Source organism: Rhizobium sp. ZK1, from assembly GCF_047782645.1.
Taxonomy (GTDB): Bacteria; Pseudomonadota; Alphaproteobacteria; order Rhizobiales; family Rhizobiaceae; genus Rhizobium.
In genome coordinates, this window is the sequence record NZ_CP180586.1 from 2775090 (window position 1) to 2887338 (window position 112249).

Here is a 112249-nt window from a genome sequence, read left to right on the forward strand (position 1 = left end):
GGTGGGCGCAATCGCCGATCTCATTGAGGCCGGCTACGTCCGCCATGTCGGCCTCTCCGAAGTCGGCGCCGATACGATCCGCCGGGCTGCTGCCGTGGCACCGATCGCCGACCTGCAGATCGAATATTCGCTGATCTCCCGCGGCATCGAGGATGAAATCCTGCCCGCGACCCGCGAGCTTGGCATTTCCATCACCGCCTATGGGGTGCTGTCGCGCGGCCTCATCAGCGGCCACTGGCAGAAAGGCCAGCAGGCCGCCGGCGATTTCCGCGCCGTCAGCCCGCGCTTCCAGGACGGCAATGTCGATGAGAACCTTGCTCTGGTCGAAGAACTCAGAAAGATCGCCACACTCAAGGGCGCCTCGGTCGCGCAGATCGCCATCGCCTGGGTGGCGGCACAAGGCAAGGATATCGTGCCGCTGGTCGGCGCCCGCCGCCGTGATCGCCTGACGGAAGCGCTCGGCTCCCGTGCGGTGGAACTGACGCCTGACGATCTTTCCGCCATCGAACGCGCCGTGCCGAAGGGTGCAGCCAAGGGCGCCCGTTATCCGGAAGCCCAGCTCAAGCACATGGACAGCGAAAAGTAAGCTATCGCACTGCCGGCACCCTGCCCTAAACGCTGGGTGCCGGATCTCCTGATCAAATCGGGTTGGAGAATGTATCGCAGGCCGAAAGCTGCCCGCTGTCGAAACCACGCTTGAACCACCGCATGCGTTGCGCCGACGTGCCGTGGTTGAAGCTCTCGGGAACGACATAGCCCTGCGAGCGCTTCTGCAGCGTATCGTCGCCGATCTGCTGCGCAGCGTTCAGCGCCTCCTCCAGATCGCCGGCCTCGAGGATGCCCTTCTGCTGCGTAAACTTGCCCCAGATGCCCGCAAAGCAATCCGCCTGCAGTTCGACCCGGACCGACATCTTATTGGCATCGGCCTCGCTCATGCGCTGACGGGCCTGATTGAATTTCGGCAGGATGCCGAGCAGGTTCTGCACATGATGGCCGACCTCATGGGCAACTACATAGGCTTCGGCGAAATCGCCGGATGCGCCGAACTGGTCGGAAAGCTGCTGGAAGAAGGCCGTGTCGAGATAGACCTTGTGATCACCAGGGCAATAGAACGGCCCGGTCGCAGCGGATGCAAATCCACAGGCGGACTGCGTCTGTCCGGAGAAGAGAACGAGGCGCGGTTCCTCATAGTCCCTGCCCTGCGACTGGAAGATGCCGTGCCAGGTATCTTCGGTTTCAGCAAGAACCGTGCGCACGAAGGCGGTCATCTCGTCGTTGGCCGGAGCCTGCGAGGAGGATTCGCTTTGCGTGTAGCCACCCCCGCCCGTCGAGCCGCCGCCATCCATCACCTGTATCAGATCGATGCCCATCGCCTTGAAGATCAGGTAGATGACGACGAGGAAGATGATCGTGCCGATGCTGAGTCCGCCGCCGCGACGGCCAACGCCGCCGCCCGATGGAAAGCTGAAGCCGCCACCGCGGCCGAAGGGATTGCCGCCACCGGACGGATCGCCGCGGCGATCCTCGATATTGTCGGACTGACGCCGGCCTTTCCATTCCATGATCGATCTCCCCGGCGATGCGCCCGATACATACTCATCCGTTATATATCCGCAGCGAGGGTGAATTCCAGCCGCTTCATTGAGCGCGATGGTCTTGGCGGAGCCAATCCATTGCCCCCGTTTCGGCTGAAGAAATCCAGGCAAATGCTTGACGCGACTCCTGCTTTCCCGCTTCCTGCTGGAGAGGAGATCAGGAGGAGAATGCCGATGAGAGCCGTGCGCCTGGAAGCGACTGGAAAGCTGGTCATGCGCGAAGTCGATAAACCCGCCCCCGGGCCGGGTGAATTGCTCGTGCGCATAGAAGCCTGCGGCATCTGCGGCACCGACCGCCATCTTTTCCTTGGCGAGTTTCCGTCCCATCCGCCAGTCACCCTCGGCCACGAATTCGCCGGCATCATCGAGGCGGTTGGCCCCGATATCACCGGCTTTGAGCCCGGCATGCGCGTAACCGGCGATCCCAATATTGCCTGCGGCTGCTGCGCGGAATGCCACAATGGCCGCGTCAATCTCTGCCGCAACCTGCAGGCAATCGGCATCCATAGAGACGGCGGCTTTGCCGACTACGTCATCCTGCCGCTGAAACAGGCCTTTGCGTTGCCGTCAGGTCTCGATCCGCTGCATGGTGCCTTCTGCGAACCGCTCGCCTGCTGCCTGCATGGCGTCGATCTCGCCAATATCAGGAACGGGGCCTCGGTCATCGTGCTCGGCGGCGGCGTGACCGGCCTGCTCACCGTGCAGCTTGCCCGGTTAGCCGGTGCAACCCGCGTTCTCCTCGTCACCCGCAATGCTGACAAACGTGCGCTCGCCGAAACACTCGGCGCAACCGCTAGCTTCGATCCGTCACGGACCGATGCCGTGACCGGCATTACCGACGATGGCGGCTTGCTGCCCGGCGGCGCCGACATCGTCTTCGAATGCGCCGGCGTGGCCGAAACCATGAGGCAGGCGCCGAAACTCGCAAGACGCGGCGGCACTGCCATCATCCTCGGCGTCATGCCGCAAGGCGCGAAGGTGGAGATCGAACCCTTCGACCTCCTGTTTCGCGAAGTGAACCTCGTCAACTCCTTCCTCAACCCGTTCACACATCAGCGCGCCGCCGATCTTATCGCCTCAGGTGCGATCAAGGTTGAACCGCTGATTTCACGCCGGATCCCGCTCGAACAGGCCCCCGAAGCGATCGCCAATCCGGCCCTTGGCGGGGAGATTCGCACGCTTGTCACTCCGAATACTTGAGGCTGCAGGCTTGCCATCCCCTCTGTCTTGTTCCAAGCAACCGATCAGCTTTTGCGGGCGATGAGGCATCAATGTACTACTTGGGAAGAAAGTTGCCGCTTGAAATCAGGTATGGCAATCCAGGCGAAGTCGCGCCTGCCTATGTCTCCGGTATCTCGCGAGACACGATCGAAATAGCTGGGACGCCGCAGATAAGCATTCCCGCATCGGATTTGACGTTCGCAGAGAGAAGCGTTCGAATGGATCTCAATGCCGAACTGAGTGAGAAAATGATCCGGTTAGCCCTCGCAGGCATTGCATTTTCATACGACGATCACGGCTACTGGTCACCTGCGTCACTGATGCGCGAATGGCAGGAAGAGGGAAAGTTTAATCACTCCTTTTACGAAATCAGCTGGCGCGCCCCGGATCGCTGGCTCTTGACAACGATTCCAGTCCCAGAGGCGGGAATTCGTGGATGGGAGCCGAAAGCCAGACAATGATTGGACAGTGGAATCGGCCATCCCGTTTGCCGAGTCTCGAATTCCTGTCGATTCCGTAATTTGTGGGGTTCCGTTTGCAAAAACATTTGCCTATAAGCCGCTTCTAGCCTGAAAAGACCCTCAATGCGCGACCCGACCCGGTGACCTCCCACCCTGGCCGGCTTTTTGCGCAGCCAGACAATGGATATTGCCCATGCCGAAGCGCCAAGACATCAAATCGATCCTCATCATCGGCGCGGGACCGATCGTCATTGGCCAGGCTTGCGAATTCGACTATTCCGGCACCCAGGCCTGCAAGGCGCTGAAGGAGGAAGGCTACCGCGTCATCCTCGTCAATTCCAACCCGGCGACGATCATGACCGATCCGGGTTTGGCCGATGCAACCTATGTCGAGCCGATCACCCCTGAAGTCGTCGCCAAGATCATCGCCAAGGAGCGCCCGGACGCGCTGCTGCCGACCATGGGCGGCCAGACGGCGCTGAATACCGCCCTCTCCTTGAAGCGCATGGGCGTGCTCGACCGCTACAATGTCGAGATGATCGGCGCCAAGCCTGCCGCGATCGACAAGGCCGAAGACCGCGCCCTCTTCCGCGAGGCGATGGCCAAGATCGGCCTCGAAACCCCGCGCTCGATGCTGGCAAACGCCACCGACATCAAAGATACCGACCGCAAGACGCATGAGGCCGAACGCGCCAAGCTGCGCGAAAGCCTCTCCGGCGCCGACCTCGACAAGGCGCTCGACGAACTCGAAAACCAGTGGAACCTCGGCGAGAGCGACCGCAAGCAGCGCTACATGAGCCATGCGATGGCGATCGCCGCCCAGGCGCTCGACCATGTCGGCCTGCCGGCCATCATCCGCCCGTCCTTCACGCTCGGCGGCACCGGCGGCGGCATTGCCTATAACCGCTCGGAATTCTTCGAGATCGTCGGCGGCGGCCTCGATGCCTCGCCGACCACCGAAGTGCTCGTCGAAGAATCCGTTCTCGGCTGGAAGGAATATGAGATGGAGGTCGTCCGCGACAAGGCGGATAACTGCATCATCATCTGCTCCATCGAAAACATCGATCCGATGGGTGTCCATACCGGCGACTCGATCACCGTTGCCCCGGCGCTGACGCTGACGGACAAGGAATACCAGATCATGCGCAACGCCTCGATCGCGGTGCTGCGCGAGATCGGCGTCGAGACCGGCGGCTCGAACGTGCAGTTCGCCGTCAACCCGAAGGACGGCCGCCTCGTCGTCATCGAAATGAACCCGCGCGTGTCGCGCTCGTCTGCACTGGCTTCGAAGGCCACCGGCTTCCCGATCGCCAAGATCGCCGCCAAGCTTGCGATCGGCTATACGCTCGACGAACTCGAAAACGACATTACCGGCGGCGCGACGCCGGCGTCGTTCGAACCGTCGATCGACTATGTCGTCACCAAGATCCCGCGCTTCGCCTTTGAGAAATTCCCCGGCGCCTCGCCGGTGCTGACCACGGCCATGAAGTCGGTCGGCGAAGTCATGGCGATCGGTCGCACCTTCGCCGAATCGCTGCAGAAAGCGCTGCGCGGCCTCGAAACCGGCCTGACCGGCCTCGATGAAATCGAAATCCCCGACTCCGAGGAAGGCGAATCCAGCCACAACGCCATCCGCGCCGCAATTGGCACGCCGACCCCGGATCGCCTGCGCATGGTCGCCCAGGCACTGCGCATGGGCCTCAGCATCGAAGAGGTGCACGAAGGCTGCAAGATCGATCCGTGGTTCATCGCCCAGCTCAAGAACATCGTCGATATGGAAGCCCGCATCCGCGAGCACGGCCTACCTGACGATGCCACCAATCTGCGCATGCTGAAGGCCATGGGCTTCTCCGACGCCCGCCTTGCCACACTGACCGGCAAGCGCCCGAAGGAAGTGGCCGAGCTTCGCAACGGCCTGAACGTCCGCCCGGTCTTCAAGCGTATCGATACCTGCGCTGCCGAATTCGCCTCGCCGACCGCTTATATGTACTCCACCTACGAGACACCCTTCGTCGGCACTGCGCGCTCTGAAGCTCTCGTGTCCGACCGCAAGAAGGTCGTCATCCTCGGCGGCGGCCCGAACCGTATCGGCCAGGGCATTGAGTTCGACTATTGCTGCTGCCACGCCGCCTTCGCGCTGAAGGATGCCGGCTATGAAGCGATCATGATCAACTGCAACCCGGAAACGGTCTCGACCGACTACGACACGTCAGATCGCCTCTATTTCGAGCCACTGACGGCCGAAGATGTGATCGAAATCCTGCGCGCAGAGCAGGAAAAGGGCGAAGTCGTCGGCGTCATCGTCCAGTTTGGCGGCCAGACACCGCTGAAGCTTGCAGAAGCCTTGGAAAAGAACGGCATCCCGATCCTCGGCACCGCGCCCGATATGATCGACCTCGCTGAAGACCGCGACCGCTTCCAGAAGCTGCTGATGAAGCTCGATCTCAACCAGCCGAACAACGGCATCGCCTACTCTGTCGAGCAGGCCCGTCTCGTCGCGGCTGAAATCGGCTTCCCGCTGGTCGTTCGCCCGTCCTACGTGCTCGGCGGTCGCGCCATGCAGATCCTGCATTCCGAAGGCCAGCTCCAGACCTATTTGCTCGATACCGTTCCGGAACTGGTGCCCGAAGATATCAAGGCGCGTTACCCGAACGACAAGACCGGCCAGATCAACACCCTGCTCGGCAAGAACCCGCTGCTGTTCGACAGCTATCTCAGCCACGCCATCGAAGTGGATGTCGACTGCCTGTCCGACGGCACGGACGTCTACGTCGCCGGAATCATGGAACATATCGAGGAAGCCGGCATCCATTCGGGCGATAGCGCCTGCTCGCTGCCACCCCGCACGCTCTCCCGCGAAATGCTCGACGAGCTGGAACGCCAGGCCAAGGCGATGGCGAAAGCGCTGAATGTCGGCGGCCTAATGAACGTGCAGTTCGCCATCAAGGACGACACGGTCTACGTTCTCGAAGTCAACCCGCGCGCCTCGCGTACCGTCCCCTTCGTCGCTAAGACCATCGGCGCGCCGATCGCCAAGATCGCCGCCCGTGTCATGGCCGGTGAGAAGCTGGATGCGACCTTCGCAGCCTATGGCGAGAAGCCCGATCCGCGTGCGCTGAAGCACATTGCCGTCAAGGAAGCCGTCTTCCCCTTCGCCCGCTTCCCCGGCGTCGATACGCTGCTCGGACCGGAAATGCGCTCCACCGGCGAAGTCATCGGCCTCGACAGCGATTTTGCACTGGCCTTTGCCAAGTCGCAGCTCGGCGCCGGTGTCGAACTGCCGCGTGAAGGCACCGTCTTCGTATCCGTGCGCGACGCTGACAAGCCGCGCGTCCTGCCGGCGATCCGCATCCTGGTGGAACAGGGCTTCAAGGTGCTGGCAACCGGCGGAACCGCCCGTTTCCTCGGCGAAAACGGTATCGAAGCGACCAAAATCAACAAGGTTCTTGAGGGACGTCCGCATATTGAGGACGCCATCCGCAACCGCCAGGTCCAGCTCGTGATCAACACGACTGACGGCAACAAGGCGATCTCGGATTCGAAGTCACTGCGCCGCGCCACGCTGATGCAGAAGGTGCCTTACTATACAACGATGGCCGGCGCCGAAGCCGCCGCCCAGGCCATCAAGGCGCTCAAGGCCGGCAATCTCGAAGTCCGTCCGCTGCAGAGCTACTTCTGATCCCGCGAAGAGGCATCGCCTCTTCGCCTTCGCCTCCTCGGCCCACCAAAACTGCGACCCCAAATTGCAGACATGGATAGTTGATGTTAGCCTGCTCCCCGGCAGTATCGGGGGAGCAGCATGTCGAAGAACATCGTCATTCTGTTCGACGGCACGTCGAACGAGATAACTGCAGACCGCACCAATATTTTGCGTCTGTTCGGAACGCTGAAGCGCTCCGACGAACAGATCGTCTACTACGACCCCGGCGTCGGCACGCTGGGTGCAGCAGATGCCTGGTCGCCCTTCTACCGCAAGTCTATCGAGGTCTGGGGCCTTGCCACTGGTTGGGGTCTCGATGAAAACGTCAAAGGCGCCTACCGCTTCCTTGTCGAAAATTACGATGCCGGCACGCCCGACGATCATGGAGGCCATCCCGACCGAGATCGCATCTATATTTTCGGTTTCAGCCGCGGCGCCTATACTGCCCGAGTTCTTGCAGGTTTCATCCATGCCTTTGGGCTGTGCAGCAGATATCACCTGAACCTGCTCGATTACGCCTACAGAACTTACAAGGGCATTCCCGAACAGGAGCAGTGCGCCGATAGCGGAGATCCCTCATCGGCCTTCAAGAGCATGCGGCTCTATGAGCGCATGCTGCGTAACGACCGCCCGCCTATCAAGCTGCTCGGTCTCTTCGATACGGTTGCTTCGGTCATCGAAAAGGGCAAAGGGCGCATTCAGTTCAAGACGCATCCTTTCACCCGAAAGAATCCCAGCGTCGAATTTGTGCGCCACGCAATGGCGATCGACGAGCGAAGAACGATGTTCCAACCGGAAGTGTGGACGCCGGATCAGGACTATCGCGGCAATCCCTTCAAATCCACGACCGCAAAGCAGGATTTCAAGGAGGTCTGGTTTGCCGGTGTCCACGGCGATATCGGCGGCGGTTACCCGGAGGCTGAGAGCGCCCAGATCAAGATACCGCTTGACTGGATGATCCGCGAAACCGCGCCTGCGGGCCTGCTCTACGTTTCGCGTACGATCAACAACATCGTCCTTGGCAAGAGCGACAAGTACTATGTCGAGCTCAATGCGGCCGCACCGCTGCATGACTCAATGAGCGCAGGCTGGAAACTGCTTGAATATATTCCGCGGCGCGTGCCGGAAAACTCCTGGCGCAAGCGCGGCGACAGAAGGGGCATTTATCTGCCCCGCGAAGACAGGCGTTTCATCCCCGATGGCGCAAACCTGCATGAATCCGTGAGGGTGCGCATGGTAACCGGATATAATCCGCCGAACCTGCCGAAAAATCCGGTCTTCGTTTCCTGAATCGAATTCAGTACTCAGGCAGCCAGAGCCTTGATCTGATTCATGTCTTGCCGGAAACGAGCAAGCTCATGCGCCTTCCTGTCTTCGTCCGGAATTCGCAGCAGATAGGAAGGATGCACCGTCACAAAAAGCAGGCGTCCCTCCTCCATGGCGATCGGCCGACCGCGGACATCCCCCAGCTTCTGCTTCTCCCCGGTGAGCGAATAGAAGGCGGTCGCACCCATCGCCACGATCAGCCTCGGCTTGACGAGATCGAGTTCAAGCTTCAGCCACCAGCGGCATTGCTGCACTTCCCCCAAATTGGGCTTCTGGTGAATGCGGCGCTTGCCGCGCGGCGCGTACTTGAAGTGCTTGACGGCATTGGTGACATAAAGCCGCGATCGATCGATGCCAGCCTGCGCAATCGCATCATCGAAAACCTTTCCGGCCGGGCCGATAAAGGGACGGCCGGCAAGATCTTCCTGATCGCCCGGCTGCTCGGCGACGACCATGATCTCGGCATTATCTGGTCCCTCGCCGAAGATGGTCTGCGTCGCCCTGGCATGCAGCGGACAGCGGCTGCAGACAGCGGCCTCCTCGCGCAATGCATTAAGCGTTCCGGCCGGCGCCATTTCCGGAGCCGGCACGCGGGCAGATGCCTCCTTTATGCGGTTGTGGTAGGGAAGCGGCATCGTCGCCTCACGCTCGGCCATGGCAAGCACCTTGGCTTCCGCATCGGCGATCAGGCCGGGGATGAGATCGGCTTCCGGCAGGTTCTTCCAGTATTTTTTCGGCATCTCGGCCTGCATGGCCTTCACCTTCAACCGCGCTGGGTTGAAGATGCTGGCATAATAAGTGCGCCAGAGATCGTCGGTCGCGTCGCTGATGTCAGGCTTCTCGCAAGGTACGTTGCTCGTCGTCAGCCGCTCGCCATCCCAGGCGGCCGATCCCTTCGGCGTTGCGATCAGCCAGTCCATGTCGGTGAAGCGGCGCTGGAAAAAGGGCGCCTTGCGCGCGACGATGTAGTGATCCGGCTCAAACCAGGCGATGAATTTCCGCCGCTCCCCGGCAGGTGCCGCCACTTCCTTGAAGCGCACGAAGGCCGTCATCTTGTGAGCGTCGCGATGCACGCTCTTCTGCATCAGCCGAAGACGCGAGACCTCTTCGTCGGATGCCAGATCCAGCAGATTCCGATTTTCCAGCAGCCGCCAGAGCAGACTGTAAAGCAGCGAAAAGCGCTTGGCATCGCTATGACAGATCACTACCTCGGCCAACGCCATGAAGGCCGGCGGAACGCTCATCGGCCTGGCGTCGGCGGGAGGATCGGGCGGCAAGGCATCGCGCTGGAAAGCAAAGCCCGGCTCGCTGCTCTTTTCCTGCCAGTCGATTTCGTCAGGCAGAATTCCGGCCGCGGCAAGGGCGCGGGCGGCCTTGCGCCATTCCTCGAAATCCCCCCTGGCCTCCAGAACGACGCGGCGCATCATAGCAGCGACAATTGTTCGGGTTGCGGTTCGAACATGGCGCGCAGGTCCGGCCGATCGACAAGGCGACGCGGCGTCCAGCCTTCGGCAGTGATGAAGGCCTGCACCTTGCGAAGGGAGACCCCAAGCTGCGGCAGATCCTCAAGCCGCAACCGGCGCTGCCGCCTCTCAGTTAGGATAGCCTTCACCGTTTTGGTACCGAGCCCCGGTACGCGCAGGAGCTTCTCGCGATCGGCGCGATTGATATCGACAGGGAAGTTTTCGCGATGGCCGAGCGCCCAGGCAAGCTTGGGATCGAGATTAAGATCCAGCATGCCGCCCTGCTGCGCCGAGGTAATCTCGTCGATGCCGAAACCATAAAAGCGATAGAGCCAATCCGCCTGATAGAGCCGATGCTCGCGCATCAGCGGCGGCTTGATGAGCGGCAGGTTTTTTGAACTGTCAGGGATCGGGCTGAAGGCTGAATAATAGACACGTTTGAGACCATAGCTGCTGTAAAGCTGACCGCTGGTCGACAGGATGGTCGCATCATTGGCGCCGTCAGCGCCGACGATCATCTGCGTGCTCTGGCCGGCCGGCACGAAGCGCTTGCGCCGCTTGGTCTGCAGCGTCGGCTCTTCTGCCGCTTCGATCTTCAGCCTGAGATCGCCCATCGAGCGGCGGATGCTGGCGGGCTTTTTCTCCGGCGCAAAACGGCTGATACCGCTATCGGTCGGCAGCTCGATATTGAGCGACAGGCGATCGGCATAGAGCCCCGCCTCCTCGATCAGATGTGGAGACGCCTCCGGAATGGATTTCAGGTGGATATAGCCGCGAAAATGATGCGTGGCGCGCAGTTCGCGCACGATGCGTACCATCTCCTCCATCGTATGGTCGGAAGAGCGGATAATGCCCGAGGAGAGGAACAGGCCCTCGATATAGTTGCGCCGATAGAATTCCAGCGTCAGCCAGACGACTTCCTCCGGCGTGAAGCGGGCGCGCTCGACATTGCTGGACGAGCGGTTGATGCAATAGGCGCAATCGTAGATGCAGAAATTGGTGAGCAGGATTTTGAGCAGCGAAATGCATCGTCCATCCGGCGCATAAGCATGGCAGATGCCTGAGCCTTCGGTCGAGCCGAGCCCACCGGAGGCAGACGAATCCCGTTTGACCGTGCCGCTGGAGGCGCAGGATGCATCATATTTGGCGGCATCGGAGAGGATCGCCAACCGTTCTTTAAGCGACTTCTTCATCATCTTGTTCACTAAATGTTCACGGTGGCAAAATCAAGACCGAGCAATGAGCCTCCCTGCAACTTCCCTTCAAAAGCAGGCACTTCTGCTGATCATAAAAAGCGCCGATACGAATTTTATGGAAATTGCGCGTGCCGATCTGCTATAAGCAACGAACTAGGTTTGTAACACGGTTCCGAAGTTCCCCTTCGGGACCTGTTTTCTTTTGTGTCTGCGCGAACTGCGGATGCGGGGAGAGAAGGACGAAAAAATGGTTGATAAGGTACCGATGACACAGGGTGGTTTCGTCAAGCTGCAGGAAGAACTGCGCTGGCGTCAGCAGGAGGAGCGCCCGCGAATCATCGAGGCAATTGCGGAAGCGCGCGCCCATGGCGACCTCTCCGAAAATGCCGAGTACCATGCTGCCAAGGAAGCGCAGAGCCACAATGAAGGCCGCATTACCGAGCTCGAAGACCTGACGGCGCGTGCCGAAATCATCGACCTCTCCAAGATGTCGGGCGACAAGATCAAGTTCGGCGCCAAGGTGAAGCTCATCGACGAGGACACTGAAGAGGAAAAGACCTACCAGATCGTCGGCGATCAGGAAGCCGACGTGAAGCAGGGCCGCATCTCCATCTCCTCCCCGATCGCCCGCGCGCTGATCGGCAAGGAAGTCGGCGATTCCATCGAAGTCAATGCGCCCGGCGGTTCGAAAGCCTACGAAATCCTTTCCGTTTCCTGGGGCTGATCGCCTTCGCCTCTCTCAGCAAGAGCAGCCAGTGCCGGATATCAGCGACGTCGAGATCATCGCGCCCAACCTGAAACGCCGGCTCTCCGGCGTCACGTCGACAATCGTCCAGCTCATCCCCTGCCAGATCCGGCTGGGGATCAGGATCGCCGCACTCGGCCCCGGCCTGCCGCCGGAACTTCCCCGTTTGAAATGGCCGCAGCTTGCCGGCCTCTGGCGTCCGCCGGCCGGCCGGCGCCGCCGCATCTGGCACGCGCGCCGCAACAATGAGATGGCGGCAGGCATCCTCATGCGCCACGTGCTGCGCGTGCCGCTGAAGCTCGTCTTCACCTCGGCCGCCCAACGCCGCCATACTTCCTATACGCGTTGGCTGATCCGCCGAATGGATGCGGTGATCGCCACCAGCAGCCGTTCCGGCTCCTTCCTCAAGGTGCCGCACACGGTCATCCAGCACGGCATCGATCTTACCCTCTTCCACCCGCCTGAAGGGCCTGACGATACGATCACTGCCACCGGCCTGCCCGGCCGCTACCTCGTCGGCTGCTTCGGCCGCGTGCGCCATCAGAAGGGCACCGACCTTTTCGTTCAGGCGATGATCACACTTCTGCCGCAGCATCCGGACTGGACGGCTGTTATTTCCGGCCGCGTCACGCCGGAGCACACGGCATTCGCCGACAAGCTGAAGGCCGATATCGCCGCAGCCGGTCTGACTGACCGCATCGTCTTCATCGGCGAGGTGCCAGATATCAAGGTCTGGTATCGCCGCTTGACGCTTTACATCGCCCCCTCCCGCAATGAAGGCTTCGGCCTGACACCGCTGGAGGCGATGGCTTCGAAAACGGCAGTCGTGGCATCTGACGCCGGTGCCTATGCCGAAATGATCGTGCCCGGCGAAAACGGCATCATCGTGCCCCCCGGCGATGGCGAGGCGCTGACGGCAGCCATCGTCACCTATCTTACCGATCCTGCGCTCGCCATCGCACAGGGCGAGACGGCTCTCCGGCACGTGCGGGAAAATTTCGCACTGGAAAAGGAAGCGACGGCGATCAACCGGATTTACCAGCAACTTCTCGGCGCGTAAGTCGTTCGTCAGACCATGGCAACGGATATATCAGGGAGGTAGGGACACGTAGATGTCGACCGCAAACGACAACGAAAACCTGGTCAACGTGCTTTGTATGAAATGGGGGACGCTCTACGGCGCCGAATACGTCAACAATCTCTACCGCGGCGTCAAACGACACCTGAGGCGCCCGCATCGCTTTGTCTGCTTCACCGACGACACGGTAGGCCTCGAGGAGGGTATCGAAACCTTCCCTCTGCCCGAGCTCGGTCTGCCTTCCGGCTCCAGGGACCGCCGCTGGCAGAAGCTTGGGCTCTTCCGCCGTGAGCTTGCCGATCTCAAAGGCATCGCCCTCTTCCTCGATCTCGACCTCGTCATCGTCGATGATCTGGAACCGCTCTTTCAGCACCCGGGGCAATTCCTCATCATCCGCGACGATGATCTCTTCCAGGCAAAACCGCTGCGCAGGATCAACCCTGCCCGCGACAAGTTCCTGGCCTCGGTCGGCAACAGTTCGGTCTTTCGCTATGAGATCGGCGCCCACCCCTATATTCTCGACACCTATACCGCCGATCCGGTGGCGGCCATGGCGAAATACGAGATCTCCCAGCAATTTCAGAGCGCGCAGCTGCAAGCACATGGACACCTGCAGTACTGGCCGCGCGAATGGTGCGTAAGCTTCAAGAACGCCTGCGTGCCGCGCCATTTCAAGAGCTTCTGGCGCGATCCCGAGCTGCCGCCGGAGGCCAAGATCGTGGTCTTTGCCGGCAGTCCGAAAATGAGCGAGGTTTTTGAAGGCGGCGGCCAGCACTGGTATCGCCGCATCGGCAATACCGACTGGCTCAGCAGGGCCTGGCGCGGCTAGATTACAGTTCTACCAGCCCGAGCTTCTTCACCTGCCGGATCGTCAGCATGGTGCGAACGGTATCGACATGCTCGTTGGCCGTCAGTACTTCAATGACGAAGTCCTGGAAGCAGGTAAGGTTCTGAGCGACGCAATGCAGCAGGAAATCGCTGTCGCCGGACACCATCCAGGCCTGACGCACCAGCGGCCATTCAGTGGTGGCCGCGGCAAAGGCCTTTAGATTGGCTTCTGACTGGTGCTTGAGGCCGACCATGCAGAAGGCGACGAGATCGAGCCCGAGCTTCGGGCTGTTCAGCATCGCGTGATAACCTTCAATGACGCCGGCCTCTTCGAGCTTGCGCACACGACGCAGGCAGGGCGGCGCCGATATTCCCACCCGATCGGCAAGCTCCACATTGGTCATGCGGCCGTCTGCCTGCAGTTCTCGCAATATCTTTATGTCGATGACGTCAAGTTCAGCGCGAACCACGCTCAGGCCTTTCTTTAATTCCCCGCGGGCAGCTTCTATATAAAGCCACGGAATACGCAAGAAAGTTTCAGTGAGATGACGGAATCTTGCAAAGCCGGTGCATTCGCCTTGTTGGTAATGCAAGGCTGCCCTTGAATAAAAGCATTGGTCGTTCATAAATGGCGATGGGATCGCGAAACGGCCTTATTCACCTCTTAGCCGCCGCATCCTGCCAGTCGAAAGGAAATTCCATGTCTGCCCGCCATACCAAGGTGCTCATCATCGGCTCCGGACCTGCCGGTTATACGGCCGCGGTCTATGCCGCGCGCGCCATGCTGAAACCGGTTTTGATCGCCGGTCTGGAACAGGGTGGCCAGCTCATGATCACCACCGATGTCGAGAACTATCCGGGCTTTGCCGATCCGATCCAGGGGCCGTGGCTGATGGACCAGATGTTACAGCAAGCCCAGCATGTCGGTGCCGAAATCGTTAACGACCTCGTGACCGAAGTCGATCTCAACCAGCGCCCCTTCGTTGCCCGCACCGATAGCGGCCAGGTCTGGACCGCCGATACGCTTGTTATCGCGACCGGCGCCAAGGCCAAATGGCTCGGCATCGAAAGCGAGCAGCATTTCCAAGGATTCGGTGTATCGGCCTGCGCCACCTGCGATGGCTTCTTCTATCGCAACAAGGATGTGATCGTGGTCGGCGGCGGCAACAGCGCCGTCGAGGAAGCGCTCTATCTCTCCAACATCGCGAAGTCGGTCACCGTCGTGCACCGCCGCGACGGCTTCCGCGCAGAAAAGATCCTGCAGGAACGTCTCTTTTCCAAGGAGAACGTCAAGGTTCTCTGGAACACCGAGGTCGCCGAGATCACGGGTACGCCGGCAAAGCCCCCCATGCCGCCGTCCGTTTCCGGTGCTCGCCTGCGCGATACCCGCACCGGCGCCATCACCGATGTCGCCATTGATGGTGTCTTCGTGGCAATCGGTCACGCGCCCGCAACCGAGCTTTTCAAGGGCAAGCTAAAGCTAAAGGACAATGGCTATCTCTGGACCGCACCAGATTCGACTGCGACCAGCCTGGAGGGAGTCTATGCCGCAGGCGATGTGACGGACGATACGTTCCGCCAGGCGATCACCGCCGCAGGCATGGGATGCATGGCCGCCCTCGAGGCAGAACGTTATCTGACGGGCCATATGCCCGTTGCCGTAGCAGCGGAGTAATTGTGGCATGAGGGGTGGGGGAATGCCATTGGATTGGGACAAGCTGCGTATTTTCCACGCAGCCGCCGAAGCCGGATCGTTTACACATGCGGCTGACAAGCTGCATCTGTCCCAGTCGGCCATCAGCCGTCAGGTCAGCGCGCTCGAGCAGGATGTGGGCACCAAGCTCTTCCACCGCCATGCGCGCGGCCTGATCCTCACCGAACAGGGCGAGTTGCTTTACCGCACCGCCCATGATGTGCTTCTGAAGCTCGAAACCGTGAAGATGCAGCTGACCGAAACGACGGAAACGCCGTCCGGCAAGCTGCGCGTCACCACGACTGTCGGCCTCGGCCAGGGCTGGCTGACCGACAAGATCCAGGAATTCCTGCAGCTTTATCCCGATGTTCAGATCCAGCTCATCCTCGACAACGAGGAAGTGGATGTGAACATGCGCCATGCCGATTGCGCCATCCGCCTTCGCCAGCCGCAGCAGTCCGACCTGATCCAGCGCAAGCTCTTCACCGTGCATATGCACGTCTATGCGGCCCCCTCCTACATCAACCGCCATGGCGAGCCGCAAAAGATCGAGGATCTCGACAATCATCGCATCATCACTTTCGGCGAACCCGCACCGAACTATCTGCTCGACGTCAACTGGCTGGAAATCGCCGGCCGCTCGTCGGACAACAAGCGCATTCCGCATCTGCAGATCAACAGTCAGACCTCGATCAAGCGGGCCTGCCTGCTCGGCATCGGCATCGCCTGCCTGCCCGACTATATCGTCGGTCGAGACCCCGGCCTGATTCAGCTTGCGATCAATGCCGACGTTCCCTCCTTCGATACCTATTTCTGCTATCCTGACGAGATAAAGAACGCCGCAAAGTTGAAAGCCTTCCGCGATTTCATCGTCAGCAAGGCCCGCAACTGGAACTTCTGATTTCCATTTTTATGGAAGCGATTTCAAATCATGCAACCTGTGCATGACTGACATGCACAAAAAAGGGTTGCTGTTTGCTCATTAAAACACCACATAGCACACAGCTGATGCACACGGTGGCTTTTCCTCCCAGTTCCACCGCATTAGCTGTTCCCCTCTGGAGGTTTTTGACCTTCACACTTATAAGGGCCCTGGTTTTCCGGTGGCCCTCTTTTTTTGCCCGAATTTTTCTTTTTGCCTGAATTTTTGCCGGCAGATACCGCAATGCGGAAAAATTTGTGCAGCGCATAGCTGACATGCACAAAAAACTATTGAAAGCTGCACAAAGAACCACCATATCGCTCATAGCTGATGCATTTGGTGGTTTCTCTCCCAGTGCCACCGCGTTGGCTGTTCCCCTCTGGAGGTTTTTGACCTTCACACTTATAAGGGCCCTGGTTTTCCAGTGGCCCTCTTTTTTTGCTTAAATTTTAAGCGGAACAAAAAGCACCGCCCTCACGCCTCCGTGATTTGCATATCGAAAATCTTCGAACCATATATCGAGAAAATCCGATTTATAGTTCGATGAACGACGATGGACAAAGACGAGATCCTCAAGGCGCTGGCCAACCCTGCCCGGATGGACATCCTCAACTGGCTGAAAAACCCGGAAGAACATTTTCCGACGCAGGAGCACCCATTTGAGATGGGCGTCTGCGCCAGCCAGTTCGAACGCTGCGGCCTTTCCCAGTCCACCGTGTCCGCGCACCTCGGCACCCTTCATCGTGCCGGCCTCGTCACCAGCAAGCGCGTCGGCCAGTGGATCTTCTACAAGCGCAACGAAGAAACGATCGCTGCCTTCCTCCAGCAGCTGACGCAGGATCTGTAAATTATGCCCCTTGCCCTGCTCGTTCTCGCCTTGAGCTCTTTCGCGATAGGCACCACCGAATTCGTCATCATGGGGCTTCTGCCCGAAGTCGCAGCCGACCTTTCCGTCACGATCCCTGAGGCCGGGTGGCTGGTGACGGGTTACGCGCTGGCCGTCGCCATCGGCGCACCCGTCATGGCGGTTTCGACTGCCAAGCTGAAGCGCCGCTCGGCCCTCATCATGCTGATGGCCTTCTTCATTGCCGGCAACCTGCTCTGCGCCATCGCGCCCAATTACTGGGTACTGATGATCGCCCGCATCGTCACCGCCCTCTGCCACGGCGCCTTCTTTGGCATCGGCTCGGTCGTTGCTGCCAATCTCGTCAGCGAAGACCGCAAGGCCCGCGCCGTCGCCCTGATGTTTACCGGGCTGACGCTCGCGAACGTACTCGGCGTCCCGCTCGGCACCGCCATCGGCCAGGCCTATGGGTGGCGCTCCACCTTCTGGGTTGTCACCGCGATCGGCATCGTCACCATTGCAGGCCTGATCGCCATCCTGCCGAAGGATAGACAAGAAGAGCAGAGCAGCATCCTGCGGGAGATCGCGGCATTGCGGAACGGGCGCCTCTGGATGGCGCTCTCGGTCACGGTCTTCTTCTCGGCCTCGATGTTCACGCTCTTCACCTATATCGCCCCGCTGCTGCGCGACGTGACGGGCATCTCACCTGAAGGCGTCACCTGGACGCTGTTCCTGATCGGTATCGGCCTGACGGTCGGTAACCTCATCGGCGGCAAGCTCGCCGACTGGCGCCTCGGCACTGCCCTTGCCGCGATCTTTGCGGCAATCGCGCTGACCTCGGCGATCTTCTTCTATACAAGCCGCTTCTTCATCCCCGCCGAAATCACCCTGTTCCTGTGGGCAGCCGCCACCTTCGCTGCGGTTCCCGCCCTGCAGGTCGGTGTCGTCGGTTTCGGCAGGGATGCACCGAACCTCGTTTCGACCATCAATATCGGCGCCTTCAATACCGGCAATGCCCTCGGCGCCTGGGTCGGCGGCATGGTCATAGACGCCGGCCTCGATCTCAACCGCGTTCCCCTCGCCGCCGCCGCCATGGCCATCATCGGCCTTGCCGCAACTGTTCTCACCTATCTCTCCGGCCGGGCGCAGACCGCTCCCGCTGCCGCCGAGTGATCCCCCAAGCAGAAAGGACCCTCCATGGCCAAGCTTTTCCAGCCGACACAGATCGGCGATATCGCTCTCAAGAACCATATCGTCATGGCGCCGCTCACCCGCAACCGCTCACCGGGCGCAATCCCGAACGACCTCAACGTCGAATACTATCGCCAGCGCGCCACGGCCGGCCTCATCATCACCGAAGCGACCGCCATCACGCATCAGGGTCAGGGTTATGCCAATGTTCCCGGCCTCTACAGCAAGGAAGCCCTTGACGGGTGGAAGCGCGTGACGGATGCCGTTCATGCCGAAGGCGGCAAGATCGTCGTTCAGATGTGGCATGTCGGTCGTATCTCCCACACCGAGCTGCAGCCGAACGGCGGCAAGCCGGTTTCCTCGACCAACCGCATCGCCAAGGCCAAGACCTACCTCGTCAACGCTGACGGTACCGGCGCCTTTACCGACACCTCCGAGCCACGCGCACTCGAAACCTCCGAGATTCCCGGGATCGTCGAGGATTACCGCAAGGCCGCCCGCGCTGCGATCGATGCGGGCTTCGACGGTGTAGAAATCCACGGCGCCAATGGCTACCTGCTCGACCAGTTCATGCGCGACGGCGTCAACGACCGCACCGACGAATATGGCGGTTCGATCGAAAACCGCACGCGTTTCACCTTCCAGGTCGTCGAAGCCGTGACCAGGGAAATCGGCGCCCGCCGCACCGCAATCCGCATTTCGCCGGTCACCCCCTCAGGCGACTCCTACGATTCCAACCCGCAGGCGCTCTTCACGCATGTCGTTGAAGGTCTCGCCAAATACGACCTCGCCTATATCCATGTCGTCGAGGGCCAGACCGGTGGCGAGCGCGATTATCGCCAGGGCGACAACCCGTCCTTCGATTACAAGGCGCTGCGCACTGCCTATGAAAAGGCAGGCGGCAACGCCGCTTGGATGGTCAATAACGGCTACAACAGAGATATGGCGATCGAGACTGTCGAAAACGGCGCGGCCGATCTCGTCGCCTTCGGCAAACCCTTCATCTCCAATCCCGATCTCGTCGAGCGCCTGGAAAGGAACCTGCCACTCAACACGCCGGATCAGTCCACCTTCTACGGTGGCAGCGCAAAGGGTTATGTCGATTATCCGACCCTGGAAAAGGTCGCCTGATCGTCTTCAACAAACAGAAATCCCGCCAACCGGCGGGATTTCCATTTCAGGGCATTGCCGCTAGCATGCGCCCATGTTCTCGACTTATCTCGAACGCTGGTCGCTGACATCGAACGGCGAACCCATCATCACCCATTCAAGCCGTCTCCTACCGGTCATCTGGCAGGACAAACCCGCCATGTTGAAAGTCGCAACCGACAGCAGCGAGCGAGACGGCGCATTGCTGATGAAATGGTGGGATGGCGATGGCGCGGCTCGAGTCTACGCGCAGGAAGATGATGCCGTCCTTCTGGAACGTGCGACGGATAAATGCTCGCTGCTCGACATGGCGTTGAATGGCGAGGACGATGAAGCGAGCCGCATCATGGTGCAGACGGCAGCACGGCTGCATGCGCCCCGCCCCACCCCTCTTGACGATTCCACGACGCTCGAGCGCTGGTTCCGCAGTCTGGAGCCTGCGGCACGCACCTACGGCGGCACCTTTGCCGACAGCTGGAAGATCGCCACCACCCTACTCGCTGCGCCTCAGCAGCTCACCATTCTCCACGGTGACATCCACCACCGCAACATCCTCGATTTCGGCGAAAGGGGTTGGTTGGCAATCGATCCCAAGCGGATCTATGGCGAACGCGGTTACGACTTCGCCAATATCTTCGCCAACGAAGACCTGCCGACGGTGACAGATCCCGAACGCCTCCAACATCAGCTGCCGATCGTCTCCAAGGAAGCCGATATCGAGCCAGCAAGGCTGCTCAAATGGATCGCCGCCTATTCCGGCCTCTCCGCCGCCTGGTTCCTTGAAGATGACGACCATGCCTCGGCGGAGAAGCCTCTGACGGTCGCGCGCATCGCACTCGCGGAACTTGCTTAAACCGCCTTTTCGGCGTGCGAAAGAAGCGCCGTCGCACCATGCGGTTCGGGCAGCGAGCCCTGAGCGATGAGCGACGCACGCACGGCCTCATCGATCGGCGTATGCGGCTCGGTCCCGAGTTCGGCCACCAGCCTGTCGTTCTTCATGCGCAACGGTACCTTCCAGAGATAGCGCATCTCCTTCAGCTCCCGCATGACAGTCATGAAGGGAGCAAGCAACGGCACAACGAACCATGGAAAGCGGCCGATCTTCGCCTTGCCGCCGGCGACACGCCGAACCGCCTCCGCCATCTGACGGCCATCACCATCCCAGAAGCCGTTCATGTGATAGCAGGCGAAGGCCGGCAGGCGTTCGGCTCGCTCGACGAGTTGCACCATCGTCTCGGAAACATCGGGCAGATAGGCCCAATGGTGCCCGACGCCGGGCAGTGCCGGGTTCTTGATGGTACCAACCGGCTTGCCCGGCGTAGCGAAAGCGGCGGAGAACCAGCTATTGCCTGTGGCGCCCGGCCCGAAAAAATCCCCGGCGCGGACGATGATGACACCTATGCCGGTCTCAGAGGCAGCTTTCAGGCGCTTCTCCATCTCGACGCGGATCTTGCCCTTCTTCGTCACCGGATGCTGCGGGCTATCCTCCGTCACATCAGGAAAGGCATCCGGCCCGAAATTATAGACGGTACCAGGCAGCAGGATGCGCGCACCGACGGCACGAGCCGCGGCAATCGTATTCTCCAGCATCGGCAGAACCAGCTTCTCCCAGTCACGGTAGCCGGGCGGATTGACGGCGTGGACGATAAGGTTTGTGCCCTCAGCAGCCCTGCGCACGTCGGCCGCGTTCATCGCGTCGCCCTGCACCCACTCGAAATCCTGTTCGCTGCCGGATGCCTTCGCAGCGTTTCGGTTGAGCGCCCTCACCTTCCAGCCGCGCGCCCGCAGCTTGCGGGCGACTGCGCCGCCGATGCCGCCGGTCGCGCCGAGAACGAGCGCCAGTTTCCTGTCCTGATATTCGCTGCTCATGATCGTCTCCTTGTTCGATGAGACGACTATGCCTCCACAGGCAGATAAACAAAATTGACGAAATAAGTTGCATCGCTATAAATAAATATATGAACATTGAGCCAAGCTGGGACTTCTACCGCTCCTTTCTCACCGTGTTAAGGCTGGGATCGCTTTCGGCCGCCGCCCGCGAACTCGGTCTGACGCAGCCGACGATCGGCCGCCATATCGACGCTCTGGAGGAGGCCGTCGGCGCGGAGCTTTTCATCCGCTCATCCAACGGCCTGCTGCCGACAGACGTGGCGCTCGATCTCCAGCCCTATGCCGAAACACTGGCAACGACGGCTGCTGCTCTCCTGCGCACCGCATCCAGCCAGCGCGGCAAGGTGGAAGGCACCGTGCGTATCAGTGCCAGCGAAGTGATCGGCATCGAGGTCCTGCCGCCGATCATTGCCGATCTGCAGGAAGCCTATCCCGGATTGCAGGTGGAACTTTCGGCCTCCGATGCGCTGGAAGATCTGATGAACCGGGAGGCGGATATTGCCGTGCGCATGGCCGAGCCGCAGCAGGATGCGCTGATGGTGCGTCGCATCGGCGATATCCCGCTCGGCTTTCACGCGCATCGCCACTATTTGGAACGCCACGGCACGCCGCGGACCATGGCCGAGCTTGCCGGTCATCGCATCATCGGTTTCGACCGGCAGACGGCCTATATCCGCATGATGCGCAAGCTCCACCCGCTGGCCGACGAGCTTGCCTATTCCTTCCGCACCAGCAGCCATCTGGCGCAATACACCGCCATTCGTGCCGGCATCGGCATCGGCATCTGCCAGACGGGGCTTGCCCGTCCAAACCCCGACCTCGTCCATATCATGGCGGATGAATTCGAAATCCCGCTCGGCACATGGGTCGCCATGCACGAGAGCCTCAAGACCTCGCCACGCTGCCGCGTCACCTTCGACGCGCTGGTCAGGGGCCTGTTGAACTATATCAAGTCATGCAAGCAAACGCGCGCCTGACGACGCGCTGAAAGACGATAGGAAATCGGCGGAAGATCAGGGCTCTGGGGAGACCTCCGGCGAACGGCCCTTGGTAAAGCCGTCCACGACCTCAGTCTCGGGACGATCACCACCCTCGGCATATTCCTCGTGCCACTTGCCCTGCGCATCCTGCCAGCTGATCTCGGCGGAATCGCCGCCGACCTGCTGTTCGGCTGCAACGATGCGGGCTGCTTCGAGCGCTTCGGAGTGGCTCGGAAATGCTTCGGAATAGACGTCCCCAAGCTTGTAGGCCCAGCCGCCGTCATGCGGTACGACTTCGTAGACCACCTTGACCATGCATGTGTCTCCTCTTCTTCTCGTTGCGCATCCGTGGGCCTCCGGATCATGTCCGGTTCAGCGCGGGCCGCTTGAGAAGATTTCGAGGACGCCGCGATCTGTTTTCCGGCTGCCGTATGAAAAGCAGTATTCCATTAATCGTCACAGACTGCAAATTCCATCAGTCGCGAGTCTGCTTGCATAGAAAAATCACCGGCTTAGATTGCCCAGGAAATCAAAATCGTCGCTGGTGATGGACATGGCACTGCATCTCAAGGAAGAAAAATTCCTGATCGTGGCGATCGTCGTCGCGGTCATCGCCTATTTGCTGGAACATTCTCTCATGCAGGCCGGCCGGGGCATGGCGCTCGTCGCAGCCGCCGCCCTGATCGTAACCATCGTGCTCGCCTCCATGCGCGTCGCCCATCATGCCGAACTGCTGGCCGTCAAGGTCGGCGACCCCTACGGCACGATGATCCTGACACTCTCGGCCGTCGCCGTCGAAGTCATCATCCTCGGCATCATGATAAGCGGCGAAGAAAGCTCGCCGACGCTGGTGCGCGACACGATCTATTCGGCACTCATGCTTGACATCAACGGCGTCCTCGGCCTTGCCGCCCTCCTCGGCGGCCTGAAGCACGGCGAGCAGCCCTACAACGACAATTCCGGCAAGACCTATGGCGTAATGATCCTGACGGCCATGGGCATTTCGATGATCGTTCCGGAATTCGTGCCCCACGATAAATGGCATTATTATTCGGGCTTCACCATCATCGCGATGATCGCCCTCTACGGCCTCTTCCTGCGCATGCAAGTCGGCCAGCACAGCTACTTCTTCTCCTACAGCTACCCGCGCTCGGAACGGCAGAAAGAACATCCCGAGGAGCACGATGAAGAGGGTTCGGTTTCGACCTCGATCGCGATTATCCTCATTGGCGTGGTGATCATCGGTGCGCTCGCCGAATTCATGTCGGGCTTCATGAGCGAAGGCCTGCGCGACAGCGGTGCTCCGATTGCCGTAACGGCCATCGTGGTTGCCGCCATCTCCGCAGCACCGGAAATCCTGACAGCCTTGCGGGCGGCCCTGCGCAACCGCATGCAGGCGACCGTCAACATCGCCATGGGTGCCTCTCTCTCGACGGTCATCCTGACAGTGCCGGTCATGGAGGGTATCGCGCTATACACCGGCCAGCCCTTCATCATGGCCATGTCGCCGGTCCAGACGGTGATGGTGTCGATCACCCTGATTGCAGCGGCCATCAACCTTAACGATGGTGAGACGAACGCCATCGAGGGCATGACCCATTTCATCCTCTTCGCTACCTTCATCATGCTGAGCTCGATCGGACTCTGAATCTGAAATCAGCGACTTGGCGGCAAAAGCGGAATCATTTCCGCAGCACGTTGAAGTGAAAAACGAGACAACAAAAAAGCCCGCCATCTCTGGCGAGCTCTTCGAATGGGGCTGATGCCACCGATTACTTGCAGGCGGCGCAGAAGCGCTGAATGCGGCGGCAGGCTTCCTCGAGCAGCTCTTCCGAGGTTGCATAGGAGATGCGGAAGTTCGGGCCGAGGCCGAAGGCCGAGCCGTGCACGACGGCAACACCTTCCGATTCCAGCAGCTCGGAAACGAAATCCTCATCGTTCTCGATCACTTTGCCCGACGGAGCCGTCTTGCCGATCAACCCGGCGCAGGACGGATAAACGTAGAAGGCCCCTTCCGGCACAGGGCAGACGATGCCCTTGGCCTGGTTCAGCATGGAAACGACGAGATCGCGACGGCCTTCGAAGATCTTCTTGTTCTCGGGGATGAAGTCCTGTGTGCCGTTCAGTGCTTCGACAGCCGCCCACTGGGCGATCGAGGTCGCACCTGAGGTCTGCTGCCCCTGGATCATGTCCATAGCCTTGATCAGCTGGATCGGGCCTGCCGCATAGCCGATGCGCCAGCCAGTCATCGCATAGGCCTTGGAGACGCCGTTCATCGTCAGGGTGCGGTCGTAGAGTTTCGGCTCGACTTCGACCGGCGTGACAAATTTGAAGTCGCCATAGGTCAAATGCTCGTACATGTCGTCGGTCAGCACCCAGACATGCGGATGCTTCATCAGCACGTCGGTCAGCGCCTTCAGCTCGGCATGCGTATAGGCGGCGCCCGTCGGGTTGGACGGCGAGTTGAAGATGAACCATTTGGTCTTCGGGGTGATCGCCTTTTCGAGATCGGCGGGCTGGAGCTTGAAATTATGCTCCTGGGTAGCCGGAACGAAAACCGGCGTGCCGCCGCAAAGTGCCACCATCTCAGGATAGGACACCCAGTAGGGCGCGGGGATCACGACTTCATCGCCGGGGTTCAGCGTCGCCATGAAAGCGTTGAAAAGGATCTGCTTGCCGCCCGTGCCGACGATCGTCTGCTCCCAGGAATATTCCAGACCGTTCTCGCGCTTGAACTTGGCGGCAATCGCCTTGCGCAGCTCGGGGATACCGGATACCGGCGTGTATTTCGTCTCGCCGCGATTGATCGCGTCGATGGCGGCTTTCTTGATATTATCGGGCGTATCGAAATCCGGCTCGCCGGCACCAAGGCCGATGACATCGCGTCCTTTGGCTTTCAGCTCGCGCGCTTTCTGAGAAACAGCGATGGTGGCTGAAGGCTTCACGCGGGAAAGGGCATCGGCAAGGAAAGCCATGATATCGGTCCTACAAGGTTGAAACGGGCAGAAGGCCGGGACCGGAGTTCTGCGCTAAGCTCTATGTCCAATGTATGACAGCATTTCAAGCGCAAAGGCGTGATGGCGGCGATGATTCTTATTGATCTATTGCCGCAGCCGCATCCGGAATTCTGAACCGCGCTTCGGCGAGACGCCGCAATTGGCGGATCCAGCCTCACAGGAAGTTGAATCAGTTTCTGAAGTCGGCCCCGTTTTATTCCTTAAAATCAAGGTTATCGGCCGTTTACCATTTGCCACGAATAAGCCGCAACAAATGCTGCGGCATGCCGCAATTCGGTCGTGAGAGCGCCGAGATCAAACCGGTATTCTATCACCATCGGACATTGGTTATTGAGGGCATGCCATGTTTCTGGAAGATGAGCGCGCAGCGGGACGCCTGCGCACAAGCCGGGTTTGCCTGTCGCTGATGGTGGCAGTCATCGCTTTTGCATGCTGTGTCGTCGCGACGTTCAGCCTCTTTTCAGTCGCCGAAGCAGCACCGGCCGTGGCTTCCAGCGCCCGTGAGGCAACGCATGCCGACCAGACGATCACCCAAGGCCTGACGATGCTTTTTGCCGCCTTTGTCGCAGCAAACGGTTTTGCCATCTGGCTGCGACGCATCAAGGGTCTCGTTGTTTCCGGAGGCAAGCGCGATGCCCGGTAAATCGCAGCGTGCAGGCTGGAACGAGGATGAAGACGCGTTCCAGCCGCTGCCGACCTACATGGAGCTCGCCATGGCTGCCGCCGTGGCCCATGAAGTGCCGCCCGCATCGCCGAGACCCGGCCTCCCCGGACTTTCGATCATCGAAAAATTGGTCGCCGTTGGTATCGTGTGCCTCGCCTTCTACGGCATGGCGCTGATCGGCTGCGGGCTTTTCCTGAAGGCTGAAGCAAAACGCACTGGCTTCATCACACAACGGATGATGAGCGCCGAGCTGCAACAGGCCGATTTTGATATCCGCTTCCCTGCCCACGTAATCAACTGACCTCTTCTCGTTCAACCCGCGAACACAAAACCGTTATGGAGCGCCGATTACCGTTGAAGCGCCCCATGCCCCGCGCCACCTTCCCCTCAAACTGACGACGGGGATTATGATGGACGCCATTTCGACTTTCCGTTTCGCCGTGCTGCTCGCAGGGGTCGCTGCTTTTGCAGGTCCAGTCCTCGCCCAGACCGGGGACGTTGTCAGGACGCAGGAAGTTTCGGTTCGTGTCGAGAAACTCGCCGAAGGACTGGAGCATCCCTGGGCAGTCGAGGTCCTGCCTGATGGCGGCTATATCGTTACGGAGCGGCCGGGACGACTGCGCATCATCCGCGATGGCAAGGTTTCCGACCCGATCGATGGCGTGCCCGAGGTCAGCGCACGAGGTCAGGGTGGCCTGATGGATGTCGCCCTCTCCCCGGATTTCGCGACCAGCCGCAAACTCTATCTGACCGCCGCAACCGCCAACAACAGAGGCTCTGGCACGGAGGCCTTCAGCGCCACGCTGTCATCAGATGAAAAGAGCCTCGAAAACGTCACGCCCATTTTCACCATGCGGCTTTTTACCCGCGGCAACATACAGTACGGCTCGCGCATCGCAATCGCGCCCGACGGTTCGCTGTTCATCAGCGTCGGCGACCGCGGCAACCGCAATCGTTCGCAGGACTGGAAGGATGACGCCGGCTCCATCGTCCATCTCAATGCCGATGGCAGCATTCCCGCCGACAATCCCTTCAAGAATGGCAGCAAAGCCCTGCCGGAGATCTGGTCCAAGGGCCATCGCAACCCGCAGGGCATCATCTTCGACAGCGCCAACGGCAAGCTCTACACCGTCGAGCATGGCGCACGCGGCGGTGACGAGATCAACAATCCCGAGCCCGGAAAGAACTACGGCTGGCCGATCATCACCTACGGCCGCGACTATTCCGGCGCCAAAATCGGCGAAGGGACAGCCAAGGAGGGCCTGGAACAGCCGCTGCACTATTGGGATCCGTCGATCGCTCCGGGCGCTCTCGTCGTCTATCGCGGCAAGATGTTTCCGGAATGGAACGGCAATTTCATCGTGGCGGCCCTGAAATTCCAGTTGCTGTCGCGCATGCAGCGGGATGCAAGCGGCGCCTTTACCGCCGAGGAACGCATGTTCGAAGGCAATTATGGCCGCATCCGCGATGTCATCGTCGCCCCCGATGGCGCACTGCTGATGGTGACCGACGAGGATGACGGCGAACTGCTCCGGGTTTCCCGCGCCGAAAACCGGGCCGGCTAAAGCGCACTTCGCAATTCCCTGCGGATCACGAATTTCAGCCCCGACCATGTCTCGTCGACGGCGCAGACCTTGACGTCGACGAGCCCGGTCGGCAGCAGGATCTCGCGTAGCGCATCCTCGGTGATGCTGGTCGGCACTTTCGAACTCTTCTTCGGCCAGGATATCCAGACCATGCCGTCGGGCCTGATGGCCCGAAGCAGCCCAGTGGCCATCTCTTCCAATGGCGCGCGCTGCGTTTCGAAGACATGAATATAATCGAACTGCCGGCAGGAGCCGGGCGGCAAGCTATGCTCGACCGAAGCAAAACCTTCAAAACCATTGATCTCGGTCAGCCCGTCGGGAACATTGATGAGCAAGGCAGCCTGCCCTGGCTTCAATCCCAATTTCCTGATGAGCGGCGTGCCGGAATATCCCGCGGTCACTGGCGCTTCCATATGAGCGGCCATGCCGCCGGGCCGCCGTCACCTCCGGCATCGCATTCTTCCTTGATCCGCACCTCCTCGAGAACAAGAAAATCCTTGCTGCCCGGCTCAGCGGCGCGCCAGACATAGTAGCTGCCACAATCGCCCATGCCTCGCCCTTTCAGGAAGGAGGTAAAACGCCCGTCCACCCTATCGTAACGGATGTTGAAGGCCGTATCGCCGGTCGTTTCCGAAAACCTCAACGGGAAGATCGCCCTGGAAATCTCTTCACCGTAACCGCCATAAAGCGCGAACGGCATATTATAGGCACCTGCCAGGCCGCACGGTACGATGATCAGCCTCTTTCCTCCGGCATCGACAACTTCGAAGGCATCGCCATCGGCAAGGCGGCTCTCTTCGATATGGCACTCGCGATCCTTGGGCTCGATGTCTGCCCGCACCGCCTTTGGAAGATCGGCAAAGTGCAAAATCGGCCGCACGGATAAGGATGTCTCGGCCGACGCTTCCCCGAGCCCCGACACAACGATTACCGTCACAACGGCAACTCTCCGCACCCCCATGCGCACGCCTCCAAACCGTTTGGCAAAACCTCGTCCTTGCTCAAAAGAAATGCAACTGCTAACCCACAAAGCATAACTCCTAGACGCTTCCCCAACATTGAGGGTAAAATGACGCGCGTTCAAGCGAACCTCCTTCTATTGCTTGCAGCCGCCATCTGGGGCGGAGGCTTCGTCGCCCAATCGACGGCAATGAAGGCGATCGGCCCCTTCTGGTTCATCGGCCTGCGTTTTGCGATCGCTGCACTCGCCACCCTGCCCTTCACCATCCTCGAAGCCCGCAAAGTAAAGGTCGCAACCAGCCGCAGGCACCTCGGTCTCTATCTGCTGATCGGACTGGCGCTCTTCGGTGGCGCATCGACACAACAGATCGGCCTGCAGACGACGACCGTCACCAATTCCAGCTTCATCACCGGACTCTACGTGATCTTCGTGCCGTTGATTGCTGTTTTCTTCCTCCGTCGCTCGCCGCACTGGGTCATCTGGCCGGGCGCAATCATGGCCGTATCAGGCATTTATCTTCTCTCGGGCGGCCAGCTCTCGTCGCTCACCGTCGGCGACCTGCTCACAGTCGTCTGCGCCATCTTCTGGTCCGTCCAGATTACGCTTGCTGGAACGACGGTCGCCGAAACCGGCCGGCCTCTTGCCCTGTCCAGCGCCCAGTTCGCGTTTACGGCAGCCTGTGCACTCATCATCGCCATGATACTCGAACCGATCAGGCTGACAGATATCCGCGCAGCAGCCCCCGAAATTCTCTATGTCGGCATCTTCTCCTCCGGCGTCGCCTTCGTGCTGCAGGTCATCGCCCAGCGCTACACCACGCCGTCGCAGGCGGCGATCTTCCTCTCCGCCGAAGCGCTGTTCGGCGCCACGCTCGCCGCACTTCTCTTGGGCGAAAGCATGCCGCCGCTCGGTTATGTCGGTTGCGCACTGATGTTTACCGCTATGCTTGTAGTCGAACTCGTGCCCGAAATGACCCGCCGCCGCGCGCAAATGGCCTGAACACGCGTCCATTTGTGGGGCATTCAGGACCATCTAGAAATTTTTTTACGCTGGTGACAAGACGCGCTATCGTTGTATTTTTGGTAAATTCTGCCCGGAACTTATATTGCAGACGATATAAAACGTTAATCATTTGCTTCTGAGGGAGGATTTTTTGCGTTTTCGTGAAAACAGGCCAGATTTGCGGGTGTGTTCTTAGCAACACGTTAAAAAACTTTTGCTTGCCAAAATCCTTCAAACGCAGCACTCTTCGCGCGTTCGGGCATTTTGCGAGCATGGGAAGTCCTTAAGAATTTGCGCGCCGGAAACGCTAATATTCCGGTCAGCCGGTTCCAAAAAACAGCAGGCAATAAGTCCTGTCTGGAGCCGGCGGAGGTAGAGGGGACCTTTTTCTCACATTTCAAGATCTGCCTGCCAGCGTCTTCGCAAGAAGGCAATAGCGTAATGCTGCCCGTGTGGATGGCGGGCGGAGACAAAAGGACCTGAGGCATGGCCGAGACTGGCACTGTAAAATTCTTCAATACCGACAAGGGCTTCGGCTTTATCAAGCCGGACAAGGGCGGCGCCGATATCTTCGTTCACATTTCTGCCGTTCAGGCTTCCGGTCTGGCCGGTCTGACGGAAAATCAGAAGGTAAGCTTCGACACGGAGCCGGATCGCCGCGGCAAGGGTCCGAAGGCCGTCAATCTGCAGATTTCAGGCTGACCCTCGCAATAGGCATGGAATTCGAGTTGAAGCCCGGCAGCGATGCCGGGTTTTGTCGTTCAGACTCCATTCAGCATGGCAGCACTAGGTTCAGAGCCATAGAGAAGGGACCGCTTCCGGTTCCCGATACTGGGATTTTACGCCATGAACAGGCTTGCAAAGACCATTCTTCTGACGGCAACTGCCGCTGCCCTGACCCTCTCGGCCATCGGCGAAGCCTCGGCTGGCGACCGCTACTGGCGTCACGGCCACGACCACGGCAACGATGCACTCGTTGGCGGCGCTGTCGGCCTTGCCACGGGCCTGATCGTCGGCTCTGCCATCGCCAATGCCAATAACGGCCCGGTCTACGAAGAGCGCCGCTACATCGACCCGCCGGTCTATGAGCCGGAATATGCTCCGCCGCCGGTCTATCGCGCGCCGCGTCCCGTCTATTCCGAGCCCGTCTATTCCGAGCCGGTCTATGGTCGCCCTGTCTACGGTCGCTCGGTCGGCGCCATGGAACCCTGGAGCGCTCAATGGCAGCGCTATTGCTCCTACCGCTACCGCAGCTTCGATCCGCAGAGCGGCACCTATGTCGGCAATGACGGTCGCGAGCACTTCTGCGTCGCAAGCTGATAGACAGAAAACACCCTGACGAAAAGCGCCGCCACAGAGCGGCGCTTTTCTTTTGTCGATACCTCAACCTGCCTTCTTCTCCCAGGGCATCAGCTTGGCACCTCCGCCCTGTTCGAAATCGGTCGACTGGCTGATGACGCGCCATGTGCGATCGGCCTCCATTCGCGCGGCATCCGCCTTTTCTACCGCTGCAGCCGCATCGCTGCCGAGCAGCAGTCGCAACGGCGGCGCATCGAGCGAAGCAATGTGCAGCACCACGGCAGCCGCCTTGTCCGGATCGCCGGGCTGGCGGCCATTATAGTTGCGCTGGTAATCTGCCATGGCGCCGACTGTTTCGGCATATTCCGGACGGCCTTCGAAAAGAGCCGTCGAGGAGCCGGCGAAATCCGTGCGGAAGCCGCCGGGCTCGATCACTGTCACCTTGATGCCGAGCGGTCCGACCTCCTTGGAGAGCACTTCGGAAAAACCTTCGACGCCCCATTTCGCCGCCGCATAGGGTGCACGCCCGACAGGCCCGATCCTGCCACCGACGGACGAGAACTGGATGATATGCCCCGCCCCCTGCCCGCGCATGACCGGGATCGCCGCCTTGGTCATGATGATTGTGCCGAAGAGATTGGTCTCGATCTGTGACCGGAAATCCGCAAGGCTCGTATCCTCGATCGGCGCGACATTGCCGTAACCTGCATTGTTGACCAGCACGTCGAGCCGGCCGAATGTTTCGACCGCGGTCTTCACCGCAGTCTCAGCCGCCGCCTCATCTGTCACATCAAGCGGCAGCGCAACAACGCGTGGGCCATACGCTTCGACGAGATCGACAAGTTGAGCGGGATCGCGCGCCGTCGCGACCAGCTTGTCACCGGCCTCAAGCACGGCATTGGCCGTCGCCCGCCCGAGGCCGCGCGAGCTTCCTGTAATCAACCAAACCTTCGACATGGAAACCTCCTTTTCGGTTCTCGCTTCATTTAGGATCTATTGTTTCCATTAGAAAGAAGGTACCTTACAGATCTATACGCACCTGAAAGTAACTGAGATGAAAGACGACATCTTCGATTTTTGCCGCAACATGAGCGACGAGCAGGATGCGCGGGCGCGGCAAATGCTGGAACGCGCCGCAGCCAAGTGGCCGTTGCGCGTCCTGCACGTGCTTTCGGAGGCCGATGGCCCCTTGCGGTTTTCAAGAGTGCTGGAACGGGTGGAGGATATCAGCCAGAAGGTGCTGACCCAGACGTTGCGTACGCTCGAAAGCGACGGCCTCGTCATCCGCACACTCTATCCGCAGGTGCCGCCGCGCGTCGAATACGAGCTGACACCGCTCGGCCGCGAGCTACTGACACAGGTCGTCTCGCTCTGGCGCTGGATCGTCGTCCACCTGAATGAATTCGATACCGCCAAACCGGCTGCAAAAGGCTAGGCCGGAATACGCACCGTTGCCCTCAATCCACCAAGCGGGCTGTCGCCAAGTGTGATATTACCGCCGTGGCTGCGCGCGATATCCCTCACGATGGCAAGCCCGAGACCGGTGCCCGAAGCATCGAGATTGCGTGCGCTATCCAGCCGGAAGAACGGCTTGAACACATCCTCCCGGTACTTCTCGGGAATACCCGGACCATTATCGTCGAAAACGATGGTCAGCCACTTTGCGCTGTGCCTGACCTCGACATTGAGCGTGTCGGCATAGCGCCTTGCGTTGGAGGCGAGATTGGTGACGAGCCGCAGGAAGGCGTTTGGCCTCACCGAGACATGATCCTCGCCCTCGATGGAATAGGTCAGCGTCTTGCCGTGCAACTCGAAATCGACTTCAAGCTTCTCGAAGACCTCGCTGAGCTTCAGCTCTCCGACATCCTCCTCCACCTCGCCCTTGGCAAAGGCCATATAGGCCTCCAACATGGTCTGCATGTCGTTGACGTCTTCATTGAGCCCGGCAAGATCAGGATTGTCCCCGGCGAGCGCTAACTGAAGCTTAAAGCGTGTCAGGATGGTCCTGAGGTCATGGCTGACGCCTGAGAGCATCGCCGTGCGCTGCTCGATCTGCCGCTCGATACGCTCACGCATCAGGATGAAGGCAAGACCTGCGCGCCGGACTTCGTCGGCCCCTCGCGGATAGAAATTGTCGGCCTTCTGCCCCTTGCCGAAGCTTTCCGCCGCCCGCGCCAGATTGAGGATCGGCCGGATCTGGCCGCGCAGGAAGAGTATCGAGATCGCGATCAGCACCAGTGACGCGCCGACCATCCAGAGAATGAAGATATGGGTATTCGATGCATAGGCCTGGCTGCGTTTTGTGATGACGCGCAGGATGCGGTTGTCGAGCTTGATGCGGATCTCGATGAGGTTGGAATTGCCGACCGTATCGATCCAGAACGGACGGCGGATTTCCTCGGTGATCTCGTCGCTCAGAATGCCGTCGAGAATCGAGAAAAACGGCTTTTCGCGCGGCGGCGGCAGATCTCCATCCGGCTCGATTGAAATCTGCAGGTTGAGCTGATCGCGGGCAATGCGGGTTATATCGCTATAATCGGCATCCTGCGGAAAGGTGTCGATGATCTCGATGATGGCGGCGATATCCCGGGTCACGGCTAGCGACAGCCGCTCCGTCACCATCTGCCAGTGACGCTCCATGAAAACAGCGGCAACGACCGACTGCAAAAGCACCATCGGAATGATGATGATGAGCAGCGAACGCGTATAGAGGCCTGTCGGCAATCGCCGGCGCAGCCAGCGCACAAACCAGCGCCAGCCGGGTGCAGGGGAGCGGTCTTCCCGCCGCAAGCTGTCGAATGTCACCATTTGCGCCGGTCCCGAACCTGTCGTTTCAGTCGATGCTCAGCCTGTATCCGATGCCGCGCACCGTCTGCAGCCAAACCGGATTGGCAGGATCGTCCTCGATCTTGCGGCGCAGGCGGTTGATCTGAACGTCGATGGTGCGTTCGCCGACTTCCGCATCGTCTCCGATCAGCTCGTGCCGTGGGATCGTGTCGCCGGCCCGGCGGGCAAAAAGCAGCATAATCTCCTGCTCGCGATCCGTCAGGCGGATCACTTCCGCCGCCTTCTTCAGCTCCTTGCGCGTCAGCGAGAAGGTGTAAGGCCCGAACATGATCTGCTCGATCTTCAGCGTATCACCGCCGCTGTTGCGCCGCAGGATGTTGTTGACACGCAGAACGAGTTCGCGCGGATCGAAAGGCTTGGGAAGATAATCGTCGGCGCCGGCTTCAAGCCCAGCAATACGGCTGTCGGATTCGGCAAGCGCCGTCAGCATGATGATCGGCACGTTCTTCACGGCCCTGAGCCCGCGTGTCACCTCGATGCCGGATTCGCCCGGCATCATCACGTCCATGATGATGAGGTCGAAATCGAGCCCCGCGAGCTTGCGCTGCGCCTCCGCCCCATCGGAGGCAATGGTCACACGAAAACCGTTTTCCGTCAGGTAGCGGTTCAGGAGCGCGCGGATACGGGTGTCGTCGTCGACGACGAGAAGATGCGCCGCGTCATCGGAAATGCCTGTTTTCACCGCCATTCAATCCGCCTTCTGTCTGTCTCGCATGCCTCTGAGGAATGCCTTTACGCCCTCCCGCGCCTCCGGGGAAGCTTCCTCGAATGCCCGTTCAATACGGCGTGATTGCGGCTCGGCAAGCGCCAGTGCCAGATCCCTGCCCGATTTGGTAGGATAGAGTTTGCGCTGGCGGCGATCCTCCGGGCCTGCCACCTGCCGAATATAGCCTGAATCGATCAGTTGTTTCAGCACTCTTGCGAGGCTCTGCTTGGTGATCTTCAGCGTATCGAGCAGATCGGCGACCGTCATGCCCGGATTGCGGTTGACAAAGTGCACGACACGGTGATGCGCCCGTCCGAAGCCACTTTTTTCGAGAATGGCGTCGGGATCGGATACGAAGTCGCGATAGGCGAAGAAGAACAGCTCGATGATCTCGAAATCGATGATGCCGACATCCTCCATTGGCGTGGCCAGCGGCTCAGGTTTGCCTGCTTTCGAGCTGGTCTGTCGTGGCACTCGGCATTTCCTCTCTCTTGGCGCGATGTCAGCAACGTTTTCATAAAAATATGCCAGCCTTGGTGACATGAATTTACGTCGCCGATAGCTTCCCTGAACTTTGGGGGAGCCCCCGCACGGACTGTTCTTTTTCCGAAAACTAAAGCCCGCCCGACAAATCTCCAACGCAACGCGCAGTCTCCCCTTGCGACAGTGGATAGAACGTAATGGGGACAACAATCAACAGACATGGTGCAAACGCGCCGGAGGAGCAAGGTCTCCAAACTCACCGAACACAATCAGCGCCTGCGCAAGTCGCCGAGATCCTCGGCTTCAAGATGCCCTACTCCGTCGTGAAGCTGGACACGGCAACGATCAAACGCCTGAAGCGCCAACCCTTCCCACGCTCACGTGCAACCGATCGCGTAGCGCGGCAGCACGATGATGGATGTGTCCTCCCAGACGAACTGCATCAACATGGCAATCGCCATTTGGCAGTGGGACAATGACTTCAACCCGGCTGACAAGCCGAAGAGCATCCGCCTCGATATGGCGAGTGTCGACGTTTCGATCCAAAGACGGTACCGAGTTTCTCCAAGGCCGCCGGTCTCTACATGATCGCACCATCTGCAAGCATGCGGCCGAAGCCAAAGGCTACAGCGCCGCGCGTCTTTTAAGACGCGCAAAGGACGCTGCAACACTTTGAGTTTCTGCATAATTTTGTCCTTAAATCGATTCCGATTTAAGGAATTATGCAGTAGGCAGATGCAATGATGCTCGACTATCGCGGTCAAGTGGCCGAGGCGACCGGCGCCAATTTCTCCTTCGTCAAGGACGGCGTCCTTCATACGCCACCCCTAATTGCCTCTCAGCAGCATCGCCGCCGGATCGAACTCACCAAGCACCATGGCGTTGAAGTCGTCGAACGGGCAATCTTCCTGAAAGAAGTGAGAGCCTCTCCGAGTGCTTCCCGACCGGCCTGGCCGCGGAAGTCACCCTATATCCGAAATCAGCTGTATCGCCTCACGTCGGAGACGATCTCGGGAACGCTGACGAACGACCACATGGAGGAAATCTATCCGGCCTCTGCAACCGCCGAATAAGACCTCAGCCACTCATGCCACCGGCCAGGCGCTTACGTCTACCGGGGCGTTTCGTTGTCCAGCGTCCAGAGCGCTCGAACCTTCAGCGTGCCTTGGCCATGACCAGCCCGGCGAGCGTCGAAAGGATGCCGCCGCCGATCAGCCCGCCGATGCCATCGGCGATCAGCCCGGTCATTGCCGCTTCGCCACCGAGCATGCTGAGCAGCATGCCGCCGCCGATGCCGCCGATAGCGCCCGCGACCGTGCGGGCAACGACGTTGATCGCCTGCTGCTTGAGAGCAGCACTTGCGATATTGCCGCCGACAGCACCCGCAATCAATTGAGTGATGAGCGGAAGTAGCGCTTCCATAATTTCCTCCTATGGCGATCTCCCCGATCGCCGACTCATGCCATCACCAGATGACATATTGGAATATTATCATATTCAGGAGGAGAAGTGGAGAATTCGGGCAACCCAGGCGAGAGATTGTAGGGATCGGCCGGGCGGATACGCCAGCTTTTTTCGTCGTGCCCGGTCTTGTCCCGAGCATCTGCCATCGCCGATCCGCAGCAGATATCAGGCACGAGGCAGAGCATGACGCCAAGTGGAGGGCGAGGCCTTCGACAAACCGAAGGCGGCCGCATGGCCGCCTCTCCCCTTGAGCTTATTGATAGACGTACACGATGCGGCGCGTACCCGGATCGACCAGCACCGGCCGGTCGTTGATGCGGACATAACGATACTGGTAATCCGGGATCGTCTGGAAGGTCACGTCGGCGGGCACTTGGGCACCGACGACGACATCACCGCCAAGCTGCACGGCCTGTGTCGGGGTTGTGTCGATATAGGTGCGGACTTCGTCCGGCGGCGTGATGGCCTCAACTGAGCCGACCGGGCCGATCAACTCGTCGCCTGGTGCGGGCATAGGCTCTGCCGGCACGACGCTGGAGGTCGTTTCATAAGTCACGACAGGCACGCCGAGATCGGCGCGATGCTGCTCGACGATGAGAGGCGAGCCGCCCTGATCGACCTGCAGATATTCGGCATAGACCCAGCCGCGCACACCACTCACGTCGACACGGCACCAGCGGCTGCCTTCGATGCAGCCATCGAGCACGGCGGTCGAGCCGCGCGTGGCAAGACCGACGGAAGGATATTGCGGGCCGGGGCCGGAGCGGATGTTGAGGTCGTTGATGGACGTCGCTACCATGTCCGCCTGGGCGAAGCCGGCACTTGCGGCCAGAAAGGCGCCGGCCAGCAGAAGGTTTCTCTTCAAGGTCATTATAAGGTCTCCCTTGTTGTGATGGGCTGACAACGCGTGGGTTGCGAGGATGTTCCGCGGCGCACGAACGGGCTGGCGAACGGCACGAGAAAATCCTCGATAAGCATCTGAAAAAATGGAATAAACCCGCCGGAGAGCATCACGACCCACCCTTTGAACAGCCGATAAATTCCTGTTGCGGCTTGTCTTTTTCGCGTGAGTCTGCCGAAAATTCCGGCTGCCTTCGACTGCGTTTGCGCCTATAGAGACAGGGCATTGAAGACGCGAAGCGAGGCATTCATGGGCATGCTCCAGGCCGGTATCATTCCGGTGACACCCTTCCAGCAGAACTGCACCATTCTTTTCGATCCCGATACGAAGGAAGGCGTGGTCGTCGACCCCGGCGGCGATGTCTCGCTCATTGCGGGCGTGATCGAGGAGCACGGCCTCAAGATCAAGGAAATCTGGCTGACCCACGGCCATCTCGATCATGCGGGCGGGGCCAACGAACTCAAGGAAAAGCTCGGCATCGACATCGTCGGCCCGCATGAGGACGATCTGCCGCTCCTGCAGCGCATCGAGACTCAGGCCGAGAGATGTGGCGTGCAGGGCCTTCAGAACGTCACTCCCGACCGCTGGCTGAAGGATGGTGACAAGGTCTCCTTCGGCTCGCACGAATTCGAGGTCTATCACACGCCGGGCCATGCGCCCGGCCACGTCATCTATTTCAACCGCGCCCAGAACTTTGCCCATCTCGGCGACGTGCTCTTCAACGGCTCGATCGGCCGCACCGACCTGCCGGGCGGCAATCATCGCCAGCTTCTCGATTCCATCCGGGACAAGGTGCTGCCGCTCGGCGACGACGTCGGCTTCATCTGCGGACACGGCCCCGGCAGCCGCATCGGCGACGAACGCCGTAACAATCCCTTCCTGCGGGAGATCTGAGCATGAAACACATGGCCTGGCTGAACGCGCCGCCCTTGTTCGAGGAACGCGACGGCGCCCTTCACGTTCGCTCCGGCGAGAAGACCGATTTCTGGCAGGGCACTTATTACGGCTTTCACCGCGACGACGGCCACTTCCTGCATGAAAGCCGAAAGGGCGACTTCACTGCCGAGGTCACCTTCTCGGGCAATTACGAAGCGCTCTACGATCAGGCTGGCCTGATGATCCGCGCCGGTGAGAAGCACTGGATAAAATGCGGCATCGAATATACCGATGGGGCCAGGCACTTCAGCACCGTGGTCACCAACGGCAATTCCGACTGGTCGGCTTTCCGTATCGGCCATGATTTCGATGCGATCTCAGTGCGCGCCACGCGCAATGGCGATGCTATCTTTATCCAGTACAGCACGGATACGATGGACGAATGGCGCATGGCCCGCCTCGCCTGGTTCGATCCCGCTTTCGAGAACGTGCTGGTCGGCCCCGTCTTCTGTTCACCGCAACGCGCCGGTTTCGAAGCCGTCTTCCACAATTTTACGCTGACCGATCCGCTGTCTCGCGATATCCACTGAGTCCTTGCCTACGGCGCGCGCCGACGATGACTCGCGTCCGCTTGCCTACATCAGCCTCTGACCGTTCGGTATCGGACGTTCGACCGCTGCAAGCACGATGTCGCCCTTCTCGTCCGCAAAACCGAGTGTGAGCACTTCCGAGCGGAACGGCCCGATCTGGCGCGGCGGAAAGTTGACGACGGCGAGGACCTGCCGTCCGACGAGCCGCTCCGGTGAATAGTGGACCGTGATCTGCGCCGAGGATTTCTTCACACCGATTTCGGAGCCGAAATCGATCAGCAGTTTTATTGCCGGCTTGCGGGCTTCTGGAAAGGGATTTGCTTCGATGATCGTGCCGACACGGATATCGACGCGCTCGAAATCGGCAAAGGTAATCTCTTCGGCCATGGTCGTCTCTCAGCCGGCGAGTTCTTCGGCGCGCTTGCGAGCTGCCGCGAGCGCCTGGTCGAACAGCGGCTGCATACCATCTTCCGCCATCAGCACGGAAAGCGCAGCCGCAGTTGTGCCGCCCGGGGAGGTCACGTTCTGGCGCAGGCGCGCAGCGTCGTCGGGGGACTGGTGCAGCAGCTCACCAGCCCCCGCGACAGTTTCCCGCGCAAGACGCATGGCAAGGTCCGCCTGCAGGCCAAGTTTACGGCCCGCTTCTGCCATACACTCGACGAGATAGAACACATAAGCCGGCCCGCTGCCCGAGAGCGCCGTCACGGAATCGATATCGGATTCGGCGGGCACCCATTCGACAGGGCCGGAAACACGAAGAAGAGCATTGACGCCGTCACGCTGTTTAGCGCTCACACGCGAATTGGCAAAGGCGCCGGTCACACCACGCCCCACCATGGCAGGCGTGTTCGGCATCGCGCGCACCATGGCCGCTTCGCCGAGATGTTTTTCGAGGAAGGCCAGCGTCTTGCCGGCAGCGACCGAAACCACCACCGTCTGAGGTCCCACCACGCTTTTGACCGCCGGAAGCACGGCTTCCATCACCTGCGGCTTTACGGCAAGGAACAGCACGCCGGCCTTGAGACCGGCAGGAGCAGTCGTGACATGGGAGGCACCCGCATCGGCAATCGTCGCCAGCATCGCCGGCGACGGACCGGGATCGACCACGACCACGGAGGAGCCCGGAACACCGCTCTTCAGCCAGCCGGAAAGCATCGCTCCGCCCATATTGCCGGCACCGATGAGAACGACCGGATTGGCGGCGGAAAAGGCATTCGCAGGCATGTTTTACGCCTCACCGACGGTTTCAAAGAGGACCGCTTCCATCGCCTTGTTGGCTTCCATACCGGACCAGACGACGAACTGGAAAGCTTGATAATAAGCTTCGCAGGTATCGAGCGCGCTGGAAAGCAGAACTTCCACCTGGCGGTTGGTGGGCTCGGCACCGCCGGCAAGCAGCAGCGACTGGCGGAAGATGACGACATCTTCCTGGCGCCACAGGTCGAAATGCCCCATCAGCACCTGGCCGTTGATCGCCGAGAGCAGCTTCACCACCTCGTTGACCCTGATTTCGGGAACCTTGATGTCGAAGGCGCAGCCGAGATGCAGCGCCTCGAATTCCTCCATCCACGAGAAAGAGACGTGATAATCGGCCCAGCGGCCCTCGACCGTCATCGCAATCTCGTCTTCGCCGGAGCGCTCGAATGCCCAGTCATTGTTTGAAGCCACGTACTCGATCATATCGACCGGGTTCGACTGACGTTCGACTTCCAATTCCATAAGGCTCATGCAGCACCTTCTTGACCGGAATAAATGCGGCCTAACTTCGTGAAGAACACAAAACGAGACACACGCAATACCGGAAACCACGACTTGGATGATCGCTGAACCGCTGCCAGACTAACGCAGTGAACCTGCCTGGAGCTTACCAATTCGCTTCGAATCATCATTTAAAATCAGTCTATAATGCCCCTTGCGGCCTGCCAGCCCCCTTCTCGGAAATTTGGCCGGGCCCGCTGTGGAAAGCACTTATGGAATCAGATTCAGCGGGGGAGGTAAAAGACTCTGCCCATTGGCTTTTTTGGCAGTGTCCACAGGCGGAAAATCACACCCGATTTTTTTATCCAGGATGCGGCATGTAACATATGGGCCACGCCGCACCTTATACAGCATCTTGTGTAACGCAGCGCTTACTTGCCCTTTGCGGCAAGCTTGGCTTCGAGCGCGGCGATGCGGGCGGCAAGAGCCTCGTTTTCGTCACGCGCCTTGATGGCCATTTCGCGCACGGCTTCGAATTCCTCGCGCTTGACGATATCCATGCTGTTCAGCCAGCGTTCGGCATGAGCATTGAACGCCGTCTCGATCTCTTTGCGCACGCCCTGCGCAGCACCGGCGGCATCGGTCATCAACTTGGCGAATTCATCCATGATGCGGTTCGTTCCGGTCGTCATGGCGTATTTCTCCCTTCGCACGATGTGAATGTCAGGCATTGCGGCCACTGAAAATGGAGGTAGGGCTTCGCCGTTGAGGATGCAAGCGCTTTGCATGGGATAAGCCCCTTCGCACTGGCCCGTGGCGAACAATGCACTTGACCGTCGGAGATCGCGGAGCCATGTTCCGCGCATCTCAACGGGTGGGAAAACCTTGCCGATAGCTGCTGATCTTCTTGCTATAATGCCTTTCCCTAATATCGACCCGATCGCTTTTTCGATCGGCCCGCTGGCGATTCACTGGTATGGCCTGGCCTATGTCGCCGGCATCCTGCTCGGCTGGGTCTATGCGCGCCGCATCGCTGCAAACGATGCGCTCTGGCCGAACAATACCTCGCCCATCACGAGAGCACAGCTCGACGATTTCATCGTCTGGGCAGCCCTTGGCATCGTCCTTGGTGGCCGCATCGGCTACATCCTCTTCTACGATCTCGGCGCCATCATCGAAAACCCGATCCGTGCCATCCAGATCTGGAATGGAGGCATGTCCTTCCATGGCGGCCTGACCGGCACGGCGATCGCCATGATCCTCTTTGCCCGCCGCAACCGTATCCCGATCTGGAATCTCTTCGATATCGTTGCGACGGTCGTGCCCTGCGGCCTGTTCTTCGGCCGCATCGCCAATTTCATCAATGGTGAACTCTGGGGCCGGCTGACGGATATGCCATGGGCAGTCGTCTTTCCGACTGGAGGCCCCTTCGCCCGCCATCCAAGCCAGCTCTACGAAGCCGGCCTTGAAGGCATCGTGCTGCTCCTCGTCCTTGCCGCCCTCGTCTATGGCGCCAAGGCGCTGAAAAGTCCGGGCCTCATCACTGGCGTCTTCGTCTGCGGCTACGCGCTCTCGCGCATCTTCGTGGAATTCTTCCGCGAGCCGGATGCGCAGCTTGGCTATCTGCTCGGCACCAGCTGGCTGACGATGGGCATGGTCCTGTCCTCCCCAATGATCCTGCTCGGCCTTTGGGCGATCTTCCGCGCCCGCCGTCAGGCGGCTGCCTTGCAGCACTGAAGCTACCGGAACGGCTGCCATGACCACCGCTTTGGGCGAAAAGATCAAGACGATCATCCAGGCAAACGGGCCGATCAGCGTCACCGACTATTTCTCGCTGTGCCTTGCCGATCCCGAACACGGCTATTACCGCACCCGCGAGCCATTCGGCCGCTCCGGCGATTTTGTCACCGCGCCTGAGGTCAGCCAGCTTTTCGGCGAAATGATCGGCGTTTTCGTCGTCCATGCCTGGCAGCGCCACGGCACACCGGCCGGCGTTCGCCTCGTCGAGATCGGCCCGGGCCGCGGCACGATGATGGCCGACATGCTGCGCGTGATTTCGCGCATCGCCCCGCCGCTCTTCGACAACGTGACGATCCATCTCGTCGAGACCAGCGAACGCTTGCGCGATGTCCAGAGCCAGACGCTCGAAGCCTATAACGGCAAGGTAAGCTGGCATGCCGGCTTCGACGAAGTACCGCCGGGCTTCACGCTGATCGTCGCCAACGAACTCTTCGACGCGATCCCGATCCGCCAGTTCGTGCGCACGCCGACCGGTTTCCGCGAACGCATGGTCGGCCTCGGTGCCGATGAAGAACTGACCTTTGCGGCGGGTGTTGCCGGCATCGATCCGGCGCTGCTGCCGGAGCCCGCGCAGAACGTGCCCGTCGGTACACTGTTCGAGATCTCGCCTGCGCGCCAGGCAGTCATGAGTGCCATCTGCGAAAGGCTGCGGGCCTTCAGCGGCACAGCACTTGCGATCGACTACGGCCACCTTGTCACCGGCTTCGGTGATACGCTGCAGGCTGTGCGCATGCATGAGTTCGATCCGCCGCTTGCCCATCCCGGCGAGGCTGACCTGACGAGCCATGTCGACTTCCAGCAGCTTGCGGAAACGGCGGCCTCCAGCGGCCTCCATATCAACGGCGCGCTGCATCAGGGTGATTTCCTGACCGGTCTCGGCATTCTGGAGCGCGCTGCCGCGCTCGGCCGCGACCGTGAGCCGCATACACAACAGATCATCCAGGCTGCGGTCGACCGACTCGCCGGTGCGGGCGAAGGCCGCATGGGCGAACTCTTCAAGGTGCTGGCCGTCTCGCATCCGGCGATCGACCTGATGCCGTTTCGCCCGGTGGATTGACAGACAGCGTCGCGCTCGACAACATCGCCGCAGCTGACACTGCTTCGCCGGACGAGATCTGGTCAGGATGATGTCGATGCCTCTCCAAAAGCCTGGAATATCACATGACAGACGCGGCCTCTCCAGCACCGATCGAAAGCGCGCTGCTGAACGAAGCAGCCGGCGGCGCGATCCGCCATGGCTATTTCACCCGCGCCGGCGGTGTATCTGAAGGCATCTATCGCGGCCTCAATGTCGGCCTTGGCTCGAATGACGAGCGCGACAATGTGCAGGAGAACCGCAGGCGCGTCGCCGCTTGGTTCGATCTGCCGATCGAACGGCTTGCGACCGTCCATCAGGTCCATTCGCCTGACGTCGTCACCATCGGGCCGGACTATGACGGCCGGCGGCCGGCGGCCGATGCAATGGTCACGGCAACACCGGGCATCGCGCTTGGTGTGCTGGCAGCCGACTGCGGTCCGATTCTATTCGCAGATCCCGAAAACCGCGTGATCGGCGCTGCCCATGCCGGTTGGAAAGGCGCGCTGATGGGTGTGCTCGAAAATACGATTGACGCCATGGAGGCACTTGGCGCGGCTAGGGACAACATCGTAGCCTGCCTCGGCCCCTCGATCAGCCAGGCAAGTTATGAGGTCGGCCCGGAATTCGTCGAGCGCTTCCTTGCCTATGATCCGGCCTACGAACGTTACTTCATGCCCTCCTCGTCAGTGGGCCACGCGATGTTCGACCTGCCGGGACTGACCGTCGAGCGGCTGAAAAACGCCGGCGTGCGCGCCGAAAGCCTCGGCCTCTGCACTTATCCCGATAGTGAGCGCTTTTTTTCCTATCGGCGAACCACACATAAAAAGGAGCCGGATTACGGCCGCCAGATTTCGGCGATCAGCATCAGGGAGATGTGAGCAGCATGGCACTTCATTTCGAACGGGCTGAATTCGCAAGCCGGCTTGCCCGCCTGACGGACAAGATGAAGGAAGAAAAGCTCGATGCCCTGCTGCTCTTCGCGCAGGAGAGCATGTACTGGCTGACCGGCTACGACACGTTCGGCTACTGCTTCTTCCAGACGCTGGTCGTCAAGGCTGACGGCACCATGGCGCTGATTACCCGCTCGGCCGACCTGCGTCAGGCCCGGCATACCTCTGTTATCGAGGATATCCATGTCTGGGTCGACCGCGTCAATGCCGACCCGACGATGGACCTCAGGAACCTGCTCATCGAAATGGACCTGCTCGGCGCCCGCATCGGCGTCGAATACGACACGCACGGTATGACCGGCCGCGTCGCCCGGCTGCTCGACGCGCAACTGACGACCTTCGGCCAGATCAGCGACGCCTCTTACCTCGTCAGCCGCCTGCGCCTCATCAAGAGCCCGACCGAGGTCGCCTATGTCGAGCACGCCGCCGTGCTGGCGGACGATGCGCTGGACGCAGCAATCCGCCTGACCAAGCCTGGTGCCGATGAAGCCGATATCCTCGCTGCCATGCAGGGCGCCATCTTCACCGGCGGCGGCGACTATCCGGCCAACGAATTTATCATCGGCTCAGGCGCAGATGCCCTGCTCTGCCGCTACAAGGCCGGCCGCCGCAAGCTCGACGCCAATGACCAACTGACGCTCGAATGGGCTGGCGCTTACGCGCATTATCATGCTGCCATGATGCGCACGATCGTCATCGGCGAGCCGACGCACCGCCACCGCGAGCTCTACAATGCCTGCCTCGAGACGATCCAGGCGATCGAGACGGTGCTGAAGCCCGGCCATACCTTCGGCGACGTCTTCGACATGCATGCCAGGATCATGGACGAACGCGGCCTCGCCCGCCATCGCCTGAATGCCTGCGGCTATTCGCTCGGCGCGCGCTTCTCGCCGTCCTGGATGGAGCACCAGATGTTCCATGCGGGCAATCTGCAGCCGATCGAGCCGAACATGTCGCTCTTCGTGCACATGATTATCGCCGATTCCGACACAGGTACGGCCATGACCCTTGGACAGACCTATCTGACGACAGGTGAAGGCCCGCGTGCACTTTCGCGCCATCCGTTGGATTTCATCGGCGTCTAAGCCTCTGCAATCACCGGCAAGAATCCGGAATTGACAGACAGGTCCCCCCAACCCCATAAATTCGCACGGGGCTGACGCTGACGTGGGAAGGACGAACCGAGGGATGACGCGAGTTGCGACTGCGCCCACGCTCCTGATCTGTCTTGCCTTGCTTTCTGCTTGCAACACGACTGACGCGTTGACGCTTACGCCGCCGATGGAAATCGGCGACTCCTCGATGAATCAGCGCTCGTCCGCACCGGTGACGCAAGGCGAAGCCGAGCGCATGGCCGGTGCGCCGCAACAAACTTTCCCGGCGGCACCCCGCCGGAACGGCTATACGCCAGCCTACAGCCAGCAGGCCTATCCGACCCAGCCGAACTACCAGGCGCAGGCCTACCGGCCCGGCACCGGTGCTCCGCCCACGACCATGCAGGCCCAGGCCGACGCGCTTTCCCGCGATGGTTCTTCGCCCGCCGCTTCCGGCCCCATCGAAAGCGAGTCACTGCCGCCACCGGCCGCCGCCGAGCAACCGACGCAGACAGCCGCACTTGATCCCTCGGTTTCCTCATCGACCTCCGTGCGCGGCAACACCGTGCGCTTCCTGCCGATCATCGGTGCGCCCGTGCAGGCTGTCACACCGCTGTCGCGCCAGCTCGGCGCGGAAGCCCGCGCTCACGGCCTTGCCATCAAGAGCTCCAACGACACCAGCAGCGACTATATTCTGAAGGGCTATCTCTCCGCTTTCAGCGACGAGGGCAAGGTCACCGTGGTCTATGTCTGGGACGTGCTCGACAATGCCGGCGCCCGGCTGCACCGCATTCAGGGACAGGAAAGTGTGCCGACGGCGGCGGCCGATCCCTGGGCCGGTGTGCCCGCCTCTGTGATGCAGCAGATCGCCTCCAAGACGATCTCGGAATTTACATCCTGGCGGCAAAGCCAGGGCGATTAGTCACAAGCTTTTTATAAATATAAAAGTATGTGACGCCTTAGCCCTTGCATTCACCGGGAAGCTGGCTAAAAAGCGCGGCTATCAGCGCATAACAGGCGGACCAAAATGAAGGTTTTCGCAGGCAATTCGAACCGGCAACTCGCCGAAGCGATCTGCAACTATCTCAATGTTCCCTTGGGGAAAGCCAGTGTCCGAAGGTTTGCCGATCAGGAAATCTTCGTGGAAATCCAGGAAAATGTGCGCGGTGAGGACGTTTTCCTCGTACAGCCGACCGCCTTTCCTGCCAACGACCACCTGATGGAACTGCTGATCATGATCGACGCGATGCGTCGTTCGTCAGCCCGCCGCATCACGGCCGTTCTGCCCTATTTCGGCTATGCCCGCCAGGACCGTCGCGCCTCCGGCCGCACGCCGATCTCTGCCAAGCTGGTCGCAAACCTGATCACCGAAGCCGGCGCCGACCGCGTCATGACGCTCGACCTTCATGCCGGTCAGATCCAGGGCTTCTTCGATATTCCCACAGACAACCTCTTCGCCCTGCCCGTTCTGACGCGCGACATCAAGAGCCACTATGACCTCAGTAACGTCATGGTCGTCTCGCCCGACGTCGGTGGCGTGGTGCGTGCCCGCGCGCTGGCCAAGCGGCTGGACTGTCTTCTGGCCATCGTCGACAAGCGTCGCGATCGGCCGGGTGAATCCGAAGTCATGAACATCATCGGCGACGTCACCGGCAAGGACTGCCTGCTGATCGACGACATCGTCGATTCCGGCGGCACGCTCTGCAACGCGGCCGACGCCATGCTTGCCAAGGGCGCCGCCAGCGTCACCGCCTATATCACCCACGGTGTTCTCTCCGGCGGAGCGGTCACCCGCGTCACCTCCTCGAAACTGCGCGAACTCGTCATCACGGATTCGATCCAGCCGACGACGGCCGTCCTCTCGGCCCACAACATCCGCGTCGTGACAACAGCGCCGCTGATCGGCGAAGCCATCAGCCGCACGGCTCAGGAAGAGTCCGTCTCCAGCCTCTTCGACTAACAGAGCCGGCATTCGACCGGCTCTTTCGATTTAGAACTGAAAAGCTGGCGCGGAAATCGTCGGCATCTTTCTGCCGCCTCTCCATCCCTTGGGCCGCACTGGTTGCCGAACAATAAAAGGCTCGTTACCGCAACAATTTTTAGACGCATCTACGAAATATCCCCATCCGCTGAAGTTGCGCGCATGGCGGAACATGACGCTCGATGTCAAGCACCCCGCATCGATAAAAGCTTTTGAAAAACAAACCCTAATAGAGCCGTCTAGAGCGGGATGATTTTAGATGGAATCGAAAAGGGGATTCCCTTTTTCCCGCAAATCAGATTCACCATTGAGACCGGTAAAGGAGGCCGGTCTTTATGGCAAAACCTTTTTCCGATGATTTGCGGGAACGCGTTGTCGGCGCGGTGACGCGCGAAGGATTGTCCTGCCGGGCAGCGGCGAAGCGCTTCGGGATTGGCATCAGCACCGCGATCGATTGGGTGCGGCGCTTTCGCCAGACGGGCAGCGCAGCCCCCGGTCAGATGGGCGGGCACAAGCCACGGGCGATTTGCGATACGCATCGGGAGTGGCTGCTCGAGCGCTGCCGCACACGGGCTTTTACCCTGCGCGGGCTGGTCGCGGAACTGGGCGAGCGTGGCCTGAAGGTCGATTACCGCTCCGTGTGGACCTTCGTGCATGATGAAGGGTTGAGTTATAAAAAAAGACAATGGTCGCCGACGAGCGCGAGCGGCCCGATGTCGCCGCCCGACGGAACCGCTGGCTGAAGCATCGCTATCACGTCGATCCGGCCCGCCTCGTCTTCATCGATGAAACCTGGACGAAGACGAATATGGCGCCGCTCCGGGGCTGGGCGCCGCGCGGCGAACGGTTGCCCGGTCAGGCGCCCTTCGGCCATTGGAACACCATGACGTTCATTGCCGCCCTGCGCGCCGACCGCGTCAGCGCGCCATGGATCATCGACGGCCCGATCAATGGCGAGCGGTTCCTGATCTATGTGGAAAAGGTGCTGGTCCCCGAACTCAAGCCAGACGATATCGTCGTGATGGACAATCTGGGCTCACACAAGGCAAAAGCAATCCGCACCGCGATCCGCAAGGCTGGGGCCAAACTGTTCTTCCTGCCCAAATACTCCCCTGACCTCAATCCCATCGAAAAGCTCTTTGCCAAGATCAAGCATTGGCTACGCGAGGCACAGGCCAGAACTCGCCACGCGATCGACGAGGCCATCGCAGCCATCCTCAAGACAGTTTCACCACAGGAATGCCAAAACTACTTCAAGGAAGCCGGATATGAACGGACTTAAAATCATCCCGCTCTAGCGGGAGGAAAAAAGCCGGCACGAGGCCGGCTTCCTTTATCTTTGATCGCCGTTGAGAAAACTCAAGGCTGCTTCGGCGGAGCCGCGTCCTGATCCGGCTCCTGCTCCTGGTCTGGCTCCAGCCCCTGACCTTGAACCTCATCCGGTTCCTCTGCATCCGGCCCCTTGATCTGCTGGCCATTGATCGCCACGGAGCCGTCACCGGCAACGCTGATATCCCAGCGCGAGCGGCCATCCGGATCGGTCTTCGCAAAACCCTTGGCCATCATCATGCCGAAGGAGACCTGCTGGAGGTTCGGGTCGCTCTTGGCAAGCTCCTGAATTGCGGCGATCGACTTGTCGAGATCGCGCGCCAGGACCGAAGCCTGAAGCGAATAATCCTTCTGCGTGTCGACGCGGCCCTGCAGCTTGCCGGTGACGTCGATATCGTAGACGTCGGAGACGGCGGTAAACTTCGGCAGGTCCACGACGACGACACCGTCATGAAAGAGCTTCTCGGCAGCCTGCTTGCCGCTTTCCTCCGAGTTGTTGCCAGAGGAGAAATCGATCTTCATGAACTCATCGCCGAAGGCGGCAAAATCCATGTCGGGAACGGCAATCTGCATATCGATGCTCTTCGGCAGGAAGGCATGGTAGCTCGCCGGTACGACAGGGCTGTCGAGTGTGACGTCTGCAGCGTTCATGCCGAAGGCAAACCGGACGGCGTCGCTCTGCCCATCGACGGAGAAATTATAGCCGAGGGTCTTGGCGCCGCCGCTTCCGGCGGCAGTGCCGACCGTCAGGTTGTTCGCCGTGATCGTTTCGTTGATCGAGGAGAACAGCGGGGAGGATGCTTTAAGGACCGATTTCAGCTTCTCGCCGTCTTCCTTGCTGAGCTCCTTCTCATCCGCGTGCTCCAGGATGAAGAAGACGATATCGCGGATTTCCTTCGCCGGCAGGCTCGCGACGTCGGCGTCGAAGTCGATCGAATCCGCCTTGATGTTGACCGGCGGCATCTGCGGGCTGGTGACCGTCTCCGACAGTGCGGAAAGCGAACCGTTCGCCTTGAAATCGAGGCGACCGTTGCCGCTGGCGCTGTCGGTCGAATCGAGCCTGTAGTTCATGCCGGCAAATGTCGCATCCACCTGGTCCATATCGGACTTCGAGGTAATTCGGATGTCGCTGGCCTTGAAATTGCCGGAACGCAGATAGGCGATCGCAGGATCGAAAACGCCATCATAGACCATCGAGGCGATGGAATAGGTGAAATCCGTCGCCTTGTCGTCCGGGTCCTTGAAGTTGCCGGATATGTGGAAGCTGTTATTGCCTTCGAGATTCCAGAGGCCGCTGTCCAGCGGCGTGGCGAAGACCGACAAAGGCGTCAGTCCGTTCACGACAACCTTGGTCGGATCCACCTTGCTGAGCAGCTTGGCAAGGTCATAAATGACCTCGTAGCGGTTGCCCGCCGGGTTGACGGCTACAAAACCGCTCTTTGCAAAATCGTCAGGCAACACTTTCGTCAGGCTTTCGCGAAGCTTGTTGGCTCCATCCTGATTGATCTCGGCACCATGCGCTGCCCCGAACAGCGATAGGGCAACAAGGCTCGTTGTCGTGACAAGTTTCAAACGCATCCGCACTCTCCTCAGCCGCTTTGAATGCGGCCATAGGAAGATCGGATATCTTCCGGTGTCAACCCGGCACGTTTGGGACAAATGTTATTTTGCGATCACGGCTGAGAAAGCGAACGTACCCTGCCGGGCACTGCCTCACGCGCGCTTCCGATCCTGATCTCGCTCCGCCTCAGGCCGTAGTATTGAAGGCAACCGATTGCTGTTCCATTCGCGCCGGGCGACCGAAATAGTAGCCCTGGGCCTCGTCGCAGCCTTCGGATGTCAATAGTTTGGGTTGGCTCAGCGTTTCGACGCCTTCGGTAAGCACGGGGATCGATAGGCCTCTTTTCAAGACTGAGATCGGTCCGGCTGCGTTAAAGAATGGATAATCCGGCGCCTTTGCAGGTAAAGTGGAACAGTCTGTTCGACCTTGTGATTAACGCCCAGACAACGAGGGATTATCAGCGGTTAGTGCCGGCGAGGCAGGATCGATCGGAAGCCACTGCCGCACCGCTTGCGTTTGCATGACACTTATATTATAGGCCACGCGTCCGCGTAGACACCCTTGGAGGCAACGCGGATGAGGATGGGCATGCCCGCCTCCGGTCCGACGGCACAAGGCTTCAAGCCCGCCGCGGGCTCTCCAAATAACCTCGAAAGGACTAGCCATGAGCCACGAAACTTACGAGCTCAAGGCCGAGGCGCGCGAACGGGTTGGTAAGGGGTCCGCCCGTGAACTCCGCCGCAACGGCTTTATTCCCGCTGTCATCTATGGTGACAAGCAGGCCCCGATTTCCATCGCTATCAGCACCAATGAGGTGACGAAGCGTATTCATGCCGGTGGCTTCATGACCACCGTAGCGACCATCGACGTCGACGGCAAGAAGTACAAGGTTCTGCCAAAGGACTACCAGCTCGATCCGGTGCGCGACTTCACGATGCATGTCGATTTCCTGCGCGTGTCCGGCAACACCCAGGTTACCGTTGAAATCCCGGTTCACTTCGTCAACGAAGAAAAGTCCCCGGGCCTGAAGGTCGGCGGCGTTCTGAACATCGTCCGTCACGAAGTCGAAGTTCACTGCCCGGCTGACGCGATCCCGGAATTCTTCACGGTTGACCTCTCCGGCCACAAGATCGGCGACAGCATCCATATCTCGGAAGTCACGCTGCCGAAGGGTGTCACGCCTGTGATCACCGACCGCGACTTCACCATTGCAACGATCATTGCTCCGGCTGCCGGCGTTGATGAGTCTGCTGCCGAAGGCGAAGCAGAAGCCTGATAGCTTCTACCAATTTGTAAAGCATAAGGCCCGTTTTCCGCGAGGAAAGCGGGCTTTTTCATTACCGGAAAGCCGCATTTCAGCAACATTTAACACATTCATGGAAGCATGCTCCGGCTGGTTACGAAGTTCCCGCCCTGCCACGTGACCGCAGAATATTCCGACCCCGTGGAGCAAACGGAACCATGAATAATTCCGTTGAGAACAGATTTTTTGCGATTGTTTGCGGAGCACTGCTTGTTTTTGTAGCTCCTCTTTTTGTTCTTTTTCTTTTCCTTTCCTCCGAACGCGCTGACAAGGAAATACGTGACCATATTTCCGTTCTTCTTGTGGCCAATGCCCAGGCACTCGCCAAGCCGCTCTGGGATCTTGACGCCGATAGTGTCACCCAGATCAGCGCGACGGTCGTTTCGCAAGGCGCCATCGTCAAGGTGGAAGTCCGCGACCAGTCTGGCGAGCTCGACGTCAGCCAGTCCACCATTCCGCGGTCCTTCGACGGCAAGCTGGTCCAGGTTTCCCGCGCCATCATCTACAACACTGTCGATGGTCCGAAGAACCTCGGCAGTATTTCCGTCTTCTATCCGGCACTCGGTCTCTTTTCCGGCCTGAAGCAAGAAGAGATCGTCTTCATCTCGATCTTCATTTTTGCGGTGCTCGCCGTTTTCGCGACAGCGCTGATCGGTAACCGTATCTTCGTCATCCAACCTCTGATGCGCCTGACGGCCGCGATCGAGGCGACCCGCCAGCTTGGCTCCCGCCACCATGTCGACTGGCAATCGAATGATGAGATGGGTCGCCTCGCCCAGAGCTTCAACGAAATGCAGACGATGCTCGAAAACGAGGAGACCGAGCTGAAGCTCGCGCATCGCCGCACGACCGACATCTACAATCTGACGCCGGCCATGCTCTTCTCACTTGATGAAGAAGACCGCATCACCGCCGTCAGCGACTACTGGCTGCTTGCGACCGGCTATCATCGTGCTGCCGTCATCGGCCGGAATTTCTCCGATCTCGTCACGCCCTTCACCCGCGACAAGTTCATTAAGCGCAAGAGCCAGCGTGAGAACAGCACCGGCGACGTGACCGTCAAGTTCGTCTGCATGGACGGCCGTATCATGGATGTCCTCATCATCGAATCGGCGCTCACGGCCCACGGGCAGGAAGGTCAGTCTCTCTCCGTCATGACCGACGTGACCGAGCTGAAGGCCTCCGAAGACCGCAACCATCGCCAGGCGATCACGGACCATCTGACCGGCCTATTGAACCGCCAGGGCTTCGAAGCCGTGCTCGACAGCAAGATCGCAGCCGCCGATGCCGCCGATCATGAACTCGCCTGCCTCTTCGTCGACCTCGACCGCTTCAAGTGGATCAACGACAACATGGGCCACGCCGCAGGCGATACCGCGCTCATCGAACTCGTGGAGCGGCTGAAGACTCTGCTTGCGCCCTCCGATGAAGCCGCCCGTCTCGGCGGCGATGAATTCGCCATCCTGTTGCCGGCCAAGAATGCCGAGAAGCGCGCCCGCGCCATGTGCGACCAGATCGCTTCGATCTTCGAGACGCCTTTCGGCCCGGACATGCATCTCAGCGCCTCTGTCGGTATCGCCATCTATCCGCGCCACGCTGCAACCGCCGCCGAACTGCTGCAGAAGTCCGACATGGCCATGTATGCCAAGAAGCGCGACGGTAAGAACGGCGCACAGATCTTCGATAACGGCATGCTCGATCACGCCCGCCGCCGCGCCGAGATCGAAGCCCATATCGAAGCCGGCCTCGCCGACGACTGGTTCGAGGCTTATCTCCAGCCGATCGTCAATCTGAACGGCCGCGGCATCGCCGGCTTCGAAGCGCTGATGCGTCTCAACCACCCGCAGAAAGGCCTCATGCCGCCTGCCGAGATCATCAGCGTCGCCGAAGAGACCGCCAAGATCGTCCGCGTCGGCAATGTCATCATGGAAAAGGCGATCGCCAATCTGGCGAAGATCTCCCGCCTGCCAGGCATGCAGGACACCTATCTCGCGATCAATTTCTCGCCGCTGCAGTTCGAGCCGGCGCTCGCCGCCCGCCTTGCGGCCATTTTGGGTCGCCATGGCATCCTGCCGGATCGTATCGTCGTCGAGATCACGGAAGCCGTGCTGATGCACGACAACCCGCAGATCCGCATGATCGTGACAGAACTGCGTCGTTTCGGCTGCCGCATCGCGCTCGACGATTTCGGTACCGGCTACTCGTCGCTGAGTTATCTCAATCGCTTCCCGGTCGACATCATCAAGATCGACCAATCCTTCACCCGCGCCATCAATGATGCTGACGATGACGTGCGCCAGAAGAGCCGTATGCTGATCGAAGGCATCACCACGCTGTCACACAAGATGAACTGCACCGTGATTGCCGAAGGCATCGAGACGGAGGAGGAGTGCAGCACGCTGCATCAGATGGGCCTCGACTATGGTCAGGGCTATCTGTTCCACCGTCCGCAGAATGCCGCCAAGCTGATCGAAGAACTGAGCAGTTCGCTCTCGGATGTGGCGCGCGCTTCATGAACTGACGAGATATGGGAGGTATCGCGATGAAAAAGCTGTTTTTTGCTCTTCTTACCCTACCCTGCCTTGCCGTGTCTGCCTCAGCCCAGACGGTAGCCTTCGTGACCGAGGAATACGCCCCCTTCAACTACCGCGACGGAAAGGTCATCAAGGGCGCAACCGTCGAGCAGGTCGAGAAGGTCATGGCCGATATCGGTATCGATTATACGCTCGACGTGATGCCCTGGGCTCGCGCCTTCAGCCTGGCTCGCTCGACGCCGATGACCTGTGTTTTCGCAACCGCCCACAACGCCTCGCGCGACGGCCTGTTCAAATGGGTCGAGCCGCTTCTCATCGACCGCAACATCCTGATCACCCGCAAGGGATCAGGCGTCTCTGCTGCAAATCTCGAAGACGCGAAGAAATATGTCATCGGCACGCAACGCGACGACTACACCGAAGTGATCCTCAAGGAGAAGGGCTTCACCAAACTCGATGTCGCAAGCGATTTCAACGCGACGCTGCGCAAGCTGCTCGGCGGCCGCATCGACATGATGCCGATCTCCGAACTCTACTTCGACAAGCTGAAGACCGACCAGCCGCTGGAAATGGTGACCGTTCTCTCCTCTCAGCCGATGAGCATTGCCTGCGAAAAGAGCTTCCCGGACGATCTTCTGGCCCGTATGCAGGCCTCCTTGGACAAGCTGATCGCCAGCGGCGAACAGAAGCAGATCTTCCTGAAATACGGTCTTCATCTGCTGAAATGATCGGCCGCCTGCGTTCACGCCCGTCTTTGCCAATTGACTTTGCCACTTGACTTTACCGCCATTTCGCGGTGGTGAACGCCAACAGCTCTTGCAAGGAAGGCAGGCCATGCTGATCATCGCGGGTCTCGGCAATCCCGGCGCGAAATATGCCGGTAACCGGCACAATATTGGCTTCATGGCGGTGGATGCCATCTACCGCCGCCACAGCTTTTCGCCCTGGTCGAAGAAATTCAAGGCTGAGATATCAGAAGGCGAGCTGGCCGGCGAGAAGGTGCTGCTGATCAAGCCGCAGACCTTCATGAACCTGTCGGGCGAGGCGGTCGGTGAAGCCATGCGCTTCTACAAGCTGCAGCCTTCCGATCTCGTGGCGATCTATGACGAGCTCGACCTGCCGGCCGGAAAGGCGCGGCTGAAGACCGGCGGCGGCCATGGCGGCCATAACGGCATCAAGTCGCTCGATGCCCATTGCGGCAAGGAATACCGACGTCTGCGCATCGGCATCGGCCATCCCGGCGTCAAGGAACTCGTGCATAACCACGTGCTCGGCGATTTCGCCAAAGCTGACAATGTCTGGCTGGAGCCGCTGCTCGATACGCTTGCCGACAACGCCGAGATGCTGGTTCGCAACGAAGATTCCCAGCTCATGAACAAGATCACATTGGCGCTTGGCGGCAAGGTGGAAGAGGAAAAGCCGAAGCCGGCGGGAAAGTCTCATATCCATCAGGCCCGCAATCAGAGCCAGCCGAAGCTTCCGGCCAGCGGCCCCATGGCCGAGATGCTGAAGAAGATGTTCGGTAACAAGGGCGACTGAGCACGATGGCAAGCGGGAATTTTACCATCCGCCCAGTGACCTCCACCGACCTGCAGAACCTGATTACCCTTTACGGACACTTCAACTCCACCGATCGACCACTTGCTCCTGAGCTGGCGGAAGAACGTTTCTCCGCCATTCTGGCCCAACCGGGCATGACGGTCTTTATTGGCTTTACCGACGAGACCGCAGCTACGACCGCAACGCTGATCGTTATACCCAACCTGACGCGCAACGGCGCCTCCTATGCGCTCATCGAAAACGTCATCACCCACGCCGATCATCGCAAACGGGGCTATGCCGGCAAAGTCATCCAGCATGCGATTGCTCAAGCCTGGAAAGCCGGCTGCTACAAGGTCATGCTGCTGACGGGATAGAAAGATCCGGCAACACTGCGTTTCTATGAAAATTGCGGTTTCGTGCAGGATAAGACCGGCTACCAGATCCGCCGGCAATCTTGAGACGCCCGCCTTTTCCTCGGGAGCCTATTCCTCGGGCTCGGTAGTAAACATCAGCGGGAAGCCCATCTCCTTGGCAAGGTCGATGGCCTCCTTGGCTTTGGTCTCCGCTATATCCTTGGTACAGACCACGACCACGCAAGAGCCGAGCTTGTGCGCCGTCATCATCACACGATAGCCGGTATCCTCGCTCATGCGGAAGACGGCTCTCAGCACCATGATGACGAATTCGCGCGGCGTATAATCGTCATTGACGAGAATGACTTTGTAGAGCTTCGGCTTGTCCAGCTTGAGCTTCGTTCTGGTCTTGGGTTTTAAGGCAATGTCGTTGTCAACCATCGGAAATCCGCCCGTTGATGACATGGGAAGGGGTTTCGATCTAACTAGACTTTTTCGATTGCAGAATTTCGACACCAAGTGTCCGGGAAATCCCGCCAGGATAAGAATAAGGCCACGACGCCCTGTCGGCAAGGGAGCTGCGAGAAAAGCGCTCCAAGACTTGACCGCTCCCCTCCTTTATCCCATAGCCACGGCCAAGGAATTCTTGAGAACAGCAGGTTTCAGCCATGGGCTTCAAATGCGGTATCGTCGGTCTGCCGAATGTCGGCAAATCGACCCTCTTCAATGCGCTCACCAAGACGGCCGCCGCGCAGGCCGCAAACTATCCGTTCTGCACGATCGAACCGAACACTGGTGAAGTAGCCGTTCCCGATGAACGCATGCGGAAGCTCGCGGACGTCGCGAGGTCGAAGGAAATCATCCCGACCCGCATCAACTTCGTCGATATTGCCGGCCTCGTGCGCGGCGCGTCGAAGGGTGAAGGCCTCGGCAACCAGTTCCTCGCCAATATCCGCGAAGTCGATGCCATCGTGCATGTGCTGCGCTGCTTCGAAGACGGCGACATCACCCATGTGGAAGGCCGCATCGATCCGGTTGCCGACGCCGATACGATCGAGACCGAGCTGATGCTCGCCGACCTCGACAGCCTCGAGCGCCGCACGGAGCAGACCCGCAAGCGCGCCACCGGCAAGGACAAGGATTCCATGGCCATGCTGCCGATCATGGAAGCGTCGCTGGCGCTGCTGCAGGATGGCAAGCCCGTCCGCACCCTGCTGTCCAAGCTCGATGCCGAAGAGACGCGCATCCTGAAGAGCCTCAACCTTTTGACGTCGCATCCGGTTCTCTATGTCTGCAACGTCGCGGAAGGCGATGCGGCGACAGGAAACAAATATACGGAGGCCGTTGCCGCCATGGCGAAGGCGCAGGGCGCCGAAACCGTCATCATCTCGGCTGCGATCGAGTCCGAAGTCGCCCAGCTTCCGGACGAAGAAGCCAAGGAATTCCTCTCGGCCCTCGGTCTCGACGAGGCTGGCCTCGATCGCCTGATCCGCGCAGGCTACAAGCTCCTCCACCTCATCACCTATTTCACCGTCGGTCCGAAGGAAACGCGCGCCTGGACGATCGAGCGCGGCACCAAGGCGCCGCAGGCCGCCGGCGTGATCCACTCGGACTTCGAGCGGGGCTTCATCCGCGCCAACACCATCGCCTATGACGACTACATCCAGTTCGGCGGCGAAGTCGGTGCCAAGGAAGCCGGCAAAGCGCGCGACGAAGGCAAGGAATATGTCGTCCAGGACGGCGACGTCATCCATTTCCGCTTCAATACCTGATGCATAAGCATGTCGCGCAAAAGTGTGCAGCGGTTTTGCGACAACGACATGCGTCAAACGAAAAACAAAGCTGCCGCTCAGCCGGGCGGCAGCCTCTCGACCATGCCTGAGGGCAAGACGCGCAGCACGATGCGCCGAAGCGGCATCCAGCCCGTACCGATGAGGAGCACGATCACGCCGACGGCAACGAGCGTTCCGAAGATGTAAGTATCGACCGTCGCGCTCCCCTGCCTGAATATCCCATAAATCGCCAAGCCCAGCGTCAACAGGCCCGACGTGACGAAAGCACGCCGGTCGATGATCAGCCCGATCAGCATCAGCAGCGCGACGATTATGACGACGACCGGTGTCTTGAACGAATTCGCATCCATGATATCCAGCCAGCCTCCGTCGAGCGGAAGCAATGTCCGGATGCTGTAAAGCAGGGCCGGCGCCGCAACGAGATGAAGCCAGAAGGCGACATCCGATCGTGTCGTCTGGCGGAACCTGTCGCTGAGATCGAAGCCAAGGGCTGCAACGAACAGGCCAAGGGCGCAGGCAAACAGGATAAGAGAGACGAGCGTGGGATGATTGAGGATGAAGGCATCGTCGCCACTTCCCCATTGCAGCAGGCGCAAGACGAGCGCGAGCACAAGGGCGAGACCGGAGAAGATAGAGAGCGCGAGAGCAAGCGGCACACGGTAGCGCAGATAGAAAAGCCCCATGACAACGGGGAATGCGACGATGAAACCGTCAATGCCATCGCCCGTGAGCCATAGATCGGCATTGGACGGATAGATCGACAGCATCGTCCGGAAAGTCCAGGTAAAGACAGCGAGCGTCAGCACGACGGCCGGCAGCGCAAGGCGCTGGCGCTTCACGAGGATTTCCGCCAGAACCAGGATTGCCGGCAGCACCGCATAAAGCGAGGTGAGCCCCCAAAGGCCTGCAAGCGCAATAAGGATGCCGATGGTGATCAGCACGTCGTGGAAACCGCGCACGAAGCGCGGTGTCTCGGTATCCGACCAGGCCGACCCGGAATCTGCCGCCGCACGCTGCTCGACGACGACGCCGCGCGCAGCAAGAAACGATGCCAGCCGCTCGCCGGCTTCGGCGCTGATCAATCCCTCGCGCGCCGCTTCATCGAGTACCGACCTTAGTTCAGCCATGCTGTTTACCCCTACGGAATCATTGAGCCCGCGCGGATGCTATTGTAAGCAATGACGCCTGCCTATGATGGGAGACCCTGATGCCCGCAGAAAAGCTCGCCTATGAGGATTTCCAGCCGGGTCGGCGCTTTCCTCTCGGCCCGAAAGCTGTAACGGCGCCCGAAATCATCGAATTTGCCAGAGAGTTCGACCCGCAACCCATGCATCTGGATGAAGCTGCCGGCCGCGCCAGCATCCTCGGCGGGCTTGCCGCCTCCGGTTGGCATATCTCGGCCATGTTCATGCGCATGATGGCAGACAGCTACGTGCTGAATTCCCTATGCGAAGGCGCGCCCGGCGTCGACTTCATGGAGTGGCGCAAGCCGGTTCTGGCAGGCGACATGCTCTCCGGCCATTCGACGGTTCTGGAGGCGCGCCCCATGCGCTCGCGTCCTGGCCTCGGCATCGTTAAATTCCGTCACGAGGTGGAAAACCAGCGCGGCGAAGTGGTCTGCCTGTCAGAGAATTCCGTCATCTTCGGCATGCGAAACAGGCCGGAGGCTGGCGCATGAGAATGTCGGAGCTCTACGCCGTCGGCGAAAAAACCGAGATCGGCGCTTATGTCTTTACCGAGGAAAACATCCTCCGCTTTGCCAGGAAATACGACCCGCAGCGCTTCCATATAGATAAGGAAGCCGCTCGTCACACCATGTTCGGGGCGCACTGCGCTTCCGGTTGGCATACAGTGGCCGCCTGGATGCACTGCTTTATGGATTACTGGATGACAGAAATGCGCCGGCTGTCAGAACAGGGCTTGGAACCGCCGAGACTTGGCCCCTCGCCCGGCTTCCAGAAGCTGCAGTGGCTGAAGCCGGTCTTTGTCGACGAGACGATCACCTATTCGGTGGCCTTTGTCTCCAGCCGGCCGCTTACGTCACGGCCGGGCTGGAATCTCAACGCTATCCTCTGCGAAGGCGTCAATCAGGATGGTGTTACAGTGATCCGCTTCGAAAGCAGCGTCCTGGAATTCGAATAGGCTCGGGGGTTAGTGTCCGGCGAACTCGACGAGGGTGTGCACATCAACGCCGAGATCCTTGAGCTTCTTGCGGCCGCCGAGATCCGGCAGGTCGATGACGAAGCAGGCGCCGACGACTTCCGCGCCGATCTGGCGAAGTAGCTGCGTTGCCCCGACAGCCGTCCCGCCCGTGGCGATCAGATCGTCGACGAGGATCACCTTCTCGCCCGGTTGGACGGCATCGCGGTGCATCTCCATCTCGTCCACGCCATATTCCAGGCTGTAGGCGATGCGCACGGTCTCATGCGGCAGCTTGCCCTTCTTGCGGATCGGAACGAAGCCCGAGGACAGCTGATGCGCGACCGCACCGCCGAGGATGAAGCCGCGCGCTTCCATGCCGGCGATCTTGTCGACCTTCAGGCCGGCATAGGGCTGCACGAGTTCATCGACCGCGCGACGAAAGGCACGTGGATTGCCGAGCAACGTAGTGATGTCGCGAAAGATGATGCCGGGCTTGGGGTAATCCGGAATGGAGCGGATGCTTTTCGCAAGCTCCGAAAGCGTATGGTTCATCGAAAATCCGTATCTGCGAGGGCATGAAACGCAGGCACACTATCAATTGCGCCGAACCAAACCAAATAAAAAAGGCGGCCGAGAAGCCGCCTTTTTCCTTGGAACTAAGGATCGCTTAGTGGTCGGTCCTGGAATAGACCGACCGCTTTGTCAGGTAGATCAGCACAGTGAAGATCAGTAGGAAGATCATGACCATGAAGCCGGTACGCTTGCGCTCTTCGAGGTGCGGCTCTGCTGCCCACATCAGGAACGAAGAGACGTCCTTGGAATACTGCTCGACCGTCTGCGGCGAACCATCGTCATAGGTGACCTGGTCGTCGGAGAGCGGCTTCGGCATGGCGAAGACGGCTGCAGCGTGGAAATATGGGTTGTAGTGCGCACCAGCCGGAACCTGGAAACCGGCCGGCGGCTCTTCATAACCGGTCAGCAGCGAGTGGATATAGTCCGCACCGCTTTCCTGATATTGGGTGAAGATATCGAAGACGAACTGCGGGAAACCACGCTCGACTTCGCGTGCCTTGGCGAGCAGCGACATATCCGGAGGAGCCGCACCATTGTTGGCGGCAGCTGCCGCTTCCGCGTTCGGATAAGGCGACGGGAAGTGGTCGGACGGGACTGCCTTGCGGGTAAACATCTCACCGCTGGCGTCCGGGCCATCCTGAACTTCATAATTGGCAGCAAAGGCCTTCACCTGCGCATCCGAATAGCCGAGCTCGCCGAGCGTGCGGAAGGACACGAGGTTCATCGAGTGGCAGGCAGAACAGACTTCCGTATAGACCTTCAGGCCACGCTGCAGCTGGCCCTTGTCGTAATGGCCGAACGGACCGGCAAAGGTCCAGTCGACTTCCTTCGGTTCCTTCAACGGATAGTGCGGGGTAGCGCTTTCCTCATGGTGAGCGGCCGGAGCCGCTGCTTCCTGAGCAAAAGCCACGCCACCGACACCGGCTGCGACAGCGAGCGAGAGAATGCTTGCAACAAGCTTTTTCATATTTCTATTCCTTCCCGTCGCTCGCTCAGGCCTTGGCCGCAGCAATCTTGTTGCGCTTTTCGAGCACCGCTTCGGTGATCGAATTCGGAATGCGGCGCGGTGTTTCCACCAGACCGAGAACCGGCATCGCGACCAGGAAGAAGGCGAAGTAGAGGAGCGTGCAGATCTGCGAGATCGTCGTGTACAGACCTTCTGCAGGCTGCGAGCCGAGCCAGCCGAGGATGATCGCGTTGATCACGAACAACCAGTAGAAGAGCTTGTACCAGGGACGATAGACCGCCGAGCGGACCTTCGAAGTGTCGAGCCAGGGCAGGAAGAACAGCACGATGATCGCACCGAACATCACGAGCACGCCGCCGAGCTTGGAGTCGATCGGACCGATATTGAACGTGATCGATCGCAGCATGGCGTAGAACGGCAGGAAGTACCATTCCGGAACGATGTGGGCCGGGGTCTTCAGCGGATCGGCCGGAATGTAGTTGTCGGCATGGCCAAGATAGTTCGGCAGGTAGAAAACGAAGTAGGCATAGACGATCAGGAAGATCGAGACGCCGAGCGCATCCTTGAGCGTTGCATAAGGCGTGAAACGAACCGTGTCCGTCTTGGTCTTGACCTCGACGCCCGTCGGGTTCGTCTGGCCGACCACATGCAGCGCCCAGATGTGCAGGATAACGACACCGGCGATCATGAAGGGCAGCAGGTAGTGCAGCGAGAAGAAGCGGTTCAGCGTCGGCTGATCGACAGCGAAGCCGCCAAGCAGGAACTGCTGGATCCATTCGCCCACCAGCGGGAAGGCCGAGAAAAAGCCGGTGATGACGGTCGCGCCCCAGAAGGACATCTGACCCCAGGGCAGAACGTAGCCCATGAAACCAGTCGCCATCATCAGTAGGTAGATGACGACGCCGAGGATCCAGAGAATTTCGCGCGGCGCCTTGTAGGAGCCGTAGTAGAGACCACGGGCAATATGCAGGTAAACGGCAACAAAGAAGAAGGATGCGCCGTTGGCATGCAGATAGCGCAGCAGCCAGCCGTGGTTGACGTCACGCATGATCTTTTCAACGGAGTTGAAAGCGATCGTCGTGTCGGCGGCATAATGCATAGCGAGCGTGACGCCCGTCAGGATCTGCACGATCAGCATGACGGCAAGCATCGCACCGAATGTGTAGGCATAGTTCAGGTTCCGCGGAACCGGATAGGCAATGAAGCTGTCATAGACCATGCGCGGTAGCGGAAGGCGCGCATCGACCCATTTTTCCAGGCCGGTTGATGGCTCGTAGCTGGAATGGCCACTCATTAATCAGTCTCCCCTCAACCGATCTTGATCTTTGTGTCGGACAAAAATGAAAAGGTCGGAATCGCCAGGTTCTCCGGCGCCGGACCTTTGCGGATGCGGCCGGCCGTGTCGTAGACGGAGCCATGGCAGGGACAGAACCAACCATTGTATTCGCCGGCCTGACCGAGCGGAACGCAGCCGAGATGAGTGCAGGTGCCGACCATGACGATCCAGTTTTCCTTATCCTTGCCGCCCGAGCGGTCAGCGCCCGTTGCCGGCGCGTCGGGGGGAAGGTTTGCATTGCGGGCGATCGGATCCTTGAGATCCGAAAGCTGGACGTCGGCCGCGGCCTTAACTTCTTCCGGCGTGCGGTTGCGAATGAAGATCGGTTTGCCGCGCCACTTGACCGTCAGCGACATGCCGGGCGTAAGGCTCGCGACATCGACTTCGATGGAAGCCAATGCCAACGTCGACGCGTCCGGGCGCATCTGGTCGATGAACGGCCAGGCAACCGCAACGGCGCCGACCGCACCAGCCATGCCAGTGGTAAGATAAAGGAAATCACGGCGAGTGGGCTCTGAGGCCTCGCTTGTCGTTACGTGTTCGCTCACGGCTTAACCATCCTCTGCGCAATTGTCGCGGAATTCCGCCCTGCCCTCCGGCGGCGGCGAATCTACAAGTACATATTTCGGACATAGATTCCCCACCAATCCGGCGCGTTCTATGCTTGATCGCAAATTATGTCCAGCCTTGGCAAGGGGATGAGGGCACAATGTCGCGGGAAATTTCAGTGAATTTTTTAAGGCAATCACTGGCTTGCAACTTTGCTGCATTGCAACAAACCAGGGGGCGTGTTAGGCGCTGGTGAGTTTGCGATGAGAATTTGGATTTGCGCCGATGAGGCATACTTTTTTCTGCGTATTGAGCGTCCTCATCACCATCGTTCTGGCCCTCGTTTCGCTTCGCTACTTCACCGATTTCTGGCTGCTTTCGCTCGTTTATAGCTTCCAGATTCATCTCAGCATCATCTGCGCCATTGGCGCGGTCGTTGCCCTCTTTTTCAGGCGGCACTGGTACGGCTTCGTGATGCTGGCAGCGGCGACCTTCCTGAATATCCACGGTGTCATCATGCTGCGCGAGTTCGCCGGCAAAATACCTGCGGCAGATGCGCCCCGCCTTTTCCGGCTGATGTCCTTCAACGTTGAGATCGACAATTGGATCAATAATGAAAGAACTGCCGATGCCGTGCTGGCATCGGGTGCCGATGTCGTCGACCTCATGGAGGCAGTGCCGATCTTCCCTCAGCTGCCGCGGCTGCAGCAGATCTATCCCTATCGCATCGGCTGCGACACGATCGAGGCCTGCGATACGCTGATCCTGTCGAAACGTCCGTTTGCTCACTATGAAATTCATGATCTCGGCAATCTGTGGAAGCGACGGCTCGTGTCGGCAACGATCGATTTCGACGGAATGCCCGTCGATTTCCTGTTCACGCACCTAACCAAGCCCTATTTCGATGATTTTCAGAATGAAGAACTGGTCGATCTGAAAACCGCCGTGCAGAGCCACACGGGTCCACTGATCGTTTCCGGAGACTTCAATTCCGCAATCCTCGCTCCGACCATCCAGGAATTCCTGCGCGGAACGGGCCTTACGACCGCCTTCCCTGAACCGACCACATGGCCGGTCGCTGCCGGGCCATTCGGCATCAGCATCGACCATATCTTCGCAAGACCGCCGCTGCTCATCCGCTCGACCAGCCGGCTGGGCGACAGCTTCGGCTCGAACCATTACGGCCTAGTCAGCGATTTCGTTCGCGAATACTGAACGCGCATCATCGTCGCCGGAGGCGAGGAAGCCGCCAGACTGGCGTGCCCAGAGCTCGGCATAGAGCCCGCCCTGCTTTAGAAGCAGGTCATGCGTGCCTTCCTCGATGATTTTGCCGCGGTCAACGACGACAAGTCTGTCGAGTGCGGCAATCGTGGAAAGCCGGTGAGCGATCGCAAGCACCGTCTTGCCTTCCATCACGCGGTTGAGGTTCGACTGAATGGCCTCTTCCACTTCCGAATCGAGCGCCGACGTCGCCTCGTCGAGAACGAGGATCGGCGCATCCTTCAGCATCACGCGAGCAATGGCGATGCGCTGGCGCTGGCCGCCCGAAAGCTTGACGCCGCGTTCGCCGACATGCGCGTCGAAACCCTTGCGCCCCTGCTGGTCCCGCAGCACTTCGATGAACTCGAGCGCCTCGGCACGCCTGGCAGCTTCGACAAGCCGTTCCTCACCAGCATCGGGTCGGCCGAATAGAATGTTGTCGCGCACGGATCGATGTAGCAATGACGTATCCTGGCTGACCATACCGATCTGCATGCGCAGCGATTCCTGGGTGACGGCAGCGATATTCTGGCCGTCGATGAAAATACGCCCGCCTTGAAGATCGTAGAGGCGCAGGAGAAGGTTCACGAGCGTCGATTTGCCCGCACCGGAGCGGCCGATAATGCCGACCTTCTCGCCCGGCCGGATTGTCAGCGAGAAATTGTCGATGACCGCGTTTTCCTTGCCATAGTGGAAGGAAACATTCTCGAAACGGATGCTCGGCTGCCGGATGACGAGCTCCTTTGCATCGGGGCGGTTGACCAGATGCAGCGGCTGCGAAATCAGCTCGGCAGCATTCTGGATGGTTCCGAGGTTACGCATGATCCCGTTGAACTGCGTCATCAACCGTCCGAGCAGGAAGTTCAGCCTCAGGACCAGCGTCAGCGAAAAGGCGACCCCGCCCGAACTTATCAGCCCGCGCAGCCATAGATCGATGCTGATGCCGGCCATGGTCACGATCATCAAGCCTGACAGCAGCGCCATCGACGCTCGCACACCGGTGATGAAGCGCGTGAACTTCAGCACTGTTTCCTGATAGGCGTTGAAGCCATCGAGCATGTACCGGTCGCTCTCTTCGTCGCGTGCGAAGAGCTTCAACGTCTGGATATTGCTGTAGGCATCAACGATGCGGCCATTGAGCAACGAGGCCGCTTCAGCGGTTTCGCGCGAGTGATATCGGATGCGCGGAACGAAGTAGCGGGCAAGCACGCTGAACGCAGCCAGCCAGAAAAGGACCACCGCCGCCAGCGAGAAATCGAGCCGCCCGACCAAAACCAGCGTGGTGACGGCATAGATGCCGACGAACCACACGCTTTCCATCAGCGACGTTACGAGATCCCCCGTCGCCTGCCCTGCCGACCAGACCTTGGTAACGATGCGACCGGAAAAATCGCTCTGGAAGAAGGCCAGCGACTGGCGCGACACATGCAGATAGGACTGCCAGCGCGCCAGATTGTAGAAACCCGGCGTAATCACCTGCTGGTCGATAAGCGCGATCAGGAAGGCGACGACGAAGCGAACGATGCCGATCAGCGCCAGCATGCCGAAAAGCTCACTGCCATGGGAACTGAGAAGTGAATCCCAGCCGGTTCCGGGCTTGATCGTGCTGAGGATATCGACGAGCCGCCCGACGAACCAGAAAAGTGCGGCTTCGATTGCCGCCGACATGCCGCCGAGCACCAGCATGGCGATGAACGGCCACCTGGCTTGACCGATATAGAACCAGATGAATCCCAGCGTGTTGCGCGGCGGCTGAATATTATCGCGGGCGCGGAAGGGATCTATCCAGGTTTCGAACAGGCGAAGGATCGGAGTGAGCAGCATCACCGCGATATAGGCCCGTTCAGAATTGCGGCAAAGAGAATAGGGCGGACACAGCCTTATATTTTCGTAATGATCGGTAATATCCGCGTCACCTCCGTTGATACGGGTGGAAGCAGCCACAATCTCATGCCATGATCGCGTCTTACCGGAGACCGCAGATATGGAAACGAAAACGCTCAATGCGCATCTTCCGCTCCCCCTTGCGGAAAAGCTCGACGCCCTGGCGGATGCGCTGGATGTGCCACGCGACAGCATCGTAACGGAAGCCATAGCAAACTGGATCGAGCGCGAGGAACGTCAGCGGATTTTCACGCTGCAGTCGCTTGCCTCGAACTCGATCATTGTCGTGGAGCATCATCGCGTCATCGACTGGGCCGACAGCCTCTGCGCCGATCGGGTCCGCACACTCTAAAAGGGCGCCGCCTATTTTCAGCTTCAAAAAGGAAAAGCCCTCCCCACTAACACAGGGAGGGCTGTTTTGTTATTGGGCTGCGACTTCAGCCTCTTCCTCGTGATCGGCAAGGAAGCCACCGGACTGGCGGTTCCACAGGTCGGCATAGATGCCGCCATGGCTCACCAGTTCGCCATGCGTGCCGCTTTCGATGATCCGGCCCTTGTCAAGCACGATAAGCCGATCCATCTCGGTCAGCGTCGACAGGCGGTGGGCGATCGCGATGACCGTCTTGCCTTCCATCAGCGCGAAGAGGTTCTCCTGGATCGCCGCTTCCACTTCGGAATCGAGCGCCGAGGTCGCCTCGTCGAGCACCAGGATCGGCGCGTCCTTCAGGAAGACGCGGGCGATCGCGATGCGCTGGCGCTGGCCGCCGGATAGTTTGACGCCGCGCTCGCCGACCTGCGCGTCCAGCCCTTTACGGCCCTGCATATCGACAAGCCCTTCGACGAACTCCCAGGCATTGGCCCGCCTTGCCGCCTCGATCACGTCCTCATCAGTCGCATCCGGGCGCCCATAGGCGATGTTGTCGCGGATCGAGCGGTGCAGCAGCGACGTATCCTGCGTCACCACGCCGATCAGCGAGCGCAGGCTGTCCTGCGACACCTCGGAGATATCCTGGCCGTCGATGGTGATGCGTCCCGACTCCAGATCGTAGAAGCGCAACAGCAGGTTCATCAGCGTCGTCTTGCCTGCGCCGGAGCGTCCGACGAGACCGACCTTCTCGCCGGCCCTGATATCGAGCGACAGGTTGTCGATAACGCCCTTGCCCTTGCCGTAATGGAAACCGATGCGTTCATAATGAATCGCACCCTTCTTTGCCGTCAGCTGCGGCGCACCTGGCTTGTCGACGATATCATGCTGCTTCGCCATCATCTCCATGCCGTCATAGACGGTGCCGATGTTTTCGAAGAGCGCCGAGACTTCCCACATGATCCACTGCGACATGCCGTTGACGCGCATCGCAAGGCCGATGGCGATGGAGATCGCGCCAACCGAGATCGTGCCGTTCAGCCACAGATAGATGGACAGACTGGAGATAACGAAGAGGGAGACGCAGTTGTTCAGATATACGCTCATATGGAAGAGCGTCACCTTGCGCATCTGCCTATGCACCGTATCCAGGAACCCATCCATGCTTTCCCTTGCATAGACCTCTTCCCTGCCCGCATGGGAAAACAGCTTCACAGTGGCGATGTTCGTGTAGCTGTCCACCACGCGGCCTGTCATCAGCGAGCGCGCGTCCGCCTGCTGCGACGCGATCTTGCGAAGCCGCGGCACGAAATAGCTAACGATACCGATGTAGATGCCGAGCCAGGCGAGGACCGGCAGCATCAACCGCCAGTCGGCAGCGGCGATGATGACGATCATCGACAGGAAATAGGTCACGACATAGACGAAGACGTCGAGGATCTTCATGACCGTTTCGCGCACGGCAAGCGACGTCTGCATGACCTTGGTCGCAACACGTCCGGCAAACTCGTTGGCAAAGAATGTCATGCTGTGGCGCAACAGGAAACGGTGCATCTGCCAGCGCGCGATCATCGGATAATTGCCGAGCATCATCTGGTGCATGATCAGCGAATCGAGGCCGGCAACGAGCGGCAGGCCGATCAGCACAAGAGCACCCATCCAGATGAGCTTGTGACCTTCGTTCTGCAGGAAGGTCGCGCGGTCGGCATTTGTCAGCCAATCGACGATATCGCCGAGAAACTGGAAAAGCGCCACTTCACCAACCGCGATCAGAGCCGTGAGAAAGGCCATGAGCGCGAGCCATCCCGCCGCCGGCTTCGTATAGTGCCAGCAGAAGGCAAAAAGACCCTTTGGGGGAGCAACCGGCTCCTCGCTCGGAAAGGGATTAAGTCGCCGTTCGAACCAGTCAAACATTAAAATCGCTCCGGACTTCCGCGTTCCGGCCCCGGCTTCGCACCTGCATGGGCGCATGCAAGCACATATGGGAACCGGAGGCTCAAGGGGCGAGGCCATGAAGGCCGCGCAATTATTCAGATGGGCAATTGGGAAAGAAAAAGCGCCTTACACGCGCCAGATCGCCAAGCGTGGCATCACGGGCGGGAGGCGCATCAGCACAAATATATCCATGTCGGCGCTCCCTGTTGGCGATTGAAGATATGCACCGATAACGCGAAATTGCCTGAATTTCCAGCCCCATCACAGCGGAAAGTGACTACAGAATAGTCAAAAAGCGTCTTGTTGCCTCAAAATCACAGTTCGGATAGGCCAATATCGTATTACCGCAACGGACAACTTCTCATGGCAGACCTCAGACTGGCGCTCTATCAACCCGATATTCCCGGCAATACCGGAACAATCCTGCGGCTTGCCGCCTGCCTGGGCTTTGCGGTCGATATCATCGAGCCCGCCGGATTCGATATTTCCGATCGAAACCTGAAACGTGCCGGCATGGACTATCTGGCCACCGCTGCACTTACCCGACATGTCAATTGGGAACGCTTCGAGGAATGGCGCGCAGTCACCGGCCGCCGCCTGATCCTCGCCACCACGAAGGCATCGCAGCGCTATACAGATTTCGCCTTCCGTCCCGACGATATCTTGATCTTCGGCCGAGAAAGCGCCGGCGCTCCCGATCACGTACATGAACGCACCAACGGGCGCATCCTGATCCCGATGGTGGATGGTCAACGTTCGATCAACCTTGCCGTCTCCGCCGCGATGATCGTTGGCGAAGCGATGCGCCAGACTATCTGGTCCTGAATCAGCAAGCATGCCGATCCTTGGCGGCCTGCATGTCGCAAACAATACTTTGAATCGACGCAAAAGCGCCTATATTAATTAGCCAGGCAATCAATAAATCTGCACAAGCAGTGAGATTCCAATGATTTACTCGTCTACGCACGGGTAGAATCGGGCAAGCTTTCTCAAGAAGAAGAAAAAGACCAAGGCCATGGAATCCACTGTTGTCATGATCAATCTGTTCGGCGCGATTGCGCTGCTGCTCTTCGGCTTGGCGCAGGTCAAGGACGGCGTCACGCGCGCTTTCGGAGCACGCTTGAGGACTGGGCTGGCGACCGGCACCGCAACCGGTCCACGATCGATCCTGTCGGGTTTCCTGGCAACGATCGCCCTGCAAAGTTCGACTGCGACGGCGCTGATGACGGCTTCTTTCGTGGAGCGCGATCTCATCAAGCCGCGCATGGCCCAGATCGTGCTGCTTGGCGCCAATGTCGGCACGGCCGTGACCGCCTGGATCGTCGCGACCGGCATCGAATGGCTTTCGCCCCTTCTCATCCTTGCCGGCATCGTGCTCTATCGCGGAGGCTCCAGCGCCCGTCACGGCGGCGGCGCGGCACTGATCGGCATTGGCCTCATGCTCCTCTCGCTGCATCTGCTCGGCAGCGCGACGGAGCCGATGCGCAACTCGCCGGCGCTGGCGGCCTTCATCGGCCTGCTCGGCGACGCCTGGCCCGTTGCGCTCGTATTGTCTGCAGCACTGGCCTTCATATCCTCGTCGAGTCTTGCGGTCGTCGTCCTGATCCTGTCGCTTGCCACAACAGGCATCGTATCGCCGGAACTCATCATCGTTCTCGTCCTCGGCGCCAACCTCGGCGGCGCGATCCCTCCTGTCGTCGCCACACTCTCCGGCCCTGCCTCAGCCAAACGCGTCACACTCGGCAACCTCATCGTGCGGACCATGGGCTGCCTGCTTGCGCTGCCGCTTGCCGGTTACGCCGCGCCACTCCTGCAAATGCTGCCTTTCGGCCCCGCCAAGCTGCCGGTCGATGCGCATCTGATTTTCAACATCCTGCTCGCTGGCCTCGCATGGCCTTTCTCGCGGATGCTCTCCACCTTCACCGCCCGCCTCGTGCCCGATGATGCGCAGCCGGATCAGGGACCAAAATTCCTCGACATGCAGGAATTGTCGACGCCCGTCGTGGCGCTTGCCAGCGCGACCCGCGAGGTGCTCAGCGTCGGCGATCTCATCGAACGCATGCTGCTGCGCGCCTCCGAAGCCTTCGAACGTAACGACATGTCCAAGCTCGCCGAGATCCCGGCGCTCGAAAAACGCGTCGACCTGCTGCAGCAGGAAGTGAAAGTCTACCTGTCCAGACTCGGACGTGGCGGCCTGAGCGACGAGAACGCCCGCCGCTCGATCGTTATTATCGACTACGCGATCAACCTCGAGCACATGGGCGACATCATCGAGAAAGGCTTGCTGGAGCAGGTCGGCAAGAAGGTTTCGCTCGGCCTGAAATTCTCCGAAGACGGCTACAGGGAATTGCGCAAGCTATTCGATCTGACGATCGACAATCTGCGCGTTGCTCAGACGATCTTCGTTACCCGCGATTTCAACCTCGCCCGACAGATGATGGAAGTGAAGGTCGAGGTGCGCCGGATGGAGAAACAATCGGCCGAGCGGCATCTGGAGCGCTTGCGCGATGGGCGTGCCGACAGCCTGCAGACGAGTTCGCTCCATCTCGATATGCTGCGCGACCTGAAGCGCATCAACGCTCACATCGTGTCTGTGGCACATCCGATCCTCGATGAAAGCGGCCTTCTGATCGAAAGCCGCCTGCGTGATGCGGCAGAATAGGTTCAGTCGGCGGAAGGCAGGCGGCGCATGGTGAATTCGATCTGGTCGCCCTCGAGCTGGCGCCAGCTCTCCACTTCGGTCCAGTAGGCGGCCTTGGGATATTCGTCGAACCATTCGCGCGCCTTGGCGCGTGCTTCGATAAGCCCCATCCTGTATGTCTCGCGGACAAAATGATCTTTTTGCCGGGCGGACGCTTCTGCCCGATGCTTTGCGATCCTGCGCTTCAAGCCTTCGAAGGGCGGAGGCCCCGGAATTTTCGCCATGAAACCTACCTCTGTACGGAACGTAGTATCGAAGTTCAGCCTTTGCGAGTCGAATCTTGTAAGCTCTTGCAGGTGCGTCCCGCTGCTGGCAGGCCTCTGCCTCACCTGCTAAACCACTGTTGAGATCAGGAAAGAGCGAATCGCATGGAAAGACCGGAACTGCCGATCGGCCTGCCCGAAGACATCGAGGACAAGAAGACCGCCGCCCGAACATGGTTCGAGGGGCTGCGGGACACGATCTGCGCATCCTTCGAAGCGCTGGAGGATGAGCTCGAAGGCCCTCTCTCCGATCAGGAGCCCGGCCGCTTCGTCGCCAAGGACTGGTCGCGTGAAAATGGTGCGGGCGGCGGTGGCCGCATGTCGATGATGGAAGGCCGCGTCTTCGAGAAGGTCGGAGTCCACACCTCCACGGTCTTCGGCGAATTCGCGCCCGACTTCCGCGCCCAGATCCCAGGTGCCAGCGAGGATCCACGCTTCTGGGCGTCGGGCATTTCGCTGATCGCCCATCCCGTCAATCCCAACGTGCCGGCCGTTCACATGAACACCCGCATGGTCGTCACTACCAGCCGATGGTTCGGTGGTGGTGCCGATCTGACGCCGGTGCTCGGACGCCGCCGAACACAGGAAGATGAAGACACACAACTCTTCCACAAGGCCATGGAAATCACCTGCCGCAACCACGCGGTCGCCGATTACGATGCCTACAAGAAATGGTGCGACGACTATTTCTTCCTCAGACATCGCAACGAAGCACGTGGCGTCGGCGGCATCTTCTACGACTGGCTGCATTCCAGCGAGGAGGCCGGCGGCTGGAATGCCGATTTCGCCTTCACGCGGGATGTCGGCCGGGCCTTCTCCATGGTCTATCCCAAGATCGTCCGCTCAAACTTTAACAAGGAGTGGACGGAGGCCGACCGTGACGAACAATTGATTCGCCGTGGCCGCTATGTCGAGTTTAATCTGCTCTACGACCGGGGGACGATCTTCGGCCTGAAAACCGGCGGCAATGTCGAATCCATTCTCTCATCCCTGCCGCCTGTCGTACGCTGGCCATAGGCTGCGAGAAGCGTGCTGATAAAATTGAAATACTATTCCGGTAAAATCCTGTTGAAAGGCCTTCATCAGAGCTGAGTGCGTCCTAAATGAGTCTTGTGCGTTACAATCGGAGGAGGATTGTCATGACGATACAAAGCGGTTTGCCTGCTTCTGCAGGTATTCAGGAAACGTCTCGCGCCATCGACGCGCCCGAGTTTCTAACGCGCATCGCCGAAAACTTGAGAGCAAAAAGCGGCTCGGACCTGCCGCTCTCCTGCTTTGTCGAGCAGGTGAAATTGCAGCTCGCAGGCGGCAAGACTCCGGAAGAGCTTCAAGAGCAGGCAACGGGTGCTGCCAACAGCAACATGCCCGCCCACCTTTCGGACACCTACATGGCCTGGGCAATGCCCCATCCATAAACAGAGCCTTTCGGCCGACATCCAGGTCGGCCGGAGCTTCCTCCACCGGAACCTTCTCCATTGCCGCACATTCCTCAGTCGCGCGAAAGCGCGATGGTTCTGTATTTCAGAGACAGGAGAAGACCATGCGACTTTTCGAATGCGGTACGCTCGTTCCCGGATGCGATTGGCACACAAGGGCCGACAATGATGCTGAAGTCGTTCGCCGCACCGTCGAACATATGAGAACCGCCCACGGCGAAACGATCATTCGCGAAAATATGGTGGACAATATCAAGGCCCGCATCCGCGACGAAGCGAACGCGGCCTGACCTCAACCGGCAATCTCCGAGAGCCGGGCGAGCAATGCCGCCCGGTCTAAAACGAAATTCTCTTCCACCCACTGGTTTTCCAAGGTCGACAGGATTTCACCGACCTTCGGGCCGGCCTGCATACCTGTGGCCATAACATCTGCGCCATTCAGCGGAAACTGCGGCTTCTTCCAGATGCGTGCATGATCCAGAAGCTTCGAAAGCCGCGCCGAACGGCTCATTTCATCAAAACTACCATTCTCTGCTTTGCCGCGGGCAACGCCGAGAGCCAGTTTCAGCCGCACGATGATGCCGTCCACGCCCTTTCTGTAGAGCAGCTTCTCGAAGGCGGCAGCGGAAATCTCATCATTGACTGGAGCGGCTTTTGCCCAGGCTCTGAAATAGGCGGCCTCTGCATTCGAAAATTTCAGGCGTGCGGCCAGTTCCTCCAGCCGCGCCGGATCGGGTGGAATAATGGAGGCAAGCCGAAGCAAGGGATCAGGTGCCCAGCCGAGCGCGCGCTCGGTCGAAACGAGCGCCGGAATAGCATCGATGCCCCATTTTTCCGTTTCCGGCAGGATTTCCGAGAGAACCGCAACCTGCCGCATCCAGAGGAGCGCCCGGCCTGGATCTTCCGCCGACAGGAGCTTTTTGAGCTCCGACCAGACCCGTTCGGGCGACAGCGTTTTCAGCTTCGAACGCGCGGCGGATGACGCCCTCAGCCCTTCCGCATCGGGCCGTCCGGATCCGTACCAGGCGAAGAAACGGAAGAAGCGCAGGATGCGCAGATAATCCTCGGCGATCCGCGTCGCTGCATTGCCGATGAAGCGGATATTGCGCTTCTCGATATCAACGAGCCCGCCGACGAGATCGATCACCTCGCCCGCAGCATTTGCGTAAAGCGCATTGATGGTAAGGTCGCGCCGTTCCGCATCCGACTGCCAGTCTGCACTGAAGGCCACCTTGGCGCGACGGCCATCCGTTTCGACATCGGTACGCAATGTCGTCACTTCGAAGGGGCGGCCATCGATGACGAGCGTCACCGTTCCATGATCAATGCCGGTCGGCACCGCCTTGATGCTTGCTGTAGCGGCCCGCTCCATGACGGCTTCCGGCAGCAGCGTGGTGGCGATATCGATATCGGCGACCGCAAGCCCCATCAGGCTGTTGCGCACCGCGCCACCGACAACACGCCCTTCCCCGCCATCGGCGTTCAGCAACGCAAAGACACGGCTGAGCGCCGGATCCTGAAACCAGGCGTGGTCGGCGACTGAGGTCATGCATAGAGCCTTTCATAAAGCGTGCGGACGATGCCGGCGGTGATGCCCCAGATCATCCGCGTTTCATAGGGCATGCGGTAGAAATGCCGGTCGATGCCGTCGACCACGCGTTTGTCTCGCGTGTGGTTGGCCGGGTTCATGAGAAAAGAAAGCGGCACCTCGAAAACATCGTCCACTTCGGTGGGGTTAGGCTGCAGCGAAAAACCCCGCTGCACAACGCCAAGGACGGGCGTGATGCGGAAGCCGGTGGACGACAGGTAGTTCGGCAGCCGCCCGACCGTTTCGACGAAACCGCCGCCAAGGCCGATCTCCTCTTCAGTCTCGCGGATCGCCGCCATCTCGGGCGAGACATCGTCGGGATCGATCGAACCACCGGGAAAGGCGATCTGGCCGGAATGCTTGCGAAGTGTCGACGTCCGCTTGGTGAAGATCACCTTCGCCTCATCGCCATCATCGACGACGGGCACCAGCACCGCCGCGTCGCGCAGCTTGAAGGTCTCGACCAGCGCAACGATATCGGGATTGAGCACATGATCGCCATGGTCGCGCCAGGCATGATCGATGGGTGCGCCGATCTGATTGAGCGCACGGCGACGGAACTCGGCAGCCGAAAACGGGGGATAGGTCTTGCTGATCGCTTCGCTCATCGGGAGGCTGCTTCCAGTTCGTCGACAGGCATGATCGGAAAAGTCTCACCGCCGGAGCGGACGACGAACATGTTCCGGCCAGCGACCTCGGCCACCTCGCCGAGCTCGACCAATTCATACATCACAGCGCGTGAAACCAATGCTTCAAGCCGCCCCCGCACATGCAGATAGGGCTTCAGTTCACTGTCTTTCCCGTGCCCTGGCCCATGTTCTGGAAAACGCAGAGGATGATCCTTGCCGGCCTCAATGACGTCGCCAACATTGGTGCGGAAGGTCAGAACCTTCTGTCCGTCCTTCTCGCTCGCGTTCATCTCGACGGCGACAAAGGGCGCATCGACGACCCTGATGCCGACCTTTTCCACAGGAGTTACGAGGTAGGTCTTGCCGTCTTCATCTTTCCTCAAAACGGTGGAAAAGAGCTGGACCAGCGGCTGCCGGCCGATCGGCGTGCCCATGTAGAACCACGTGCCATCCGCCCGGATTTCCATGTCGATATCGCCGCAAAAGGGCGGATTCCATTTCTCGACAGGCGGCAAACCGCGCTTTTTGCCGGATTTCGCCTCGGAGGCGCGCGAAATCAGCGCGGCAAGCCCCGCTACATCCGCCGTATGCCTCATTTCCTCGGCTGCCATTCTTCCGTCCCGGTTTGCTTTTAACAAAATAAAGTCACGAGATAGTCATTTGAAACAAACTTGTCAGCCCGCAACATCTTCATAACTGTATCGGGTATGAGGCACGCCTATTAAAGTCAGACGATTCGCAGCCGAATGATTTCAGCCGTTGGAGATGCCCATGGGTATGATCAAGACCGAAGCCAGCCTCGATGAACAGGCGATTGTCGCCGCCGCAGAAAGAGCGCTTTCCGATATCGCCGCCATTCGCACGGAAGTTTCCAAGGTCATCTTCGGTCAGGAAAGCGTGGTCGAAAACACGCTTCTCGCCGTTCTCTCCGGTGGTCATGCGCTTCTCGTCGGTGTTCCCGGCCTTGCCAAGACGAGACTCGTGACGACGCTCGGCGAAGTTCTCGGCCTTGCCGCCAACCGCATCCAGTTCACACCCGACCTCATGCCCTCGGATATTCTTGGCTCCGAAGTCATGGATCAGGACGAGAGCGGCCGCCGATCCTTTCGTTTCGTCAAGGGTCCGGTCTTCGCCCAGCTTCTGATGGCCGACGAAATCAACCGCGCCTCCCCGCGAACCCAGTCGGCACTGCTGCAGGCGATGCAGGAATATCATATCACGATTGCCGGCCAGCGTTATGACCTGCCGTCGCCCTTCCACGTTCTGGCGACACAGAACCCGCTGGAACAGGAAGGCACCTATCCGCTTCCCGAAGCCCAGCTCGACCGCTTCCTGCTGCAGGTCGACGTCCACTATCCCGAGCTTGCTGCCGAACGCCAGATCCTGCTGGAAACCACGGGCCTGACCGAAGCCAAGCCCGAACCGGTTATCAATGCCGCGCGTCTCGCGGAAATCCAGACGCTCGTGCGCCAGATGCCGGTCAGCGACACCGTCGTCGACGCAATCCTTTCGCTGGTTCGCTCCGCCCGTCCGGGCCAGGGCAATGCGTCCACCGACAAGCATGTCGCCTGGGGTCCCGGCCCGCGCGCCGGCCAGGCAATGATGCTCTGCGCCCGCGCCCGCGCACTCTACGAAGGTCGCCTGGCGCCCTCGCTCGACGATATCTACGCACTCGCCGAGCCTGTTCTGGAGCACCGCATGGCGCTGACCTTCGCCGCCCGTGCCGAGGGCATGTCGGTGCGCGACGTTATTGCCGGACTGGTCAAGCAGGCAAAGGGATAAGGAAGCACAGCGCGTGGCATCCATCGGACAGATCGTCAACCCGACGTCAGGCAATGATGCCCTTTCCCGCGCAAGGCAGCGGGCTGCCCTCGTGCCGGATTGCCTTGTTGAAGCCAAGCGCATCGCCAACACCGTGATTGCCGGCTGGCATGGCCGCCGCAAACGCGGCATCGGTGAGAATTTCTGGCAGTTCCGCCCCTATAGCGAAGGCGAAAGCCTGTCGCGCATCGACTGGCGCCGCTCCGCCCGTGACGATCACACCTATGTGCGCGACCGCGAATGGGAAGCCGCTCACACGATCTGGCTCTGGGCCGACATGTCGCCCTCGATGATGTACAAGTCGACCTATGGCAGCGTGTCCAAGGAGAGCCGGGCGCTGGTCATCATGCTGGCGCTCGCCGAAATCCTCGCCCGCTCCGGCGAACGCATCGGCTGCCCCGGCGTGATGGAACCGATCTCCGCCCGCAATGCAGCCGAAAGGCTTGCAGCCGCCCTTATGCACACGCCGTTGACCGGCGGCCTGCCCGAAACCGTGATGGTGCGCGGCTGGAGCGATCTCATCCTCATAGGTGATTTCCTCGATGACGCGCCGGCTATCATGGCCCGTCTTGGGCCCCTCGCCCGCCGCGGCCTGCGTGGCCATGCGGTCGAGATCGCCGATCCGGCCGAGGAGATCTTCCCCTATAACGGCCGCACCGAGTTCACCGATCCGGAGACCGGCGAAAGGCTGACATCGGGCCGCGCCGAGAGCCTGCGCGAAGACTATCGCAACGCCTATCTGGCTCGACGCGAAAATCTCGGGCAATCGCTGCGCCACCTCGGCTGGACCTTCGTCAGCCACCGCACCGATCACTTGGCGTCCGAAGCGCTGGTCGCCGTCCATATGTATCTTTCCGGCATGCCGGCAAAGGCAACGCATGGAGGACAGCTTTGAGCGCGCTCCCCTTTGCCTTCGCCTATCCCGCCCTCCTGGGCGCGCTGATTGCCCTTCCCGTCATCTGGTGGCTGCTGCGGCTGACCCCGCCACGCCCGCAGGCGGAAGTCTTCCCGCCGCTGAAAATCCTGGCGACTGTGCTGAAACGCGAGGAAACGCCGGCGCAAAGCCCCTGGTGGCTGACGCTGCTGCGCATGTTGCTCGCAGCCGCCATCATCTTCGCGATCGCCGATCCGGTCTTCAATCCGCGCACGGGCTCGCTCGCGTCCGGTGGTCCGCTTGTCCTCTTCGTCGACAACAGCTGGGCTTCGGCACCCGACTGGGAGCGCCGCGTCCAGACAGCTGACGCGCTGATCGGCGATGCCGAGTCTGCGGGCGCTGTCGTCTCCATCGCTTTCACTGCCGACCCGACTAACGACGCGACACCCGGCACGGCCTCGGCCGCCCGCGAAAAACTGCGCGCTGCCGAGCCGAAGCCGCTCGTGCCGGATCGCCAGCGGGCTTTCGAGGCTCTGCGCGCCGCACTGAACGGCACGCATCCCGGCACGCTGGCCTTCCTCACAGACGGTGCGGCAAGCAGCGATAACGACGCCACCGTCCGTCAGCTCTCCGACCTTCAGCCCGCCGAACTGCGCGTGATCGAAGGCGATACGGCTCAGACGGTAGCAATCTCCGGCGCCACCAATACGGCCGACGCGATGACGGTGAAGGTGACACGCCTCAGCTCAGGCGGAGCGGCCTCCGTCGCTCTCAACGCACAGGACGCGCAGGGTCGCGTGATCGCCACCGGCAGGGCCGATTTTGCGCCCGGCCAGACTGCCGTCAATGCCGGCATTTCGGCCCCCTTCGAGATGCGCAACGATTTCGCCCGTGTCAGCATCAACACCGGCGCCACCGCAGGCGCTATGCATCTGCTTGACGACGCCTTCAAGCGTCGCCGGGTCGTGCTTCTCTCAGGCGAAAGCGGCGATGAATTCCAACCGCTGCTGTCGCCGCTCTATTACATCCAGAGAGCGCTGGAGCCATATGCGGATCTGGTGCGGCCGACCGACGCCAATCTTTCGGTCGCCATTCCGAAGCTGCTTGCGAACAATCCCTCCGTCATCATCATGGCCGATATCGGCCGCCTGCCGGAGGATACCTACGCGCCGCTGCAGCGCTGGATATCGAATGGCGGCATGCTGCTGCGCTTTGCGGGCCCTCGCCTTGCTGCGGCACCGGCCGAGGATCCGCTGATCCCGGTCACCCTGCGCCAGGGCGAACGCGCGCTTGGCGGCAGCCTGTCCTGGAGCGAACCGCAGGCACTCGCGGATTTCCCAAGCTTCAGCCCCTTTGCCGGCATAGCACGACCGACCGACGTGACCGTCAACCGCCAGGTGCTGGCAGAGCCGACGCCCGATCTTGCCGAGCGCACCTGGGCAAGCCTAACCGACGGCACGCCGCTCGTGACCATGAACAAGATGAATGCCGGTCAGATCGTGCTCTTCCATGTGAGTGCCGAGGCAACCTGGTCGAACCTGCCGATCTCGGGTACCTTTGTTGAAATGTTGCGACACCTCATCCAGATCTCACGGTCCGGCGGCGTGACCTCGGAATCGACGGGCAGCGCGCGTGTTGCCGAGACCTTGCCGCCGTTCCGCATGCTGACAGCCAAGGGCACGCTGGTCGCGGAGACCGGCAATGCCCGTCCGCTGTTCCCGAATGCCAAAGCCGTACCCATTGCCAATTTCGACAACCCGCCCGGCCTCTACGGCTCCGAGGATGGTTTTGCGGCACTGAACGTGCTGCCCGACGATGCAGATCTGAAACCGCTCGACATGGATGGCGTCAATATCGTGCGCGCCGGCCTCGTCGGCGGGGAAAGCTGGTCGGCCAAGCCTCTGCTCTTCTTCATCGCCTTCCTGCTGCTGCTCGCCGACAGCCTGATCGTGCTCTTCATGAACGGGGCCTTCTCCCGTATGCGTCCCCGCGCTCGCACTGCCGCGACGATCGCCATTGCGCTTGCGGCCGGCCTGATGCTGCGGCCAGACATCATGCATGCCAACGATACCCAGCCGGGCGACGATGTCATCATGCAGCGGCTCGACAATACCCATCTCGCCTATGTCGTCACCGGCGAGCAGGATGTGGACAATATTTCCGACCAGGGGCTGGATGGGCTGACGAAATTCTTGACCTACCGCACCACGCTGGAGCCGGCTCCGCCCGTTGGCATCGACCTGGATAAGGACGAGCTTGCCTTCTACCCGATCATCTACTGGCCGATTTCCGCGACCGCGCCGATGCCATCCAACGCCGCCATCAGCCGTATCGACGCCTACATGCGAAACGGCGGCACCGTGCTTTTCGACACGCGCGACCAGATCGACTCGTTCGAAGGCGGCAGCGACACGACCGCCAACGGCCAGCGCCTGCAGCAGATCCTTGCCAATCTGGATATTCCGCCGCTGGAGCCCGTCCCACACGATCACGTGCTGACCAAGTCCTTCTATCTGCTGTCGAGCTTTCCCGGCCGATACACTGGCAGCCCGCTCTGGATCGAAGCGCGGCAGGGCGGACAGAACAACAGCAACAAGCCGGCCGCTGCCGCAGACGGCGTCTCACCGATCCTGATCACCGCAAATGATTTTGCCGGCGCATGGGCCGTTGATGAAAATGACACGCCGCTGCTGCCCACCGTGCCGCCGGATGATACACAGCGCGAATACGCCTTCCGCGCCGGCGTCAACATCATGATGTACATGCTGACCGGCAACTACAAGACAGACCAGGTCCACGTGCCCGACCTGCTTGAACGTCTGGGGCAGTGACATGACGCTCGATTATTCGCCCTTCCTGCCCTGGCCCCTTCTGGCGGTATTGACCGCCATCGTACTGCTGATCGCCGCTTTTGCGATCTGGCGCGGCATTCGCGGCGCTTGGATCCGCACGCTTGCGGCACTTGCCCTGCTTGCAGCACTTGCCAATCCGGTGCTGTTGCAGGAAGACCGCGACCCGCTTTCAACCATCGTGCCCGTCATCGTCGACCGCAGCCAGAGCCAGCAGACGGCCGATCGCGTGACGATGACGGATGATGCGCTTGCGTCGCTGAAGACGCAGCTCGCCCGCTTTCCGCAGATCGAGCCCCGTTTCGTCGACGTGAATGAGGATCGCAACTCCGACATGCCCTCCACGCGCCTCTTCGAGGCGCTGTCGGCTTCGATCGCCGATGTACCGCCCTCGCGCGTCGGCGGTGCGATCATGCTGACGGATGGCGAGGTACATGACGTGCCTGGCGTCAATCAGGCGCTCGGCTTCGACGCGCCGATCCATGGCCTGATTACCGGCAAGCCGAACGAATTTGATCGCCGCATCGAAGTCATCAAGGCACCTCGCTTCGGCATCGTCAACGAGGAGCAGCAGCTTGTGCTACGTGTCTTTGACGATGGCCCGAGCCCCGGCGGCGTGGCAACTGTGACGGTGCGTCTAAATGGCGACGAGATTGCCACACTACAGGCGACGCCCGGCCAGGATACGCCCTTCTCCTTCAGGGTGACGCGCGGCGGCGCGAATGTCCTGGAATTTTCCGTGGCCGGCATCCCCGGCGAAGTGACGGACGCCAATAACCGCGCGGTCCATATCATCGACGGCATCCGTCAGAACTTGCGCGTTCTCCTCGTCTCCGGCGAGCCGCATGCGGGTGAGCGCGCCTGGCGCAATCTCTTGAAATCGGATGCTTCCGTCGACCTCGTGCATTTCACTATTCTGCGACCGCCGGAAAAACAGGACGGCACGCCGATCAACGAGCTGTCGCTGATCGCTTTCCCGACCCGCGAACTCTTTGTCGACAAGATCAAGGATTTCGACCTGATCATCTTCGACCGCTATCAGGATCGCGCCAATGTGCTGCCGATGCTCTATTATGACAATATCGCCCAATATGTGGAGAATGGCGGCGCGTTGCTGATTGCTGCCGGCCCGGAACATGCGAGCCCGGAATCAATTGCCATGACGCCGCTCGCTTCCGTGCTGCCGGCAGAGCCCACCGGACGGATGATCGAACGGGCCTTCTATCCCCGTCTTTCCGAACAGGGCCGCAAGCATCCCGTCACCCGCGGGCTTGATGGTTCTGCCGACGAGCCTCCGCATTGGGGTCGCTGGTTCCGCAGCGTCGATGTCGACAGACCGCAGGGCCAGACCGTCATGGTCGGCGCCGACAATCATCCTCTGCTCGTTCTGAACCGTGCCGGCCAGGGCCGTGTTGCCATGCTGCTCTCCGACCAGGGCTGGCTCTGGGCGCGCGGCTTCGAGGGCGGTGGACCGCATGTTTCTCTCTACCGCCGCATCGCCCACTGGCTGATGAAGGAACCGGCACTGGAGGAAGAGGCACTGACGGCGCGCACCTCCGGCCGCACACTTGAGATCACCCGCCAGACGATCGGCGATGCGCCGGGCGACGCAATCGTGCGCTACCCCTCCGGCAAAACAGAAAACCTGCCGCTGACGCAGACCGAGCCCGGCCTCTACAAGGCCGAAAAGCGCATGGGCGAGATCGGCCTCTTCGAAATCCGCAACGGCGATCTGACGACGCTCGCCCATGTCGGCGCCGTCGATGCACCTGAATTCAAGGCAATGATCTCGACGACTGCAACGCTAAAGCCGATCACCGACAAGAGCCGCGGCCTCGTGACCCGTGTCGTCAACAATGTCGGTGCCATCAATGTCCCGCCGATCTTGCCGGTGCGCGGCCAGGTGCGCGTGACTGACAATGACCGCATGCAGATCCGTATGACCAACGAGACCGTGCTGAAGGGCATCAATACCCTGCCGCTCTTTGCCGGCTTTGCGGGTGTTGGAATTCTGCTTCTGGCCTTCGGCGCCATGTGGTGGCGCGAGGGGCGCTAGCCATGCCGGAATTCGAGCTCACCGCCTCCCCTTCTCCGGAAGAGCTTGCAGTCATCACCGATGGCCTGACGGCCTTCAACACCGAGGATGTCGGCCCGTCCGAACGCCGGCCGCTCGCCGTTCTGATCCGTGACACCGATGGAAAAATCTCGGGCGGCCTGTCCGGTTACACGGCCTGGGACTGGCTCTTCGTGCAGATGCTCTACATTCCCGACACGCTACGCGGCAGCGGCCTGGCCGGCAAGATTCTCGCCAGGGCGGAAGAGGAAGCCGCCGCTCGCGGTTGCCGCGGCGCCTGGATCGATACCTTCAACCCGCATGCGCTCAGCGCCTACCAGCGCCAGGGCTACGAGGTTTTCGGTGAACTACCGGATTTTCCGGAGGGTCGGACGCGGACGTTTCTGAAGAAGTTGCTCTGACGAGAGCAATTCCAGCCAAGTGCACAGCGGTTTTGCGTCCGGAATTGCGTAAAAACAAAGAGATAGAGTGTTTCCGTGTTTCGAAGAAGAACGGAAATGCTCTATCGCCGCCAGGCAATCGTGCCCTTCAGCCGCGCATGCGTGTCTTCGGCAATCGGGACGACCAGCACACGGCCCGGATCGACTGGCCCCGGAAAAGTCAGCGCACCGTAGGCGACCTTCTCGAAGCCGAGCGGACCGTAATAGGGCGGATCGCCCACAAGGATGACGGCTTCCGAACCCTTGCGCTTGGCAGCCTCGACCGCGATGCGCACCAATTCCCGGCCGATACCCTTGCTCTTGTGCGAGGGCCGCACAGCGAGCGGCCCCAGAAGATGGCCCTTTACAGTTCCCGCCAGAACCGGCGTCATCCGCACCGAAGCGATCGTCTCGCGGTCATCGGCGCAGACGAAGGAGAGCGACAGGTCATGCGGCCCCTGCTCGCGGATGCGGGCAGCAGCGCGCGTGTGCCGGCCGGGGCCGAATGCTTCTTCGTTGATGAGTTCGATAGCGGCGTCGTGAGACGCATCCTCGGTGAGGTAGACGAGATCGTGCTTGTACATGAGCATGGAAACAGAGACCGTATGGACGCAGATATGGGTTCGCGAACACGCCGTAGGCGTTCGGGAGCATCAGCGTCGTCGCAGGCCTCTGAGAATAGACATCAAGCAGAATTCCAGAAATTTGTGAGGAAGGCGGATAGCAGGAAAAATTTCCGGCGTCCATTGCAAAAATTCGGCCTAGAACAAGGCGACTGAGACGCAGTGTTCAATCTTTGCCCGCCTGCAAAAGGCCGCGTGCTGCGATATCTGTACCGTAACAATCAATTTTCGAGGTAAACAACATGGGCATGCTTGTGGACGGCGTCTGGCATGACGTCTGGTACGACACGAAGGAAACGAAGGGCCATTTCAGGCGTCAGCCCTCGCAGTTCCGTAACTGGATCACGGCCGATGGAGAAGCCGGCCCCAGCGGGAAAGGCGGCTTTAAGGCCGAGGCCGGCCGCTATCACCTCTATGTCTCCCTCGCCTGCCCCTGGGCGCACCGCACACTGATCTTCCGCAAACTGAAGAAGCTCGAAGACCTGATTTCCGTTTCGGTCGTCGATCCGTTGATGGTGGAAAACGGCTGGGAATTCAAGGTCGGCAATGGCGCCACCGGCGACCAGCTCTTCGGCTCGAAAGCTCTCTGGGAAGTCTATGTGAAGGCCGATCCGCATTATTCCGGCCGCGTCACCGTGCCGGTGCTCTGGGACATCAAGAATGGGACGATCGTCAACAACGAGTCGGCTGAAATCATCCGCATGTTCAACAGCGCCTTCAATCACCTGACTGGATCGACGGCGGATTATTATCCGGAAGACCTGCGGGCGGATATCGATGAGCTGAACGACATCGTCTACGACACCGTCAACAACGGCGTCTACAAGGCGGGCTTTGCGACCACGCAGGCCGCCTACGAAGAGAATGTCGTCAAACTCTTCGAAACACTTGATAAGCTCGATGAGCGCCTCGGCAAGGGACGTTATCTTTTCGGCGACCGCCAGACCGAAGCCGACTGGCGCCTCTTCACGACGCTGGTGCGTTTCGACCCGGTTTATGTTGGCCACTTCAAGTGCAACATCCGCCGCATCGAGGACTACCAGAACCTGCGAGCCTACCTGCGCGACCTCTATCAGACGCCTGACGTGGCAGAGACGGTCAATCTGCGCCACATCAAGGAGCACTATTACCGCAGCCACAAGACGATCAATCCGACCGGCATCGTGCCATCAGGCCCAGCCCTCGATCTCGACCGACCGCATGGCCGCGACAAGTTCGCAGCCGCAGTCTGAGCCTCACCAGTAATGCGCCGGCTCCGCCTCGCCGCGGAGCTCGGCAAGCCTTCGCAGCGTCGCTTCGGTCGTCTCCTCGGGCAGATCGTCGATCTCGAAGAAGCCGCTCTCGGCAATTTCCCAGTCCGGCGGCCGCGGCGCTGTCTGTTCCACGGTGGCGCGGTAGAAGACCACATGATCGCGCCGGGTGATGTTGGTGTTGAAATAGACGTGGAAAAGCTGCGGCTTGCCGACAATCCTGAGGTTACCTTCCTCCCGCAATTCCTTGATGAGCGCCTCTTCCGCCGTCTCGTTTCGCTCCAGCCCGCCGCCTGGCATATGCCATCCGCCCGTATAGCCGTGACGAACGAGAAACAGGCGTCCTTGCTCGTCGAAACAGGCTGCACGCACCCCCATCGTCATGCCGCGCGCGACGGAAAAATAGACGTGCAGCAATCGCACCAACACTTTCATGTGAAGGGGCCATGTTTGTTTGTCTGCCATGGGCTCTTTCATACTCTCATCGCGGGGATGTGTTTGAATTGTAAATAAGCTGGTCTATGTGTCGTTGCATGTTCAAGCTCGCGCATATCTCCGACGTCCATCTCGGACCTCTGCCCCGCCTTTCCATTCACGAACTTTTCTCAAAACGTATTACGGGCTTTGTGAACTGGCACCGCAACCGGCGCAAGCATCTTTTCGGCAGCACGCTCGATCTGCTGCTGGACGATATCCGCTCCCACGAGGCCGACCATCTGGCCGTGACCGGCGACCTCGTCAACCTCGCAAGCGGCATCGAGATCAGGAGCGCGGCAGCTTGGCTGCGCGAACTCGGCGATCCCGCCGCAACATCGGTCGTCCCTGGTAACCACGATGCCTATGTTCCGGGCGCCTACGAGAAGTCGATGCGCGCCTGGTATGATTATGTGCGCGGCGACCTTGCCCCGCCGGAATGGGAGGCAGACCGGCACATCTTTCCCTACCTTCGCGTCCGCGACAAGGTCGCAATCGTCGGCTGCTCGACTGCTGTTGCGACTCCGCCATTCGCGGCCTCCGGCTTCTTCGGCGCGCGCCAGGCGCGAGATACGGTCAACATGCTGCGCGCTGCCGGTGAAGCCGGTCTGTTCCGTGTCGTCATGATCCACCATCCGCCGATCCGCGGCGCGACATCCTTCTACAAGCGCATGATCGGCATCCGCCGTTTCGCGGCCGTCGTTTCCACCGGCGGCGCAGAGCTCGTGCTGCACGGCCATACCCATCTCAACACGCTTTACTGGCTGCGCGGGCAGACAGGCCCGGTGCCTGTCGTCGGCATAGCTTCGGCCTCGCAGGGACCGGGCGGCATCAAGCCCCGCGCCGCCTATAATCTCTTCTCCATTTCCGGCTCCCCGGGCGCCTGGGAGGTGAAGGGCGAGCGCTTCAGCATAAACGATACGGCCGACGGCATGATGCCGGAAAGTGCAGATATTTTCGCACTTTAAAGACGATTGCGGAATCGGCTCCGGCAGTTGTTGAATCAACCTGTGAAGATCGGTCGCCAATGTCGCAACATAGGCAATAAAGGCCGCCGGGGCTCTTGGTATTTTTAAGCGTCGGCGTACAATTCAACAACCGCAGCGCTTCAAAACGGAGTACGCCCGATGACTGCTTCTCTTCATCGCCTGTGCAGACTTTCGCTTGTTTCCGTCTTTGCTATCGGTCTTGCCACATCCGCCTTTGCGGTCGGTGGCGGGAACGATGACACCTCACCGCCGCAGAAGACCCAAACGACCAAGACCTGCACCAAGGGCAAGGTCTGGGATGCCAAGAAGAAGGAATGCGTCGATCCGAAGAAGCAGAGCTTCAACGATGACGAACTCTTCACGTTTGCCCGCGAATTCGCCTATGCCGGCCAGTACGAGAACGCTATCACGGTGCTGAACCTCGCGCAGAACCAGAACGATCCGGGCATCCTGAACTATCTTGGCTACGCCAACCGCAAGGCCGGCCGCATGGAGCTCGGCATGTACTACTACAGGAAGGCGCTGCAGCAGGACGAGAATTACATCCTCGCCCGCTCCTACATGGGCATGGCGCTTGCCGAACAGGGCGACCTCCAGGGCGCCCGCGTGCAGCTCGTGGAGATTCGTGATCGAGGCGGCGAAAATACCTGGGCCTATCGCGCTCTTCTCCAGAGCCTGAACGGCTACAGGACATATTGAGGCAAGCTCTGCGGGCTATGGTACGAAATCCCTTGGGAAGGGATGGATGAATTCACCCCGCGCTTGCGAAATACAGGCGACTTGTTTCATAAAGCCGCCTGCATGGCCGGGGTAGATACGACGGCTTCGCGCCCGCCGGGCAAGGCCCGTACGCGAAGCCGGCCCGAATGCAAAGCCAGTTTTGAATGCCGGCCGATGTAAATGCTTCTTGGAAAGACAATGCGCCAACCCGCTACTACCACCGATATCCGGCGTGATCTTGTCGGCCTCCTGCCCCGCCTCCGCCGCTTTGCCATCACGCTCGCGGGAGAGACGGCTGCGGCCGATGAGCTGGTCCAGGCGGTCTGTCTGCGCGCAATTTCCAAAGGGCATCAGTGGAACGGCGAAGGCCGGCTGGAAAGCTGGATCTATACGCTGGCCCGCCAGCAATGGGCGGAAGACAGCCGCAAGCGCAAGCCGCGACCGACTGCACGGGGTAATGTGACTGACATCCGCGACGCCATTCGCGATCGCGCAACGCTCGTCGATACCGATGCCTTGCACCGTATGCTCGCGGAGATGCCTGAGGGCGTGGCCAGCATCTTCGTGCTGATTGACGTGGAAGGGCACAGCTATCAGCAGGCAGCCGAAATCATGGGCATCGCAATCGGCAGCATTGCCGGTCAGCTTGCGACGGCACGACTCCATTTTGCCGCATTGTCCGGTCACAATCCGCCCGTCCACAGGTACTGACTGATTTGCTCGATTTCAAAAAACAGCCGCTTGAAGCCCAGCTTGCCGCCCTCCTCGACGGCGAAACCACACCGGAACAAAAGCTGGAGCTGGAAAACCGGCTCGCAATCGACGAAAACGCCCGTAAGATCTACGACAAGCTTCGCCACGGCGTCGACTTTGGCCGCCGTAAACTGGACGACATGCTGAAGGAACCGGTCCCGTTGGCGCTTGTCCGCTCCATCAAAAGCACGCAACCGCCGAAGACGCCGATCGCGCAACGCAATGCCCGCTTTCAGCTCAAGCTCGCCCCCAGTGGCCGCCAGGCGCTTGCCGCCGCCCTCATTCTTTTCGTCGTCGGCGGTAGCATCGGTTATTTCATCGGCAATGCCCCGGATATGGATGACGCCACACCAGTCGCAGCGCCCCAGATCAACACGAATGATTGGCTGGGCGACGTCACTGCCTTCCAGCGGCTTCTCGTGCGCCAGCCGCGCCACCTCGTCGAGGTGCCGGCCTCGCAGTCCGAGGAAATCTCATCCTGGCTGACGACCGCAATCGGCGTACCGTTCCGTGTGCCGGATCTCTCGTCCGGATCCTGGACCTTCCAGGGCGCGCGCGTGATCCTCGGCGACAGCCGCCCTGTCGGCCAGCTCGTCTATTCCAACACCGATGGCGATATCATCTCGATCTGCTTCCGCAAGGATGCACAGCCGCCGGAAACGGAAGACTTCAAGGAAACGATCCGCGACGAGATCGGCCTCGTGACCTGGCACAATGCCGGCACCTCCTATGTGCTGGCCGGCCCCTCCGCCGAAGCCACGCTCGGCCAGCTTGCCATGGAAATCGCTGCCGAAATCTGAATCTGACGAGATACGCAAGCGCAAGGCGAGCTCAATGAGCGGGCCGATTGCATCGTCAGGCCGCGTCACCCCGAGGCAGTCGCGGCCTGATCAGAATGCTCAGGTCTTGCCGGCCTTCACGTCGAGGACGCGGTTAGCCGCGGACACGATTGCTTCGAGCGATGCGGCGACGATATTGGTGTTGATACCTGCGCCGAAGAGCTTGCCGCCCGGATAGGACGTCTCGACATAGGAGATGGCGGCGGCATTCGAGCCGTGCTGCAGCGAATGTTCCGAATAATCCTCGACCGACATCTCGATGCCGAGATAGTGCGATAACGCATTGATGAAGCCATCGATTGGGCCGTTACCACGGCCTTCGATACGCTTGATCTCGCCATTGTCGGTGATCTCGGCCGCGACGATCCGCTGTCCCCTGTGCTCTGTATCGGGATAGGTGTGGTGGTCGACGAACTTCAGACGCCCACCCGGCTGCGTCACGTAGCGCTCGATGAAGCGGTCGTGGATGCGCTTGGAGGGAAGCTCCTTGCCTTCTTCGTCAGTGATGCGCTGGATGTCTTCGCGGAATTCGACCTGCAGGTTGCGCGGCAGGTTGAGCCCGTAATCCTGCTGCAGGATATAAGCGATGCCGCCCTTTCCGGACTGCGAATTGATGCGGATGATCGCCTCGTAGGAGCGGCCGACGTCACGCGGGTCGATCGGCAGATAAGGCACTTCCCAGACAGGATGGTTGGCGACCTGAGCAGCCTTCATGCCCTTGTTGATCGCATCCTGATGCGAGCCGGAAAAGGCCGTGTAGACCAGTTCGCCGACATAGGGATGACGCTCGGCGATCGCCATCTGGTTCGAATATTCGAACACTTCCTTGATGCGCTCGATATCAGAGCAATCGATTTCCGGATCGACGCCCTGCGTGAACATGTTGAGCGCCATGGTGACGACATCGACATTGCCGGTGCGCTCGCCATTGCCGAAGAGCGTGCCTTCGACGCGGTCGGCGCCTGCCAGCAATGCCAGCTCGGCAGCAGCAATGCCGGTGCCGCGGTCATTATGCGGATGCAGCGAGATGATCAGGTTTTCTCTGTTATCGAGATTGCGGCACATCCATTCGATCTGGTCGGCATAGACGTTCGGCGTCGCCATTTCGACGGTCGAGGGCAGATTGATGATGAGCTTGTTGTCAGGCGTCGGCTTCACCACGTCGATGACGGCGTTGCAGATTTCCAACGCCACGTCGAGCTCGGTGCCGGTAAAGCTTTCGGGCGAATATTCGAAACGATAACCACCGCCAGCCTTGGCTGCCATGTCGGTGATCATCTTAGCGGCATCGACGGCAATCTGCTTGATGCCTTGCACATCCTTGGCGAACACCACGCGGCGCTGCAATTCGCTGGTGGAATTATAGAAGTGCACGATCGGCCGGTTTGCGCCTTGAAGCGCGTCGAAGGTGCGCGTGATCAGCTCAGGCCGGCACTGCACCAGCACCTGCAGCGACACATCGTCGGGTACATTGCCCTCTTCGATGCACCAGCGGGCAAAATCGAAATCGGTCTGCGAGGCCGATGGGAAACCGATCTCGATTTCCTTGAAACCCATTTCGAGCAGCAACTGGAACATGCGCGCCTTGCGGTCGTGCCCCATCGGATCGACGAGCGCCTGATTGCCGTCGCGCAGGTCGACGGAGCACCAGATCGGCGCCTTGGTGATGGTCTTGGTCGGCCAGGTGCGGTCGGGAATGTTTACCTGCGGATAAGCCCGATACTTCACGGCGGCATCGGGCATGCCCTTGGCGGAAGCAGCGCTTGCGGAGGATCGGCTGGTGTTCGTGTCCATTGTCTTGTCTCCTCGTCCCGGCATTTGCCCGCGTCTTAGCCGATCATATGTGGCTTGGCGACTGCAAATGCGGACCTTTACTCGGTCGTTTGGTCAATTTTGAGAGTGAGTCGCGAGGAGCGATGGCCGGGCGGGCTTTCGGCCGCCGGGCGCTCCTCAAAGGACCCGGCAACCGCGCGTAAGGCCGAGGAGAAGAAGCGAGGTCAGGGCGCGCGTATTGTCACGCAATGCCGTGCGGCTACGTGCAATCGTCTCAGAAATCCGTGCGCTTGTGCTCTTCATGACCGCGCTTATAACCTTCGGCGGAAATTCCGGCAACCCCTCACCTATTTTTTCGTCATCCGCACAATTCGAGACAGCGCAAGTATCAGTCCGCCGGCAACCAGCCCCCAGAAGGCGCCGGAAATGCCGCCGAAGGAAACGCCCGATGCTGTGACGAGGAAAGTGATCGCCGCAGCCTCACGCGTATCCGGCGCCTGAAAGGCCGCCATGGCAGATCCGGAGAAGGCGCCGACAAGTGCGAGACCCGCCACGGCCTCGATCAGGATCGGCGGCGCCAATGCGACAAAGGCCGTCACGGCGCCCGCAAGCAGGCCGAGAATGACGTAACCGATACCCGAAATCAGCGCTGCCCAATAGCGCCGCGAAGGATCGGCATGCGCATCCTGCCCGGCGCACATCGCCGCCGTGATCGCCGCCAGATTGATCGCATGCCCGCCGAAGGGCGCCGCCAGAAGCGAGAAGACGCCAGTGACGGCAAAGAGCGGTCCCGGCTTCGGATCATAGTGATTGACCTTCAGTACGGCGATGCCGGGAATGTTCTGCGACGCCATCGTCACGATGAAGAGCGGCAGGGCAATGGACACGAAGCCCGCAAGATTGAAGACCGGATGGACGATGTCGATGACAGGCACCAGCGACTGTTCGAGTGAAGCCAGCGCGCCCTCCGGAATATCGACACCGAAGGCCAGCACCATCACGAAGGCCACCAGCGCTGCCGGTACCGCCCAAAGGCGCTTGAAGGCGCCGACCACGATCCAGGTCAGAATGATCGGCAATCCAAGCAGTGGATTGAAGGCGATCGCCTTCACCGGGGCAAAGCAGAGGCCGAGCAAAACACCCGAGAGCATGGCATTGGCAAGCGGCGCGGGAATGGCGGCGACAGCCCGCCCGAGCGGCTTGAACAGCCCGGCAACGACGATCAGCACACCGCAGAGAATAAAGGCTCCGATAGCCGCATCGAAACCGCCGTCAATCGTGCCGATGCTCGCCAGCAGCGCCGCACCAGGGGTCGACCAGGCAATGCTGACCGGCAGGCGCGTGACGGCGCTGAGCATGACGGCGCAAAGTCCCATGGAAATCGACAGCGCCATCAGCCCCGAAGCGGCCTGCGCATCGGTCGCCCCAACCGCCTGCAATCCGTGCAGCACCACAGCAAAGGAGCTGGTAAACCCGACGAACGCCGTCAACAGACCCATGAACAGGCTCTGGACGGAAAAATCTTTGATCATAGCGCGACTCCGGCTGCGAAGATTGCGCATGGAGCAGCATAAGAGAATTGCACGCAAGCCGGATTGCCGCCGGAAATGTTCGCCTGAGCGGCAATCCCCGAGATTACATGTCGCTAACTCGGCGGATATGGAAACGCCCCGCCTGCGGCTGGCAGACGGGGCGTAAGTTCAAAAAGAGATCAGCGAAAGATCAGATTTCGCTCTGCGAGGTCACGACGCGAGCGACGAGACCATAGGCAACGGCGTCCTCGGCCGAAAGCCAGTAATCGCGGTCGATATCCTTGGCGATCTTTTCTTCCGTCTGACCGGTGGCTTTCGAGAAGATCTTGATCAGTCGCTCGTTCATCTTGATGATCTCGCGTGCCTGGATCTCGATGTCCGAAGCCATGCCGCGGGTGCCGCCGGACGGCTGGTGCAGCAGGAAGCGGGTATTCGGCAGGCAGATGCGGCGTTCTTTCGGAGCCGCGGCATAGATGAGCGCACCGGCAGAGGCGACCCAGCCCGTGCCGATCATCCAGACCTTCGGCTTGATGAACTTGATCATGTCATGAATGGAATCGCCGGATTCGACATGACCGCCGGGCGAATTCACGTAGATACGGATGTCTTCGTCATTGGCGGCAGCGAGCGCGACGAGCTGGGTGCAGACCTTCTGCGCCAGTTCCTGCGTAATCGGCCCGTAGATGAAGATCGAACGCGACTTGAAAAGGTTCGCCTCCGTTTCCTTGCCGAGCGGCAGTTCCTTCGTCTTTTCGTCCTGTTCTTCTTCTTCGTTCATTCGAACCTCTCTCACGTCCAATGCGGTTCCTCGCACATAGTGCGACTCAATGCGTAAAACAATGCGGGAAAAAGAGGAAGCAGGAAGCGGTGAAGATATTCTTATGACAAACGGACGATATCATCGCATCCTCTGAAAAGACCGGGAGAAACGCAAAATGACCTCCTCCCTACTGCGCGCAGCCGTACGCAACAACGCATACTGGTGCGACGCCGTCTGCAAGGCGCAGGGCTCGCCCGGCGAGTTCACGTCAACACTCTGGTTCCACCGCCGCGGCACGCCGCCCTTCTATCCCGATGCCATAACGCTGACGGAGACGGACGACGAAACGGCGGAGGCGATCGCCACGCTGGTCAATAGCGAGAAGCGCGACTGGGCGGTCAAGGACAGCTACGCGGCTGTCGATCTCGCACCACTCGGCTTCACGATGCTGTTCGAAGCCGAATGGATCGGTATGCGCACGCCAATCCCGGCACCATCCCCATTCACATGGCAGCGCATGGAAAGCGCCGCCGATCTTGCGCGATGGCAGGCGGAATGGGGCAAGGCAAACGGGCCGATAACGCAGACGATCTTTACCGAGCCACTGCTGCATGATCCTGAAATCACTTTCCTGCTTGGTTTCGAGCACGGCCAACCGGTCGGCGGCGGGATCCTCAATCACCATGCCGGCGTCGTCGGCCATTCCAACCTGTTTGCCGAGGACCGGCACGGTGAAGCCATCCGCCGCGGGCTGATCGCGCAGGCCGCCAGGCTCTATCCGGGAGAACCGCTTGTCGGCTACGAACACGGCGACGACCTGGACGAGGCGCTGCGCACGGGCTTCGAACTTCTGGGGCCTCTACGCATCTGGCTGAAGGAGGCCTGAGCTTACTGAAATGTAAGCCGCCAAGGCTTTGAAATGCCCCAATCGCTTCCTAACTCAGCTTAACGCGGCCCTCCCGCCGAACGCTAAAGCCGCAGAACTTTAAAGGAGACAGGACATGTCACCGGAAGAACGCCAATTGCTGACCGCCCTCTTCGATCGCGTCCGTACCGCAGCCGCCACGCCGCGCGATCCGGAAGCCGAAGCGCTGATATCGGAAGCGACCCGTGTGCAACCCTCTGCCACCTATTATCTGGCACAGGCCGTCATCGTTCAGGAAAAGGGTCTGGAGGCAGCATCCAACCATATCAAGGAGCTCGAAGAGCGTGTCCGGCAGTTCGAAGCCGGCGCCGGTGATCACCGCCAGGCTGAACAGGGTGGTTTCCTGAGCTCCATCTTCGGCAGCACGCAGACACAACAGCCGGCGCCCGCCCCCGGCCCATGGGGTGGCGCGCCGAGAGATAGCTATGAACAGCCGCGCGGCTATGACAACGCCCGCCAGATGCCGCAACAGCCTACCGGTCCCTGGACCCAGCAAGCCAATGCGCCCTCTGCCGGCGGCAGCTTCCTGCGCGGCGCGCTCGGCACGGCAGCCGGTGTCGCCGGCGGCATGCTGCTTGCCAATTCGCTTTCCGGCATCTTCGGCAACCACATGTCGTCGCTTGGCTGGGGCTCGCCTTTTGGCGGCGCCAATCCCTTTGGCAATACCAGCAGCCCTGTCGAGGAAACTGTTATCAACAATTACTACGGCGACAACAGCCAAGCTGACGATAACCGAGCCGACGATAACGACAATATCCAGCAGGCGGATTACGACGACAATGACGACGACTTTTCCGACGATTCCGGCAATGACACGACGGATGTTTGAGATCTGATGCGCTGGATGGGCGGCAGTAAGTTTTAAATTGCCGCACTGTTGCCCGGCACTTCGCTTTAGGCTCAGGGCGTTCGCCGCTGCAATCGATTCAAAGCAATTCCAGAAAAAGTGCCTGGCGGTTTTTCGTCCGGAATTGCGTTGAAGGAAGAACTATCGATTGGTCGGGCTGCGCCAGACCGCGGTTCACCCAACGCGGCTCACCCACGTCCGCGATAGGTCGCAACGCCTTGATCCGGCAGCCATACACCTTCCGGCGGCTTGCCGGTCTGCCAGAAAACGTCGATCGGAATGCCGCCGCGCGGATACCAGTAGGCGCCGATGCGCAGCCACTTCGGGTCGAGCAACTCAACGATGCGCTTGGCGATGTAAATCGAGCAATCCTCGTGGAAAGCGCCGTGATTGCGGAAGGAATGCAGGAAGAGCTTCAGCGATTTCGATTCCACGAGCCATTCGTTCGGAATGTAGTCGATGACGATATGGGCGAAATCCGGCTGACCGGTCATGGGGCAGAGCGACGTGAATTCCGGTGCAGTGAAGCGCACGACATAATCGGTGCCGGCATGGTTGGCAGGCACCTTTTCGAGGACCGCTTCTTCGGGGTTCTTTGCGGTTTCCGTCTGCTGGCCCAGCATCGAAAGGCTGGAAACGTCTGTCTTCGGCATTACGCCTCCTTGATCACTTTGACGCGGATACCGTGAGCTTTTTCGCCCTCCGGCTCCACGTGAATGGCAATTGTCGCGCCCGCATGCGCTGCGCGAATGGCATCTTCAAGGCGGTCGCAAATATCATGGGCTTCGCGAACCGTCATCTTGGCAGGCACAACCAGATGGAAATCGACGAAGGTCACCGAACCGGCGCGCCGCGTCTTCAGATCATGCACCCCGATCGAGCCTGCCGCATGGGTGGCGATCACCTGCTTGATCGCCTCCTCCTCCTGTGGCTCGACCGCCTGGTCCATCAGCCCGCCGATCGACTGAGAAATCACCTTCCAGCCCTGATACAGGATGTTGAGCGCAACCAGAATGGCAAGAACGGGGTCGAAGATCGCATAGCCCGTCGCAAGCGCCAGAAGCAGGCCAACGAGAACGCCAACGGAAGTGACCACATCCGACATGATGTGCTGCCCATCCGCCGTCAAAGCCGCAGAACGGTGCTTTCGCCCGGTACGGATCAAAAGCTGCGCCCAAATGGCATTGATAACCCCGGCGGCGAAGTTGATCGCAAGACCCAGAACCGGAGCTTCGAGCATGCGCGGATCGGCAAGCTGGCCGACAGCTGCCTCGACGATCAGCAGCGCCGCGACGACGATCATCACCCCTTCGGTGACGGCAGAGAGATATTCCGCCTTGTGATGACCAAAGGGATGGTCGTGGTCGGCCGGTTTCTGCGCATAGCGGATGACGAAGAAGGCGATGAAAGCCGCCACCACATTGACGAAGGATTCCAGCCCGTCCGAGAGCAGCGCCACGGAGCCCGTCACCCACCAGGCGACCATCTTGAGTCCCATCACACCGAGCGACACGGGGATGCCCCAGAACGCCAGGTTCCGAACCGTGAGATTGCCCTCGTCGTTCATATCATCCCCCTGCGGATGCGAATGAATTGCAGCATCTAAGCCATTGAAACGCAAAACCGCCCACGCGGGAATCGCGCAGGCGGCCAATGCGGGGTGATATGGGCAATCCGGTCCAAAAAGTCAAAGGCGTTGCAGATTAAAACAGGGGTAAGTTCTTCCCGAGTGAATGGCGTTCTCTACGCTGCGTCGCATGATTGACGCCGCTTACATAAGCACTTATATAACTTGTTATTAAATTTGAAGAGGAACCTGCTTGGTCGAAGATATCGTGAAATCGCTGGGCTACCTATGCCTTGGCAGCCGCTTCCGTCGGATCGGCGAGCGCCTGCAGGCCGATACGCAGCAGGTGATCGAGGAACTGGGCGTCTCCATCCAGGCCGCGCAATACCCCTTTCTCGGCGCCATCGACAGGCTCGGACCTCTGACGGTAGGGGAATTGGCGCAGGCCGTGGGTATCACCCAGCCCGGCGCGACGCGCACCGCTTCCCAACTCATGGAACTCGGCTTCCTCGATATGCAACAGTCCGCCGAAGATCAGCGGCGAAGGGTCGTTTCACTGACACCGAAAGGACAGGAACTCGTCGACTATTCCAGACAACAGGTCTGGCCTCGCATCGCAGCCGCCGTTGCCGATCTTTGCAGGGATCTCGACGGCCCGCTGCTTGAGCAGCTTGCAGCAATCGAGGATGGGCTTTCCGAAGCATCGCTCATCCGCCGCACCAGCGTCGCGCAGAAGAAAACCCCATGAGCCATATCCTGGATCGACCGATCTGGAACGCGCTTCAGACGACGCATGCCGATCTTGCCGAGGGCGGTAAACACGCGATGCGCTATCCGCCCTCCATCGTTCCCTTCGCGGCCGCAGCCGACGAGACGCACGAAAGTCTTGAAGCGCTCGAGAACCTGCCGGCGGCAGACGAGGTCATGGCGATCGTCGAAGCCGGACCTGTCACTATTCCGGACGGTCTGACGCTCGTCTCAGAAGGAAAGCTCGTGCAGATGATCGCCGAGCGGCCTTACGAGCGTATTTCCGACAGCCGGCTGAAGCCACTGACCATTGATGATGCGGAAGAAATGCTCGCTTTGGCAACGCTGACCAAGCCAGGTCCTTTCACCCTTCGTGCCCAAAGCCTCGGAACCTTCTGGGGTGTGAAGATCGACGGCCGTCTCGTCGCCATGGCCGGCCAGCGCCTGCGTCTCCCCGGATTTGGCGAGCTCAGCGGCCTTTGCACCCATCCCGATTTTCAGGGGCGCGGCCTCGGCACCCTACTCTTCCGCTATGTCGCCGGAGAAATTTCCGCCAGGGGCGACACCGTCTTCCTGCATGCCTATTACACCAACACGTCAGCCATCACGCTCTACAAGGCGCTCGGCTTCACGCTGCGATCGGAAATGAACCTGCACGTCGTCAAGCGCCGCGCATAGGCCGGCTAAAACACCGCAGGCTCACGCTTTTACCATGCGCGCCATGATAGCGACCCAATTGCATGGTGTGGACGGCCTTGCAGTCAATTGGGGACCGCGTGAGACATGCATTGGATCAATCGCTATATCGACCAACCGTTGCTTGACGGTGCGGCCAGTTCCTTGCGGGCCTGGCACCTCCGGACCGGCCTGTCGCCGGAACGGCTGGAGCCGCTCTGGAACATCGCCGTGACAGGCCTGCTGATCTTCGCGGCCAGCCATTTCCTTGCTGGTCCAGCGCTCCTATTGTGCTACGGCGGCCTCATCATGCTCGCGCTCCCGTCGGCCAGTGCGCTGTTTACCGGCCGCACTGCGGGCAGCTACGACGTCGCTGCTTACAAGAGGCTCAGAACCAGGGCTTTCATGAAGCGTGAGGCAGAATGGGCCGTCCGGCTCGCCATACTATTCACTGCTGCCTGCCTTCCCTTCATCACCCGCTCCGGCGATCCGTCCGCGGCCTATTTCATGATCGGCGCCAGTCTCTGGTTCGTGCTGACAGGACCGGCCAGATCCTATCTGGCGGCAGCAGAACCACCCCTGCCACGCGATGGCGACCCGTCCTTCAAGACGGATCTGCAGTTCGGCTGAGCAAACTTAAATCAGTACGCAATTCAATTGTCGCAGCGACAATGGAACGAACCGCTCACGCTTCCGTTATCCTTGCCAGCAGCAGACAAAGGAGATCGCGATGCTGTACTATGCTCTGGTATTTCTCGTCGTAGCCCTGATTGCAGGCGTCCTTGGATTTGGCGGCATCGCCGGTGCGTCCGCTTCGATAGCCCAGGTTCTGTTCTTTATCTTCCTGGTGCTGTTCGTCGTGTCCATCGTCGCCCGGCTCATGCGGCGCGTATAGACGGACAACCCAACGCACATAAAACCCGCCGTTGCCGGCGGGTTTTATTGACTGTAGCTCTTAAAGATTGGCCTCAGGCTGCTTTGGTCTTGGCCCGGCGCGCAAGATGCGCCACCACGTTCTCGATCATTCGCATGCCAGCGTCGCCACCGAGCGTCATGATCGATTCCGGGTGGAACTGCACGGCAGCGATCGGCTCCTTCGCGTGCTCGATGCCCATAATAGTACCGTCTTCACTCTCAGCGGTGATGATGAACTCCCGCGGCAGCGTCGAAGGATCGGCGAAGATCGAGTGATAACGACCAACCGTAACTTCCTTGCCAAGGCCGGAGAAGACGATACCTGGCTCAAGCACGCGGATGCGCGACGGCTTGCCGTGCATCGGCAGCGCCAAATGGCGAAGCTCGCCGCCATAGGCTTCGGCCAGTGCCTGCAGGCCGAGGCAGACGCCGAAGATCGGCAGGTTGCGTGCCCGCGCCTTCTTGATCGTCGCCTTGCAGTCGAAATCCTTGGGATTGCCGGGACCGGGCGACAGCACGACGAGATCCGGATTCAACCGGTCGAAGATCTCCTCCGGCACCGGTGTACGCACGGTCGAAACCGTGGCGCCTGTCTGGCGGAAGTAATTCGCCAGCGTATGTACGAAGCTGTCTTCATGGTCGATCAGCAGGATGTTGACGCCCTTACCGACAGAGGCAACATCGCGCTGGGTCTTGCCGGAATTGCCCGTCTTGGCATCGCGGATTGCGGAAAGCATGGCAGAGGCCTTCAATTCGGTTTCGGCTTCTTCTTCGTCGGGAATGGAATCGTTCAGCAGCGTCGCACCGGCACGCACTTCGGCAATTCCATCCTTGATGCGCACTGTGCGCAGCGTCAGGCCGGTATTCATGTCGCCATTGAAGCCGACCATCCCGATCGCCCCACCATACCATGCGCGCGGACTCTTCTCATGGGATTCGATGAAACGCATCGCCCAGAGCTTCGGCGCACCAGTGACGGTGACAGCCCAGGCGTGACTGAGGAAACCGTCGAACGCGTCCATATCGTCGCGTAGACGACCTTCAATGTGGTCGACCGTGTGGATCAGGCGCGAATACATCTCGATCTGCCGGCGGCCGATCACCTTGACGGAACCCGGCTCGCAGACGCGGCTTTTGTCATTGCGGTCGACATCCGAGCACATGGTCAGCTCGGACTCATCCTTCTTCGAGTTCAAGAGCTTCAGGATCTGCTCGCTGTCAGCGATCGGATCGTCGCCACGCTTGATCGTGCCCGAGATCGGGCAGGTCTCGATGCGGCGGCCGGAAACACGCACGAACATTTCCGGCGAAGCGCCGACCAGATATTCCTGATTGCCGAGATTGATGAAGAAGGAATAGGGCGACGGATTGATCGCCTTCAGCCGCTTGGAAATATCGGATGGCTTACTTTCGCAGCGCTCCATGAACTTCTGGCCCGGCACGACTTCGAAGAGATCGCCCTTGCGGAAGCTCTCCTTCGCCTTGACGACGAGTTCGGCATATTCGCCCGGCCGGTGATCGCTCTTCGGCGGGATCACGTCGGTGCGCACGAAAGGCTCTGCCGCAATATCCTCGGCCTTGCCCTCGGTCGTCTTGCCGTCCTTGGCGAAATCGTAGCGGTCGATCCAGGCCTTGGCAGCATAGTTGTCAACGACGAGGATTTCGTCCGGCAGGTAGAGGACCATGTCGCGCTGGTCGGAAGGCCGCTCCAGCTTCAGGTTGATCGCATCGAACTGGAAGGCGAGATCGTAACCGAAGGCGCCATAAAAGCCGAGGCTGGCATCGGCCTGCGAATGGAAGAGATCGGTGATGGCACGAAGCACCGTAAACACCGTCGGCATCTTCGAGCGCTCTTCTTCGGTAAAGACTCGGTCCGGCATCTTGACCGTCAGGTCGAGCCTGCGCGCGGTCGATGCGCCGAGTTCGAGTTCGCTGACGGTCTTCAGCCGTTCGATGATAAATTCGAGGATGACCTCGCCGCGTTCGTTATAGGCTTCGATCCAGACATTGCGGCCGAAGGAGGAAACGCCGAGCGGCGGATCGACGACAGCCGTATCCCAACGCGTATAACGGCCTGGATATTCGTAGTTCGACGAGAAGACGGCGCCGCGCCGCTCGTCGAGCTTGTCGACATAGGACGAGACCGCGTCGGCATAGGGAATTGCCCGCCTTTGCCGGGTGACGGTGATGCCGCCCTTGGTCTCATAGATTTCCGCACCATCATCCCGCAGGATCGTTACCATAGTTCCACTCCGTTATCGGACCCGGACGAAAGGCGGCCTCTGAAACAAAAAAGCCGCCTCGAAGTTTCGGGCGGCTCGTTCGTCGTCTTTGGACACGATTGGTCGAGGCCGCCTCAGCGAGCCCACCACCAAACTGCAATGTTCAAGGACTTCTTCATGGGCGAAATTGTTAGCCTGAGATGGAGCCAAGCGCAAGAGGCGATCGGCTCACGAAAAAGGGCGGCCCGGAAGCCGCCCCTACCCCAGCCTGATAGGGCTGATTCTTGCTTAGAACGTCTTGGTGACCGAGATCTTGAAGGTACGACCCGGTTCCGAATACCACTCCTTCGGCTGCGAAGAACTTGAACTCAGGTTGACGTCGCGAACGGCGAGAGCGTTGTAATATTCCTGATCGAAGATGTTGTAGACGCCGCCCTGGATGCGCAGTCCTTTGACCTGTTCAGGCGTCCACCATGCCGTCAGGTCGACGATGCCGTAACCCGGCGCGTCGAACGAGGTCGTCGCGTTGTCGTTGCCGGTCATCTGCGACGAGAGAGTCGAAGACAAGTCGAAGCCGTACTCATCATTGCTCCAGCCACCGCCAATGATGGCCTTGAACGGTGCCACAGAGCGCAGCCGCTCCTGCGTATCGTCATTGCGGCCGTATGTATAAGCAAGCGACGTGTGAAGGTTGATACCATTGTCGAACGTCTTGATCAGGTTCGCTTCGAGCCCGGAAATGGAAGCCGAAGATACGTTCGTGTAGTTGAAGGTCGTGAAGCCGGTGGCATCGACCGTCGTAACCGTTTCGATGAAGTTCTGATAACGGGTGTGGAAAGCTGCAACGCGACCCTGGAAACCGCCGGTATCGAAATTCGCACCGATCTCAACTCCACGGCCAATTTCCGGATCGAGATCCGGATTACCCAGCTGGGCATAGCGACCTGTCGGATTGTAGAAGCGGCTATAGAGCTCATCGACGGTCGGAGCGCGGAAGCCAACGGCCAACTGCGCATAGAGCTGAACGTCAGGTGTCAGGTCGTAGGTCGCAAGCAGCTTGGGTGACATGCCGGCTTCGGTGCGATCGCGCAGATCACCGAAACGGGTAACGCCAGTGTTGGTGGCAAAACCGCCACCGGTCGACGGATTGTAATTGAACCAGTCGAAGCGGAAGCCCGGAGTCAGCGCAAAGCCGGTATTACCGATCTCGATCTTGTCTTCGAACGTCAGCGCGAGATTTTGGCTGTCGACATCGGGCACTTCTGCCTGGTTGTTCAGCGACGGGCACGTCGTCGGAGTCGGGCAAAGCGCCCAGCTAAACTGCGTCCACTTCGACACACCGACGTCAAGGCCGACGCGAACGGAGTGGTTGAGACCGGAATATTCGAAGTCTTTGGTTGCCGTACCGCTGAAGCCCCAGGTTTCGTTTTCAATCTCGTTGTTACGGCCATAGGCGACATTGGCTGCCGTGCGACCGCCGCTGCCGGCTTCTTTCTTCAAATCCAGCCAATAGAGGGTGGCGCGTGCACTGCTGAAGAACGCGTCTGAAGATTGTGCCTCATAATCATAATCAAGCGAGACCCGATCGCGGTCGCGCAAGTCACGGCCATCGAAATTGTCGATCATATATGTGCGACCTGTGCCCTGCTGCTCGCGAAGATCGGTCTTCAGATCGCGGCGGAAACGTTCGGCTGTCAGACCGATACGATGACCGCCTTCGAGATCCTGGCGCAGCTTGAAAAGCAGGTTGTGCTGGTCGAAATCGGCCGGATCGGCTTCAGTGCGCAAACGGCCATAGCTGTCGTTATCGCCCTTGTTGTCGCGCTCATGGCCCTTTCGATAGGCCCCTTGGAAGAGGATCGACGTGTTACCGACTTTCTTGGCAGCGGCAGCGGATCCAGAAATGCTGCGGTCTTCACTATCGTAGGTCGACTTGACGATCGCGCCCCAGTCGCGATCCTCGGGGATCAGGTCTTCAGGCTCGAGCGTATTGAGGACGAAAGCACCGCCGAGCATGCCCGAACCGCCTTTGCTCGAATCCGCACCGCGCACGATATCGAGAGAGGAGAGCGAATCGAAATCAAACGTGTCGCCGCCGCCATTGGCGTTGCTGGTCGCAAAGGCGCCCTGACGCGAGCTATTGGAAACATAGGGGATCGGGATTCCGTCGATGGTCGTCAGAATGCGCGAGCCGGAAAGGCCCCGCAGATTGAAGCCGGCGTCGGCACGCGAATAGTTCACGGTTGCATCGACACTGCGCCCGATATCGTCGTAATTCGTGACCTGCTTCTGTTCCAGTTCCTTCTTGTCTATCTGGGTGGCAAGCGGCGTGTCGGCAACACTGCCGGGGGCCGCACGATTCCCCTTGACGACGATCTTCTGGAGAACGGTTGCGCCGTCGGCATTCGTGGCCGGCGTCGCTGACGGCGCACTCTGAGCGAGAGCCTGTGAAACGGGAAAAACAAGTGCGGCTGCTGTGCAGACCATTAGAACCGAGCGCCAATGCCGGACGATCATAACCTACCCTCAAATGGAAATTACCGGGCTGGCTGTCGTGGCGTGTCAGACGCTCGAGGGGCTGGCTAGGCTTGCGGACGACTGCGGAGATTTCCGCCTTCTTTTTGCCGCATAAAAAACATGAGTTTTATTGTCAATATATACGGGTAATTTATGTTGAATTATATGATCAAGTTTTAACGATCTTCCCAGACGTTGCGCAATTGCAACGAAATCGCCGCTCTTGCGTTTCCTCTCCGCTCGATCAACGACGGGAAACGACGTGTGAGAGAATTTCGGAAGATGGCGGTCCTTCTTGCCGCACTCGCCCTGCTCCCCGGCGCAAGACTGCCGCGAACCGGCCCGGTACCACAGGCAAAACCTGAAGCCGCAACTGAAGCGCCTGCTGCCCCTCAGCCAGAAAAGAAACCGGAAACCGAGGAGGCTCCCAAGCCTACGGCGGAGGCTCAGCCCGAGCAGAAGCCCGAGACAATGCCGGCGGCTTCCGAGGTTCCGATGCCGCAGCCCAAACCCGGAGACCCCCCTCCCGCATCCCCAAACGGAAAGGATGAATTGCCCCCTGCTCCGCCGGAAGATCAGAAGCCAATAGAACCCGGTGAGCAGACACTGGAGGAACAGCGCCTGACCATCGAGCCCGAGAGCGAGGCGGACCATGCAGACTGCATCAAAGAGCTGCAGAGCCTCGGCGTTGTCTTCCGGGAAACACCTCGCATCGACGATGGCAACGGATGCGGCATCGACAAACCGATCATTGTCTCTCAGGCCCTGCCCGGCATCACATTGAAACCCGAAGCAACGTTACGCTGCCCGACGGCGCTGGCGCTCGCGCGATGGATGAAAGGAAGCGTTATGCCAGCAGCCTCCGTCGCCCTGCCGGAGAGCGGCGAAATCACCACCATCAATCAGGCTTCCGCCTATATCTGCCGCCTGCGCAACGGCGCCGAGACCGGCAAGATTTCCGAACATGCCCGCGGCAATGCCATCGATATAGCAAGCTTCAGCTTCGGGAAGGGCGTGGATGTCGCCATCCGCTCACGTCGCGAAGATTCGAGCCTGACAGGCGCATTCCAGCGCACGGTGAGCGCGGCAGGCTGCCTCTATTTCACGACAGTACTCGATCCCGAGAGCGACGTTGCCCACGAGACCCACCTCCATCTCGACGTAATCAAGAGAAAGGGCGGCTATCGCTACTGCCACTGAAATTCAATAAGGAAGTAAAAGGCTTGGCCGAAAAAGCGCAAGCCGATTACGAAAGCCTTGAATCGGATTGTGAAATGGCTGCCGATCAAAACAGCCCTTCAATATACCCCTGGTCATTGAGGAAAATCCGTTCCGCCGACGGCGATTTCGGCAGGCCGGGCATTGTCATGATCTCCCCGGTGATGACGACGACGAAGCCCGCACCTGCCGACAAGCGCACTTCGCGCACCGGCACGATATGCCCCTCCGGCGCGCCGCGCAGGTTCGGATCGGTAGAGAACGAATATTGCGTCTTCGCCATGCAGACCGGCAGCTTGCCGTAGCCCTGCTCTTCCCAGGCCGCGAGCTGATCGCGCACAGCCTTGTCGGCGGTCACTTCGCCGGCATGATAGATCTTCGAAGCGACGATCTCGATCTTTTCGAATAGGGGCAGGTCGTCGCCATAGAGTGGCTCGAACCTCGCCTGTCCGGATTCGGCAAGCTCCACCACCTTGTACGCGAGCTCTTCGACGCCGGCCGAACCCTCCGCCCAGTGACGGCAAAGGATAGCTTCCGCGCCGTGGCGCGCGACAAATTCCTTCACGGCAGCGATTTCCGTGTCCGTATCCGAAATGAAATGGTTGATCGCAACCACGACAGGCACACCGAACCGTCGCACATTGGCGATATGGCGGCCAAGATTGGCGCAACCGCGCACCAGCGCCGCCACATTCTCGGTGCCGAGATCATCCTTCTTCACGCCGCCATTCATCTTCAGCGCGCGGACCGTCGCGACGATCACGGCAGCGCTCGGCTTCAACCCCGCCTTGCGGCACTTGATATCAAAGAATTTCTCGGCCCCGAGATCGGCCCCGAAACCCGCTTCCGTCACGACATAGTCGCCGAGTTTCAGCGCGGTCTTCGTCGCGATCACCGAATTACAGCCATGAGCGATATTGGCAAAAGGCCCGCCATGCACGAAGGCCGGATTGTTTTCCAGCGTCTGCACGAGATTCGGCTGCATGGCATCCTTCAGGAGCACGGCCATCGCCCCGTCCGCCTTGAGATCGCGGGCGTAGACCGGCGTCTTGTCGAAGCGGTAGCCGATGATGATGGCGCCGAGCCGGCGCTCCAGATCCTTGAGATCGCTCGCCAAACACAGGATCGCCATGACTTCGGACGCGACGGTGATATCGAAGCCATTCTGTCGCGGGAAACCGTTGGAGACGCCGCCGAGCGAGGACACCATGCTGCGCAGCGCCCGGTCGTTCATGTCCATCACCCGTCGCCATGTGACGCGGCGCAGGTCGATATTCTCTTCGTTGCCCCAGTAGATGTGATTGTCGATCATCGCCGCGAGCAGATTATGCGCCGAGGTGATCGCGTGGAAATCGCCCGTGAAATGCAGGTTGATATCTTCCATCGGCACGACCTGCGCATAACCGCCGCCGGCCGCCCCACCCTTCACGCCGAAGCAGGGGCCAAGCGAAGCCTCGCGTATACAGACGATCGCCTTCTTGCCGATACGGTTCAGCCCGTCGCCGAGACCGACCGTGGTCGTCGTCTTGCCCTCGCCCGCCGGCGTTGGATTGATAGCGGTAACGAGGATCAGCTTGCCGTCCTTCTTGCCTTCTTGTGCGGCAATGAACTCGGCGCTGACCTTGGCCTTGTCGTGACCATAGGGAACGAGCTGCTCTTGCGGGATGCCGAGCTTGGCACCGATCTCGAAGATCGGTTTCTTCGTTGCCGCACGCGCGATTTCGATATCGGATTTAATGGCAGCCATGGATCAGGTTCCCGTTCTCTCAGCGCGCGACGGACTCGGCGTTTATTTCAATCGGATAGCGAAATATGCTCAACCTGTGAATAGCGCAGCGCTTTGCGATCCGCCTATTCCATTGTTTATTAGGGACCAACGATTCTGGGTTTTACGAGGTAGACAATGAAATCACTCGAGCTTCTCGTCGAGCGCATCATTCTTTCCAGCCGCTGGCTGCTGGTGGTCTTCTATATCGGCCTCGTACTGGCGCTCGCCGTCTATGCTGTCTCCTTCGCCTTCAAATTCCTCAAGGTCGCGGGCAGCGTCTTTGAGCTTGGCGAGGCGGAGATGATCCTCGCGATGCTTGGGCTCATCGATGCAGCTCTGGTCGCAAGCCTGATCGTCATGGTGATGATCTCGGGATACGAGAACTTTGTCAGCCGCTTCGACGAAGCCGAAAAGGAAGGCGAAGTCTCCTTCCTCGGCAAGCTCGATTCCGGCAGCCTGAAGATCAAGGTCGCCTCCTCGATCGTCGCCATCTCCTCTATCCACCTGCTGCAGGTCTTCCTCAACGTCAATCAATATGAGGATGGCAAGATCATGTGGCTCACTTTCATGCACCTCGCCTTCGTCGTCTCGGCACTCATGCTCGGCTTTCTCGAGAAGCTGATGAGTGTCACATCGAAGAATGACTTGAAGGATAAAGGGTAAAGCGGCAAGTGCCGGTGCTCAGCGGAAGCGCCGTGTTGTTACGGCCTCTGTTTTCGGCTCTCGACTTCAATTTACCGATGCCGGGACGATCACCGCCTCGGACTTTCTGGGGCACCGGACGCTTTCCTTCGCATTCGGTCCGCAGAAGTGAAGGCCAGGCTCTTCATCGTAGGGGATCACACCATCGATAATGTCGAGCTTGAGCGCCTGAGGCGGATATATATCGCCTCTCCCGAAAGACGGCGTTATCATCATCGTGTCGAATGTCTCGGGACTGACGCCCATCTCGCTAAAATAGGCAATGAATTTTCCGCGCTCCGTCTCCGTAAGCTTGGCCGCTGGCTGGCTCAGGCCAAGAGCGGAAGTCCTTCCCACGAGCCGCGACGTTCCGCCCATGAATGCAAGGGTGCAGCTCGAAAAACAGTACGCGCCGCCGGCGAAGACCTCTCCCTCGGTCGGCCCGCTTTTGGCCATGCTCGCGGTGCAGCGCGGATCCTGCATCGGACAATTCGGCAAGCGCGTTCTACCGATTGACGTATCGAGTCCCGCTGCGCGGATCATACGCCCCATCGCGAAAGCGGCATCCTCGTCGCCGCCATAGGACTGAAAGACGACCGGCAGCTTTCTATCGCCGAGCGTCTTCAACATCGCTTCCAGCTGAGCCGGTGTATCCGGCATGATGTCACCATCCGCCGAAATCCACTGCGTGCACTCTTCCTGGCAATTGCCGTTGTACATCAGGAGAAAGTCCATAGGATGGGTTTTAGGTGCAGGGTAGCTCGGTGCCTCAGCGACAGCCGCCTTGGGCGTCGGATGGCGATAGCATACGGCATCGGCCACTGCGTCCTGTGCGCAGAGTGGCATGCCGGGCCATTCGTTGTAAGCCAGCATATCCGTGATCAGACCTGTCCGAAGTGCTTCGGTGGGCGCTACCATCATCATGCTGTCGGGCGTGGCCCTCATCATCAGGTCAACGATGTCCCCGCTGACCCCCATCTCTTTCAGATATGCCTTGAGAGTCGCCGTAGCTTTTTTGCCTAGCTTGGTGGAACTGCTCTGCCCGGTAACCTTGCGACCAACCTCCTTACGGGAGACTTCCTGCCTCTTCCCGTTCACCATCTTATATTCAATGCGATAGGACACCCGCATCTTGTTGTAGATGGTCGTGATCTGATGAACGCCGATATATGCCCATTGCGACGAAGCCCGCGTCGTACCACCTGCCAAAGCCAGCGGGCACGCAGAGACGCAATATGCTCCATACGAATATGTAGATCCTGCTGAAGCGCCATTCCGGGCGATGGCAGCAGCACAACGTAGATCCTCTGGCGGGCAGCCCTCCAGCCGTGTACCACCGACCGCGGTTTCCAGCCCAGCCTTACGAATCATTCGTCCCATAGCATAGGCAGCGTTCACATCCCCACCTTCCGAACGGAACACGACCGGCAATTTCCGATTCCCGATCTTCTTGAGAATTTTCCTCATTTGGGCAGGTGTATCGGAAGTAATGCGCCCCTCGGCCGAAATCCATTCCGGGCAGGGTTGATTGCAAACAGCACGGCGCACGACGATGAAGCTCATGGCCGGATGTTCTGACTGTTTTTGTTCGGCAGCCTGGGAGATAGCATCTCCTATCGGCAAGTTGAAAAGAAACAAAACAAACAATAACTGGACGGGAAAGTACTTATTAAAAAAAGAAATTGCAAAGCGCACGTTTAGATCGCCTCAGTTGCATCTGATTATACGCTTAGCAACTGAATTGAACGGCAGCAAGCGGGATTGCGAGAGCTTGCTGCCGTCCTATTATTTTACTCGCCCATAGCAATCAGGCTGGCATTGCCGCCCGCGGCGGCCGTGTTCACCGAGATCACCTGTTCCAGCGCAAATCGCTGCAGATAGGCCGGACCGCCGGCCTTGAAGCCAGTACCCGAGAGCCCCGAGCCGCCGAAGGGTTGAGTGCCGACCACGGCACCGATCATGTTGCGGTTCACATAGACATTGCCGGTATCGAGCGCATCGGTGACTGTGCGGATCGTGGCTTCTATACGGCTGTGGACGCCGAGCGTCAGGCCGTAGCCGGAGGCCTGAATGTCCTGCAGCACCTTGGGCAACTCTTTCGCCTTCCATTTGACGATGTGCAGGACGGGTCCGAAAACTTCCTTGGTCAGCGCTGTGGATTTGTCGAGCTCGATAATATGCGGCGCGAAGAAGCTACCTCCATCAGGCGCCTTGCCGGCATAACGCACCTTCTGCGTCTTCTGCATGTCGGCAATATGGGCTTCCAGCATCGCCTTCTGTTTTCCATCGATGATCGGGCCGACATCGGTGGTTTCCAATGCCGGATCGCCGAGTTGCAGCTCCCGTGCCGCCCCTTCGATCATCTGCGTCATGTGCTCGGCCACGTCCTCCTGGAGGAAGAGCAGACGAAGTGCGGAGCAGCGCTGGCCGGCCGAACGGAAGGCCGAGAGGACCACGTCGTCTGCCACCTGCTCGCCGAGTGCGGTTGCATCGACCACCATGGCGTTGAGGCCACCGGTTTCGGCAATCAGCGGTACGATCGGCCCGTCCTTGGCGGCGAGCGCCCGGTTGATCGCCCATGCCGTCTTCGTTGAACCGGTGAAGGCGACGCCCGAAAGTGCGGCATGCGCCGTGATCGCAGCACCGACATCAGGACCGCCGGGAACGAAAAGCAATACATCTTCCGGCACACCGGCCTTGTGGAACATTTTGACAGCCTCATAGGCGATCAGCGGCGTCTGCGGTGCAGGCTTTGCCAGCACCGCATTGCCGGAAACGAGGGCTGCCGAAACCTGCCCGAGGAAGATCGCCAGCGGGAAATTCCAGGGCGAGATGCAGGCAAAGACGCCCCGCCCGCGCCAGAGGTAGCGATTGTCCTCGCCGGTTGGCCCCGGCATCTTGGTCACGGTGCCAAAGAGCCGGCGTGCCTCGCCGGCATAATAGCGGCAGAAATCCACGGCCTCCCGAACCTCTGCAACGCCGTCATCGAGCGTCTTGCCGGCTTCCGCAGCCAGCAGCACAAGCAGCCTGTCGCGGTTTTCCTCCATGAGATCGGCCATGCGCTCCAGCGCCGTTGCGCGCTCTTCGACGGAGCGACGCGACCACGTCTTGTAGCCCTTGGCGGCAACGGCAAAAGCCTTGTCGATGTCGACTGCACTGGCGTTGCGGACAGAGCCGACGGTCCTCGAATGGTCGGATGGCGAAATGACGGGCACATCCGCTCCGCTTGCAGCCACGCCGGGGATGAGCGGCGTAGCGGAAATGGCGGGAATACCGTTGCGGATACCGCCCATCAGCTTTTCAAGCGTCGCACGATGGCCGAATTCCAGCCCGGTGCTGTTCTTGCGCTTGCCGTAGAGCTGCAGCGGCATTGGGATCTTGCTGTTTCGCGCACTCGCACCGACATCGAATTGCAGCTTATCCGCCGGACGCTCCAACAGTGCCTTGATAGGTACGTTCTTGTCGCCGGCCATGGCGACGAAGGAGGAGTTGGCGCCATTTTCCAGAAGGCGGCGGACGAGATAGGCGAGCAGATCGCGATAACCTCCGACCGGCGCATAGATGCGGCAAGCGATGCGGTCGTTGGAGTTCATCAGGTGATTGTAAAGGCTCTCGCCCATGCCATGCAGGCGCTGGAATTCGAAGCCGGAACGATCATTGCCGGCAAGCTCCAGGATCGTGGAGACCGTCAGCGCATTATGGGTGGCGAATTGCGGGAAGATACGCGCCCGCTTGGCAAGCATGTGCTGCGCGCAGGCGAGATAGGAAAGATCAGTCGCCTGCTTGCGCGTCCAGACCGGATAGTCGTCGAGCCCACGCTCCTGCGCCCGCTTGACCTCGGTATCCCAGTATGCGCCCTTGACGAGGCGCACCATCATGCGACGGTCGAGCGTCTCGCATAGTCCGTCGATATAGTCGATCACGGCGACCGCGCGTTTCTGATAGGCCTGGATCGCAAGGCCGAAACCATCCCAGCCGGCAAGCGACGGATCGGAAAAGACCGCAGCGATCACGTCGAGTGAAAGCTCCAGCCGATCGGCTTCCTCAGCGTCGATGGTAAAATTGAGCTGATACGCCCTAGCCATCTGCGCGAGCTTCAGGAGATCGGGCACGAGTTCCTTCATTACGCGGTCGCGGTGGGTGGCGAGATACCGCGGATGCAGCGCCGAAAGCTTGACGGAAATGCCCATGCGATCGGGCAGATCCTTGCCCTTGGCATTCTTTCCCATCCAGCCGCCGATCGCCTCGATCGCCGTGGCATAGGACTGCCAGTATCGTCTGGCGTCCTCAGCCGTACGCGCGCCCTCGCCTAACATATCGAAGGAGTGGCGATAGCCCCTCTCTTCGCTCTTGGCGGCGCGGTTCAACGCGTCCTTGATCGTCTCGCCGAGCACGAAATGATGGCCGAGGAAACGCATGGCCTGCTTGGTGGCATTGCGCACGGTCGGCAGGCCCATGCGCTTGACGAGGCCACGCACCACGCCTTCGGGCGTTTCGCCGGGGCGGATGATGCGGGCCGAAAGGCCGAGCGCCCAGGCCGATGCGGAGACGAACCAGCTATCGGCCTTTCCTTCGTGCTCGCTCCAGCCGCCTTCTTTCAGCTTATCCTCGATCAGCTTGTCCTGCGTCAGTGCATCGGGCACGCGCAGCAGTGCTTCGGCAAGCACCATCAGCGCCAGGCCTTCCTTGGTGGAAAGCCCGTACTCCCGCAGAAAATCTTCCACGCCGCCGATCGATCCGGAATTGTCTCGGATCGCCTCGATCATGCCGCCGGCACGCTTGTCGATTGCGGCATCCTGGGAGGCCGAAAAGCGCAGGCCTTCGGCAAAACCATGCAGCAGACGATCGTCGTCACCGGCAAATGGAGCGTTGAACGGCGCAAACGGCGTGGAAATCTGGGTTGGCATGAAGGGTTCTCCGTGATTTTAGCAACATAGCTGTTCATTCGTGGTGTTTTTCACTAAACTCACGCCAACCAACATCATCTTCGCCTACCGACCGCCCGAAAGGCCGCGAAAAATGAAAGAACTCGACCGTCTCGACCGCAAGATTCTCCGCGCACTGCAGAAGGAGGGTCGGCTTTCCAACATAGAGCT

109 protein-coding genes and 3 pseudogenes (2 of these 112 only partly in view) are annotated in these 112249 nt (G+C 60.0%); 67 read left to right on the forward strand and 45 right to left on the reverse strand.

The window, feature by feature from the left end:
* Positions 1 to 586 carry the 3' portion of an aldo/keto reductase gene (locus tag ACK9YZ_RS14330; protein WP_416064262.1) on the forward strand. 407 nt of this gene lie to the left of the window's left edge, so only the last 586 of its 993 coding nucleotides appear in the window; the start codon falls outside the window, past its left edge; it ends in the stop codon at positions 584 to 586.
* 52 nt (positions 587 to 638) lie between these two features.
* On the opposite strand, the gene ACK9YZ_RS14335 is transcribed toward ACK9YZ_RS14330, so the two are convergent.
* Positions 639 to 1562 carry a neutral zinc metallopeptidase gene (locus ACK9YZ_RS14335; protein WP_416064263.1) on the reverse strand — a complete coding sequence of 308 codons (924 nt, stop codon included), beginning with the start codon at positions 1560 to 1562 and terminating at the stop codon, positions 639 to 641.
* A gap of 207 nt (positions 1563 to 1769) precedes the next feature.
* On the opposite strand from ACK9YZ_RS14335, the gene ACK9YZ_RS14340 reads away from it, so the two are divergent.
* The 4 genes from ACK9YZ_RS14340 (at position 1770) to ACK9YZ_RS14355 (ending at position 8267) form a co-directional block, all read left to right on the forward strand.
* The gene (locus ACK9YZ_RS14340) at positions 1770 to 2795 is read left to right on the forward strand and encodes a zinc-dependent alcohol dehydrogenase family protein (RefSeq protein WP_416064264.1); all 1026 of its coding nucleotides are present in this window, start codon (positions 1770 to 1772) and stop codon (positions 2793 to 2795) included.
* A 71-nt stretch (positions 2796 to 2866) separates the two neighbouring features.
* Complete coding sequence (locus ACK9YZ_RS14345; RefSeq protein WP_416064265.1) at positions 2867 to 3277, forward strand: hypothetical protein; 411 nt, start codon at positions 2867 to 2869, stop codon at positions 3275 to 3277.
* A gap of 193 nt (positions 3278 to 3470) precedes the next feature.
* Positions 3471 to 6956, forward strand: a complete 3486-nt coding sequence (gene carB, locus ACK9YZ_RS14350; RefSeq protein ID WP_416064266.1) for a carbamoyl-phosphate synthase large subunit — start codon at positions 3471 to 3473, stop codon at positions 6954 to 6956.
* 120 nt (positions 6957 to 7076) lie between these two features.
* Positions 7077 to 8267, forward strand: a complete 1191-nt coding sequence (locus ACK9YZ_RS14355) for a T6SS phospholipase effector Tle1-like catalytic domain-containing protein (RefSeq protein WP_416064267.1) — start codon at positions 7077 to 7079, stop codon at positions 8265 to 8267.
* A 14-nt stretch (positions 8268 to 8281) separates the two neighbouring features.
* Here the strand turns inward: ACK9YZ_RS14355 and ACK9YZ_RS14360 are convergent, their stop codons facing one another.
* Positions 8282 to 9727: a UdgX family uracil-DNA binding protein gene (locus tag ACK9YZ_RS14360; protein WP_416066743.1), complete on the reverse strand. Its 1446-nt coding sequence runs from the start codon at positions 9725 to 9727 to the stop codon at positions 8282 to 8284.
* Positions 9727 to 10959: a putative DNA modification/repair radical SAM protein gene (locus ACK9YZ_RS14365; protein WP_416066744.1), complete on the reverse strand. Its 1233-nt coding sequence runs from the start codon at positions 10957 to 10959 to the stop codon at positions 9727 to 9729. The genes ACK9YZ_RS14360 and ACK9YZ_RS14365 overlap by 1 nt, the downstream gene beginning before the upstream one ends.
* 250 nt (positions 10960 to 11209) lie before the next feature.
* On the opposite strand from ACK9YZ_RS14365, the gene greA reads away from it, so the two are divergent.
* Genes greA through ACK9YZ_RS14380 form a run of 3 tightly spaced genes read left to right on the forward strand, consistent with a single transcriptional unit; the run spans position 11210 to position 13614 of the window.
* On the forward strand, positions 11210 to 11686 hold the full coding sequence (greA, locus tag ACK9YZ_RS14370) for a transcription elongation factor GreA (RefSeq protein ID WP_183731439.1): 477 nt from the start codon (positions 11210 to 11212) through the stop codon (positions 11684 to 11686).
* Between the two features lie 31 nt (positions 11687 to 11717).
* Positions 11718 to 12767, forward strand: a complete 1050-nt coding sequence (locus tag ACK9YZ_RS14375) for a glycosyltransferase family 4 protein (protein ID WP_416064268.1) — start codon at positions 11718 to 11720, stop codon at positions 12765 to 12767.
* A 52-nt stretch (positions 12768 to 12819) separates the two neighbouring features.
* The gene (locus tag ACK9YZ_RS14380; protein WP_416064269.1) at positions 12820 to 13614 is read left to right on the forward strand and encodes a hypothetical protein; all 795 of its coding nucleotides are present in this window, start codon (positions 12820 to 12822) and stop codon (positions 13612 to 13614) included.
* Between the two features lies 1 nt (position 13615).
* On the opposite strand, the gene ACK9YZ_RS14385 is transcribed toward ACK9YZ_RS14380, so the two are convergent.
* Entirely contained in the window at positions 13616 to 14083 is a 468-nt protein-coding gene (locus ACK9YZ_RS14385) for an Lrp/AsnC family transcriptional regulator (RefSeq protein WP_416064270.1), read from the reverse strand.
* A gap of 230 nt (positions 14084 to 14313) precedes the next feature.
* On the opposite strand from ACK9YZ_RS14385, the gene trxB reads away from it, so the two are divergent.
* Together trxB and ACK9YZ_RS14395 are read left to right on the forward strand one after the other, a co-directional pair.
* Positions 14314 to 15288, forward strand: coding sequence for a thioredoxin-disulfide reductase (trxB, locus tag ACK9YZ_RS14390; RefSeq protein WP_183803242.1), 975 nt, complete (start codon positions 14314 to 14316; stop codon positions 15286 to 15288).
* A 22-nt stretch (positions 15289 to 15310) separates the two neighbouring features.
* Positions 15311 to 16207 carry a LysR family transcriptional regulator VtlR gene (locus ACK9YZ_RS14395; protein ID WP_183731448.1) on the forward strand — a complete coding sequence of 299 codons (897 nt, stop codon included), beginning with the start codon at positions 15311 to 15313 and terminating at the stop codon, positions 16205 to 16207.
* Positions 16208 to 16235: 28 nt separating this feature from the next.
* Here the strand turns inward: ACK9YZ_RS14395 and ACK9YZ_RS14400 are convergent, their stop codons facing one another.
* Entirely contained in the window at positions 16236 to 16628 is a 393-nt protein-coding gene (locus ACK9YZ_RS14400) for a hypothetical protein (protein WP_416064271.1), read from the reverse strand.
* 153 nt (positions 16629 to 16781) lie between these two features.
* On the opposite strand from ACK9YZ_RS14400, the gene ACK9YZ_RS14405 reads away from it, so the two are divergent.
* The 4 genes from ACK9YZ_RS14405 (at position 16782) to ACK9YZ_RS14420 (ending at position 20265) form a co-directional block, all read left to right on the forward strand.
* Entirely contained in the window at positions 16782 to 17075 is a 294-nt protein-coding gene (locus ACK9YZ_RS14405; protein WP_113325116.1) for an ArsR/SmtB family transcription factor, read from the forward strand.
* A gap of 3 nt (positions 17076 to 17078) precedes the next feature.
* A complete protein-coding gene (locus ACK9YZ_RS14410) occupies positions 17079 to 18245 on the forward strand; it encodes an MFS transporter (protein ID WP_416064272.1) in 1167 nt (388 codons plus the stop codon).
* 24 nt (positions 18246 to 18269) lie between these two features.
* Positions 18270 to 19394: an alkene reductase gene (locus ACK9YZ_RS14415; RefSeq protein WP_416064273.1), complete on the forward strand. Its 1125-nt coding sequence runs from the start codon at positions 18270 to 18272 to the stop codon at positions 19392 to 19394.
* Between the two features lie 73 nt (positions 19395 to 19467).
* Positions 19468 to 20265: an aminoglycoside phosphotransferase family protein gene (locus ACK9YZ_RS14420; RefSeq protein ID WP_416064274.1), complete on the forward strand. Its 798-nt coding sequence runs from the start codon at positions 19468 to 19470 to the stop codon at positions 20263 to 20265.
* Here the strand turns inward: ACK9YZ_RS14420 and ACK9YZ_RS14425 are convergent.
* Positions 20262 to 21281 carry an NAD(P)H-binding protein gene (locus ACK9YZ_RS14425; protein WP_416064275.1) on the reverse strand — a complete coding sequence of 340 codons (1020 nt, stop codon included), beginning with the start codon at positions 21279 to 21281 and terminating at the stop codon, positions 20262 to 20264. The two genes, ACK9YZ_RS14420 and ACK9YZ_RS14425, sit on opposite strands and share 4 nt — an antisense overlap.
* A gap of 89 nt (positions 21282 to 21370) precedes the next feature.
* On the opposite strand from ACK9YZ_RS14425, the gene ACK9YZ_RS14430 reads away from it, so the two are divergent.
* Positions 21371 to 22279, forward strand: coding sequence for a LysR family transcriptional regulator (locus tag ACK9YZ_RS14430; RefSeq protein ID WP_416064276.1), 909 nt, complete (start codon positions 21371 to 21373; stop codon positions 22277 to 22279).
* Positions 22280 to 22315: 36 nt separating this feature from the next.
* Here ACK9YZ_RS14430 and ACK9YZ_RS14435 read toward each other — a convergent pair whose 3' ends face one another.
* Complete coding sequence (locus ACK9YZ_RS14435) at positions 22316 to 22597, reverse strand: DUF2188 domain-containing protein (protein ID WP_007824317.1); 282 nt, start codon at positions 22595 to 22597, stop codon at positions 22316 to 22318.
* Positions 22598 to 22829: 232 nt separating this feature from the next.
* Between ACK9YZ_RS14435 and ACK9YZ_RS14440 the strand changes: the two genes are divergently transcribed.
* Positions 22830 to 23930, forward strand: a complete 1101-nt coding sequence (locus tag ACK9YZ_RS14440; protein WP_416066745.1) for a calcium:proton antiporter — start codon at positions 22830 to 22832, stop codon at positions 23928 to 23930.
* Between the two features lie 124 nt (positions 23931 to 24054).
* Here ACK9YZ_RS14440 and ACK9YZ_RS14445 read toward each other — a convergent pair whose 3' ends face one another.
* A complete protein-coding gene (locus tag ACK9YZ_RS14445; RefSeq protein WP_416064277.1) occupies positions 24055 to 25257 on the reverse strand; it encodes a pyridoxal phosphate-dependent aminotransferase in 1203 nt (400 codons plus the stop codon).
* A gap of 385 nt (positions 25258 to 25642) precedes the next feature.
* Between ACK9YZ_RS14445 and ACK9YZ_RS14450 the strand changes: the two genes are divergently transcribed.
* The 3 genes from ACK9YZ_RS14450 to ACK9YZ_RS14460 all read left to right on the forward strand — a co-directional run bounded on the left by ACK9YZ_RS14450 (position 25643) and on the right by ACK9YZ_RS14460 (position 27528).
* Positions 25643 to 25942: a hypothetical protein gene (locus ACK9YZ_RS14450; RefSeq protein ID WP_216755340.1), complete on the forward strand. Its 300-nt coding sequence runs from the start codon at positions 25643 to 25645 to the stop codon at positions 25940 to 25942.
* A complete protein-coding gene (locus ACK9YZ_RS14455) occupies positions 25932 to 26264 on the forward strand; it encodes a sortase (protein ID WP_416064278.1) in 333 nt (110 codons plus the stop codon). Before ACK9YZ_RS14450 ends, ACK9YZ_RS14455 begins: the two co-directional genes overlap by 11 nt.
* A 109-nt stretch (positions 26265 to 26373) precedes the next feature.
* Entirely contained in the window at positions 26374 to 27528 is a 1155-nt protein-coding gene (locus ACK9YZ_RS14460; protein ID WP_416066746.1) for a PQQ-dependent sugar dehydrogenase, read from the forward strand.
* Here ACK9YZ_RS14460 and ACK9YZ_RS14465 read toward each other — a convergent pair.
* Positions 27525 to 27974: a DUF3052 domain-containing protein gene (locus ACK9YZ_RS14465; protein WP_416064279.1), complete on the reverse strand. Its 450-nt coding sequence runs from the start codon at positions 27972 to 27974 to the stop codon at positions 27525 to 27527. The genes ACK9YZ_RS14460 and ACK9YZ_RS14465 overlap by 4 nt on opposite strands.
* Positions 27947 to 28633, reverse strand: coding sequence for a DUF1176 domain-containing protein (locus ACK9YZ_RS14470; RefSeq protein ID WP_416064280.1), 687 nt, complete (start codon positions 28631 to 28633; stop codon positions 27947 to 27949). The genes ACK9YZ_RS14465 and ACK9YZ_RS14470 overlap by 28 nt, the downstream gene beginning before the upstream one ends.
* Here ACK9YZ_RS14470 and ACK9YZ_RS14475 point away from each other — a divergent pair.
* From ACK9YZ_RS14475 to ACK9YZ_RS14485, 3 genes are all read left to right on the forward strand, one after another.
* The gene (locus ACK9YZ_RS14475) at positions 28619 to 29509 is read left to right on the forward strand and encodes a DMT family transporter (protein WP_416064281.1); all 891 of its coding nucleotides are present in this window, start codon (positions 28619 to 28621) and stop codon (positions 29507 to 29509) included. The genes ACK9YZ_RS14470 and ACK9YZ_RS14475 overlap by 15 nt on opposite strands.
* 489 nt (positions 29510 to 29998) lie before the next feature.
* Positions 29999 to 30214, forward strand: coding sequence for a cold-shock protein (locus ACK9YZ_RS14480; protein ID WP_007824341.1), 216 nt, complete (start codon positions 29999 to 30001; stop codon positions 30212 to 30214).
* 144 nt (positions 30215 to 30358) lie between these two features.
* Positions 30359 to 30832, forward strand: coding sequence for a BA14K family protein (locus ACK9YZ_RS14485; RefSeq protein ID WP_216755346.1), 474 nt, complete (start codon positions 30359 to 30361; stop codon positions 30830 to 30832).
* 63 nt (positions 30833 to 30895) lie between these two features.
* Here the strand turns inward: ACK9YZ_RS14485 and ACK9YZ_RS14490 are convergent, their stop codons facing one another.
* A complete protein-coding gene (locus ACK9YZ_RS14490; protein WP_416064282.1) occupies positions 30896 to 31768 on the reverse strand; it encodes an oxidoreductase in 873 nt (290 codons plus the stop codon).
* 97 nt (positions 31769 to 31865) lie between these two features.
* Here ACK9YZ_RS14490 and ACK9YZ_RS14495 point away from each other — a divergent pair, with 97 nt between their 5' ends.
* Entirely contained in the window at positions 31866 to 32246 is a 381-nt protein-coding gene (locus tag ACK9YZ_RS14495) for a winged helix-turn-helix transcriptional regulator (RefSeq protein WP_253958238.1), read from the forward strand.
* Here the strand turns inward: ACK9YZ_RS14495 and ACK9YZ_RS14500 are convergent.
* Genes ACK9YZ_RS14500 through ACK9YZ_RS14510 form a run of 3 tightly spaced genes read right to left on the reverse strand, consistent with a single transcriptional unit; the run spans position 32243 to position 34838 of the window.
* Complete coding sequence (locus tag ACK9YZ_RS14500) at positions 32243 to 33619, reverse strand: ATP-binding protein (protein WP_416064283.1); 1377 nt, start codon at positions 33617 to 33619, stop codon at positions 32243 to 32245. The two genes, ACK9YZ_RS14495 and ACK9YZ_RS14500, sit on opposite strands and share 4 nt — an antisense overlap.
* Before the next feature lie 25 nt (positions 33620 to 33644).
* Positions 33645 to 34346 carry a response regulator gene (locus ACK9YZ_RS14505; RefSeq protein ID WP_216755349.1) on the reverse strand — a complete coding sequence of 234 codons (702 nt, stop codon included), beginning with the start codon at positions 34344 to 34346 and terminating at the stop codon, positions 33645 to 33647.
* Positions 34347 to 34838 carry a MarR family winged helix-turn-helix transcriptional regulator gene (locus ACK9YZ_RS14510; RefSeq protein WP_216755350.1) on the reverse strand — a complete coding sequence of 164 codons (492 nt, stop codon included), beginning with the start codon at positions 34836 to 34838 and terminating at the stop codon, positions 34347 to 34349.
* 252 nt (positions 34839 to 35090) lie between these two features.
* Here ACK9YZ_RS14510 and ACK9YZ_RS14515 point away from each other — a divergent pair.
* Positions 35091 to 35920 (forward strand): annotated as a pseudogene (locus ACK9YZ_RS14515) (aminotransferase class IV); the annotation flags it as partial.
* An 82-nt stretch (positions 35921 to 36002) separates the two neighbouring features.
* Here the strand turns inward: ACK9YZ_RS14515 and ACK9YZ_RS14520 are convergent.
* Both ACK9YZ_RS14520 and ACK9YZ_RS14525 read right to left on the reverse strand, forming a co-directional pair.
* Positions 36003 to 36269, reverse strand: a complete 267-nt coding sequence (locus tag ACK9YZ_RS14520) for a hypothetical protein (RefSeq protein WP_216755352.1) — start codon at positions 36267 to 36269, stop codon at positions 36003 to 36005.
* Between the two features lie 295 nt (positions 36270 to 36564).
* A complete protein-coding gene (locus tag ACK9YZ_RS14525; protein ID WP_416064284.1) occupies positions 36565 to 37182 on the reverse strand; it encodes a DUF1236 domain-containing protein in 618 nt (205 codons plus the stop codon).
* Positions 37183 to 37461: 279 nt separating this feature from the next.
* On the opposite strand from ACK9YZ_RS14525, the gene ACK9YZ_RS14530 reads away from it, so the two are divergent.
* On the forward strand, positions 37462 to 38106 hold the full coding sequence (locus tag ACK9YZ_RS14530) for an MBL fold metallo-hydrolase (protein ID WP_416064285.1): 645 nt from the start codon (positions 37462 to 37464) through the stop codon (positions 38104 to 38106).
* A gap of 2 nt (positions 38107 to 38108) precedes the next feature.
* A complete protein-coding gene (locus tag ACK9YZ_RS14535; protein WP_416064286.1) occupies positions 38109 to 38678 on the forward strand; it encodes a DUF1349 domain-containing protein in 570 nt (189 codons plus the stop codon).
* Positions 38679 to 38723: 45 nt separating this feature from the next.
* Here the strand turns inward: ACK9YZ_RS14535 and ACK9YZ_RS14540 are convergent, their stop codons facing one another.
* The 4 genes from ACK9YZ_RS14540 to ACK9YZ_RS14555 form a co-directional block, all read right to left on the reverse strand.
* The gene (locus ACK9YZ_RS14540) at positions 38724 to 39065 is read right to left on the reverse strand and encodes a tRNA-binding protein (protein WP_416064287.1); all 342 of its coding nucleotides are present in this window, start codon (positions 39063 to 39065) and stop codon (positions 38724 to 38726) included.
* 9 nt (positions 39066 to 39074) lie between these two features.
* A complete protein-coding gene (gene proC / locus ACK9YZ_RS14545; protein WP_216755357.1) occupies positions 39075 to 39902 on the reverse strand; it encodes a pyrroline-5-carboxylate reductase in 828 nt (275 codons plus the stop codon).
* A gap of 3 nt (positions 39903 to 39905) precedes the next feature.
* Positions 39906 to 40406 carry a YbjN domain-containing protein gene (locus ACK9YZ_RS14550; RefSeq protein WP_007824374.1) on the reverse strand — a complete coding sequence of 167 codons (501 nt, stop codon included), beginning with the start codon at positions 40404 to 40406 and terminating at the stop codon, positions 39906 to 39908.
* Between the two features lie 401 nt (positions 40407 to 40807).
* Complete coding sequence (locus tag ACK9YZ_RS14555; RefSeq protein WP_183731544.1) at positions 40808 to 41068, reverse strand: accessory factor UbiK family protein; 261 nt, start codon at positions 41066 to 41068, stop codon at positions 40808 to 40810.
* A 193-nt stretch (positions 41069 to 41261) separates the two neighbouring features.
* Here ACK9YZ_RS14555 and lgt point away from each other — a divergent pair, with 193 nt between their 5' ends.
* The 7 genes from lgt to ACK9YZ_RS14590 all read left to right on the forward strand — a co-directional run bounded on the left by lgt (position 41262) and on the right by ACK9YZ_RS14590 (position 48561).
* The gene (gene lgt / locus ACK9YZ_RS14560; RefSeq protein WP_416064288.1) at positions 41262 to 42113 is read left to right on the forward strand and encodes a prolipoprotein diacylglyceryl transferase; all 852 of its coding nucleotides are present in this window, start codon (positions 41262 to 41264) and stop codon (positions 42111 to 42113) included.
* A gap of 19 nt (positions 42114 to 42132) precedes the next feature.
* Positions 42133 to 43233: a class I SAM-dependent methyltransferase gene (locus ACK9YZ_RS14565; protein WP_216755359.1), complete on the forward strand. Its 1101-nt coding sequence runs from the start codon at positions 42133 to 42135 to the stop codon at positions 43231 to 43233.
* A gap of 104 nt (positions 43234 to 43337) precedes the next feature.
* A complete protein-coding gene (gene pgeF / locus ACK9YZ_RS14570) occupies positions 43338 to 44132 on the forward strand; it encodes a peptidoglycan editing factor PgeF (RefSeq protein WP_416064289.1) in 795 nt (264 codons plus the stop codon).
* 5 nt (positions 44133 to 44137) lie between these two features.
* Complete coding sequence (locus ACK9YZ_RS14575) at positions 44138 to 45289, forward strand: M24 family metallopeptidase (protein ID WP_416064290.1); 1152 nt, start codon at positions 44138 to 44140, stop codon at positions 45287 to 45289.
* Between the two features lie 103 nt (positions 45290 to 45392).
* Entirely contained in the window at positions 45393 to 46220 is an 828-nt protein-coding gene (locus ACK9YZ_RS14580; RefSeq protein WP_416064291.1) for a hypothetical protein, read from the forward strand.
* 105 nt (positions 46221 to 46325) lie between these two features.
* Positions 46326 to 47258 (forward strand): ribose-phosphate pyrophosphokinase, encoded by a 933-nt coding sequence (locus ACK9YZ_RS14585; RefSeq protein ID WP_416064292.1) that lies wholly within the window; start codon positions 46326 to 46328, stop codon positions 47256 to 47258.
* A gap of 356 nt (positions 47259 to 47614) precedes the next feature.
* A protein-coding gene (locus tag ACK9YZ_RS14590) for an IS630 family transposase (protein ID WP_416064054.1) occupies positions 47615 to 48561 on the forward strand; the annotation gives its coding sequence in 2 pieces (ribosomal slippage) (positions 47615 to 47953 and positions 47956 to 48561; 945 coding nt in all).
* A gap of 77 nt (positions 48562 to 48638) precedes the next feature.
* Here ACK9YZ_RS14590 and ACK9YZ_RS14595 read toward each other — a convergent pair.
* Positions 48639 to 50186, reverse strand: a complete 1548-nt coding sequence (locus tag ACK9YZ_RS14595) for a hypothetical protein (RefSeq protein WP_416064293.1) — start codon at positions 50184 to 50186, stop codon at positions 48639 to 48641.
* Positions 50187 to 50833: 647 nt separating this feature from the next.
* Here ACK9YZ_RS14595 and ACK9YZ_RS14600 point away from each other — a divergent pair.
* The 5 genes and pseudogenes from ACK9YZ_RS14600 to ACK9YZ_RS14620 all read left to right on the forward strand — a co-directional run bounded on the left by ACK9YZ_RS14600 (position 50834) and on the right by ACK9YZ_RS14620 (position 56006).
* On the forward strand, positions 50834 to 51445 hold the full coding sequence (locus tag ACK9YZ_RS14600) for a 50S ribosomal protein L25/general stress protein Ctc (RefSeq protein WP_216755364.1): 612 nt from the start codon (positions 50834 to 50836) through the stop codon (positions 51443 to 51445).
* Positions 51446 to 51630: 185 nt separating this feature from the next.
* Positions 51631 to 53988, forward strand: coding sequence for an EAL domain-containing protein (locus ACK9YZ_RS14605; RefSeq protein ID WP_416064294.1), 2358 nt, complete (start codon positions 51631 to 51633; stop codon positions 53986 to 53988).
* Between the two features lie 26 nt (positions 53989 to 54014).
* Complete coding sequence (locus tag ACK9YZ_RS14610; protein WP_416064295.1) at positions 54015 to 54734, forward strand: substrate-binding periplasmic protein; 720 nt, start codon at positions 54015 to 54017, stop codon at positions 54732 to 54734.
* 106 nt (positions 54735 to 54840) lie between these two features.
* A complete protein-coding gene (pth, locus tag ACK9YZ_RS14615) occupies positions 54841 to 55545 on the forward strand; it encodes an aminoacyl-tRNA hydrolase (protein WP_416064296.1) in 705 nt (234 codons plus the stop codon).
* Between the two features lie 5 nt (positions 55546 to 55550).
* Positions 55551 to 56006: pseudogene (locus ACK9YZ_RS14620) on the forward strand (GNAT family N-acetyltransferase).
* Positions 56007 to 56030: 24 nt separating this feature from the next.
* Here the strand turns inward: ACK9YZ_RS14620 and clpS are convergent.
* Complete coding sequence (clpS, locus tag ACK9YZ_RS14625; RefSeq protein WP_183731588.1) at positions 56031 to 56342, reverse strand: ATP-dependent Clp protease adapter ClpS; 312 nt, start codon at positions 56340 to 56342, stop codon at positions 56031 to 56033.
* A 227-nt stretch (positions 56343 to 56569) separates the two neighbouring features.
* Here clpS and ychF point away from each other — a divergent pair, with 227 nt between their 5' ends.
* Positions 56570 to 57673, forward strand: a complete 1104-nt coding sequence (gene ychF, locus ACK9YZ_RS14630; protein ID WP_416064297.1) for a redox-regulated ATPase YchF — start codon at positions 56570 to 56572, stop codon at positions 57671 to 57673.
* 77 nt (positions 57674 to 57750) lie between these two features.
* Here the strand turns inward: ychF and ACK9YZ_RS14635 are convergent, their stop codons facing one another.
* Positions 57751 to 58821: a hypothetical protein gene (locus ACK9YZ_RS14635; RefSeq protein WP_416064298.1), complete on the reverse strand. Its 1071-nt coding sequence runs from the start codon at positions 58819 to 58821 to the stop codon at positions 57751 to 57753.
* An 80-nt stretch (positions 58822 to 58901) separates the two neighbouring features.
* Between ACK9YZ_RS14635 and ACK9YZ_RS14640 the strand changes: the two genes are divergently transcribed.
* On the forward strand, positions 58902 to 59372 hold the full coding sequence (locus tag ACK9YZ_RS14640; RefSeq protein WP_416064299.1) for a MaoC family dehydratase: 471 nt from the start codon (positions 58902 to 58904) through the stop codon (positions 59370 to 59372).
* The gene (locus ACK9YZ_RS14645) at positions 59369 to 59836 is read left to right on the forward strand and encodes a MaoC/PaaZ C-terminal domain-containing protein (RefSeq protein WP_416064300.1); all 468 of its coding nucleotides are present in this window, start codon (positions 59369 to 59371) and stop codon (positions 59834 to 59836) included. Before ACK9YZ_RS14640 ends, ACK9YZ_RS14645 begins: the two co-directional genes overlap by 4 nt.
* Before the next feature lie 9 nt (positions 59837 to 59845).
* Here the strand turns inward: ACK9YZ_RS14645 and ACK9YZ_RS14650 are convergent, their stop codons facing one another.
* The 4 genes from ACK9YZ_RS14650 to petA form a co-directional block, all read right to left on the reverse strand.
* Entirely contained in the window at positions 59846 to 60388 is a 543-nt protein-coding gene (locus ACK9YZ_RS14650; RefSeq protein WP_216755373.1) for an adenine phosphoribosyltransferase, read from the reverse strand.
* 115 nt (positions 60389 to 60503) lie between these two features.
* Positions 60504 to 61376 carry a cytochrome c1 gene (locus ACK9YZ_RS14655; protein WP_416064301.1) on the reverse strand — a complete coding sequence of 291 codons (873 nt, stop codon included), beginning with the start codon at positions 61374 to 61376 and terminating at the stop codon, positions 60504 to 60506.
* A gap of 25 nt (positions 61377 to 61401) precedes the next feature.
* Positions 61402 to 62670: a cytochrome b gene (locus ACK9YZ_RS14660; RefSeq protein ID WP_416064302.1), complete on the reverse strand. Its 1269-nt coding sequence runs from the start codon at positions 62668 to 62670 to the stop codon at positions 61402 to 61404.
* A gap of 14 nt (positions 62671 to 62684) precedes the next feature.
* Positions 62685 to 63260 (reverse strand): ubiquinol-cytochrome c reductase iron-sulfur subunit, encoded by a 576-nt coding sequence (gene petA / locus ACK9YZ_RS14665; RefSeq protein ID WP_216755376.1) that lies wholly within the window; start codon positions 63258 to 63260, stop codon positions 62685 to 62687.
* A 286-nt stretch (positions 63261 to 63546) separates the two neighbouring features.
* Here petA and ACK9YZ_RS14670 point away from each other — a divergent pair, with 286 nt between their 5' ends.
* Positions 63547 to 64476 carry an endonuclease/exonuclease/phosphatase family protein gene (locus tag ACK9YZ_RS14670; RefSeq protein WP_416064303.1) on the forward strand — a complete coding sequence of 310 codons (930 nt, stop codon included), beginning with the start codon at positions 63547 to 63549 and terminating at the stop codon, positions 64474 to 64476.
* Here the strand turns inward: ACK9YZ_RS14670 and ACK9YZ_RS14675 are convergent.
* A complete protein-coding gene (locus ACK9YZ_RS14675) occupies positions 64447 to 66345 on the reverse strand; it encodes an ABC transporter ATP-binding protein (RefSeq protein WP_416066747.1) in 1899 nt (632 codons plus the stop codon). The genes ACK9YZ_RS14670 and ACK9YZ_RS14675 overlap by 30 nt on opposite strands.
* Positions 66346 to 66505: 160 nt before the next feature.
* Between ACK9YZ_RS14675 and ACK9YZ_RS14680 the strand changes: the two genes are divergently transcribed.
* Positions 66506 to 66757, forward strand: a complete 252-nt coding sequence (locus ACK9YZ_RS14680; RefSeq protein WP_183731616.1) for a CopG family ribbon-helix-helix protein — start codon at positions 66506 to 66508, stop codon at positions 66755 to 66757.
* Between the two features lie 69 nt (positions 66758 to 66826).
* Here the strand turns inward: ACK9YZ_RS14680 and ACK9YZ_RS14685 are convergent, their stop codons facing one another.
* Positions 66827 to 68683, reverse strand: coding sequence for an ABC transporter ATP-binding protein (locus ACK9YZ_RS14685; protein WP_216755378.1), 1857 nt, complete (start codon positions 68681 to 68683; stop codon positions 66827 to 66829).
* A 384-nt stretch (positions 68684 to 69067) separates the two neighbouring features.
* Here ACK9YZ_RS14685 and ACK9YZ_RS14690 point away from each other — a divergent pair, with 384 nt between their 5' ends.
* Entirely contained in the window at positions 69068 to 69529 is a 462-nt protein-coding gene (locus ACK9YZ_RS14690) for a tRNA (cytidine(34)-2'-O)-methyltransferase (protein WP_183731622.1), read from the forward strand.
* Between the two features lie 190 nt (positions 69530 to 69719).
* Positions 69720 to 71366, forward strand: coding sequence for a Na/Pi cotransporter family protein (locus ACK9YZ_RS14695; RefSeq protein WP_416064304.1), 1647 nt, complete (start codon positions 69720 to 69722; stop codon positions 71364 to 71366).
* Between the two features lie 2 nt (positions 71367 to 71368).
* Here ACK9YZ_RS14695 and ACK9YZ_RS14700 read toward each other — a convergent pair whose 3' ends face one another.
* Complete coding sequence (locus ACK9YZ_RS14700; protein WP_216755381.1) at positions 71369 to 71629, reverse strand: hypothetical protein; 261 nt, start codon at positions 71627 to 71629, stop codon at positions 71369 to 71371.
* A 144-nt stretch (positions 71630 to 71773) separates the two neighbouring features.
* Between ACK9YZ_RS14700 and hemF the strand changes: the two genes are divergently transcribed.
* The 3 genes from hemF (at position 71774) to ACK9YZ_RS14715 (ending at position 73394) form a co-directional block, all read left to right on the forward strand.
* Positions 71774 to 72685, forward strand: a complete 912-nt coding sequence (gene hemF, locus ACK9YZ_RS14705) for an oxygen-dependent coproporphyrinogen oxidase (protein ID WP_216755382.1) — start codon at positions 71774 to 71776, stop codon at positions 72683 to 72685.
* A gap of 122 nt (positions 72686 to 72807) precedes the next feature.
* Positions 72808 to 73083: a hypothetical protein gene (locus ACK9YZ_RS14710; RefSeq protein WP_416064305.1), complete on the forward strand. Its 276-nt coding sequence runs from the start codon at positions 72808 to 72810 to the stop codon at positions 73081 to 73083.
* A 125-nt stretch (positions 73084 to 73208) separates the two neighbouring features.
* Positions 73209 to 73394: a DUF1059 domain-containing protein gene (locus tag ACK9YZ_RS14715; RefSeq protein ID WP_216755384.1), complete on the forward strand. Its 186-nt coding sequence runs from the start codon at positions 73209 to 73211 to the stop codon at positions 73392 to 73394.
* A 2-nt stretch (positions 73395 to 73396) separates the two neighbouring features.
* Here the strand turns inward: ACK9YZ_RS14715 and ACK9YZ_RS14720 are convergent, their stop codons facing one another.
* The 3 genes from ACK9YZ_RS14720 to ACK9YZ_RS14730 are packed head-to-tail and all read right to left on the reverse strand — an operon-like array spanning position 73397 to position 75932.
* Positions 73397 to 74653, reverse strand: a complete 1257-nt coding sequence (locus ACK9YZ_RS14720; RefSeq protein ID WP_216755385.1) for a CCA tRNA nucleotidyltransferase — start codon at positions 74651 to 74653, stop codon at positions 73397 to 73399.
* The gene (locus ACK9YZ_RS14725) at positions 74650 to 75300 is read right to left on the reverse strand and encodes a CoA pyrophosphatase (protein WP_216755386.1); all 651 of its coding nucleotides are present in this window, start codon (positions 75298 to 75300) and stop codon (positions 74650 to 74652) included. Before ACK9YZ_RS14725 ends, ACK9YZ_RS14720 begins: the two co-directional genes overlap by 4 nt.
* The gene (locus ACK9YZ_RS14730; RefSeq protein ID WP_416064306.1) at positions 75297 to 75932 is read right to left on the reverse strand and encodes a DUF1285 domain-containing protein; all 636 of its coding nucleotides are present in this window, start codon (positions 75930 to 75932) and stop codon (positions 75297 to 75299) included. Before ACK9YZ_RS14730 ends, ACK9YZ_RS14725 begins: the two co-directional genes overlap by 4 nt.
* 160 nt (positions 75933 to 76092) lie before the next feature.
* Between ACK9YZ_RS14730 and ACK9YZ_RS14735 the strand changes: the two genes are divergently transcribed.
* From ACK9YZ_RS14735 to ACK9YZ_RS14755, 5 genes are read left to right on the forward strand one after another with little or no spacing between them, the layout of a single operon-like run.
* A complete protein-coding gene (locus tag ACK9YZ_RS14735) occupies positions 76093 to 77103 on the forward strand; it encodes an AAA family ATPase (protein ID WP_216755388.1) in 1011 nt (336 codons plus the stop codon).
* Between the two features lie 13 nt (positions 77104 to 77116).
* Positions 77117 to 78037 (forward strand): DUF58 domain-containing protein, encoded by a 921-nt coding sequence (locus ACK9YZ_RS14740; protein ID WP_416064307.1) that lies wholly within the window; start codon positions 77117 to 77119, stop codon positions 78035 to 78037.
* Positions 78034 to 80847, forward strand: coding sequence for a DUF4159 domain-containing protein (locus ACK9YZ_RS14745; RefSeq protein WP_416064308.1), 2814 nt, complete (start codon positions 78034 to 78036; stop codon positions 80845 to 80847). The genes ACK9YZ_RS14740 and ACK9YZ_RS14745 overlap by 4 nt, the downstream gene beginning before the upstream one ends.
* A gap of 1 nt (position 80848) precedes the next feature.
* Complete coding sequence (locus ACK9YZ_RS14750; protein ID WP_416064309.1) at positions 80849 to 82921, forward strand: hypothetical protein; 2073 nt, start codon at positions 80849 to 80851, stop codon at positions 82919 to 82921.
* A 2-nt stretch (positions 82922 to 82923) separates the two neighbouring features.
* Positions 82924 to 83340: a GNAT family N-acetyltransferase gene (locus ACK9YZ_RS14755; protein WP_416064310.1), complete on the forward strand. Its 417-nt coding sequence runs from the start codon at positions 82924 to 82926 to the stop codon at positions 83338 to 83340.
* Between the two features lie 101 nt (positions 83341 to 83441).
* Here the strand turns inward: ACK9YZ_RS14755 and ACK9YZ_RS14760 are convergent.
* Positions 83442 to 84012 (reverse strand): annotated as a pseudogene (locus tag ACK9YZ_RS14760) (GNAT family N-acetyltransferase).
* 211 nt (positions 84013 to 84223) lie between these two features.
* Here ACK9YZ_RS14760 and ACK9YZ_RS14765 point away from each other — a divergent pair.
* Positions 84224 to 85213: a glutathione S-transferase family protein gene (locus ACK9YZ_RS14765; RefSeq protein WP_416064311.1), complete on the forward strand. Its 990-nt coding sequence runs from the start codon at positions 84224 to 84226 to the stop codon at positions 85211 to 85213.
* A 3-nt stretch (positions 85214 to 85216) separates the two neighbouring features.
* Here ACK9YZ_RS14765 and ACK9YZ_RS14770 read toward each other — a convergent pair whose 3' ends face one another.
* Positions 85217 to 85696: an NUDIX domain-containing protein gene (locus tag ACK9YZ_RS14770; RefSeq protein ID WP_416064312.1), complete on the reverse strand. Its 480-nt coding sequence runs from the start codon at positions 85694 to 85696 to the stop codon at positions 85217 to 85219.
* A 68-nt stretch (positions 85697 to 85764) separates the two neighbouring features.
* Between ACK9YZ_RS14770 and ACK9YZ_RS14775 the strand changes: the two genes are divergently transcribed.
* The 4 genes from ACK9YZ_RS14775 (at position 85765) to ACK9YZ_RS14790 (ending at position 88967) form a co-directional block, all read left to right on the forward strand.
* On the forward strand, positions 85765 to 86673 hold the full coding sequence (locus ACK9YZ_RS14775; RefSeq protein WP_216755396.1) for a metallophosphoesterase family protein: 909 nt from the start codon (positions 85765 to 85767) through the stop codon (positions 86671 to 86673).
* A gap of 159 nt (positions 86674 to 86832) precedes the next feature.
* The gene (locus ACK9YZ_RS14780; protein WP_416064313.1) at positions 86833 to 87393 is read left to right on the forward strand and encodes a hypothetical protein; all 561 of its coding nucleotides are present in this window, start codon (positions 86833 to 86835) and stop codon (positions 87391 to 87393) included.
* Positions 87394 to 87612: 219 nt separating this feature from the next.
* A complete protein-coding gene (locus ACK9YZ_RS14785) occupies positions 87613 to 88125 on the forward strand; it encodes an RNA polymerase sigma factor (RefSeq protein ID WP_416064314.1) in 513 nt (170 codons plus the stop codon).
* A 5-nt stretch (positions 88126 to 88130) separates the two neighbouring features.
* Positions 88131 to 88967: an anti-sigma factor family protein gene (locus tag ACK9YZ_RS14790; RefSeq protein ID WP_416064315.1), complete on the forward strand. Its 837-nt coding sequence runs from the start codon at positions 88131 to 88133 to the stop codon at positions 88965 to 88967.
* 99 nt (positions 88968 to 89066) lie between these two features.
* Here ACK9YZ_RS14790 and leuA read toward each other — a convergent pair whose 3' ends face one another.
* The 3 genes from leuA to ACK9YZ_RS14805 all read right to left on the reverse strand — a co-directional run bounded on the left by leuA (position 89067) and on the right by ACK9YZ_RS14805 (position 93089).
* Positions 89067 to 90800 carry a 2-isopropylmalate synthase gene (gene leuA / locus ACK9YZ_RS14795; protein ID WP_416064316.1) on the reverse strand — a complete coding sequence of 578 codons (1734 nt, stop codon included), beginning with the start codon at positions 90798 to 90800 and terminating at the stop codon, positions 89067 to 89069.
* A 326-nt stretch (positions 90801 to 91126) separates the two neighbouring features.
* Complete coding sequence (locus ACK9YZ_RS14800) at positions 91127 to 92341, reverse strand: benzoate/H(+) symporter BenE family transporter (RefSeq protein WP_416064317.1); 1215 nt, start codon at positions 92339 to 92341, stop codon at positions 91127 to 91129.
* 160 nt (positions 92342 to 92501) lie between these two features.
* Positions 92502 to 93089: an ATP-dependent Clp protease proteolytic subunit gene (locus tag ACK9YZ_RS14805; protein ID WP_216755401.1), complete on the reverse strand. Its 588-nt coding sequence runs from the start codon at positions 93087 to 93089 to the stop codon at positions 92502 to 92504.
* A gap of 157 nt (positions 93090 to 93246) precedes the next feature.
* Between ACK9YZ_RS14805 and ACK9YZ_RS14810 the strand changes: the two genes are divergently transcribed.
* Both ACK9YZ_RS14810 and ACK9YZ_RS14815 read left to right on the forward strand, forming a co-directional pair.
* Positions 93247 to 93957, forward strand: a complete 711-nt coding sequence (locus ACK9YZ_RS14810) for a hypothetical protein (protein ID WP_416064318.1) — start codon at positions 93247 to 93249, stop codon at positions 93955 to 93957.
* A 115-nt stretch (positions 93958 to 94072) separates the two neighbouring features.
* On the forward strand, positions 94073 to 94825 hold the full coding sequence (locus ACK9YZ_RS14815) for a DUF2076 domain-containing protein (RefSeq protein WP_416064319.1): 753 nt from the start codon (positions 94073 to 94075) through the stop codon (positions 94823 to 94825).
* A 206-nt stretch (positions 94826 to 95031) separates the two neighbouring features.
* Here ACK9YZ_RS14815 and queF read toward each other — a convergent pair whose 3' ends face one another.
* Both queF and emfA read right to left on the reverse strand, forming a co-directional pair.
* Complete coding sequence (queF, locus tag ACK9YZ_RS14820) at positions 95032 to 95496, reverse strand: preQ(1) synthase (protein ID WP_216755404.1); 465 nt, start codon at positions 95494 to 95496, stop codon at positions 95032 to 95034.
* Positions 95496 to 96410: a CDF family cation efflux transporter EmfA gene (gene emfA / locus ACK9YZ_RS14825; protein WP_216755405.1), complete on the reverse strand. Its 915-nt coding sequence runs from the start codon at positions 96408 to 96410 to the stop codon at positions 95496 to 95498. Before emfA ends, queF begins: the two co-directional genes overlap by 1 nt.
* A gap of 253 nt (positions 96411 to 96663) precedes the next feature.
* On the opposite strand from emfA, the gene ACK9YZ_RS14830 reads away from it, so the two are divergent.
* From ACK9YZ_RS14830 to ACK9YZ_RS14845, 4 genes are all read left to right on the forward strand, one after another.
* Positions 96664 to 97158 (forward strand): MarR family winged helix-turn-helix transcriptional regulator, encoded by a 495-nt coding sequence (locus tag ACK9YZ_RS14830; RefSeq protein ID WP_416064320.1) that lies wholly within the window; start codon positions 96664 to 96666, stop codon positions 97156 to 97158.
* Positions 97155 to 97835, forward strand: a complete 681-nt coding sequence (locus ACK9YZ_RS14835; RefSeq protein WP_216755407.1) for a GNAT family N-acetyltransferase — start codon at positions 97155 to 97157, stop codon at positions 97833 to 97835. The genes ACK9YZ_RS14830 and ACK9YZ_RS14835 overlap by 4 nt, the downstream gene beginning before the upstream one ends.
* A gap of 105 nt (positions 97836 to 97940) precedes the next feature.
* Positions 97941 to 98462 carry a hypothetical protein gene (locus tag ACK9YZ_RS14840; protein ID WP_416064321.1) on the forward strand — a complete coding sequence of 174 codons (522 nt, stop codon included), beginning with the start codon at positions 97941 to 97943 and terminating at the stop codon, positions 98460 to 98462.
* Between the two features lie 100 nt (positions 98463 to 98562).
* Positions 98563 to 98727, forward strand: coding sequence for a DUF1328 domain-containing protein (locus ACK9YZ_RS14845; protein ID WP_007824505.1), 165 nt, complete (start codon positions 98563 to 98565; stop codon positions 98725 to 98727).
* Between the two features lie 73 nt (positions 98728 to 98800).
* Here ACK9YZ_RS14845 and ACK9YZ_RS14850 read toward each other — a convergent pair whose 3' ends face one another.
* Both ACK9YZ_RS14850 and ACK9YZ_RS14855 read right to left on the reverse strand, forming a co-directional pair.
* Positions 98801 to 100990, reverse strand: coding sequence for an anthranilate synthase (locus tag ACK9YZ_RS14850; RefSeq protein ID WP_216755409.1), 2190 nt, complete (start codon positions 100988 to 100990; stop codon positions 98801 to 98803).
* Positions 100991 to 101257: 267 nt separating this feature from the next.
* Entirely contained in the window at positions 101258 to 103486 is a 2229-nt protein-coding gene (locus ACK9YZ_RS14855; RefSeq protein WP_216755410.1) for a TonB-dependent hemoglobin/transferrin/lactoferrin family receptor, read from the reverse strand.
* Positions 103487 to 103768: 282 nt separating this feature from the next.
* On the opposite strand from ACK9YZ_RS14855, the gene ACK9YZ_RS14860 reads away from it, so the two are divergent.
* Positions 103769 to 104686 (forward strand): extensin family protein, encoded by a 918-nt coding sequence (locus ACK9YZ_RS14860; RefSeq protein WP_416064322.1) that lies wholly within the window; start codon positions 103769 to 103771, stop codon positions 104684 to 104686.
* A gap of 85 nt (positions 104687 to 104771) precedes the next feature.
* Here ACK9YZ_RS14860 and ACK9YZ_RS14865 read toward each other — a convergent pair whose 3' ends face one another.
* Positions 104772 to 106451, reverse strand: a complete 1680-nt coding sequence (locus ACK9YZ_RS14865) for a formate--tetrahydrofolate ligase (RefSeq protein WP_416064323.1) — start codon at positions 106449 to 106451, stop codon at positions 104772 to 104774.
* Positions 106452 to 106607: 156 nt separating this feature from the next.
* On the opposite strand from ACK9YZ_RS14865, the gene ACK9YZ_RS14870 reads away from it, so the two are divergent.
* Positions 106608 to 107135 (forward strand): TIGR00645 family protein, encoded by a 528-nt coding sequence (locus ACK9YZ_RS14870; RefSeq protein WP_216755413.1) that lies wholly within the window; start codon positions 106608 to 106610, stop codon positions 107133 to 107135.
* A gap of 66 nt (positions 107136 to 107201) precedes the next feature.
* Here ACK9YZ_RS14870 and ACK9YZ_RS14875 read toward each other — a convergent pair whose 3' ends face one another.
* Both ACK9YZ_RS14875 and putA read right to left on the reverse strand, forming a co-directional pair.
* On the reverse strand, positions 107202 to 108848 hold the full coding sequence (locus ACK9YZ_RS14875) for a hypothetical protein (RefSeq protein ID WP_416064324.1): 1647 nt from the start codon (positions 108846 to 108848) through the stop codon (positions 107202 to 107204).
* Positions 108849 to 108943: 95 nt separating this feature from the next.
* Positions 108944 to 112060: a bifunctional proline dehydrogenase/L-glutamate gamma-semialdehyde dehydrogenase PutA gene (putA, locus tag ACK9YZ_RS14880; protein ID WP_416064325.1), complete on the reverse strand. Its 3117-nt coding sequence runs from the start codon at positions 112058 to 112060 to the stop codon at positions 108944 to 108946.
* Positions 112061 to 112172: 112 nt separating this feature from the next.
* Here putA and ACK9YZ_RS14885 point away from each other — a divergent pair, with 112 nt between their 5' ends.
* Positions 112173 to 112249, forward strand: partial view of an Lrp/AsnC ligand binding domain-containing protein gene (locus tag ACK9YZ_RS14885; RefSeq protein ID WP_216755416.1) — the start only. It continues 385 nt past the right edge of the window; only the first 77 of its 462 coding nucleotides appear in the window; its start codon is at positions 112173 to 112175; its stop codon lies off the right edge, out of view.

Coding starts and splice junctions, on each gene's coding strand:
- ACK9YZ_RS14365 (WP_416066744.1), bottom strand. CDS start 10,959: ATGAAGAAGTCGCTTAAAGAACGGTTGGCGATCCTCTCCGATGCCGCC.
- ACK9YZ_RS14855 (WP_216755410.1), bottom strand. CDS start 103,486: ATGATCGTCCGGCATTGGCGCTCGGTTCTAATGGTCTGCACAGCAGCC.
- ACK9YZ_RS14445 (WP_416064277.1), bottom strand. CDS start 25,257: ATGGCTTTCCTTGCCGATGCCCTTTCCCGCGTGAAGCCTTCAGCCACC.
- ACK9YZ_RS14340 (WP_416064264.1), top strand. CDS start 1,770: ATGAGAGCCGTGCGCCTGGAAGCGACTGGAAAGCTGGTCATGCGCGAA.
- greA (WP_183731439.1), top strand. CDS start 11,210: ATGGTTGATAAGGTACCGATGACACAGGGTGGTTTCGTCAAGCTGCAG.
- ACK9YZ_RS14810 (WP_416064318.1), top strand. CDS start 93,247: ATGACCTCCTCCCTACTGCGCGCAGCCGTACGCAACAACGCATACTGG.
- ACK9YZ_RS14420 (WP_416064274.1), top strand. CDS start 19,468: ATGTTCTCGACTTATCTCGAACGCTGGTCGCTGACATCGAACGGCGAA.
- ACK9YZ_RS14360 (WP_416066743.1), bottom strand. CDS start 9,727: ATGCGCCGCGTCGTTCTGGAGGCCAGGGGGGATTTCGAGGAATGGCGC.
- ACK9YZ_RS14345 (WP_416064265.1), top strand. CDS start 2,867: ATGTACTACTTGGGAAGAAAGTTGCCGCTTGAAATCAGGTATGGCAAT.
- ACK9YZ_RS14525 (WP_416064284.1), bottom strand. CDS start 37,182: ATGACCTTGAAGAGAAACCTTCTGCTGGCCGGCGCCTTTCTGGCCGCA.
- ACK9YZ_RS14520 (WP_216755352.1), bottom strand. CDS start 36,269: ATGGAAGCGCTACTTCCGCTCATCACTCAATTGATTGCGGGTGCTGTC.
- ACK9YZ_RS14685 (WP_216755378.1), bottom strand. CDS start 68,683: ATGTTTGACTGGTTCGAACGGCGACTTAATCCCTTTCCGAGCGAGGAG.
- ACK9YZ_RS14640 (WP_416064299.1), top strand. CDS start 58,902: ATGCCCGCAGAAAAGCTCGCCTATGAGGATTTCCAGCCGGGTCGGCGC.
- ACK9YZ_RS14865 (WP_416064323.1), bottom strand. CDS start 106,451: ATGGCTGCCATTAAATCCGATATCGAAATCGCGCGTGCGGCAACGAAG.
- ACK9YZ_RS14480 (WP_007824341.1), top strand. CDS start 29,999: ATGGCCGAGACTGGCACTGTAAAATTCTTCAATACCGACAAGGGCTTC.
- ACK9YZ_RS14440 (WP_416066745.1), top strand. CDS start 22,830: ATGGACATGGCACTGCATCTCAAGGAAGAAAAATTCCTGATCGTGGCG.
- ACK9YZ_RS14435 (WP_007824317.1), bottom strand. CDS start 22,597: ATGGTCAAGGTGGTCTACGAAGTCGTACCGCATGACGGCGGCTGGGCC.
- ACK9YZ_RS14505 (WP_216755349.1), bottom strand. CDS start 34,346: ATGGCGGTGAAAACAGGCATTTCCGATGACGCGGCGCATCTTCTCGTC.
- ACK9YZ_RS14680 (WP_183731616.1), top strand. CDS start 66,506: ATGGAAACGAAAACGCTCAATGCGCATCTTCCGCTCCCCCTTGCGGAA.
- ACK9YZ_RS14850 (WP_216755409.1), bottom strand. CDS start 100,990: ATGGTAACGATCCTGCGGGATGATGGTGCGGAAATCTATGAGACCAAG.
- ACK9YZ_RS14715 (WP_216755384.1), top strand. CDS start 73,209: ATGCGACTTTTCGAATGCGGTACGCTCGTTCCCGGATGCGATTGGCAC.
- ACK9YZ_RS14490 (WP_416064282.1), bottom strand. CDS start 31,768: ATGTCGAAGGTTTGGTTGATTACAGGAAGCTCGCGCGGCCTCGGGCGG.
- ACK9YZ_RS14430 (WP_416064276.1), top strand. CDS start 21,371: ATGAACATTGAGCCAAGCTGGGACTTCTACCGCTCCTTTCTCACCGTG.
- ACK9YZ_RS14800 (WP_416064317.1), bottom strand. CDS start 92,341: ATGCGCAATCTTCGCAGCCGGAGTCGCGCTATGATCAAAGATTTTTCC.
- ACK9YZ_RS14595 (WP_416064293.1), bottom strand. CDS start 50,186: ATGCGTTTGAAACTTGTCACGACAACGAGCCTTGTTGCCCTATCGCTG.
- ACK9YZ_RS14565 (WP_216755359.1), top strand. CDS start 42,133: ATGACCACCGCTTTGGGCGAAAAGATCAAGACGATCATCCAGGCAAAC.
- queF (WP_216755404.1), bottom strand. CDS start 95,496: ATGCCGAAGACAGACGTTTCCAGCCTTTCGATGCTGGGCCAGCAGACG.
- ACK9YZ_RS14700 (WP_216755381.1), bottom strand. CDS start 71,629: ATGGCGAAAATTCCGGGGCCTCCGCCCTTCGAAGGCTTGAAGCGCAGG.
- ACK9YZ_RS14555 (WP_183731544.1), bottom strand. CDS start 41,068: ATGACGACCGGAACGAACCGCATCATGGATGAATTCGCCAAGTTGATG.
- pth (WP_416064296.1), top strand. CDS start 54,841: ATGCTGATCATCGCGGGTCTCGGCAATCCCGGCGCGAAATATGCCGGT.
- ACK9YZ_RS14540 (WP_416064287.1), bottom strand. CDS start 39,065: ATGGCCGAAGAGATTACCTTTGCCGATTTCGAGCGCGTCGATATCCGT.
- ACK9YZ_RS14785 (WP_416064314.1), top strand. CDS start 87,613: ATGCGCCAACCCGCTACTACCACCGATATCCGGCGTGATCTTGTCGGC.
- ACK9YZ_RS14815 (WP_416064319.1), top strand. CDS start 94,073: ATGTCACCGGAAGAACGCCAATTGCTGACCGCCCTCTTCGATCGCGTC.
- ACK9YZ_RS14465 (WP_416064279.1), bottom strand. CDS start 27,974: ATGGCCGCTCATATGGAAGCGCCAGTGACCGCGGGATATTCCGGCACG.
- ACK9YZ_RS14415 (WP_416064273.1), top strand. CDS start 18,270: ATGGCCAAGCTTTTCCAGCCGACACAGATCGGCGATATCGCTCTCAAG.
- ACK9YZ_RS14845 (WP_007824505.1), top strand. CDS start 98,563: ATGCTGTACTATGCTCTGGTATTTCTCGTCGTAGCCCTGATTGCAGGC.
- ACK9YZ_RS14550 (WP_007824374.1), bottom strand. CDS start 40,406: ATGAGCCTTATGGAATTGGAAGTCGAACGTCAGTCGAACCCGGTCGAT.
- ACK9YZ_RS14380 (WP_416064269.1), top strand. CDS start 12,820: ATGTCGACCGCAAACGACAACGAAAACCTGGTCAACGTGCTTTGTATG.
- ACK9YZ_RS14720 (WP_216755385.1), bottom strand. CDS start 74,653: ATGACCTCAGTCGCCGACCACGCCTGGTTTCAGGATCCGGCGCTCAGC.
- ACK9YZ_RS14425 (WP_416064275.1), bottom strand. CDS start 21,281: ATGAGCAGCGAATATCAGGACAGGAAACTGGCGCTCGTTCTCGGCGCG.
- ACK9YZ_RS14860 (WP_416064322.1), top strand. CDS start 103,769: ATGGCGGTCCTTCTTGCCGCACTCGCCCTGCTCCCCGGCGCAAGACTG.
- putA (WP_416064325.1), bottom strand. CDS start 112,060: ATGCCAACCCAGATTTCCACGCCGTTTGCGCCGTTCAACGCTCCATTT.
- ACK9YZ_RS14805 (WP_216755401.1), bottom strand. CDS start 93,089: ATGAACGAAGAAGAAGAACAGGACGAAAAGACGAAGGAACTGCCGCTC.
- ACK9YZ_RS14600 (WP_216755364.1), top strand. CDS start 50,834: ATGAGCCACGAAACTTACGAGCTCAAGGCCGAGGCGCGCGAACGGGTT.
- ACK9YZ_RS14500 (WP_416064283.1), bottom strand. CDS start 33,619: ATGGTGACATTCGACAGCTTGCGGCGGGAAGACCGCTCCCCTGCACCC.
- ACK9YZ_RS14675 (WP_416066747.1), bottom strand. CDS start 66,345: ATGCTGCTCACTCCGATCCTTCGCCTGTTCGAAACCTGGATAGATCCC.
- ACK9YZ_RS14535 (WP_416064286.1), top strand. CDS start 38,109: ATGAAACACATGGCCTGGCTGAACGCGCCGCCCTTGTTCGAGGAACGC.
- ACK9YZ_RS14690 (WP_183731622.1), top strand. CDS start 69,068: ATGGCAGACCTCAGACTGGCGCTCTATCAACCCGATATTCCCGGCAAT.
- ACK9YZ_RS14450 (WP_216755340.1), top strand. CDS start 25,643: ATGTTTCTGGAAGATGAGCGCGCAGCGGGACGCCTGCGCACAAGCCGG.
- carB (WP_416064266.1), top strand. CDS start 3,471: ATGCCGAAGCGCCAAGACATCAAATCGATCCTCATCATCGGCGCGGGA.
- ACK9YZ_RS14335 (WP_416064263.1), bottom strand. CDS start 1,562: ATGGAATGGAAAGGCCGGCGTCAGTCCGACAATATCGAGGATCGCCGC.
- ACK9YZ_RS14575 (WP_416064290.1), top strand. CDS start 44,138: ATGGCACTTCATTTCGAACGGGCTGAATTCGCAAGCCGGCTTGCCCGC.
- ACK9YZ_RS14605 (WP_416064294.1), top strand. CDS start 51,631: ATGAATAATTCCGTTGAGAACAGATTTTTTGCGATTGTTTGCGGAGCA.
- ACK9YZ_RS14610 (WP_416064295.1), top strand. CDS start 54,015: ATGAAAAAGCTGTTTTTTGCTCTTCTTACCCTACCCTGCCTTGCCGTG.
- ACK9YZ_RS14730 (WP_416064306.1), bottom strand. CDS start 75,932: ATGGCAGCCGAGGAAATGAGGCATACGGCGGATGTAGCGGGGCTTGCC.
- ACK9YZ_RS14580 (WP_416064291.1), top strand. CDS start 45,393: ATGACGCGAGTTGCGACTGCGCCCACGCTCCTGATCTGTCTTGCCTTG.
- ACK9YZ_RS14455 (WP_416064278.1), top strand. CDS start 25,932: ATGCCCGGTAAATCGCAGCGTGCAGGCTGGAACGAGGATGAAGACGCG.
- ACK9YZ_RS14530 (WP_416064285.1), top strand. CDS start 37,462: ATGGGCATGCTCCAGGCCGGTATCATTCCGGTGACACCCTTCCAGCAG.
- ACK9YZ_RS14710 (WP_416064305.1), top strand. CDS start 72,808: ATGACGATACAAAGCGGTTTGCCTGCTTCTGCAGGTATTCAGGAAACG.
- ACK9YZ_RS14755 (WP_416064310.1), top strand. CDS start 82,924: ATGCCGGAATTCGAGCTCACCGCCTCCCCTTCTCCGGAAGAGCTTGCA.
- ACK9YZ_RS14485 (WP_216755346.1), top strand. CDS start 30,359: ATGAACAGGCTTGCAAAGACCATTCTTCTGACGGCAACTGCCGCTGCC.
- ACK9YZ_RS14840 (WP_416064321.1), top strand. CDS start 97,941: ATGCATTGGATCAATCGCTATATCGACCAACCGTTGCTTGACGGTGCG.
- ACK9YZ_RS14650 (WP_216755373.1), bottom strand. CDS start 60,388: ATGAACCATACGCTTTCGGAGCTTGCGAAAAGCATCCGCTCCATTCCG.
- ACK9YZ_RS14770 (WP_416064312.1), bottom strand. CDS start 85,696: ATGGCAGACAAACAAACATGGCCCCTTCACATGAAAGTGTTGGTGCGA.
- ACK9YZ_RS14475 (WP_416064281.1), top strand. CDS start 28,619: ATGACGCGCGTTCAAGCGAACCTCCTTCTATTGCTTGCAGCCGCCATC.
- ACK9YZ_RS14645 (WP_416064300.1), top strand. CDS start 59,369: ATGAGAATGTCGGAGCTCTACGCCGTCGGCGAAAAAACCGAGATCGGC.
- ACK9YZ_RS14410 (WP_416064272.1), top strand. CDS start 17,079: ATGCCCCTTGCCCTGCTCGTTCTCGCCTTGAGCTCTTTCGCGATAGGC.
- ACK9YZ_RS14460 (WP_416066746.1), top strand. CDS start 26,374: ATGGACGCCATTTCGACTTTCCGTTTCGCCGTGCTGCTCGCAGGGGTC.
- ACK9YZ_RS14735 (WP_216755388.1), top strand. CDS start 76,093: ATGGGTATGATCAAGACCGAAGCCAGCCTCGATGAACAGGCGATTGTC.
- ACK9YZ_RS14750 (WP_416064309.1), top strand. CDS start 80,849: ATGACGCTCGATTATTCGCCCTTCCTGCCCTGGCCCCTTCTGGCGGTA.
- ACK9YZ_RS14725 (WP_216755386.1), bottom strand. CDS start 75,300: ATGAGCGAAGCGATCAGCAAGACCTATCCCCCGTTTTCGGCTGCCGAG.
- hemF (WP_216755382.1), top strand. CDS start 71,774: ATGGAAAGACCGGAACTGCCGATCGGCCTGCCCGAAGACATCGAGGAC.
- ACK9YZ_RS14355 (WP_416064267.1), top strand. CDS start 7,077: ATGTCGAAGAACATCGTCATTCTGTTCGACGGCACGTCGAACGAGATA.
- ychF (WP_416064297.1), top strand. CDS start 56,570: ATGGGCTTCAAATGCGGTATCGTCGGTCTGCCGAATGTCGGCAAATCG.
- ACK9YZ_RS14765 (WP_416064311.1), top strand. CDS start 84,224: ATGGGCATGCTTGTGGACGGCGTCTGGCATGACGTCTGGTACGACACG.
- ACK9YZ_RS14835 (WP_216755407.1), top strand. CDS start 97,155: ATGAGCCATATCCTGGATCGACCGATCTGGAACGCGCTTCAGACGACG.
- ACK9YZ_RS14870 (WP_216755413.1), top strand. CDS start 106,608: ATGAAATCACTCGAGCTTCTCGTCGAGCGCATCATTCTTTCCAGCCGC.
- pgeF (WP_416064289.1), top strand. CDS start 43,338: ATGACAGACGCGGCCTCTCCAGCACCGATCGAAAGCGCGCTGCTGAAC.
- ACK9YZ_RS14395 (WP_183731448.1), top strand. CDS start 15,311: ATGCCATTGGATTGGGACAAGCTGCGTATTTTCCACGCAGCCGCCGAA.
- ACK9YZ_RS14660 (WP_416064302.1), bottom strand. CDS start 62,670: ATGAGTGGCCATTCCAGCTACGAGCCATCAACCGGCCTGGAAAAATGG.
- ACK9YZ_RS14780 (WP_416064313.1), top strand. CDS start 86,833: ATGACTGCTTCTCTTCATCGCCTGTGCAGACTTTCGCTTGTTTCCGTC.
- ACK9YZ_RS14635 (WP_416064298.1), bottom strand. CDS start 58,821: ATGGCTGAACTAAGGTCGGTACTCGATGAAGCGGCGCGCGAGGGATTG.
- ACK9YZ_RS14695 (WP_416064304.1), top strand. CDS start 69,720: ATGGAATCCACTGTTGTCATGATCAATCTGTTCGGCGCGATTGCGCTG.
- ACK9YZ_RS14775 (WP_216755396.1), top strand. CDS start 85,765: ATGTTCAAGCTCGCGCATATCTCCGACGTCCATCTCGGACCTCTGCCC.
- ACK9YZ_RS14585 (WP_416064292.1), top strand. CDS start 46,326: ATGAAGGTTTTCGCAGGCAATTCGAACCGGCAACTCGCCGAAGCGATC.
- leuA (WP_416064316.1), bottom strand. CDS start 90,800: ATGGACACGAACACCAGCCGATCCTCCGCAAGCGCTGCTTCCGCCAAG.
- ACK9YZ_RS14405 (WP_113325116.1), top strand. CDS start 16,782: ATGGACAAAGACGAGATCCTCAAGGCGCTGGCCAACCCTGCCCGGATG.
- ACK9YZ_RS14655 (WP_416064301.1), bottom strand. CDS start 61,376: ATGAAAAAGCTTGTTGCAAGCATTCTCTCGCTCGCTGTCGCAGCCGGT.
- emfA (WP_216755405.1), bottom strand. CDS start 96,410: ATGAACGACGAGGGCAATCTCACGGTTCGGAACCTGGCGTTCTGGGGC.
- proC (WP_216755357.1), bottom strand. CDS start 39,902: ATGCCTGCGAATGCCTTTTCCGCCGCCAATCCGGTCGTTCTCATCGGT.
- ACK9YZ_RS14670 (WP_416064303.1), top strand. CDS start 63,547: ATGAGGCATACTTTTTTCTGCGTATTGAGCGTCCTCATCACCATCGTT.
- ACK9YZ_RS14495 (WP_253958238.1), top strand. CDS start 31,866: ATGAAAGACGACATCTTCGATTTTTGCCGCAACATGAGCGACGAGCAG.
- trxB (WP_183803242.1), top strand. CDS start 14,314: ATGTCTGCCCGCCATACCAAGGTGCTCATCATCGGCTCCGGACCTGCC.
- clpS (WP_183731588.1), bottom strand. CDS start 56,342: ATGGTTGACAACGACATTGCCTTAAAACCCAAGACCAGAACGAAGCTC.